The 115,343-nt window shown below is 50.1% G+C and carries 102 protein-coding genes, 3 tRNA genes, 2 rRNA genes and 6 pseudogenes (1 of these 113 running past the window's edge); 80 read left to right on the forward strand and 33 right to left on the reverse strand.

What is annotated here, in order from left to right; all coding sequences use genetic code 11:
- From WC7_RS21160 to dkgB, 4 genes are all read left to right on the forward strand, one after another.
- Positions 1-1,472: ribosomal RNA gene (locus tag WC7_RS21160) — 23S ribosomal RNA — on the forward strand; the annotation flags it as partial.
- Positions 1,473-1,570: 98 nt separating this feature from the next.
- Positions 1,571-1,686: ribosomal RNA gene (gene rrf / locus WC7_RS21155) — 5S ribosomal RNA — on the forward strand.
- Positions 1,687-1,741: 55 nt separating this feature from the next.
- Positions 1,742-1,818: transfer RNA gene (locus WC7_RS21150), tRNA-Asp, on the forward strand.
- Between the two features lie 164 nt (positions 1,819-1,982).
- Positions 1,983-2,786, forward strand: a complete 804-nt coding sequence (gene dkgB / locus WC7_RS21145; protein WP_016151797.1) for a 2,5-didehydrogluconate reductase DkgB — start codon at positions 1,983-1,985, stop codon at positions 2,784-2,786.
- A gap of 20 nt (positions 2,787-2,806) precedes the next feature.
- On the opposite strand, the gene yafC is transcribed toward dkgB, so the two are convergent.
- A complete protein-coding gene (gene yafC, locus WC7_RS21140) occupies positions 2,807-3,721 on the reverse strand; it encodes a DNA-binding transcriptional regulator YafC (protein WP_016151798.1) in 915 nt (304 codons plus the stop codon).
- Positions 3,722-3,825: 104 nt separating this feature from the next.
- On the opposite strand from yafC, the gene WC7_RS21135 reads away from it, so the two are divergent.
- From WC7_RS21135 to WC7_RS21125, 3 genes are all read left to right on the forward strand, one after another.
- Positions 3,826-5,001: an MFS transporter gene (locus tag WC7_RS21135; RefSeq protein ID WP_016151799.1), complete on the forward strand. Its 1,176-nt coding sequence runs from the start codon at positions 3,826-3,828 to the stop codon at positions 4,999-5,001.
- Between the two features lie 131 nt (positions 5,002-5,132).
- Positions 5,133-5,933: an endonuclease/exonuclease/phosphatase family protein gene (locus WC7_RS21130; RefSeq protein WP_029139415.1), complete on the forward strand. Its 801-nt coding sequence runs from the start codon at positions 5,133-5,135 to the stop codon at positions 5,931-5,933.
- 76 nt (positions 5,934-6,009) lie between these two features.
- Entirely contained in the window at positions 6,010-6,780 is a 771-nt protein-coding gene (locus tag WC7_RS21125; RefSeq protein WP_016151801.1) for a class I SAM-dependent methyltransferase, read from the forward strand.
- 49 nt (positions 6,781-6,829) lie between these two features.
- Here the strand turns inward: WC7_RS21125 and mltD are convergent, their stop codons facing one another.
- Both mltD and gloB read right to left on the reverse strand, forming a co-directional pair.
- On the reverse strand, positions 6,830-8,188 hold the full coding sequence (mltD, locus tag WC7_RS21120) for a murein transglycosylase D (protein WP_032946955.1): 1,359 nt from the start codon (positions 8,186-8,188) through the stop codon (positions 6,830-6,832).
- Between the two features lie 71 nt (positions 8,189-8,259).
- On the reverse strand, positions 8,260-9,015 hold the full coding sequence (gene gloB / locus WC7_RS21115) for a hydroxyacylglutathione hydrolase (RefSeq protein ID WP_016151803.1): 756 nt from the start codon (positions 9,013-9,015) through the stop codon (positions 8,260-8,262).
- Positions 9,016-9,048: 33 nt separating this feature from the next.
- Here gloB and WC7_RS21110 point away from each other — a divergent pair, with 33 nt between their 5' ends.
- The gene (locus WC7_RS21110; protein ID WP_016151804.1) at positions 9,049-9,771 is read left to right on the forward strand and encodes a class I SAM-dependent methyltransferase; all 723 of its coding nucleotides are present in this window, start codon (positions 9,049-9,051) and stop codon (positions 9,769-9,771) included.
- Here WC7_RS21110 and rnhA read toward each other — a convergent pair.
- Positions 9,768-10,235 (reverse strand): ribonuclease HI, encoded by a 468-nt coding sequence (rnhA, locus tag WC7_RS21105; RefSeq protein ID WP_016151805.1) that lies wholly within the window; start codon positions 10,233-10,235, stop codon positions 9,768-9,770. The two genes, WC7_RS21110 and rnhA, sit on opposite strands and share 4 nt — an antisense overlap.
- 64 nt (positions 10,236-10,299) lie before the next feature.
- Here rnhA and dnaQ point away from each other — a divergent pair, with 64 nt between their 5' ends.
- Both dnaQ and WC7_RS21095 read left to right on the forward strand, forming a co-directional pair.
- Positions 10,300-11,028, forward strand: coding sequence for a DNA polymerase III subunit epsilon (gene dnaQ, locus WC7_RS21100; RefSeq protein WP_029139417.1), 729 nt, complete (start codon positions 10,300-10,302; stop codon positions 11,026-11,028).
- 134 nt (positions 11,029-11,162) lie between these two features.
- Positions 11,163-11,239: transfer RNA gene (locus tag WC7_RS21095), tRNA-Asp, on the forward strand.
- A gap of 45 nt (positions 11,240-11,284) precedes the next feature.
- Here the strand turns inward: WC7_RS21095 and WC7_RS21090 are convergent.
- From WC7_RS21090 to fadE, 9 genes and pseudogenes are all read right to left on the reverse strand, one after another.
- The gene (locus tag WC7_RS21090) at positions 11,285-12,232 is read right to left on the reverse strand and encodes a phosphoglycerate dehydrogenase (protein WP_016151807.1); all 948 of its coding nucleotides are present in this window, start codon (positions 12,230-12,232) and stop codon (positions 11,285-11,287) included.
- 72 nt (positions 12,233-12,304) lie between these two features.
- On the reverse strand, positions 12,305-12,901 hold the full coding sequence (locus WC7_RS21085; protein ID WP_016151808.1) for a KpsF/GutQ family sugar-phosphate isomerase: 597 nt from the start codon (positions 12,899-12,901) through the stop codon (positions 12,305-12,307).
- Positions 12,894-14,078: a MalY/PatB family protein gene (locus WC7_RS21080; RefSeq protein WP_016151809.1), complete on the reverse strand. Its 1,185-nt coding sequence runs from the start codon at positions 14,076-14,078 to the stop codon at positions 12,894-12,896. Before WC7_RS21080 ends, WC7_RS21085 begins: the two co-directional genes overlap by 8 nt.
- Positions 14,078-14,425 (reverse strand): PTS sugar transporter subunit IIB, encoded by a 348-nt coding sequence (locus WC7_RS27290; RefSeq protein ID WP_369707924.1) that lies wholly within the window; start codon positions 14,423-14,425, stop codon positions 14,078-14,080. Before WC7_RS27290 ends, WC7_RS21080 begins: the two co-directional genes overlap by 1 nt.
- A pseudogene (locus tag WC7_RS21075) lies at positions 14,398-15,670 on the reverse strand (PTS transporter subunit EIIC); the annotation flags it as partial. The gene WC7_RS27290 and the pseudogene WC7_RS21075, both read right to left, overlap by 28 nt.
- 31 nt (positions 15,671-15,701) lie before the next feature.
- On the reverse strand, positions 15,702-16,526 hold the full coding sequence (locus WC7_RS21070; protein WP_016151811.1) for a PRD domain-containing protein: 825 nt from the start codon (positions 16,524-16,526) through the stop codon (positions 15,702-15,704).
- Between the two features lie 272 nt (positions 16,527-16,798).
- Positions 16,799-17,209 (reverse strand): Spy/CpxP family protein refolding chaperone, encoded by a 411-nt coding sequence (locus WC7_RS21065; protein ID WP_016151812.1) that lies wholly within the window; start codon positions 17,207-17,209, stop codon positions 16,799-16,801.
- Between the two features lie 177 nt (positions 17,210-17,386).
- Positions 17,387-18,154 (reverse strand): amidohydrolase, encoded by a 768-nt coding sequence (locus WC7_RS21060; RefSeq protein ID WP_016151813.1) that lies wholly within the window; start codon positions 18,152-18,154, stop codon positions 17,387-17,389.
- 110 nt (positions 18,155-18,264) lie between these two features.
- Complete coding sequence (gene fadE / locus WC7_RS21055) at positions 18,265-20,709, reverse strand: acyl-CoA dehydrogenase FadE (RefSeq protein WP_016151814.1); 2,445 nt, start codon at positions 20,707-20,709, stop codon at positions 18,265-18,267.
- A gap of 239 nt (positions 20,710-20,948) precedes the next feature.
- On the opposite strand from fadE, the gene lpcA reads away from it, so the two are divergent.
- Both lpcA and WC7_RS21045 read left to right on the forward strand, forming a co-directional pair.
- The gene (gene lpcA / locus WC7_RS21050; RefSeq protein ID WP_016151815.1) at positions 20,949-21,527 is read left to right on the forward strand and encodes a D-sedoheptulose 7-phosphate isomerase; all 579 of its coding nucleotides are present in this window, start codon (positions 20,949-20,951) and stop codon (positions 21,525-21,527) included.
- 149 nt (positions 21,528-21,676) lie between these two features.
- On the forward strand, positions 21,677-22,444 hold the full coding sequence (locus WC7_RS21045) for a class II glutamine amidotransferase (protein ID WP_016151816.1): 768 nt from the start codon (positions 21,677-21,679) through the stop codon (positions 22,442-22,444).
- On the opposite strand, the gene dpaA is transcribed toward WC7_RS21045, so the two are convergent.
- Positions 22,415-23,155, reverse strand: a complete 741-nt coding sequence (gene dpaA / locus WC7_RS21040; RefSeq protein WP_016151817.1) for a peptidoglycan meso-diaminopimelic acid protein amidase — start codon at positions 23,153-23,155, stop codon at positions 22,415-22,417. The genes WC7_RS21045 and dpaA overlap by 30 nt on opposite strands.
- A 349-nt stretch (positions 23,156-23,504) precedes the next feature.
- Between dpaA and WC7_RS21035 the strand changes: the two genes are divergently transcribed.
- On the forward strand, positions 23,505-24,266 hold the full coding sequence (locus WC7_RS21035; RefSeq protein WP_016151818.1) for a C40 family peptidase: 762 nt from the start codon (positions 23,505-23,507) through the stop codon (positions 24,264-24,266).
- A gap of 38 nt (positions 24,267-24,304) precedes the next feature.
- Here the strand turns inward: WC7_RS21035 and WC7_RS21030 are convergent, their stop codons facing one another.
- The 7 genes from WC7_RS21030 to WC7_RS21000 are packed head-to-tail and all read right to left on the reverse strand — an operon-like array spanning position 24,305 to position 30,562.
- A complete protein-coding gene (locus WC7_RS21030) occupies positions 24,305-26,398 on the reverse strand; it encodes a flagellar biosynthesis protein FlhA (protein WP_016151819.1) in 2,094 nt (697 codons plus the stop codon).
- Positions 26,382-27,521: a flagellar type III secretion system protein FlhB gene (gene flhB / locus WC7_RS21025; protein WP_016151820.1), complete on the reverse strand. Its 1,140-nt coding sequence runs from the start codon at positions 27,519-27,521 to the stop codon at positions 26,382-26,384. The genes WC7_RS21030 and flhB overlap by 17 nt, the downstream gene beginning before the upstream one ends.
- A complete protein-coding gene (fliR, locus tag WC7_RS21020; RefSeq protein WP_016151821.1) occupies positions 27,511-28,293 on the reverse strand; it encodes a flagellar biosynthetic protein FliR in 783 nt (260 codons plus the stop codon). Before fliR ends, flhB begins: the two co-directional genes overlap by 11 nt.
- A gap of 1 nt (position 28,294) precedes the next feature.
- A complete protein-coding gene (locus tag WC7_RS21015) occupies positions 28,295-28,567 on the reverse strand; it encodes a flagellar biosynthetic protein FliQ (protein ID WP_016151822.1) in 273 nt (90 codons plus the stop codon).
- Between the two features lie 12 nt (positions 28,568-28,579).
- Positions 28,580-29,338, reverse strand: a complete 759-nt coding sequence (gene fliP, locus WC7_RS21010) for a flagellar type III secretion system pore protein FliP (RefSeq protein WP_016151823.1) — start codon at positions 29,336-29,338, stop codon at positions 28,580-28,582.
- Positions 29,335-29,706 carry a FliM/FliN family flagellar motor switch protein gene (locus WC7_RS21005; RefSeq protein WP_016151824.1) on the reverse strand — a complete coding sequence of 124 codons (372 nt, stop codon included), beginning with the start codon at positions 29,704-29,706 and terminating at the stop codon, positions 29,335-29,337. The genes fliP and WC7_RS21005 overlap by 4 nt, the downstream gene beginning before the upstream one ends.
- Positions 29,699-30,562 carry a FliM/FliN family flagellar motor switch protein gene (locus WC7_RS21000; protein WP_016151825.1) on the reverse strand — a complete coding sequence of 288 codons (864 nt, stop codon included), beginning with the start codon at positions 30,560-30,562 and terminating at the stop codon, positions 29,699-29,701. Before WC7_RS21000 ends, WC7_RS21005 begins: the two co-directional genes overlap by 8 nt.
- A 594-nt stretch (positions 30,563-31,156) precedes the next feature.
- Here WC7_RS21000 and WC7_RS20995 point away from each other — a divergent pair.
- From WC7_RS20995 to WC7_RS26920, 10 genes are read left to right on the forward strand one after another with little or no spacing between them, the layout of a single operon-like run.
- The gene (locus WC7_RS20995) at positions 31,157-32,143 is read left to right on the forward strand and encodes a sigma-54 interaction domain-containing protein (protein WP_016151826.1); all 987 of its coding nucleotides are present in this window, start codon (positions 31,157-31,159) and stop codon (positions 32,141-32,143) included.
- A gap of 47 nt (positions 32,144-32,190) precedes the next feature.
- Positions 32,191-32,553 carry a flagellar hook-basal body complex protein FliE gene (locus tag WC7_RS20990; protein ID WP_016151827.1) on the forward strand — a complete coding sequence of 121 codons (363 nt, stop codon included), beginning with the start codon at positions 32,191-32,193 and terminating at the stop codon, positions 32,551-32,553.
- Positions 32,554-32,557: 4 nt separating this feature from the next.
- A complete protein-coding gene (fliF, locus tag WC7_RS20985) occupies positions 32,558-34,237 on the forward strand; it encodes a flagellar basal-body MS-ring/collar protein FliF (RefSeq protein WP_016151828.1) in 1,680 nt (559 codons plus the stop codon).
- Complete coding sequence (locus WC7_RS20980) at positions 34,215-35,231, forward strand: flagellar motor switch protein FliG (protein ID WP_003838846.1); 1,017 nt, start codon at positions 34,215-34,217, stop codon at positions 35,229-35,231. The genes fliF and WC7_RS20980 overlap by 23 nt, the downstream gene beginning before the upstream one ends.
- A 3-nt stretch (positions 35,232-35,234) precedes the next feature.
- The gene (gene fliH / locus WC7_RS20975; RefSeq protein ID WP_016151829.1) at positions 35,235-35,945 is read left to right on the forward strand and encodes a flagellar assembly protein FliH; all 711 of its coding nucleotides are present in this window, start codon (positions 35,235-35,237) and stop codon (positions 35,943-35,945) included.
- Positions 35,938-37,278 (forward strand): flagellar protein export ATPase FliI, encoded by a 1,341-nt coding sequence (gene fliI / locus WC7_RS20970; RefSeq protein WP_016151830.1) that lies wholly within the window; start codon positions 35,938-35,940, stop codon positions 37,276-37,278. The genes fliH and fliI overlap by 8 nt, the downstream gene beginning before the upstream one ends.
- A 2-nt stretch (positions 37,279-37,280) precedes the next feature.
- Positions 37,281-37,724, forward strand: a complete 444-nt coding sequence (locus WC7_RS20965) for a flagellar FliJ family protein (protein ID WP_016151831.1) — start codon at positions 37,281-37,283, stop codon at positions 37,722-37,724.
- Positions 37,721-38,125, forward strand: a complete 405-nt coding sequence (locus WC7_RS20960; protein WP_016151832.1) for an FAD synthase family protein — start codon at positions 37,721-37,723, stop codon at positions 38,123-38,125. Before WC7_RS20965 ends, WC7_RS20960 begins: the two co-directional genes overlap by 4 nt.
- Positions 38,126-38,131: 6 nt before the next feature.
- Complete coding sequence (locus tag WC7_RS20955) at positions 38,132-40,222, forward strand: glycosyltransferase family 9 protein (protein WP_016151833.1); 2,091 nt, start codon at positions 38,132-38,134, stop codon at positions 40,220-40,222.
- Positions 40,223-40,258: 36 nt separating this feature from the next.
- Positions 40,259-41,515 (forward strand): methyltransferase domain-containing protein, encoded by a 1,257-nt coding sequence (locus WC7_RS26920; protein ID WP_016151834.1) that lies wholly within the window; start codon positions 40,259-40,261, stop codon positions 41,513-41,515.
- Positions 41,516-41,567: 52 nt separating this feature from the next.
- On the opposite strand, the gene WC7_RS20950 is transcribed toward WC7_RS26920, so the two are convergent.
- The 5 genes from WC7_RS20950 to flgA form a co-directional block, all read right to left on the reverse strand.
- Positions 41,568-44,129 carry a glycosyltransferase gene (locus WC7_RS20950; RefSeq protein ID WP_016151835.1) on the reverse strand — a complete coding sequence of 854 codons (2,562 nt, stop codon included), beginning with the start codon at positions 44,127-44,129 and terminating at the stop codon, positions 41,568-41,570.
- Between the two features lie 56 nt (positions 44,130-44,185).
- A complete protein-coding gene (locus tag WC7_RS20945) occupies positions 44,186-45,130 on the reverse strand; it encodes a hypothetical protein (RefSeq protein WP_016151836.1) in 945 nt (314 codons plus the stop codon).
- A 135-nt stretch (positions 45,131-45,265) separates the two neighbouring features.
- On the reverse strand, positions 45,266-45,694 hold the full coding sequence (gene flgN, locus WC7_RS20940) for a flagellar protein FlgN (RefSeq protein WP_016151837.1): 429 nt from the start codon (positions 45,692-45,694) through the stop codon (positions 45,266-45,268).
- A 12-nt stretch (positions 45,695-45,706) separates the two neighbouring features.
- On the reverse strand, positions 45,707-45,994 hold the full coding sequence (flgM, locus tag WC7_RS20935; RefSeq protein ID WP_016151838.1) for a flagellar biosynthesis anti-sigma factor FlgM: 288 nt from the start codon (positions 45,992-45,994) through the stop codon (positions 45,707-45,709).
- 96 nt (positions 45,995-46,090) lie between these two features.
- Positions 46,091-46,861, reverse strand: a complete 771-nt coding sequence (gene flgA / locus WC7_RS20930; RefSeq protein ID WP_016151839.1) for a flagellar basal body P-ring formation chaperone FlgA — start codon at positions 46,859-46,861, stop codon at positions 46,091-46,093.
- Positions 46,862-46,943: 82 nt separating this feature from the next.
- Between flgA and flgB the strand changes: the two genes are divergently transcribed.
- The 12 genes from flgB (at position 46,944) to WC7_RS20870 (ending at position 57,013) form a co-directional block, all read left to right on the forward strand.
- Positions 46,944-47,291 carry a flagellar basal body rod protein FlgB gene (flgB, locus tag WC7_RS20925; protein ID WP_016151840.1) on the forward strand — a complete coding sequence of 116 codons (348 nt, stop codon included), beginning with the start codon at positions 46,944-46,946 and terminating at the stop codon, positions 47,289-47,291.
- A 2-nt stretch (positions 47,292-47,293) separates the two neighbouring features.
- Complete coding sequence (gene flgC / locus WC7_RS20920) at positions 47,294-47,725, forward strand: flagellar basal body rod protein FlgC (RefSeq protein ID WP_016151841.1); 432 nt, start codon at positions 47,294-47,296, stop codon at positions 47,723-47,725.
- The gene (locus tag WC7_RS20915) at positions 47,725-48,591 is read left to right on the forward strand and encodes a flagellar hook capping FlgD N-terminal domain-containing protein (RefSeq protein ID WP_016151842.1); all 867 of its coding nucleotides are present in this window, start codon (positions 47,725-47,727) and stop codon (positions 48,589-48,591) included. Before flgC ends, WC7_RS20915 begins: the two co-directional genes overlap by 1 nt.
- A gap of 26 nt (positions 48,592-48,617) precedes the next feature.
- The gene (gene flgE / locus WC7_RS20910) at positions 48,618-49,820 is read left to right on the forward strand and encodes a flagellar hook protein FlgE (RefSeq protein ID WP_016151843.1); all 1,203 of its coding nucleotides are present in this window, start codon (positions 48,618-48,620) and stop codon (positions 49,818-49,820) included.
- 9 nt (positions 49,821-49,829) lie between these two features.
- Positions 49,830-50,567 carry a flagellar basal body rod protein FlgF gene (locus WC7_RS20905; protein ID WP_016151844.1) on the forward strand — a complete coding sequence of 246 codons (738 nt, stop codon included), beginning with the start codon at positions 49,830-49,832 and terminating at the stop codon, positions 50,565-50,567.
- A gap of 30 nt (positions 50,568-50,597) precedes the next feature.
- On the forward strand, positions 50,598-51,383 hold the full coding sequence (gene flgG, locus WC7_RS20900) for a flagellar basal-body rod protein FlgG (RefSeq protein ID WP_016151845.1): 786 nt from the start codon (positions 50,598-50,600) through the stop codon (positions 51,381-51,383).
- Positions 51,384-51,451: 68 nt separating this feature from the next.
- Positions 51,452-52,117, forward strand: coding sequence for a flagellar basal body L-ring protein FlgH (flgH, locus tag WC7_RS20895; RefSeq protein ID WP_029139421.1), 666 nt, complete (start codon positions 51,452-51,454; stop codon positions 52,115-52,117).
- Between the two features lie 14 nt (positions 52,118-52,131).
- The gene (locus WC7_RS20890; RefSeq protein WP_016151847.1) at positions 52,132-53,253 is read left to right on the forward strand and encodes a flagellar basal body P-ring protein FlgI; all 1,122 of its coding nucleotides are present in this window, start codon (positions 52,132-52,134) and stop codon (positions 53,251-53,253) included.
- An 8-nt stretch (positions 53,254-53,261) separates the two neighbouring features.
- Positions 53,262-53,564 (forward strand): rod-binding protein, encoded by a 303-nt coding sequence (locus WC7_RS20885; RefSeq protein WP_029139422.1) that lies wholly within the window; start codon positions 53,262-53,264, stop codon positions 53,562-53,564.
- A 98-nt stretch (positions 53,565-53,662) separates the two neighbouring features.
- A complete protein-coding gene (gene flgK, locus WC7_RS20880; protein WP_016151848.1) occupies positions 53,663-55,039 on the forward strand; it encodes a flagellar hook-associated protein FlgK in 1,377 nt (458 codons plus the stop codon).
- Positions 55,040-55,056: 17 nt separating this feature from the next.
- Positions 55,057-55,986 (forward strand): flagellar hook-associated protein FlgL, encoded by a 930-nt coding sequence (gene flgL / locus WC7_RS20875; RefSeq protein WP_016151849.1) that lies wholly within the window; start codon positions 55,057-55,059, stop codon positions 55,984-55,986.
- A 25-nt stretch (positions 55,987-56,011) separates the two neighbouring features.
- Positions 56,012-57,013 (forward strand): hypothetical protein, encoded by a 1,002-nt coding sequence (locus WC7_RS20870; RefSeq protein WP_016151850.1) that lies wholly within the window; start codon positions 56,012-56,014, stop codon positions 57,011-57,013.
- Here the strand turns inward: WC7_RS20870 and WC7_RS20865 are convergent.
- Both WC7_RS20865 and WC7_RS20860 read right to left on the reverse strand, forming a co-directional pair.
- Positions 57,010-57,489, reverse strand: coding sequence for a hypothetical protein (locus WC7_RS20865; protein WP_016151851.1), 480 nt, complete (start codon positions 57,487-57,489; stop codon positions 57,010-57,012). The two genes, WC7_RS20870 and WC7_RS20865, sit on opposite strands and share 4 nt — an antisense overlap.
- Complete coding sequence (locus WC7_RS20860) at positions 57,467-58,414, reverse strand: transcriptional regulator (protein ID WP_016151852.1); 948 nt, start codon at positions 58,412-58,414, stop codon at positions 57,467-57,469. The genes WC7_RS20865 and WC7_RS20860 overlap by 23 nt, the downstream gene beginning before the upstream one ends.
- Before the next feature lie 555 nt (positions 58,415-58,969).
- Here WC7_RS20860 and lafA point away from each other — a divergent pair.
- The 11 genes from lafA to dinB all read left to right on the forward strand — a co-directional run bounded on the left by lafA (position 58,970) and on the right by dinB (position 68,248).
- Positions 58,970-59,878: a lateral flagellin LafA gene (gene lafA, locus WC7_RS20855; RefSeq protein WP_016151853.1), complete on the forward strand. Its 909-nt coding sequence runs from the start codon at positions 58,970-58,972 to the stop codon at positions 59,876-59,878.
- 196 nt (positions 59,879-60,074) lie between these two features.
- The gene (fliD, locus tag WC7_RS20850; protein WP_016151854.1) at positions 60,075-61,400 is read left to right on the forward strand and encodes a flagellar filament capping protein FliD; all 1,326 of its coding nucleotides are present in this window, start codon (positions 60,075-60,077) and stop codon (positions 61,398-61,400) included.
- A 33-nt stretch (positions 61,401-61,433) separates the two neighbouring features.
- Positions 61,434-61,826, forward strand: coding sequence for a flagellar export chaperone FliS (gene fliS, locus WC7_RS20845; RefSeq protein WP_003843794.1), 393 nt, complete (start codon positions 61,434-61,436; stop codon positions 61,824-61,826).
- 4 nt (positions 61,827-61,830) lie between these two features.
- Positions 61,831-62,148: a hypothetical protein gene (locus WC7_RS20840; RefSeq protein ID WP_016151855.1), complete on the forward strand. Its 318-nt coding sequence runs from the start codon at positions 61,831-61,833 to the stop codon at positions 62,146-62,148.
- Positions 62,145-63,320: a flagellar hook-length control protein FliK gene (locus tag WC7_RS20835; RefSeq protein WP_016151856.1), complete on the forward strand. Its 1,176-nt coding sequence runs from the start codon at positions 62,145-62,147 to the stop codon at positions 63,318-63,320. Before WC7_RS20840 ends, WC7_RS20835 begins: the two co-directional genes overlap by 4 nt.
- A gap of 7 nt (positions 63,321-63,327) precedes the next feature.
- Positions 63,328-63,798, forward strand: coding sequence for a flagellar basal body-associated FliL family protein (fliL, locus tag WC7_RS20830; protein ID WP_016151857.1), 471 nt, complete (start codon positions 63,328-63,330; stop codon positions 63,796-63,798).
- Between the two features lie 20 nt (positions 63,799-63,818).
- The gene (locus WC7_RS20825) at positions 63,819-64,535 is read left to right on the forward strand and encodes a FliA/WhiG family RNA polymerase sigma factor (protein WP_016151858.1); all 717 of its coding nucleotides are present in this window, start codon (positions 63,819-63,821) and stop codon (positions 64,533-64,535) included.
- A gap of 29 nt (positions 64,536-64,564) precedes the next feature.
- The gene (motA, locus tag WC7_RS20820) at positions 64,565-65,428 is read left to right on the forward strand and encodes a flagellar motor stator protein MotA (protein WP_016151859.1); all 864 of its coding nucleotides are present in this window, start codon (positions 64,565-64,567) and stop codon (positions 65,426-65,428) included.
- A gap of 2 nt (positions 65,429-65,430) precedes the next feature.
- Complete coding sequence (gene lafU, locus WC7_RS20815; RefSeq protein ID WP_016151860.1) at positions 65,431-66,429, forward strand: putative lateral flagellar export/assembly protein LafU; 999 nt, start codon at positions 65,431-65,433, stop codon at positions 66,427-66,429.
- Positions 66,430-66,484: 55 nt separating this feature from the next.
- Positions 66,485-67,126 (forward strand): hypothetical protein, encoded by a 642-nt coding sequence (locus WC7_RS20810; protein WP_016151861.1) that lies wholly within the window; start codon positions 66,485-66,487, stop codon positions 67,124-67,126.
- A 66-nt stretch (positions 67,127-67,192) separates the two neighbouring features.
- The gene (gene dinB / locus WC7_RS20805; protein WP_016151862.1) at positions 67,193-68,248 is read left to right on the forward strand and encodes a DNA polymerase IV; all 1,056 of its coding nucleotides are present in this window, start codon (positions 67,193-67,195) and stop codon (positions 68,246-68,248) included.
- A 53-nt stretch (positions 68,249-68,301) separates the two neighbouring features.
- Here dinB and pepD read toward each other — a convergent pair whose 3' ends face one another.
- Entirely contained in the window at positions 68,302-69,759 is a 1,458-nt protein-coding gene (pepD, locus tag WC7_RS20800; RefSeq protein WP_016151863.1) for a cytosol nonspecific dipeptidase, read from the reverse strand.
- Positions 69,760-70,020: 261 nt separating this feature from the next.
- On the opposite strand from pepD, the gene gpt reads away from it, so the two are divergent.
- From gpt to crl, 3 genes are all read left to right on the forward strand, one after another.
- The gene (gene gpt, locus WC7_RS20795) at positions 70,021-70,479 is read left to right on the forward strand and encodes a xanthine phosphoribosyltransferase (RefSeq protein WP_016151864.1); all 459 of its coding nucleotides are present in this window, start codon (positions 70,021-70,023) and stop codon (positions 70,477-70,479) included.
- A 98-nt stretch (positions 70,480-70,577) separates the two neighbouring features.
- Positions 70,578-71,822: an esterase FrsA gene (gene frsA, locus WC7_RS20790; RefSeq protein WP_016151865.1), complete on the forward strand. Its 1,245-nt coding sequence runs from the start codon at positions 70,578-70,580 to the stop codon at positions 71,820-71,822.
- Between the two features lie 57 nt (positions 71,823-71,879).
- On the forward strand, positions 71,880-72,281 hold the full coding sequence (gene crl / locus WC7_RS20785; protein WP_016151866.1) for a sigma factor-binding protein Crl: 402 nt from the start codon (positions 71,880-71,882) through the stop codon (positions 72,279-72,281).
- Between the two features lie 57 nt (positions 72,282-72,338).
- Here the strand turns inward: crl and phoE are convergent, their stop codons facing one another.
- Positions 72,339-73,394: a phosphoporin PhoE gene (phoE, locus tag WC7_RS20780; RefSeq protein ID WP_016151867.1), complete on the reverse strand. Its 1,056-nt coding sequence runs from the start codon at positions 73,392-73,394 to the stop codon at positions 72,339-72,341.
- A 289-nt stretch (positions 73,395-73,683) separates the two neighbouring features.
- Between phoE and proB the strand changes: the two genes are divergently transcribed.
- From proB to WC7_RS20655, 25 genes are all read left to right on the forward strand, one after another.
- Entirely contained in the window at positions 73,684-74,787 is a 1,104-nt protein-coding gene (proB, locus tag WC7_RS20775; RefSeq protein ID WP_003031373.1) for a glutamate 5-kinase, read from the forward strand.
- An 11-nt stretch (positions 74,788-74,798) separates the two neighbouring features.
- Positions 74,799-76,052: a glutamate-5-semialdehyde dehydrogenase gene (gene proA, locus WC7_RS20770; protein ID WP_016151868.1), complete on the forward strand. Its 1,254-nt coding sequence runs from the start codon at positions 74,799-74,801 to the stop codon at positions 76,050-76,052.
- Positions 76,053-76,332: 280 nt separating this feature from the next.
- Positions 76,333-77,052: a Crp/Fnr family transcriptional regulator gene (locus WC7_RS20765; RefSeq protein ID WP_016151869.1), complete on the forward strand. Its 720-nt coding sequence runs from the start codon at positions 76,333-76,335 to the stop codon at positions 77,050-77,052.
- A gap of 595 nt (positions 77,053-77,647) precedes the next feature.
- Positions 77,648-78,235 carry a common pilus major fimbrillin subunit EcpA gene (locus WC7_RS20760; RefSeq protein ID WP_016151870.1) on the forward strand — a complete coding sequence of 196 codons (588 nt, stop codon included), beginning with the start codon at positions 77,648-77,650 and terminating at the stop codon, positions 78,233-78,235.
- 53 nt (positions 78,236-78,288) lie between these two features.
- Positions 78,289-78,966, forward strand: a complete 678-nt coding sequence (locus tag WC7_RS20755) for an EcpB family pilus assembly chaperone (RefSeq protein ID WP_016151871.1) — start codon at positions 78,289-78,291, stop codon at positions 78,964-78,966.
- Between the two features lie 58 nt (positions 78,967-79,024).
- The gene (locus WC7_RS20750; RefSeq protein ID WP_016151872.1) at positions 79,025-81,517 is read left to right on the forward strand and encodes a CS1-pili formation C-terminal domain-containing protein; all 2,493 of its coding nucleotides are present in this window, start codon (positions 79,025-79,027) and stop codon (positions 81,515-81,517) included.
- A 4-nt stretch (positions 81,518-81,521) separates the two neighbouring features.
- Positions 81,522-83,138 carry a hypothetical protein gene (locus tag WC7_RS20745; RefSeq protein ID WP_016151873.1) on the forward strand — a complete coding sequence of 539 codons (1,617 nt, stop codon included), beginning with the start codon at positions 81,522-81,524 and terminating at the stop codon, positions 83,136-83,138.
- Positions 83,135-83,830 carry a fimbrial biogenesis chaperone gene (locus WC7_RS20740; RefSeq protein ID WP_016151874.1) on the forward strand — a complete coding sequence of 232 codons (696 nt, stop codon included), beginning with the start codon at positions 83,135-83,137 and terminating at the stop codon, positions 83,828-83,830. The genes WC7_RS20745 and WC7_RS20740 overlap by 4 nt, the downstream gene beginning before the upstream one ends.
- Before the next feature lie 144 nt (positions 83,831-83,974).
- Positions 83,975-84,706 carry a winged helix-turn-helix domain-containing protein gene (locus WC7_RS20735; protein WP_016151875.1) on the forward strand — a complete coding sequence of 244 codons (732 nt, stop codon included), beginning with the start codon at positions 83,975-83,977 and terminating at the stop codon, positions 84,704-84,706.
- On the forward strand, positions 84,681-85,154 hold the full coding sequence (locus WC7_RS20730; RefSeq protein WP_016151876.1) for a hypothetical protein: 474 nt from the start codon (positions 84,681-84,683) through the stop codon (positions 85,152-85,154). The genes WC7_RS20735 and WC7_RS20730 overlap by 26 nt, the downstream gene beginning before the upstream one ends.
- A gap of 342 nt (positions 85,155-85,496) precedes the next feature.
- Positions 85,497-86,945 carry an EAL domain-containing protein gene (locus WC7_RS20725; RefSeq protein ID WP_016151877.1) on the forward strand — a complete coding sequence of 483 codons (1,449 nt, stop codon included), beginning with the start codon at positions 85,497-85,499 and terminating at the stop codon, positions 86,943-86,945.
- Positions 86,946-87,138: 193 nt separating this feature from the next.
- Positions 87,139-87,603, forward strand: a complete 465-nt coding sequence (locus tag WC7_RS20720) for a methyltransferase family protein (protein WP_016151878.1) — start codon at positions 87,139-87,141, stop codon at positions 87,601-87,603.
- Between the two features lie 165 nt (positions 87,604-87,768).
- Positions 87,769-87,844: transfer RNA gene (locus WC7_RS20715), tRNA-Thr, on the forward strand.
- 164 nt (positions 87,845-88,008) lie between these two features.
- Positions 88,009-89,190, forward strand: coding sequence for a tyrosine-type recombinase/integrase (locus WC7_RS20710; RefSeq protein WP_003838768.1), 1,182 nt, complete (start codon positions 88,009-88,011; stop codon positions 89,188-89,190).
- 3 nt (positions 89,191-89,193) lie between these two features.
- Positions 89,194-89,982, forward strand: coding sequence for a hypothetical protein (locus WC7_RS20705; RefSeq protein ID WP_016151879.1), 789 nt, complete (start codon positions 89,194-89,196; stop codon positions 89,980-89,982).
- Positions 89,983-90,089: 107 nt separating this feature from the next.
- Positions 90,090-90,290 carry a helix-turn-helix transcriptional regulator gene (locus WC7_RS20700; protein ID WP_000507057.1) on the forward strand — a complete coding sequence of 67 codons (201 nt, stop codon included), beginning with the start codon at positions 90,090-90,092 and terminating at the stop codon, positions 90,288-90,290.
- A gap of 36 nt (positions 90,291-90,326) precedes the next feature.
- Positions 90,327-91,199: a hypothetical protein gene (locus WC7_RS20695; RefSeq protein ID WP_016151880.1), complete on the forward strand. Its 873-nt coding sequence runs from the start codon at positions 90,327-90,329 to the stop codon at positions 91,197-91,199.
- A gap of 22 nt (positions 91,200-91,221) precedes the next feature.
- A complete protein-coding gene (locus WC7_RS20690; RefSeq protein WP_016151881.1) occupies positions 91,222-92,226 on the forward strand; it encodes a P2 family phage major capsid protein in 1,005 nt (334 codons plus the stop codon).
- Positions 92,227-92,313: 87 nt separating this feature from the next.
- Positions 92,314-92,886, forward strand: a complete 573-nt coding sequence (locus tag WC7_RS20685; protein ID WP_016151882.1) for a host cell division inhibitor Icd-like protein — start codon at positions 92,314-92,316, stop codon at positions 92,884-92,886.
- Entirely contained in the window at positions 92,883-93,119 is a 237-nt protein-coding gene (locus tag WC7_RS20680) for a hypothetical protein (RefSeq protein ID WP_003838756.1), read from the forward strand. The genes WC7_RS20685 and WC7_RS20680 overlap by 4 nt, the downstream gene beginning before the upstream one ends.
- Entirely contained in the window at positions 93,112-93,522 is a 411-nt protein-coding gene (locus WC7_RS20675; RefSeq protein ID WP_016151883.1) for a hypothetical protein, read from the forward strand. The genes WC7_RS20680 and WC7_RS20675 overlap by 8 nt, the downstream gene beginning before the upstream one ends.
- Positions 93,519-96,206 (forward strand): DUF927 domain-containing protein, encoded by a 2,688-nt coding sequence (locus tag WC7_RS20670; RefSeq protein ID WP_016151884.1) that lies wholly within the window; start codon positions 93,519-93,521, stop codon positions 96,204-96,206. The genes WC7_RS20675 and WC7_RS20670 overlap by 4 nt, the downstream gene beginning before the upstream one ends.
- 282 nt (positions 96,207-96,488) lie before the next feature.
- A complete protein-coding gene (locus WC7_RS20665; protein WP_000783295.1) occupies positions 96,489-96,761 on the forward strand; it encodes an Ogr/Delta-like zinc finger protein in 273 nt (90 codons plus the stop codon).
- 669 nt (positions 96,762-97,430) lie between these two features.
- On the forward strand, positions 97,431-98,354 hold the full coding sequence (locus tag WC7_RS20660; protein ID WP_000868384.1) for a hypothetical protein: 924 nt from the start codon (positions 97,431-97,433) through the stop codon (positions 98,352-98,354).
- Positions 98,338-98,931 carry a hypothetical protein gene (locus WC7_RS20655; RefSeq protein WP_155849774.1) on the forward strand — a complete coding sequence of 198 codons (594 nt, stop codon included), beginning with the start codon at positions 98,338-98,340 and terminating at the stop codon, positions 98,929-98,931. Before WC7_RS20660 ends, WC7_RS20655 begins: the two co-directional genes overlap by 17 nt.
- Positions 98,932-99,150: 219 nt before the next feature.
- Here WC7_RS20655 and WC7_RS0124325 read toward each other — a convergent pair.
- Together WC7_RS0124325 and radC are read right to left on the reverse strand one after the other, a co-directional pair.
- Positions 99,151-100,297: pseudogene (locus WC7_RS0124325) on the reverse strand (IS3 family transposase).
- A complete protein-coding gene (gene radC / locus WC7_RS20645; RefSeq protein ID WP_155849782.1) occupies positions 100,297-100,698 on the reverse strand; it encodes a RadC family protein in 402 nt (133 codons plus the stop codon). Before radC ends, WC7_RS0124325 begins: the two are co-directional and overlap by 1 nt.
- A 470-nt stretch (positions 100,699-101,168) precedes the next feature.
- Between radC and WC7_RS20640 the strand changes: the two genes are divergently transcribed.
- The 5 genes and pseudogenes from WC7_RS20640 to WC7_RS20630 all read left to right on the forward strand — a co-directional run bounded on the left by WC7_RS20640 (position 101,169) and on the right by WC7_RS20630 (position 113,217).
- Positions 101,169-102,830: a ShlB/FhaC/HecB family hemolysin secretion/activation protein gene (locus WC7_RS20640; RefSeq protein WP_016151890.1), complete on the forward strand. Its 1,662-nt coding sequence runs from the start codon at positions 101,169-101,171 to the stop codon at positions 102,828-102,830.
- A 12-nt stretch (positions 102,831-102,842) separates the two neighbouring features.
- Positions 102,843-103,649: pseudogene (locus WC7_RS27295) on the forward strand (filamentous hemagglutinin N-terminal domain-containing protein); the annotation flags it as partial.
- Positions 103,650-105,239: 1,590 nt separating this feature from the next.
- Positions 105,240-112,049: pseudogene (locus WC7_RS20635) on the forward strand (hemagglutinin repeat-containing protein); the annotation flags it as partial.
- A 531-nt stretch (positions 112,050-112,580) separates the two neighbouring features.
- A pseudogene (locus WC7_RS27300) lies at positions 112,581-112,799 on the forward strand (TNT domain-containing protein); the annotation flags it as partial.
- Position 112,800: 1 nt separating this feature from the next.
- Positions 112,801-113,217: an Imm63 family immunity protein gene (locus WC7_RS20630; protein WP_016151892.1), complete on the forward strand. Its 417-nt coding sequence runs from the start codon at positions 112,801-112,803 to the stop codon at positions 113,215-113,217.
- 98 nt (positions 113,218-113,315) lie between these two features.
- Here the strand turns inward: WC7_RS20630 and WC7_RS24835 are convergent, their stop codons facing one another.
- Positions 113,316-113,735 carry a SymE family type I addiction module toxin gene (locus tag WC7_RS24835; RefSeq protein ID WP_016151893.1) on the reverse strand — a complete coding sequence of 140 codons (420 nt, stop codon included), beginning with the start codon at positions 113,733-113,735 and terminating at the stop codon, positions 113,316-113,318.
- A gap of 267 nt (positions 113,736-114,002) precedes the next feature.
- Between WC7_RS24835 and WC7_RS24845 the strand changes: the two are divergent.
- Positions 114,003-115,343 (forward strand): annotated as a pseudogene (locus WC7_RS24845) (hemagglutinin repeat-containing protein) (its annotated part continues 1,942 nt past the right edge of the window); the annotation flags it as partial.

Here is a 115,343-nt window from a genome sequence, read left to right on the forward strand (position 1 = left end):
TATGTTAGCCGGGCGACGGTTGTCCCGGTTTAAGCATGTAGGCGGAGATTCCAGGTAAATCCGGAGTCTTGTTAACGCTGAGGTGTGATGACGAGGCACTACGGTGCTGAAGTAACAAATGCCCTGCTTCCAGGAAAAGCCTCTAAGCATCAGGTAACACAAAATCGTACCCCAAACCGACACAGGTGGTCAGGTAGAGAATACCAAGGCGCTTGAGAGAACTCGGGTGAAGGAACTAGGCAAAATGGTGCCGTAACTTCGGGAGAAGGCACGCTGATATGTAGGTGAAGTGATTTACTCATGGAGCTGAAATCAGTCGAAGATACCAGCTGGCTGCAACTGTTTATTAAAAACACAGCACTGTGCAAACACGAAAGTGGACGTATACGGTGTGACGCCTGCCCGGTGCCGGAAGGTTAATTGATGGGGTTATCCGTAAGGAGAAGCTCTTGATCGAAGCCCCGGTAAACGGCGGCCGTAACTATAACGGTCCTAAGGTAGCGAAATTCCTTGTCGGGTAAGTTCCGACCTGCACGAATGGCGTAATGATGGCCAGGCTGTCTCCACCCGAGACTCAGTGAAATTGAACTCGCTGTGAAGATGCAGTGTACCCGCGGCAAGACGGAAAGACCCCGTGAACCTTTACTATAGCTTGACACTGAACACTGGTCCTTGATGTGTAGGATAGGTGGGAGGCTTTGAAGTGTGGACGCCAGTCTGCATGGAGCCAACCTTGAAATACCACCCTTTAATGGCTGGTGTTCTAACGTAGACCCGTAATCCGGGTTGCGGACAGTGTCTGGTGGGTAGTTTGACTGGGGCGGTCTCCTCCTAAAGAGTAACGGAGGAGCACGAAGGTTAGCTAATCCTGGTCGGACATCAGGAGGTTAGTGCAAAGGCATAAGCTAGCTTGACTGCGAGAGTGACGGCTCGAGCAGGTGCGAAAGCAGGTCTTAGTGATCCGGTGGTTCTGAATGGAAGGGCCATCGCTCAACGGATAAAAGGTACTCCGGGGATAACAGGCTGATACCGCCCAAGAGTTCATATCGACGGCGGTGTTTGGCACCTCGATGTCGGCTCATCACATCCTGGGGCTGAAGTAGGTCCCAAGGGTATGGCTGTTCGCCATTTAAAGTGGTACGCGAGCTGGGTTTAGAACGTCGTGAGACAGTTCGGTCCCTATCTGCCGTGGGCGCTGGAGAATTGAGGGGGGCTGCTCCTAGTACGAGAGGACCGGAGTGGACGCATCACTGGTGTTCGGGTTGTCATGCCAATGGCATTGCCCGGTAGCTAAATGCGGAAGAGATAAGTGCTGAAAGCATCTAAGCACGAAACTTGCCCCGAGATGAGTTCTCCCTGACCCTTTAAGGGTCCTGAAGGAACGTTGAAGACGACGACGTTGATAGGTCGGGTGTGTAAGCGTAGCGATACGTTGAGCTAACCGATACTAATGAACCGTGAGGCTTAACCTTACAACGCCGAAGATGTTTTGGCGAAAGAGACATCGAAATTCAGCTTGATTACAGATTACATCGACAGACCCGAGAGGTGTGTTGATAAACAGAATTTGCCTGGCGGCTGTAGCGCGGTGGTCCCACCTGACCCCATGCCGAACTCAGAAGTGAAACGCCGTAGCGCCGATGGTAGTGTGGGGTCTCCCCATGCGAGAGTAGGGAACTGCCAGGCATCAAATTGCAGTAAACCGGGATGAATAATCCGGGTAGTGACAAAGAAATTCGGTGGAGCGGTAGTTCAGTTGGTTAGAATACCTGCCTGTCACGCAGGGGGTCGCGGGTTCGAGTCCCGTCCGTTCCGCCACTTATTAAGAGCCCTGAGCTAACGCTCAGGGCTTTTTCTTTTCCAGCTATTTAATTATTGCTGAATCCGCAAAAATCCTCTGCATTTTTCACTCTTTTTCGGCAAAGAACTGATGGTCATAATCCTCTCAGTTAACGAACATAGTGATTAAAAAGAGGAATTCTATGACTATCCCTGCATTTGGTTTAGGTACGTTTCGCCTGAAAGACGACGTGGTTATCGCTTCTGTCAAAACGGCGCTTGAGCTGGGCTACCGTGCTGTCGACACTGCGCAAATCTATGAAAATGAAGCGGCTGTTGGTCAGGCAATTGCCGAAAGTGGCGTACCGCGTAACGAGTTGTACATCACCACCAAGATCTGGATTGAAAATCTCAGCAAAGACAAACTGACCCCAAGTCTGAAAGAAAGTCTGAAGAAACTGCGTACGGATTATGTTGATTTGACGCTGATCCACTGGCCATCTCCGGGCGATGCGGTATCCGTTGAAGAGTTTATGCAGGCGCTGCTTGAAGCGAAAGAGCAGGGGCTGACTCGCGAAATTGGTATCTCAAACTTCACTATTCCGCTGATGGAAAAAGCCATTGCTACAGTAGGTGCAGACAATATCGCGACCAACCAGATTGAGCTGTCTCCGTATCTGCAGAGTCGTAAGGTGGTTGACTGGGCTAAAGCGCACGGTATCCACATCACCTCTTACATGACGCTGGCTTACGGTAAGGCGCTAAAAGATGAAGTGATTGCACGTATTGCCGCTAAACATAACGCGACCCCGGCGCAGGTTATTCTGGCATGGGCAATGGATGAAGGTTACTCCGTGATCCCTTCATCTACCAAGCGTGAAAACCTGGCAAGCAACCTGCTGGCGCTGGACCTGCATCTGGATACTGAAGATAAAAAAGCGATCGCGGCACTGGACTGCAACGATCGTCTTGTCAGCCCGGAAGGCCTGGCCCCTGATTGGGATTAATTGCCCGACCCTCTGTACCTTTAACCCTCTTTCACAGCTCCTTCGGGGGCTGTTCTTATATACTCACTTAAAAAGTCTATAAATGCCCGAATGCGTGTACTGACCGCACGATCGCTGTAGTAAACGGCGCTGAAAGGCATTTCTACCGGCAGACGTTTATCGGCCAGCAGCTCCACCAGTTCTCCCCGCGCGATCTCTTTATCAATCATATAATCTGAAAGACATGCGATACCATTGCCGCTCAGGCAAAGCTGTTTTAACGTTTCCCCGCTGTTGGAAGAAATCCCACATTCGACCTCATGGAGCTGTCCGTCGCTACGGGCAATCGGCCAGGTATTGAGTGAAAGGGGTTCGGAAAACCCCAGACACAGATGCTGCTTTAACTGTTCGACGGTCTCGGGCTTGCCAAAACGGGCAATATAGTCCGGTGAGGCAATAATCTTACGATAGCTGGTAAACAACGGACGCGCACGCAGGCTCGAGTCAGTCAGCATACCTGCTCGTATCGCGACATCCACTTTTCGTTCAATAAGATTGATGAACGTTTCTGAGGAGACAAGAGACAACGTCATCTCAGGATATCTCTCACGGAACGGTCTGATTAGCGGCATCAGGAAATGCAGCATCACCGGCGTTGCCGCGTCGATACGCAGCAGGCCGCGCGGGGTATTGCGCGACTCCATGATTTCCGTTTCTGCTGCTGCCATCTCTTGCAGTATCTGCTGCACACGCCTGAAGTAGCGTTCTCCTTCTTCAGTCAGGCTTAGCTGTCGGGTAGTTCGATTAAGCAGACTCACACCCAATTTCATCTCCAGCTTTTTTACTGCCCGACTGACCGCGGAATTAGCCTGACCGAGTTGTTCTGCCGCCCGGCTGAAGCTGCCGCTTTCCACAACGGCCACAAAAATCGCAAGTTCTTCAGAGGTTGCTTTCATTTTTGCACCTGACGCAAAATTATATTGAGATTTTGAATATTTTTGTTATTAAAACATCCCGGCATACTGCGTGTCATCTGATTACTGATGTTACGGAGTTATTTATGCCTCTCGCTTTATTTGCACTAACAATAAGTGCCTTCGCTATTGGCACGACTGAGTTTGTGATTGTTGGCCTGGTGCCGACCATCGCTCAACAACTGGCGATCTCGTTACCTTCAGCCGGGATGCTGGTTTCAATCTATGCGCTGGGTGTGGCGATTGGCGCACCAGTGCTGACCGCTCTGACCGGAAGCCTGCCGCGTAAACAGCTGCTTGTCGCGCTGATGGTCCTGTTTACGGCGGGGAATTTACTGGCATGGCAGGCACCCGGGTATATGACACTTATTGTCGCCCGTCTGCTGACGGGGCTGGCTCACGGCGTATTCTTCTCGATTGGTTCCACTATCGCGACAAGTCTGGTGCCAAAAGAAAAAGCGGCTTCCGCTATCGCTATTATGTTCGGTGGCTTAACCGTTGCGTTGGTCACGGGCGTGCCGCTGGGTACGTTTATCGGCCAGCACTTTGGCTGGCGTGAGACTTTCCTGGCAGTATCAATGTTAGGCGTGATTGCGCTGATTAGTAGTCAACTGCTGATCCCGGCTAACATTCCTGGTCGAGCGGCCGCCAGCATTCGCGACCAGGTGAAAGTGCTGACTCATCCTCGTTTGTTGCTGATTTACGCCGTTACGGCATTGGGCTACGGTGGTGTGTTCACGGCTTTCACCTTCCTGGCACCGATGATGCAGGATCTGGCGGGCTTCTCCCCGGCAGCGGTGAGCTGGATCTTACTGGGTTACGGCGTATCAGTCGCTATCGGCAATATCTGGGGCGGTAAGCTGGCGGATAAGCATGGTGCGGTTCCTGCGTTGAAATTCATTTTCGCCGCACTGTTTGTTCTGCTGATGGTCTTCCAACTGACGGCTTCCACGCAGTACGCCGCGCTGGCTACCATTCTGGTGATGGGGATCTTTGCCTTCGGTAACGTACCGGGGTTGCAGGTCTACGTGGTACAGAAAGCGGAACAATTTACGCCCAATGCTGTTGATGTGGCGTCAGGGCTGAACATTGCAGCGTTTAACATTGGTATTGCACTGGGTTCCGTGATTGGCGGACAAACGGTCGAGCATTATGGGTTGGCGCAGACACCATGGATTGGCGCACTTATTGTTCTGGTGGCTTTCCTGCTGATGGGGCTGAGCGGCCGTCTTGATAAGCCCACGCACGTTGCTCTGGGGTAAATCATTGATGTAAGCGCCCACTTACAAAACAAACTGCAATTGTTCGTTGAAAGTGAGTGCTAAAATCCCTATAACAGAAGAACCAGTCCGGCTGCGGACTGGTTGACGTTACAGAGGTTTGAAAGTCTAAAGTGCGAAAAAACACCTATGCCATGCGTTATGTTGCCGGACAACCCGCCGAGCGGATTTTACCGCCGGGCTCGTTTGCGCATATTGGCCAGGCATTACCCGCAGGCGTACCGTTGAGCAGTGAAGATCGCATTCGCGTGCTGGTATGGAATATTTTTAAACAGCAGCGAGCAGAGTGGCAGTCGGTGCTGAAGAATTTTGGCAAAGACGCGCATCTGGTGTTATTGCAGGAAGCGCAAACCACGCCAGAACTGGTGCAGTTTGCGACCACTAACTATCTCGCTGCCGACCAGGTTCCCGCTTTTGTGCTGCCTCAGCACCCCTCTGGCGTTATGACACTCTCCTCCGCCCATCCTGTTTACTGCTGCCCATTGCGCGAGCGTGAGCCTATTTTACGGCTGGCGAAATCGGCGCTGGTGACGGTGTACCCGTTGCCTGACACTCGGTTGTTAATGGTGGTGAATATCCACGCGGTTAACTTTAGCCTTGGCGTTGATGTCTATAGTAAGCAGTTACTTCCCATTGGCGATCAGATTGCTCATCACAGCGGTCCGGTGATTATGGCTGGCGATTTTAATGCCTGGAGCCGTCGACGGATGAATGCGCTGTACCGCTTTGCGCGTGAAATGTCGCTGCGCCAGGTGCGCTTTACCGACGATCAGCGCCGCCGTGCGTTTGGTCGTCCTCTCGATTTTGTGTTCTATCGCGGTCTGAACGTGAGTGAGGCCTCTGTGCTGGTCACCCGCGCCTCCGACCACAACCCGCTACTCGTTGAATTCAGTCCCGGCAAACCTGAACAATAACGGTGTGTCAGGTCTGCCGTAGGGCAGGCCTGTGATGGTTGCCCTTCATATTTCACAACAACCGAAGGACAACACAATGACAACACGCTCTCATCATGACAACGTCGAAAAACAGTTTGGCTCTCAGGCTAATGCCTACTTAACCAGTGCGGTGCACGCCTCTGGTCGTGACTTGCAACGTCTGGGGGAAAGGTTGCTGGCATTTCCGCAGGCCCGCGTGCTGGATATGGGATGCGGAGCGGGGCACGCCAGCTTTGTGGCCGCGCAATACGTAAAGCAGGTAGTGGCATATGATTTATCGTCGCAGATGCTTGACGTGGTCACTGAAGCGGCAAAAGACAGGGGCCTGGAGAATATCGCCACACGGCAGGGTTATGCTGAAAGCCTGCCGTTTGAAGATAACGTATTTGACGTGGTGATTAGCCGCTATTCCGCGCATCACTGGCATGATGTCGGGCGTGCGTTGCGAGAAGTGAACCGCATTCTGAGGCCCGGCGGCGTGCTGATTGTGATGGATGTGATGTCGCCAGGCCATCCTGTACGTGACATCTGGTTGCAAACTGTGGAGGCGTTACGCGATACCTCGCACGTACGCAACTATTCCAGCGGAGAATGGCTGTCGTTAATCAATGACGCCAATCTGATTGCCGATACCTTGTTAACCGATCGTCTGCCGCTGGAGTTCAGTTCGTGGGTGGCGCGGATGCGCACGCCTGCAGCATTGAGCGACGCGATCCGTGTATACCAACAAAGTGCTTCTGCGGAAGTGAAAGCCTATTTTGCGTTACAGGAAGATGGCTCGTTTACCAGCGACACGATAATGGTTGAAGCACATAAAGCGGGATAAATAAAAAAGGCACTGGGGGGAAACCAGTGCCTTCATTTCTACAATGCTATCAGGAGTCCGGCATACCGCTGTTTTTCACAAACAACGTTAGCTGATCGCCTGGCTGCAGATTGTTCGTATCGCTGTTCCAGCGCATCACATCCTTGATGTTAACCCCGTGGCGTTTGGCAATGCTCGAGAGCGAGTCGCCTTTACGCACACGATAGGTGATGCTATCGCTGTTGTTCGCCAGTCGCTGTGCGCTGGTACCAGCGCCCACCGTCAGATTTTGGCCTACTTTCAGCGATGACCCGCGCAGATTATTCCACTGCTTAAGGTCATTGGTGCTCACGCCAAGACGTGAAGCGACACCAGAAAGCGTATCGCCAGAGCGAACTTTGTAGCTACGGCTGTTCAGCGGCGTGTTATCCGCAACCAACGTTGACTGCACGGCTGCAATTTCGCCTGAGGCCAGAGACTCACGCAGCTTCTCTGCATGCTTCTTTGGCACCATCACATATTGCGGACCGCTGGCACCCAACGTGGAGCCTTTCACGCCTGCATTGAAGGTTTTCAGCTTGCTGACGGAAATACCCGCCATATCGGCAACCTGAGCCATTTCAACCGGGCTACTCAGGCGAACACGTGCCAACGCGCGGCTTTCGTCTGTTGTTGGCAGACGCACGCCATAGCGTTTGCTGTTTTTGAGTATATCGCTCAATGCCAGCATTTTTGGCACATATAGCTTCGTTTCCTGAGGCAATGGCAACGACCAGAAGTCAGTGGGTTTACCACGGGCTTTGTTCGTTTTAATTGCCTTCATGACACGACCTTCACCGCTATTATAAGCAGCAACGGTCAGCAGCCAGTCGCCATCAAACATTTTGTTCAGACGCTGCATCATGTCCAGTGCGGCGGTGGTGGAAGCCACAACGTCGCGACGTGCATCATAATTGCGGGTCTGTTTTAAACCATAATTGCGCCCCGTGCTCGGAATGATCTGCCAAATACCTGCGGCATTGGCGCCAGACGTTGCGTGAGGATCAAAAGCGCTCTCCACTATGGGTAGTAGTACCAGTTCCATTGGCATGTTACGTTTCTTAACTTGCCCGGCTATCCAGTACATATACGGCTCTGCCCGTAAAGTTACATCGTGGAGATAGCTCTTATTGCGTAAATACTTCTGTTTCTGTTCGCGAATCCGGTTGTTTTCCGGAATTCCCATCTTTAGCTCGTCACCAATGAAAGCCCACAAATCTTGCTCAGCAGCGATAGATGTTCCGTCGTCCATCCATCGCGCCTGACTTGTAAACTTTCCTGCTTCCCCTTGACCAGCTGCAGAAAGGCTCTGTGCGTGTTGTTGGACGTTACCAGTATTCTGGCACCCAACAAGCAGGACAGAGGCGAGTAATATCGCTTTTGCCTTCATGTGTGTGTCAATAGTTGCTTAAAAGACGACCGATCATAACGGCGAAGTTTTCAAAAGGCAACCCGCAATTGTCAGAACGTATCTTTCTTTGACCTTAACCAGGCAAAACGCTCTTCAGGTTGTTGCAATATTGTTTTTTTATTTATTTCATTAATTAAATCAATATCTTCCGTTCTTAAAAAAAGATTATTTCGTCGCTCATTTTTCAGAATTACGGGCAGTGTCATTTGTTTTTTTACGCGTAACTCATTAACTTTACGATAATATTCATTTATGAACGGATCGTGCGGAAGAATGCTTAAGGCAAACTTCATGTTTGCTAATGTGTACTCATGTGCGCAACAAATCAATGTATCGTCAGGAAGTGCGTTTATTTTTTTAAGTGATTGATACATTTGAGATGCTGTGCCTTCAAAAAGCCGACCGCAGCCACCGGAGAAGAGCGTGTCGCCGCAAAACAGGTAAGGGTGACTAAAGTAACAGATATGTCCTAAAGTGTGACCCGGCGTAGCAATTACAGTAAATTCATGCCCCAAAACGAGTGCAATATCGCCATCTTCGACTATATGCGTCGTTCCCTTATCTTGCGTTTCAGCCGGTCCGTATACCGCTATTTGTGGGAAATGTTGCAGAAGTTCTTTCACGCCGCCCACGTGATCCTGATGATGATGTGTCAGCAGAATGGCCTCGGGAACCCAGTTATGTTCTGCAATAGCTTTCAGAACAGGTGCTGCTTCACCCGGGTCCACAATCAGACAATGTTTGTCATTATTCGACAGGACCCAGATGTAATTGTCCTGAAATGCAGGAATACTGTTAAGATTCATAGATTACCTCTCAATGCGTAACGGAAGGTTGTGATGAAACCGGCAAGGATCCCTCAAACTGTCGTAGCGCCCGTTAGTTGGGATGATTTTCCCTGGGGCGAACACTATCGTCAGGCGCTGGAGCATCAGCTTAACCCGTGGTTCGCAAAAATGTACGGATTTCATCTGCTTAAGATTGGTAATTTAAGCGCAGAAATCAATTCTGAAGCGTGCGCGGTTTCTCATCAGGTAAATGTTTCTTTGCAAGGCGCTCCCATGCAGGTGACTGCCGATCCTTTACATCTGCCCTTTGCCGATAAGTCCGTGGATGTTTGTTTGTTGGCTCATACGCTGCCGTGGTGTTCCGATCCACATCGCTTACTGCATGAAGCCGATCGCGTGCTTATTGATGACGGTTGGTTGATTCTGAGCGGCTTTAACCCGGTAAGTCTGATGGGATTGCGTAAACTGGTGCCCGTATTGCGTAAAACATCGCCCTACAACAGCCGGATGTTTACCCTCATGCGGCAGTTGGACTGGCTCTCATTGCTGAATTTTGAAGTACTGCACTATAGCCGTTTTCATGTCCTGCCCTGGAACAAGAAGGGCGGGAAAATGTTAAGCGCCCATATCCCTGCGCTGGGCTGTTTGCAACTGGTGGTTGCGCGTAAGCGAACCATTCCGCTTACGCTCAACCCGATGAAACAAAATAAAAGCAAAACGCCTATCCGCCAGGCCGTTGGCGCAACCCGGCAATACCGTAAACCGGACGCTTAAGCCTCCGCCTGATACCCAATATCATCCTGAGTGGGACGCATTGCTGCGGCGCGCGCAAGCTCATCACAGCGTTCGTTTTCCGGATGGCCCGCATGGCCTTTAACCCATTCCCATTTGATTTGATGCGGCCCCAGCGCGGTATCCAGACGTTTCCACAGATCGACGTTCTTCACTGGTTTTTTATCTGCTGTTTTCCAGCCGCGCTTCTTCCAGTTGTGGATCCACTGCGTAATGCCCTGGCGCACATACTGGCTGTCCGTGCTGAGTATCACTTCACACTGTTCTTTCAGGGCTTCCAGCGCAACGATTGCCGCCATCAGCTCCATGCGATTATTGGTGGTGAGGTTGTAGCCTTCGCTAAAGGTTTTTTCGCGCCCGCGATAGCGTAAAATCGCCCCATAACCACCTGGCCCTGGATTTCCCAGGCAAGAACCATCGGTGAAAATCTCTACCTGTTTAAGCATCTCTGGTAGACTTCCTGTTTTAGCAAATCGAAATCAAACGATAAGTCTGACATAAATGACCGTTATGAGCACTGGAATTACACGACAGATCGTCCTCGATACCGAAACCACCGGTATGAACCAGATTGGCGCCCACTACGAAGGCCACAAGATCATTGAGATCGGTGCGGTTGAAGTGGTGAACCGCCGCCTGACCGGGAATAACTTCCACGTTTACCTGAAACCGGATCGGCTGGTGGACCCGGAAGCGTTTGGTGTACACGGAATCGCAGACGAATTCCTGCTTGATAAACCTACGTTTGCCGATGTGGCCGATGAGTTTCTCGACTACATCCGCGGTGCGGAGCTGGTCATCCATAACGCATCGTTTGATATCGGCTTTATGGATTACGAATTCGCTAAGCTCAGGCGGGATATTCCGAAGACAAACGAATTCTGCAAAATTACCGATAGCCTGGCGCTGGCGAGGAAAATGTTTCCAGGCAAGCGCAACAGCCTTGATGCGTTATGCTCACGCTATGAAATAGACAACAGTAAGCGAACCCTGCACGGCGCATTGCTCGATGCCCAGATTCTGGCCGACGTTTATCTGATGATGACCGGTGGGCAGACCACGATGGCGTTCTCAATGGAAGGTGACAGCCAGCAGCAGAATGACACGGGGATCCAGCGTATTGTGCGACAGTCCAGCAAACTACGCGTTGTTTTCGCCACTGATGAAGAGTTAGCGGCCCATGAGTCGCGCCTTGACCTGGTGCAGAAGAAAGGCGGAAGTTGCCTCTGGCGGGCATAGTTTGTACGTTTTCCGTATGGAAATGACCATTCGGGTGATTTTTGCAGCAAACGATTAAAAAACGTGAGAAAAAGCGTTGACGAGGCGTGAGGCAATCCGTAATATTCGCTTCGTTCCCAAGCGGAACACAACGCGGAGTGGTAGTTCAGTTGGTTAGAATACCTGCCTGTCACGCAGGGGGTCGCGGGTTCGAGTCCCGTCCATTCCGCCACTATTCAGAAAGCCTGAATCAGAAATGATTCAGGCTTTCGTCGTTTTAGTCACTGTAAATGTTTTCTATCGGCTTACCATTAAAAAAGTCAATAACTGACCTTGCGGTATGGATACCAGTCTGGTGATATGACTCAACCGTCGCAGCAGCGATATGTGGTGTCGTGATTATATTTCTTGAGTGTAGCAGGGGGCTGAATTGTGGCAACGGTTCATGCTGAAACACATCGAGGGCGGCAAATACATTTCTTTCATCAATCACTTGCAATAGTGCCCGCTCATCGATCAATTTTCCTCGCGCTGCATTGATTAGCAAGGCCCCATTTCTCATCATTGATAGATATTTGTGACTAATAAAGTTCTCTAACGATGAGGTATAGGGGAGAAGTACAATAATCACGTTAGATTGCATGAAGAGGTCGTCAATTGACACAATCTTCACTGCCATTTTTTCAGCCAATTCACGATCCGGACATGTGTCGTGGGCGAGAATTTCAATGTCAAAGCCGGACAACCTCTTAACTAACGTTTTGGCAATGTTGCCAAAACCCAATAATCCTACTCGTTTACCATTTAGTTCATTTCCCAGCGAGTATCCCCAATAACCGTTTTGCATATCCATATGGTTTGCAGGAATATTCCTCAGGCCAGAAAAAATAAGTCCGATGACAAATTCAGCGACCGCATTAGCATTGATGCCTTGGGCATTATTAACCACAATCCCTGATCTTTTAGCCGCACCTGTATCTATATTATCGATACCAGTACCAAATCTTGAGATGATTTTCAGTTTTGGCAAAAGAGGAAATATACTAGCGTTATAACAGTCCGTTCCGGCAATTACAGCGTCAATAGATTCTCGTAACGTATCTGATTGGATAAGATGATTAATGCTATTCTTGAAAATGAGATTAAATTGGTTGTCGCGCAATAGTTTGCAACCGGTAATACAACGTGCTGAATAACTGGAGACGGTGATTAATACATTTTTCATATCTGTTACCCCATACCAGAGAACGCCATCAGGTTGTGATGGCGTAGACCGGTTACAATAAAATGACACAAGTTATGAGTTTGCTTTAATGCCGAGAGTACCTCCTGGGTGAAATAAACCAAAATCGGTCCGGCTAAACTGCTTAAGTTCTGACAGGGCGAGGGCGATGGCATCTCCCATTACAAGAACAGCTGTTGAAGAGCACGATGGCGCAAGACCTAAACTGTCTGCTTCATTTTTTACTGGGATTTCCACTGACAGATCGCAACAGATTGCCAGCGATGAGGTATGGCTTCGCGTGAAGGACACTAGAAAATTTTTCATCTTTTTCAGACTCGGTAACGTTGCCAACAGTTCTGCTGTTTCACCACTATTAGATATGAGAATGACAACGTCTTCGCTGGTAACCATACCGAGATCGCCATGAACTGCTTCTGTTCCATGAATAAAAAAAGAGGGAGTACCCGTGCTAGCAAATGTCGCTGCCAATTTCTTAGCAATAATCCCTGACTTTCCTACACCGATAAAGATAACTTTCCCTCTACAGGCCTGGAGTACTTTCACCAGATTTGCAGTTTCGGAAAGCGGGGCATTTATTATTTCTTCTACTGCTTTTTGTTCATTACGCATAAAGTTTTTAATCAGAGAGATAATATCAGTATTATTCATTTTTATTTTCCTGGTTGATTTTATCAACAACGTAAGATATACGGCATAATCCCTGATAGAGTTTTTCTCTACTGCATGCCAGATTCAGTCGTAAAAAATTCTCTCCGCCAGGCCCGTAAACACGACCATCCATAATTCCTACTTTCCCTTCATGGATTAATTTTGAGTAAAAATGTTCAAATGAACAACTAATCTCTGAACTGTCTATCCATGCAAAATAACAACCTTCAGACTCTCTAAGGATCAAAGGTGAAAGATTCTCTTTTACGTAATGAACAGCAAAATCAATGTTTGATTGAAGATGTGTTTTTAATTTTTGTAGCCACGTATCACATTCATTGTAGGCAACAATAGTGGCGATAACATTCAGTACTGAAGGTGAGTTTACAAAATCCCGGTAACGAGTTATCAGCCTGAATTGTTCATTAAAAGCATTATCAGCAGTAATAAGATACGATCCAGTTAGGGCCGGGACATTAAATGTTTTAGAGATAGAATTAAAAACAACTATTTTGTTATAGTGTAATTTTAGCGCCGAGAAAAATTTGCGACTAAATGTGAAATCGCTGTGAATTTCATCAGATAATAACCAGCAGTTATGTTTCATGCAGATCTCTGATATTTTAACTAACTCATGCTCAGACCATACTTTGCCCGTTGGATTATGCGGGTTACATAATAAAATTACCTTTGCTTGTTCGGCTTTAGCATTGAAATCATCCCAGTCTATGTTATATCGACCATCACCATCTTTAATCAATGTTGAAGAGAGAAGCTTTCTTTCGCTATTTTTGATGACATCAAAAAAAGCATTGTATGACGGAGTGAATATCAGAATATTATCTTCACACTTAGTTAGCAACTCTAGTGCCCTGGAGATAGAGTACATCACGCTTGGGCTATAGCTAATCCAGTTTACATCGATTGCTGTATCATACTTTTGACCATACCAATCACATATTGCATTAAGATATTCACTATGTTGCCAGCGACTATATCCGAGGATTGGGTGTTCCAGTCTTTTCCTGAGTGCTCTGGTTATTGCGTCCGGAATAGGTAGGTCCATATCTGATATTGAAAAAGGGATAATATCGTTTACGCCGAATCTATCTTCGCAGAAGTCCCATTGAGTACAGTACGTTCCTGTGCGTGAAACGGGAGTGTTAAAAATATCCATCAGCATGACTCCAAATATTTGTCCATTTCTTTACGTAGAGCGATAACTTTTGTACCAATAATGACCTGTAGAGTGTTTTTATCGAGTTTGACCACAGCTATCCCACCCTGTTTTTTAATCGCAGGCTCATCAATAATTTCCATGTTTTTAATGCTCAAGCGTAAACGTGTAACGCAGTTATCCAGAGAGATAATATTTTCTTTTCCTCCCAGGGCCACAACCATCTTTTCTGCACTATTGGGAACCGTATTAGTGTTTATTATTGATTGTGTAATAGGGGCGACTGTGTTAGTTACAGTTGCCGTTGCTGACGGTACTAGGTCACTATCTTCTCGGCCCACCGTCATCAGGTTATATTTGAGAATAGTCCATTTAAATACTGCGTAATAAATAAAGAAGTAAGCAATTTCTACGCAGACCGCTACAGGCCAACCGGTTCTTGTGCCGCGTAATACCCCAAAACTCATAAATTGGATCAAATCGCCAGTAAATCCCATCTTCACACCGATATATGGTAGAAACATGTTAGCGAAACCATTCATAAAAGCATGGAACACAAATAATATAGGGCTGACAAACAGGAATAAAAATTCAATCGGCTCACTTACGCCACCGATAATTACAGTTAGCACAGCGGAAATTAAAAGAGCTTTAATAGCCTTACGATTTTGCACGTGAGCGGTCTGATACATCGCAAGAGCTGCGCCAGCTAAACCGTACTGGATCATTAGCTTGCCCTGTTCCATTTTGCCTGCAAGGTCTAAGGGAATGACGGCATTTTCTTTAACATAAGCCATAAACATGTTGAGGGTGCCGTAATATTCCTCGCCGTTGATGATCGCCGAGCCACCGATTGGCGTGAATCTGAATACGGATGTGACTAGATGATTTAGTCCGAATGGAATTGTTACGCGCTCTGCAACCGCATAAAAGAAATAGCCTATTGGGCCAGATGTGGATATCCAATGGCCGATTAACATAAACATATTAAAGAAAGGTGGCCAGACAAAAGGGATGATGATACCGAAAACACTCATGACAACTAACGTAATGATTGGCACCAGGCGCGGGCCGCTATAGAATCCCAACGACTCCGGGATGCGTAGATTGATGATCCACTTGTACATTGCGAATACCATCAATCCGGCGACAATCCCTCCCAGTACGCTGGTGTTGTATGACTGAATGCCTAGAATGGTAGTCTGTCCATGTGTAGACATCTGGTCTGTGGGAACGAGGAGGCCATGTGTTTTAAGATAAAAATTTGTGCCTAAATGCATCGCCATAAAACCTATCAGACCAGAGAATGCGCCATATGCTTTATCTTCTTTTTCTTTCAGCAGGCCCAATGGAATAGCGATTGCAAATAGTACCGGTAAATTAACAAAAGCGAATAACCCCAGGTTAACGATAAAATCTAAGAATGACTTAACGACTGGAAACCCTAATATAGGTATCAATTTAGCCATTTCTTCACTGGCTAACCCACTACCCAGACCTAACATCATACCGCATACGCTTAACAGAGCTATTGGGTACATAAATGCTTTACCCAGGCTCTGAAAAAAACTCCAGGCTTTTTTCTGTTTCATATTGACTGTCTCGTGATAAGGTGAAATATAATCAATCCATCAATACCTTGATGCGAATTGAAAGATACAGTTTCTCTTCCATCGCCAGTTCATAGCTAAATACTGTTTTCAAATACTCTTCTATTTCTATAATAGAACGCTGTAAAATTAAATCCTTCTCCAGGAAGTGCTCATAAATGTCACCTATATCTTTATTTTTTATCTTTTCATTACATAGAACTCTACAGGAGAAATACTTTAAATGGGTCATGAAACGAGAGTAGTTGAAAGCGTTGCGGTCTACCCTTTTTTCGTAAACTTTCTCGATTATATCTGTGATTCGTTGTGAGAACTCTACAATCCTGAGCGATTCATAGTCAGATGTGTTTTCATAGTTATTTAAAATATGCAAGGCGATGAAGCCAATTTCATCATCCGGAAGTTGGATGTTAAAATGATCATTGATAATAGACAGCGCATCCCTGCTGATTGCATACTCTGACTTGTATAATGCTTTTATCTCATCAAGGAATATATTATTAATTTGAATTCCTGCAGTACATCGAGAAATTGCATTAGAGATATGATCTGCAAGAATAAGCAAAAGTGATGGATTTAACTTCTTGTCAAGATTCATCTCTGCATAACGGACAATGTTCTCAGAAACAAAAACATAGTCAATATCTACCCGCTCGATGAGTTTATATAAATTAATTTTCTCTTCGCTTCTGACATAAAAAAAACGGTTAGCTGGGTGAGGAGAAACCGGCATGCCATTTTTTTTATTGTAACCAACGCCAGGACCTGAAATGATGACTTCCTGACCGCTCATCGATGCCAGCACACAATTATTATTCATGACTTTTTCGATGATCATTTCACAGCTCCAAAAAAAAAGGCAAGACAAGTAAGAAGTAATTACTACTTCAAACATTGTCTTGCCTGATTTAACAGTTACAAGATTACTCACTGATGTGTATACCCTACACAGAATTATCTCAAATAAATGAGATGTATGTCCTGTTTTGAGACTAACATGTCAATTTTATAAAGCAAACTCACATACGGTATTTTGTTATTTGTATGCTGAATTTTTCATGTAATCACATGTTATATTTCTATGTATGGTGTCGCTCGCCAGTCTTCCGGTTATTCGCTCAGCGTCTGTGCGATATCTTTTTGCACCTGCTGGCGCTGTTCTGGGGTCAGTACTTTGTTCAGGTCGAAATAGTATTTCACGCGGTAATAACGCGCCTGCTGTTCGATATTGCTGAACGCGGAAAGCTGTTTTTTGACGGCGGCGTCATCCCATTTCCCGGACTTGATGACGTCAATCAACGCGCCGTCTTTAACATCCTTCACCGATATCTGGCTAACGTTGGTTTCGAGCTGCTGGTGCAGTTTTTTGATTTGCGCAACCTGGTCAGTGCTCAGTTTAAGGTGCTGAACTACCGGGTCCTGAGCTGGTGCGGGTACATTGGATACGTTTGCTGCAAGCGTGCTAAAAGAAGCGCCAGCCACGGTTGCCGCCAGCAAAGCCATGCGTACGAAGTTCTTCATTTCGGGATCCTGATAAGGGAATTATTAACATTGTCTGTCACTCGCTGGTGACGAGTGATTATCCTTTGCAGAATACGATGCCCGAAGCACGTCGCCACGCGAATTTGTTTTGCGGTTGGTTACGGAGTGAAACAATCCCGCTACGCAAAACGTTGTGCAGCGGGAAGAAGGCGATATCTACAGCGTGAACGGGTCAGCGTCCTGCCAGGCGGGGAATTTCTCGCGGTACTCGCGCAGCGCCGAGAGTGACAGTTCAGCGTCAATGCGCGTAGCCTGATGTGGCTCGGCGGTGGCAATAATCTCCCCCTGTGGATTAATCACCCGGCTGTCACCGCGATAATGATGGCCGTTACCGTCAGTACCCACGCGGTTACATCCTGCTACATAAGCCTGGTTCTCAATTGCCCGCGCGGTGAGCAGAACCTGCCAGTGTAGCGAACGCGGCGCCGGCCAGTTGGCGACATACAATGCCAGGTCGTAATCGTTGCGGTTGCGCGACCATACCGGAAAACGCAGGTCATAACAGACCAACGGCAGAATGCGCCAGCCGCGCCATTCAAAAATAACCCGCGCGTCACCCGCCTGATAATGTTGATGTTCATCCGCCATGCGGAACAGATGGCGCTTGTCATAGAAATGGACATTACCTTCGGGTTCGACCAGCAAAAAGCGGTTTACCGGGCCACGTTCAGACAGGAGAGCGGCGCTGCCTGCTATAAGGGCGTTCGTCTGTTGCGCCTTAGTGCGCATCCAACTGACAACCTCTTCCTGCGGCAGCGATTTGCTTGCCGCTTCCATGGCAAATCCGCTGGTAAACATTTCAGGTAACACAATGACATCACGTCCGGTGACGGTTTCCAGTTGGCGGTCGAAATGGCGCAGGTTGGCCGGGCCATCCATCCAGATCAGCGGTTGTTGCAGCAGAGTAATTTTCAAACCGGGCACGATCGAGGCTCCTCATTGAACAACATTTTGACACTGTAGCATGAGCTCTAACGGAAATGTGGCAATAAAAAGCCCCGCATTAAGCGGGGCTAAACGTTGTGCGTGTGTCGTTACGCGGCTTCGACTTTACGCACCTTCTCTGGCAGCTTTACCGGCTGAGTCGCCAGCGCCTCGGGTTCAAAGTCATCCACGTTGATGCTACGCAGACGACTCGCTTCGGCTTTCACCAGAATTGCGGCTTCGTCTTTATCAATCAGCCCTTTAGCCAGCGCATTGTGCGCCAGTTCATCCAGGCGGGTAAACGGCAGGTTTTTACCCAGCTCTTTGCAGATCCGCTGGTGGATAGGGTCAGCTGCAATCACATCCAGCAAAGCCTCTTCCAGCAAACCTACCGGGTTATGCTCGCTCGGCGTCAGGTATTGACCGCGGCCAAGGCGAGAACGGGTGGCGCTCGGAACCTGCAGAATCTTCGCGACTTTATGATCCAGCTTGTCAGACGGTGCATGGTAGTGGCGACCGGTAGGGAAGATAACCACATTCAGCAGGCCCGCGACCAGTCGGTTCGGGAAGTTTTTCAGCAGGTCGTCCATCGCCTGTTCCGCTTTGTACAACGCATCCTGAACGCCCCAGTGAACCAACGGCAGGTCTGCTTCATTACGGCCTTCATCGTCATAACGCTTCAGTACCGCAGAGGCCAGATACAGCTGACTTAACACATCGCCCAGACGCGCGGAGATACGTTCACGGCGCTTCAGGCTACCGCCGAGTACAGCCATGGAGACATCCGAAAGCAGTGCCAGGTTAGCGCTCAGACGGTTCAGATGCTGGTAGTAACGTTTGGTCGCATCGCCGGTTGGCGTGCTGCTGGTTAAGCCGCGCGTCAGGCCCAACCAGAAGCTGCGCACTTTGTTACTACCGACGTGGCCGATGTGTTTGAACAGCAGCTTGTCGAATGCATTCACATCGTTACTCTGTGCCGCAGCCATCTCTTCCAGAACGTACGGATGGCAGCGAATCGCCCCCTGACCGAAGATCATCATGCTCCGGGTCAGAATGTTGGCACCTTCAACGGTAATGGCGATAGGCGCGCCCTGATAAGCACGGGCGAGGAAGTTGCTTTCGCCAAGCATAATGCCTTTACCGCCAGTAATATCCATTGCATCGATGATTGACTGCTGTCCACGGTGGGTACAGTGATACTTCACGATGGCCGACAGCACCGCCGGTTTTTCACCCAGCATAATACCGTAGGTAATCAGCGACGCCGCTGCATCCATCACGTACGCGTTACCCGCAATACGTGCCAACGGCTCTTCAATACCTTCCATCTTACCGATAGAGATTTTGAACTGGCGACGAATGTGCGCATACGCGCCGGTTGCCATTGCGACCGATTTCACGCCGCCCGTCGAGTTAGACGGCAGGGTAATACCGCGTCCCACGGACAGACATTCCACCAGCATGCGCCAGCCCTGACCGGCCATTTTTGGGCCACCGATGATGTAATCAATCGGCACGAAGACATCTTTGCCCAGCGTCGGACCGTTCTGGAACGGTACGTTCAGTGGGAAGTGTCGACGCCCAATTTGTACGCCTGGCGTTGACGTTGGGATCAGCGCACAGGTAATGCCGAGATCTTCTTCACCACCCAGCAGTTTTTCCGGGTCGGAGAGTTTAAATGCCAGACCCAGTACGGTAGCGATAGGCGCCAGCGTGATATAACGCTTATTCCAGGTCAGGCGCATACCCAGCACCTGCTGGCCCTGCCAGTCGCCCATACAAACCACGCCGGTATCAGGGATCGCGCCTGCGTCGGAACCCGCTTCCGGGCTGGTCAGAGCAAAGCAGGGGATCTCCTGACCACGAGCCAGACGCGGCAGGTAATGATTCTTCTGCTCTTCGGTGCCGTAATGCTGCAGCAGTTCGCCAGGGCCTAAGGAGTTAGGTACGCCAACGGTGATCGCCAGGATCCCGGAAACGCCGGAGAGTTTCTGCAGAACGCGAGCCTGAGCATATGCGGAGAATTCCAGCCCGCCGTACTCTTTCTTAATGATCATCGCGAAGAAGCGGTGCTCTTTCAGATACGCCCACAGTTCCGGCGGCAGATCCGCGAGTTCATGGGTGATCTGGAAGTCGTTCGCCATGCGGCAGGCTTCTTCCACCGGGCCGTCAATAAACGCTTGTTCTTCAGCTGTCAGATGCGGCTGAGGATAGTTATGCAGTTTTTTCCAGTCTGGCTTGCCCTGGAACAGGTCGCCTTCCCACCAGGTTGTACCGGCATCAATCGCCTCTTTCTCAGTGCGCGACATCGGCGGCATGACTTTACGGAAACCGCGGAACACTGGCGCAGAGATCATGGATTTGCGCATTGGCGTAAAGTTAAACGGTACGAGGAGAATGGCCAGAGGAACCAGCAGCCAGATTGACCACAGGCCAACCACGCCAAGCGCTGCTGTCCAGGCGAGCAAAATTAAGCTGCTGAGGAATAAGCTCACGCGGTGATAAAACAGAACGCTGAGCAGAACAACCGTAGCGATAATACTCAAAATCATCATAACGAAAAGCTCCCTTGCTTGTAGGAGGTCTGACCACTTGTGATGATATGGTTGTAGTGGATGTAAATTCTTTTAGCAATGTGTTTACAAAATAATTACAACAAAGCTCACATTGTTGCTGTTTTAACCGGCACAAAAAATCAAAAGCCGCAGCCATTCCTGTGGCTTGTACTTCTCGCTGGTAGCGCTATCCGGTACACTGCATCTTGTCATTTACATTCATGCTGAAGGATATCCTCATGTACCAGGATCTTATTCGTAACGAACTGAGCGAAGCGGCGGAAACGCTGGCTAATTTTCTTAAAGATGACGCCAATATTCACGCCATTCAGCGCGCGGCGGTCCTGTTGGCAGACAGCTTTAAAGCTGGCGGTAAGGTACTTTCTTGCGGTAACGGCGGTTCCCATTGCGACGCGATGCACTTCGCCGAAGAGCTGACCGGACGTTATCGCGAAAACCGCCCAGGCTACCCGGCGATCGCTATTTCTGATGTCAGCCATATCTCCTGCGTCAGCAACGATTTCGGTTACGATTATGTCTTCTCCCGCTACGTTGAAGCCGTGGGTCGCGAAGGCGATGTCCTGTTAGGCATCTCTACTTCGGGTAACTCCGGTAACGTGATTAAAGCGATTGCCGCAGCGCGTGAGAAAGGGATGAAAGTCATCACCCTGACTGGTAAAGATGGCGGCAAAATGGCGGGTAGTGCGGATATCGAAATTCGCGTGCCGCACTTTGGCTATGCTGACCGCATTCAGGAAATTCATATCAAAGTGATCCATATCCTGATCCAGTTGATCGAAAAAGAGATGGTGAAGTAAGAAGGCTATTTTATTTGCCATTTTGAATCCGGGCAGTGCCCGAAATCCTCACGTACTACGTGTACGCTCCGGTTTCTGCGCGCTGTCCGAATCTAAACTGGCTGCAACAATTACGCCTTCCCGCTTAAAGGCGTTTGTGGAGGTGATGTATGTGCGAACTGCTCGGGATGAGCGCCAATGTGCCAACCGATATCTGCTTTAGCTTCACCGGGCTGGTTCAGCGCGGCGGAGGTACCGGGCCGCACAAAGACGGCTGGGGTATTACGTTTTATGAAGGTAAGGGCTGCCGTACGTTTAAAGATCCGCAACCCAGCTTTAATTCGCCTATCGCCAAACTGGTACAAGACTATCCCATCAAATCCTGTTCCGTGATTGCCCATATTCGTCAGGCGAATCGTGGCGAAGTGGCATTGGAAAATACCCATCCATTTACGCGTGAACTGTGGGGACGTAACTGGACGTACGCTCATAACGGACAGCTCAGCGGCTATAAATCGCTGGAAACCGGTAATTTCCGCCCGGTCGGGGAAACCGACAGCGAAAAAGCTTTCTGCTGGCTGCTCCACAAGCTGACTGAACGTTATCCGCGTACGCCTGGCAATATGACGGCAGTGTTTAAATATATCGCGATGCTGGCAGGAGAATTGCGTGAGAAGGGCGTCTTCAACATGCTGTTGTCTGACGGGCGTTATGTGATGGCTTTCTGTTCGACCAACCTGTTTTGGATCACCCGTCGTGCGCCGTTTGGCGTGGCGACACTGCTGGATCAGGATGTGGAAATCGATTTTAGCTCAGAGACCACACCCAATGATGTGGTCACCGTGATTGCCACTCAGCCGCTAACCGGCAATGAAACCTGGCAAAAGATTATGCCAGGCGAGTGGGCGTTATTTTGTCTCGGGGAGCGTATAGTTTGATGCCAGTTGCGGCTGAACCACTTCGTGACTCAACGGCTTGCTGATAACGTAACGGCCATCGACGACGGAAACGGTCGGTGGCTTACGCGTTTGTTCAAAGTAATCGTATCCCGGCTTTAGCTGCGCCCAGAATTCTTTGTAATACGAGAACTTATGGCGCTGCATGTTGGCATCGGTCATGCGGAATGGATAAATGCTAACCTGCACGCTGGACTGCCCAAACACCAGTGCGCCGGTGACAAACTGGAAAATCTCATCAATGCCGTTGTCGGTCATTGCGTAGCAGCCGACGGAAACGCAGGCACCGTGGATCATCAGGTATTTACCTTCATAACCGTGTGCGCGGTCGTAGGCGTTAGGGAAACCAATGTTAATCGCTTTATAAAAGCGGCTATCCGGTTTCAGCTGTCCGCGCTGTACGCTGTAAAACCCTTCCGGGCTTTTGAAATCGCCCTGACGCTGTTTCGGACCTAAGCCGCCGGAATAATTGCAGATCTTATAGCTGTCGAGCAATTGATACTGTTCGCCCATCTTGACGTACAGATCCAGCGTTCGCTCTTCTTTGAAGATCTGGATATAGACGGGGGAGCCCATTAATTGCTGCTTATATTCTTTGCTGACAGGCGTAGTCGGGCTGCTGCTGCTCAGCAAACCGGCAAATGAAACGCACGGCAATAAAAGCATCGCAAGAAAAAATGCGATTTTACGCATACTGCTTATTCCTTGATAAAACGATTACACACGCCAGGACGGCAAAAAGAGTTCCCAAATCGGATAAATCTGGATCTGGAGCGCTCACATTATCACCCAGAGAGTTTTTCGCAAGTCTCTCGTGCGGCGTTTACACTTTAGATTTTCTTTATACGGAAAATTGTGCTTAAAGGCAGTCAGACACTGACGTATTTTGTGGGTTAGCGCACGTCATTAAGTCTTCTGAGTGCAGAATTCCTAATATATTGAATTTAAAAAATTAATAATTTAATAATCGAATATTAAAATGGAATGCCCGGCAATAGCGGTAGACTGCGGCGAACGTGTTTGATTAGGTAGTGTTGTTTTCATGTCTTTTGTCTCTGCGCCCCGACGCTTTTTGCCGGGTCTGCTGTCTTTGTGTGTTGTGTTGTCCTCGCCGTCTGTCGCCAAAGTTCAGCCCCTCTTATCTGACGCCCATTTAAGCTATGCGGCGCAATTACGCATGCGTAACCGCGCCCGGCTGCTGAAGCAGTACCACACGCAGGTAAAAAAGCAGGCAAGTTATGTGGTGGAAGGTAATGCGCAAAGTAAAAGCGCGCTGCGCCAGCAAAACAGGACGCTGATTAAACAGCACCCGGAGTGGTTCCCGGGGCCACTAAAAGCGAGCGATCAACGCTGGCAGGAGCTGGCTGAGAATGACCATTTTCTCAGTAGCGATCATCTGCACAACATAACCGAAGTGGCAATCCACCGTCTTGAGCAGCAGTTAGGTAAACCCTATTTGTGGGGCGGGACCAGCCCGGAACAAGGCTTTGACTGTAGCGGGCTGATCTTTTATGCCTACAACAAAATTCTGGCAGCAAAATTGCCACGTACGGCGAATGAAATGTATCACTATCGGCGGGCGACCATCGTCGCTAATCGTGACCTTCGTCGTGGTGATTTATTGTTCTTTCATATTCACAGTCGGGATATTGCCGATCATATGGGCGTCTATTTGGGGCAGGGACAATTTATTGAATCGCCGCGTACGGGAGAAACGATTCGGGTGAGCAATTTATCCGATGCCTTCTGGCAGGATCATTATCTCGGCGCTCGTCGTATTCTGACGGAAAATACCATTCTGTAATCAAAAAGGCGGTGCGAATGGCACCGCCTCGTCAGGGGTTAACTCAACGCCCCCATGATCTTTAATTCCAGCTCATCCGGAACTTCGTTATATGACAACACCTGTAAGCCTGGTGCAAACAGGCGCGCATAGCGCGCAAGCAGAGGACGTAGCTGCGGTGCGACCAGCAGTACCGGCTCTTTACCCGCGGCTTTCATCTGTTCTTTAATCTGCGGCATATTGGTCTGGAACTGATTCAGCATATTAGGATCGACCGGTACGCTATCGAGCACCACTTTGCCGCTTTGCTGAGCCTGATTCACTACATTAGCCAGCAGATTCTCCAGCTCATTATTCAGCGTGTAGACCGCCAGCTCATCTTTGCGCACAAACGGATGGGTAATGCTGCGACGGAGCGCCAGACGCACATCTGCCGTCAACAGAATATGATCTTTAGTGACAGCGCTACTGGCGACCAGTACGGTGGCAATGGTAACGATATCGCGCAGCGGTACGCCTTCGACCAGCAGCGCCCGATAAACCTTCAAGAGCTGGCTGTAATTCAGCGCCGCGCTCAGATCTTCCGCCAGACGGGGGGCCATCGAAGAGAGGCGGTTATGCAGTTGGGTAATATCATCGTAGTTAAACAGGTCGGGAATAAAGTTGCGAATGACCTTATTCACATGCGTCGCAATGACGCTGGCACTATCAATGACCTGATACCCCATATTTAGCGCTTTGGCTTTTTGCGCCGGGACAATCCACGTCACCGGCATACCGTAGGCCGGATCGTGGCCTAAAACACCATCGATCTCGCCATACGTTTCACTGGAGGGCAGCGCCATCAACTTATCTGAGGGAATATCGGCCTCATCAGCCTTGATCCCATTGATAAAAATGGCGTACTGGGTCGGTTTTAGACGGAAGTTTTCGCGGATGCGAATTTCCGGGAGCAGCACGCCGTTAGTGTCTGAGATAACCTGCCGTACACCGCGAATACGTTGAGTGAGCGGATTCCCTTTGGATTTGTCTACCAGCGATACCAGCTTGTACCCCAGGCTCAGGCTGATTGGCTCGATCAAAGGAATAGTTTCCCAACTGACCTGTTGCTCAGTAGTTTCAACGATGGTTTTAGTCAGCGTCTCAAGATTTTTCTCTTCAGTTTCAGCCACCTTCGGGCGCTTGCTCATACGCCAGGCGGTGAAACCCATCAGGGCGCTGAACACCAGGAACGGGAAATGCGGCATTCCCGGTACAACCGCCAGTACAAACATAATGCTGGTGGCGGTATAGAGTACGGAGGGGCTGGCCAGCAACTGGCTACGCACGTCTGTGGCGATATCACCGCTGTCGCTCACGCGAGTAACGATAATCGCCGCCGCCGTCGACAGCAGCAGAGACGGGATCTGGGCGACCAGACCGTCGCCGATGGTCATCAGTACGTATTGCTGGAATGCGGCTTCGGCGCTTAAATCGTATTTGAAAATACCGATACAGACGCCGCCTATCAGGTTGATGGCCAGGATCATCATCCCGGCGATGGCATCACCGCGCACGAACTTCGACGCACCGTCCATTGCGCCATAGAAGTCCGCTTCGCCCGCCACATCTTTACGTCGCGCCTGCGCCTGGGCCTGATTAATCAGGCCTGCGTTCAGATCGGCATCGATCGCCATCTGCTTCCCGGGCATGGCGTCCAGCGTAAAGCGGGCCGAAACCTCGGAGATACGCTCGGCACCCTTGGTAACCACGATAAAGTTGATGATCATCAGGATGATGAACACCACAAAACCGACGACAAAGTTACCGCCGATCACCACCTGACCAAAGGACTCAATCACCTTACCGGCAGCGCCTGCGCCCATATGGCCGTGCAGTAACACCACGCGCGTTGATGCTACGTTCAGCGTCAAGCGCATTAAGGTGGTGATCAGCAAAATGGTCGGGAACAGGCTGAATTCGAGCGGGCGTTTCGCGGAAACGGCCACCAACAGCACCATCACCGCCAGCACGATGTTAAAGGTGAACAGAATATCCAGCACGGCCGGTGGTAATGGCAGGATCACCATCGCCAGGATAGACAGTATGACCAGCGGAATGCCGATGTTACCGTTACGCAGCAGCGCGAGGAATTGTTTAGTTGTTTTCGGCATCCAGTTTAAGAACCTCTTTTGGAATGGAAATATGTCTGTTCAGCGAAGGGCGTGCTTGTGAACCGTCACGCCAGTGCTTCATTTGCAGTACATAGGTCAGGACGTGTGCTATCGCCCGATAAAGTTGAAATGGGATCTGTTGATTGACCTGGGTGGTGTAATAAACGGAGCGCGCCAGCTTAGGAAATTCAACAATCTCAATATTGCTCTCCGCCGCCACCTGACGGATATACAGCGCGATTTCATCGGTGCCTTTGGCGACAACGAAGGGCGCGGCGGCGCGCGACTGGTCATACTGTAGCGCCACGGCATAGTGGGTTGGGTTGGTGATCACCACATCGGCTTTTGGCACCACCTTGCGAATTTGCCCCATCGTCATTTGCCGTTGCAGGCGACGGATCCTGGCCCGTACCTCCGGCTTACCTTCCTGATTTTTATACTCTTCCTTCACTTCCTGTTTGGTCATCTTCAACCCTTTGGTGAACATTTTTTTCGCCAGAGGAACATCAATCAGAGCGAAAAAAATAAACAGGATGACAAAGTTGCGCATGATGCTGCTGTACAGCGCCAGGCCATCGCTGACGGCCTGTTTGAAATACAGCTCCTGTAGCCCCAGAAAGGCGGCAACGTTATTGCGTACGCTAATCCACAGCATCACCAGCAGTACCATCGCTTTGAGCGTCATCTTGCCGGTGTCCACCAGATGGTCGGTGGAAAACAGACGGCCAATCCCTTTGAGCGGGCTTAATTTGCTAAAGTCCGGCAAAATTTTCTTCGGCAGGAACAGCCAGCCTCCGGGAATCAGCGAGGCAAACAGCGCGGCAACCGGCATGGGTAACAGCGTCAGGATGAACTTGGCTAAAATCAGCAGATGGTGCTCAAGGAACTGGCCGATAATGTCTGGATCATTAATGTTCTGCGCATACTGATGCACACTGATAAAGCTTTCGCGGACAAAATCTTCATACCAGGGGAAGCTGCTGGAGATCACCATAAACGCGGCAAACAGACTGGCGGCAAGCCCCATATCTTTTGAGCGTGGAATTTGCCCCTCTTGCCTGGCTTTGCGAAGTTTTTGCGCCGAGGGTTTTTCTGTTTTTTCTTCGCTGCTGCTATCCGCCATAGTGCCCCTTGAGCGCGTCAAGTTGCTGCAAGACGAAATTTGCCAGGTGCAAATAGTGGTCGGGCAGGTTGTAAAGCAGAGTCGCAAAGCAGACAAGACCCGCCAGCATGTTGATCGGAAAACCTAATGAGTACAGGTTGAGCTGAGGCGCAATGCGGTTCAGCAGGCCAAAGCAGCCCTGGACAATCAACATGATAAAGGTTGTCGGCAGCGCCAGCAGGGTGGCCGCGGCAAACACCCAGCCCAGCCCCAGGGAAATGGTGCGCAAAGATTGTGGATGCAGCGCATTACCAATCGGCCAGTAAGTAAAGCCTTTGAATAAAATGCTCACCAGCAGCAAATGCCCATCCATCGCAAAGAACAGGATCACCGCGTAGATGTTGATCATCTCCGCCAGTACCGTCGTTGATGCGCCGCTGCTGGGGTCGTTCATCACCGCCATGCTCATCCCCATATTGAAAGAGAGGATCTGGCCCGCCAGCTGCAGCGCTAAAAATAAAAACTGCAGCATCAGGCCGAAAAGCATGCCCCACAGAAACTGCTCTGCGGTCAAAATAATGCTGTTGATCGACAGCAGGCTGTCAGGAACCGGATGGGGAATAAGCGGCGTAATGATAAAGGCCAGCGCCAGGGACAAAATTATGCGTATTCGCACCGTGAGCGCCGCGTTATCCAGTACCGGCGCGTAGTGAATAAACGCCATAATGCGCACGAATGGAAACCACATGTCCAGTATCAGGTTACTTAACTGTGTAACGTCTGTTTCGCGCATGTCAGTGCACCAGAATGGCGGCCTGAGTGAACAGATGCACGCAGAGATCGCTTAACTGGACGATCATCCATTTTCCGCTAATGCCCAAAACTGCGAGGGTGACGATAAGCCTGGGCAAAAAGCTGAGCGTTTGTTCGTTAATCTGCGTAACGGCCTGAAAAATGCTGACCAGCATCCCCACCAGCAGGCTGGGAACGACCAACACGCAGACTAAAATGATCACGACTTTTATTCCGCTGGCGACGATATCTGCGGCTACATCAATGGTTAACATATCCGATCTCCGTTAGCCCAGTCCCAGACCGCGAATACTGGAGGTCAGCGTACCGACGGTCAGCGCCCAACCGTCAATAAGCACAAACAGCATCAGCTTAAAGGGGAGGGAAACGATCAGCGGGGACAGCATCATCATCCCCATCGCCATCAGCACGCTGGCGACGATCAGGTCGATCACCAGGAACGGGATGTAAATCATGAAGCCTATTTGGAAGGCGGTTTTAAGTTCGCTCAGCACATACGCCGGGACGATAATGGAGAGATCCTGATCGGCTGCATTACCTTTGGCGTTGGCGATCGTCATGATCTGCGCAATCGCTTTTTTGTTAGTCTGCGCCAGCATAAAGCGCTTCAGGGGCGAGGCGGCGGTGCTCAGGGCGTCAGGGAGCGTGATTTGATCGTTTTCAAAAGGCACAACCGCGTGGTCGTAAATGTTGATCCAGACCGGACGCATCACCAGCATGGTTAACGACAGCGCAATGCCTATCAGTATGCGGTTGGGTGGCGTTTGCTGTAGCCCCAACGCCTGGCGCAGCAGGGAGAGAACAATAATAAAACGCGTAAAGCAGGTCATCATCAGTACCAGGGTTGGCAGAATGCCCACCAGGGTCATCAGGATCAGGACCTGGATTTTTACGCTGTATTCCTGGCTATTACCGTGTGAAATCACATTCAGCAACGGGATATCTCCCCCTTGCGCGCAGGCAAAGGGAGAAAGGATGAGTAATGAGATACCCAGTATGAGCGTGAGGGTTGGTGCGCGTTTCATGGTGCCAGGTCGTTGATTTCATGCGTGTTGAATTCAAGGACGCGCAGGCCATATTTTTCATTGACCACCACCACTTCAGCCTTGCCCAGCAGGATGTTATTAACCTTAATATCCAGCGGTTCACCGGCAAGCTTGTCCATCTCAATGACGGTGTCGTCATCAATGTTCAGCAGATCGGACAGCATCACTTCCACGGATGACACTTCCAGCGTTAGCGTGACCGGAATACGTTTGAGTAATGACATCGACTCGGAAAAGCGGTCTTCTAAACGCGCCACCAACGTTTCTGTTGCCGACGGTGCCGTTGGCGTGGTTGTTTCGGGCGCTAACTCGAAACCTTGCTCTAAAATATCTTCTGGCTTACTCATAGGATTTCTCCGTCTTGCTCGTTAATTCGGATAAAAACAGTTTGTCTTTGTCCTCTACGATCAGGGCATTAAATAATTCGGATTTCCCAATATAAACAGGGAAAGTTTCAGGCATTGCGATAGGTAAAATATCCCCGGCTTTAATTGTCGTCAGGTCGGCGACATTGAGGGGAATTTCTGCAATCTTGACGTTCATGGTCAGCGGCAGCGTATGAATGATTTCTTTAATCAGCGTTTTTTTACGCATCTCAACGTTGGCTTTATCAACCTGCTTTTTCTTCTCGCCGTGCTCGCTACGGCGGATTAAATTCAGAATGTAATCGGTATGGGAATCATCCAGTAAGATGCGGAAACTGCAATTCTCCTCATCACCTAAAACAAAAGTGAGCTGATAAGCCCAATGTGTTTGTACAGTACTGCTGTCAGGTTTAAGCGTCAGCGGAATGCCTGATATGTTTTTATTAAAGATGATATTACTAATATCCAGCGCCAGCCTGCTTCTCAGCCGGGTTTCCGTCTTGGTTGGTAAATCATCTTCTGAATTTTCGTCTGCAAGCGATGAAGTCAGGCCATAAAAGTTACCTAATAACATTAACAATAACGCGCGATCGATATCAAAAGCCAAATGTCCAACCTGCGAGACTAATAACTCAGCGCTTTTATTGATAACGTCCATCTCACATTGTATTTTTCTGAGTGTTATATTTGTGCGATGTTTTTTCAGAAAATAGTTTCCGAGATGTGATTCAATTGTATCAAAATTACCCGTAAACATAGTCGGCAGACGATGATAAGGACGCCCAAGCCGGTTGCCTTCAAGTTTAAAGATTCCGGGCGTTTGACTATATTTCAGCATGGTACGCTTTCTCAGCTGTAATTTCTGGGGCGGATGAGTTGATATCAAATCCCGCGGTTATAAAAGAAAATACTACTCCATTTAATTTATGGTTCATCCTTGACGCTTTCTCATATTGTTGAAGTCCATTAGATATGAAATGCAGTACCTACTCTCGTCTCTGATGTAGGGCTGGACATTAGATATTTTACCTCTCTCCTCTGCAAGTTATTAATGGTGTCAGGTTATAATTAAAAAATAATTAATTACGTATACGTGATGCTCCCCGCTAATCCTCTTACCTTGGTAAGGCACGTCTTGTGTGCCTTTGTTTCATACCTATACATCCATAACTTGTTGTTTTTTATGTAATAATAATTTTATTATCTTTTAATTTAAGATTGTTAAAGGCACCGGTGTTACTATTTTTTTAGGAAAAACCCTATTTTGAAATAGTCTTCGATAGGGCTGCCCTTTGATGGGGCGGTAAAACATGAGCAAGGATGGGATTAAAACATGGCACGGGCGATATCTATTATTCGATGATTGTGCTTTGGAATGATTTGTATATTTCTCGTAACGGATGTTAACTTTACTTCTAAGTGTAAAATAATCATGTTTGAACTTATTGCCGAAGCAGCCTCCAGTATCAATGTTTTTTCAATGGCAAGGCGTATTGCTGCGTTTAATGTTCCAGTGCTTATCCATGGTGAAACCGGTACTGGTAAAGAATGTATCGCCAAATTTATCCATTCAATTACGTTTGCGCAGGAGCCACAGGCCCCCTATATCGGGGTGAACTGTGCCGCTATCCCTGAAAATATGCTCGAAGCCACGTTGTTTGGTTATGACAAAGGGGCATTCACCGGAGCAGTGGCGACCGTGCCGGGGAAAATGGAATTAGCCAATAACGGTACATTATTACTGGATGAGATTGGTGATATGCCTTTAGCGCTACAGGCTAAAATATTGCGTGTATTGCAGGAGCAACAGGTTGAGCGCTTAGGCAGTAACCGTTTAATCAAACTGAACTTCCGTCTAATTGCCTGTACCAATAAAAATCTTGAAGAAGAAGTGGCTGCAGGACGCTTCAGAGAAGATCTCTATTATCGGTTGTCAGTTATTCCGTTGACGATGCCGCCGCTGCGCGAGCGTATGGAAGACATTATTCCGCTGGCGGAGTCCTTTATCAAAAAATACTCCACGGTACTGGTTAAAAATATCAAGCTTTCTGAATCATCACGCCGGGCGTTACTCAGCTACGAATGGCCGGGGAACGTGCGTCAACTTGAGAACGCTATCCAACGGGGAATGATCCTGAATCGTGATGGTGTCATTTATCCCGATACCTTAGGCCTGCCATCCATTGAATCTGATTCCTGGAGCGAACCGCAATGGCAGCCAAAGCCCAGTATGCCAATAACGACCAGCGATAATCTGGGTCAGCATGGCCGTAGCGCGCAGTATCAATATATCGCTGACCTGATGCGTAAATATCAGGGTAATAAAACCAAAATTGCTGATTTATTAGGCATTACCCCACGCGCGCTTCGTTATCGTCTGGCGTCAATGCGAAAACAGGGAATAGAGATCTTTTCCTGAATCAGTCTGTGGTAGCGAGAACGCTTTTTTAATTTTAAGAGTAGGTCATGAGCATAAATACGATAGCCCCAGCCAGTACGATGCAGACGCAAATGATGCAGGACATGCAGCAGATGAAAGCAGTCGCTCAGGTGCCTGTCCTTTCGCCGATGCAGATTAACGCCGTGGGCGCCCAGTCGGCATCATCTCCGGTCTCGTTCGACCACGTCATGCAAGGCGCGCTGAATCATGTTGATCAATTTCAGCAGGTCGCGGAGCAAAAACAAACGGCCATTGAGATGGGGAAAAGCGACGACCTGGCGGGGGCGATGATTGCCAGTCAGCAGGCATCGTTATCGTTTTCTGCTCTGGTTCAGGTCAGAAATAAAGTCGCTTCCGGATTCAATGACCTGATGAGCATGTCAGTCTAACGCTATGAATGAATTAATAAAAAAACTCACTCAGTTTTTACCCTCGTTCTCTTTTCGCCTGGATGGTAATAAACGTCTGGCGTTACTGGCGGCAGCGGCCATTGCGGCGACAGCCATTATTGTCAGCGTGCTGTGGAACAGCAATCACGGCTATGTTTCGCTGTACGGTAGTCAGGAACATCTCCCGGTTTCACAAATAGTCACCGTGCTGGATGGTGAAAAGCTGGAATATCGTATCGACCCGCAAAGCGGGCAAATTCTGGTTCCGGAAGAGGCGCTGTCGAAAACGCGGATGACGCTGGCGGCGAAAGGCGTGCAAGCCATGCTGCCCAGCGGCTACGAGCTGATGGATAAAGACGAAGTGCTGGGCGCCAGTCAGTTTGTGCAGAACGTCCGCTATAAGCGGAGCCTGGAAGGTGAACTGGCGCAGAGCATCATGACGCTGGACGCCGTTGAGAGTGCCCGCGTGCATCTGGCGCTGAATGAAGAGAGTTCATTTGTCGTCAGCGATGAGCCGCAAAACAGCGCTTCAGTAGTAGTGCGTCTGCATTATGGCAGCAAGCTGGACATGGACCAGGTAAATGCCATTGTGCATCTGGTGTCCGGTAGTGTGCCCAATTTGAATGCCTCGAAGGTTAGCGTTGTCGACCAGGCGGGGAATTTACTGTCCGACGGCATTGGCGCGGGAGAAGCCGTTTCTGCGGCGACGCGTAAGCGCGACCAGATCCTCAAAGATATTCAGGATAAGACCCGCGCCAGTCTCGCAAATGTCCTCGACTCGCTGGTCGGAACCGGCAACTACCGCGTGAGTGTGATGCCGGATCTCGATCTGAGCAATATCGATGAAACCCAAGAGCATTACGGTGACACGCCGAAGGTTAATCGTGAAGAAACGGTACTCGATAGTGATACCAACCAAATCGCCATGGGGATCCCCGGCTCGCTAAGCAATCGTCCTCCGTTGGCAGCAAACCAGGTGGGAAATGGCGCCACAGGGACGACGCCTGAGGATTCACGCCAGCCAGCCGCGCTGTCAAAACATAGCGAGAACAAACGCGACTACTCCTGGGACCGTAGCGTTGAACATATCCAGCACCCTGGATTCGACATCAAACGTTTAAATGTGGCCATAGTCCTCAACCAGAGCGCGCCGGCATTAAAGAACTGGAAACCGGAACAAACTACGCAGCTGATGGCGCTGTTGAATAACGCTGCCGGGATTGATGCAAAGCGTGGCGACAATCTGTCCTTATCCCTGCTCAACTTTGTGCCGCAGTCGATCCCCGTCGAGCCGACGCTGCCTTTATGGAAGGATGACAGCATTCTGGCCTGGGTTCGCTTAATTGGCTGTGGCCTGCTGGCGTTACTGCTGCTGCTGTTTGTCGTGCGCCCGGTCATGAAACGATTGACTGTCGAGCGCCGCCGGACCTCTACGCCTGAACTGGCGCTGGACGCCGCACCGATCGCGATCCCTGCGGACAAGCCCCATTTTGCGGCTGCTGAAGATGAACGCAAAAATATCGAACTGCCTTCTTTCCCTGGTGACGACAGCCTGCCTTCGCAGAGTTCCGGCCTGGAAGTGAAGCTGGAGTTCCTGCAAAAACTGGCGATGAGCGACACCGATCGCGTAGCTGAAGTTCTCAGACAATGGATTACCAGCAATGAGCGAATTGACAATAAATAACGGCAGTAACAACAGCTACCTGGAACAGGCCGCAATTTTATTGCTGTGTCTGGGCGAGGAGGCGGCAGCCACGGTGATGCAAAAGCTCAGCCGTGAAGAGGTGGTTCGTCTGAGTGAAAACATGGCGCGTCTGTCTGGCGTGAAAACCAGCATGGCGAAAAAAGTGATCAATAACTTTTTTGATGAGTTCCGCGAGCAGAGCGGCATCAACGGTGCCTCGCGTTCCATGCTGCAAGGGATCCTCAATAAAGCGCTGGGAACAGAAATCGCCAGCAGCGTGATCAACGGCATTTATGGTGATGAGATCCGCTCGCGGATGGCGCGTTTACAGTGGGTGGAACCGCGCCAGTTGGCGATACTGATCTCAGAAGAACATTTGCAATTGCAGGCCGTCTTCCTTGCCTTCCTGACGCCGGAGATCTCGGCCACGGTACTGTCTTACATGAATGAGTCGGTGCAAAACGAGATCCTCTATCGGGTTGCCAAGCTCAACGATGTGAATCGCGATGTTGTGGATGAGCTGGATCGGTTGATCGAACGTGGGCTGTCGGTGCTGTCCGAACATGGTTCGAAAGTGAAGGGAATCAAGCAGGCCGCGGATATCGTTAACCGCTTCCAGGGTAACCAACAGGTGATCCTCGATCAGCTGCGTGAACGCGATGAAGATGTTCTTGAGCAGTTGCAGGACGAAATGTACGACTTCTTTATCCTGAGCCGCCAAAGTGATGAGGTGCGCCGTCGTCTCCTTGATGAAGTACCGATGGAAGACTGGGCTGTGGCGCTGAAAGGTACCGAAGCGCTGTTGCGCCGGTCGATTTATGCCGTGATGCCTAAGCGTCAGGTACAACAGCTGGAGGCGATAACGTCGCGCCTGGGTCCGGTTCCGGTGAGCCGTATTGAACAGATCCGCCGTGAAATCATGGGGATTGCCCGCGAGCTTGAGGAAGCGGGTGAAATTCAGCTACAGCTGTTTGCTGAACAGACGGCGGAGTAACACATGGCGATTGAAACCATTCGTGGTCGTTACCGACTGCACCGCTTTCCTCCTCGCCAGCGCCATTTGCAGGCTGAACAGCTCACGCCGGGGATCACGCCTGCGGATTATCAGCGCCAACTGATGGACGGCTTCCAGGAAGGCCTGCAAAAAGGCTTTGAACAGGGGATGACGGAAGGTCAGGAGCAGGGCTTTCAGGAAGGTCATCAGAAGGGGCACGATGAAGGCCGTCGTCAGGGATACACTGAAGGCAGCCTGGCCGGGCAACAGGAAGGGCGTAAGCAGTTTGAGCAAGCAGCGCAACCGCTGGAAACCATCACTGGCAAAGTGAACGACTACCTGGCGCACATTCAGCGTAAACAGCGGGAAGACCTGCTGCAACTGGTTGAAAAGGTCACTCGCCAGGTGATTCGTTGCGAGCTGGCGCTGCAACCGACGCAGTTACTGTCGCTGGTTGAAGAGGCGATTTCGGCCTTTCCTGCGATGCCTGAGTCGCTACAGGTCCTGCTAAGTCATGAAGAATTTAACCGTATCAAAGATGCTGCCCCGGAGAAGGTCACTGAATGGGGGCTGACCCCATCACCCGAACTGCAGGCGGGCGAGTGTCGGGTGATTACCGATAAATCCGAGCTGGATATTGGCTGCGAACATCGACTCGACCAGTGCATGTCGGCGCTCAAAGAGTCGCTGCTGCCGGAGCCGACGGGTGAGTGACCTGTCCAGCGTTGACAACGCGCTGCGTTCCATTGAGTCGATCCCTTTAGCCCGGGTTGCCGGGCGACTGGTGCGCGTAAACGGCATTTTGCTGGAGAGCGTGGGCTGTCCGCTGGCGACCGGCCAGCTGTGCCGCGTCGAAAGCGCCGACCATACGTTGATCGACGCGCAGGCGGTGGGGTTTAACCGCGATATCACCTACCTGATGCCCTTCAAGCATCCCGTCGGACTGATGGCGGGGGCGCGCGTTTTCCCCGAAGAAAAAACCCAGGAGATCCTGATTAGCGAAAGCTGGCTGGGGCGGGTAGTCAATGGCCTGGGCGAACCGCTGGATGCCAAAGGGCGTCTGACGGGCAATGACGTATTGCCGCCTCAGGCACCTTCCATTAACCCCCTCACGCGTCGGTCGGTGAACCAACCGCTGGATGTTGGCGTTAAAGCAATCAACGGTCTGCTAACTATCGGCAAAGGCCAGCGTGTGGGCTTGATGGCCGGCAGCGGCGTGGGAAAAAGCGTACTGCTGGGGATGATCACCCGCCAGACCAAGGCCGACATCGTGGTGGTGGGGTTAATTGGCGAGCGTGGCCGCGAGGTGAAGGAGTTTATCGATCACGCTCTGGGCGCGGAAGGGTTGGCAAAATCAATTATCGTGGCGGCGCCTGCGAATGAGTCACCGTTAATGCGTTTGAAAGCCACCGAGCTTTGCCACTCTATTGCCGCCTGGTTTCGCGATCGCGGACATCACGTTTTGCTGCTGGTGGATTCGTTAACCCGTTATGCCATGGCGCAGCGCGAGATTGCGTTGTCACTGGGTGAACCTCCGGCGACGAAAGGCTATCCACCGTCGGCGTTCGGCATGATCCCAAAGCTTGTGGAAAGCGCTGGCAACAGTGAAAGCGATGGGTCAATGACCGCCATTTATACGGTTTTGGCGGAAGGAGACGATCAGCAGGATCCGATCGTCGACTGCGCGCGTGCGGTGCTGGACGGGCACATTGTTCTGACCCGTAAGCTGGCGGAGGCCGGACATTATCCGGCTATTGATATCGGGCAGTCGATCAGTCGATGCATGACCCAGGTAACTCCCCAGGCGCATCAGCAGTCGGCCCGCCTGCTCAAACAGAACTATGCCGCCTATATGGAAATTAAGCCGCTGATCCCGTTGGGCGGATATGTTGCAGGAGCCGATCCCGGCGTGGATAAGGCCGTCAAAGTGTTCCCCGGCATTGAGCGTTTTCTGCGCCAGGAAGTCAGTGAACCGGCCTCTCTGGAGCTGGTGCAAAGCCGCTTACAGGCCCTTTTCCCGCAGGCAAAGAAAACGGAAGGTAAATAATCATGCGGCAAATTATCGATACCCTGGCGCAACTGCAGCGCCTGCGGGATAAATCAGTCAAAGATATGACGGTACAGCTGGCTAAACAGCAACAAGTTTGCATCGGTTTTGACAATAACATCAAAGCGCTGGGCTACCTGATTCAAAAAACCGGCACCGGCGTGGAGGTGCCTTGCGTTGAATCACTCAAAAATGTGACCGGATACAAAGGCACGCTGCGCACGGTTATTGCCTGGCAAGAGCAGGAGAAAACGCTGGCTAAAATCAAAGAACAGCGTATTCAGAAAAACCTGGTGTCAGCGGCATGTGAAGAGAAAATTGTCGCCATGACGCTCGATGATAAGCGCGATGAACTGAGCAATGAGGCACTGGTTAAAGAGCAAAAAGCCGTAGATGAAATTGCCGCACAATGCTGGCTAAGACAGAAGACGCTGGGAGTGATATGAAAACGATCATTACTTTCGGCACCTTTGATGTTTTTCATATCGGGCATTTGCGTATTCTGCAACGTGCCGGACAGTTGGGGGAGCGACTGATCGTCGGTATCTCTTCAGATGCGCTAAATATGCAGAAAAAAGGCCGGATGCCGGTTTACAGCCAAAGCGATCGCATGGGGATTGTTGCCGGGCTGAAATGTGTGGACAGCGTGTTTCTCGAAGAGTCGCTGGAGAAAAAAGCGGACTATATTCGCCAGTTTAACGCCGATACGCTGGTGATGGGCGATGACTGGGCAGGGCGCTTTGATAGTTTGTCGTACCTGTGCGAAGTGGTCTATTTTCCCAGAACGCCATCGATATCCACCACCTCGATTATTGAGGTAATTACCAACCAAAATCAAAACCTGTAAAATAATATGAAAATAAGACTATTCATTGAAACTAAAGAAGTTACGCTGCCGCTTCAAATGTCCAATTTTATTCAAGATATGGATGGAGTAGTTAATATATTATTTATTTGTTCTGATAAATTGAGTGAAAAATGGCTGGAAAAGAATTCAAATATTGTTTTTAAATATAATGAATCCACACTACTGCCTGCGCTGGATAAAATATCACATGTACTAACTAAGCTCTCGCCAACAGCACTAGATATCCATGCGGCGCTGGCTGAAAGCTATGACTTACTTATTCCGTTTTTGATGAAATTAAACTCTCTTCGGTCGCTAATCCATCTTCATGTTTATGAAGGAGAGATAGCCGAGCTAGTTGCTGCTTCTGCACTTGAAAAAATCCCAGTAAATTTATTTAATAAATTGGTCACTGGATATGGTAATACCATAAGTATGGCATTAAATAATAATCATAACATGCCAAAAGATGAGTGGAATATTGCCGCCGGATATGCCTGGCATAAAGTGTTAACAACAACTTATTATCTACAAGAGAATAGCTCATTCAAAAATTCAAAGAAATTGCCTTGTGGTAATGTACCGGCAATCGATGAAAATAAAATAACGGATTTTCTGGAACTATTCAAGATACCAAATGGTATTTATTCTCAATTACGAAAGATAAGCTCGTCATCTCTACTATTACTCAGCACTTCACCTCGTTTTCCCTCGCTGAAAAAACAACATCAAGAAGCGCTTGTGGACGTTATTCAGCATGCAATCAATGAATTTGCAATTTCTGAAGAGAAAATCCTTCTCTTCCGCGAAAAGAAAGAGGGTGAAGTCGATGGTGAAATATTACGTCAGTTGGGATGCAAGGCTATCAAACTCCCTGAGTTAATTACTCTTAATTTTTTAAAGGTTCTAGAAATATTACCTTTAGCCATTGCCGGATATTTTTCAGATGAACTATATCAAGCGCCAGAGAAAAGTATTCTATTTTTTCTAACAACAGAGTTACCAGAAGATACTGATAAGTACGCTGGCCACATCAACTTTAGCAATAAGAAAATTTATCATGTAAATGAGTTGGTTGGTGTTAAACCCGGTTCGTTTAAGAAAAGGATATTTTATTGTCCTGGGTCGATGGGGGACGCGATCTACGCGTTGGGGTGCCTCACTGCATTTAGAGAATGTCATGATGAGGATTTTATCTTTATTGCACACAAATTGTATCATGACCTTATCGCTTCAAGTCCTGTGGTGGCACAGTATTGGGATATCAATGCGCTGACAGAAGATGCTTATATTGATATTGCGATTGCGCGTCAGGAAAATAAATTTCATTTCCTTGGCCACTGGGAGGATATAGTAGCATCTGAACATATGACGGATGCTTTTATCGGTGATAGTATTCATAATCATTCCTTGTGTAATAAGCAGCCTATGATTTCATTGGCGTCATTGGATAAGAAAAACGTCAATGATTTTATTCATAATCATCATTTGCAGAAAGAAAAAACAGTCTTATTACATCCCAATATAGGCTCTCCAAACCGGACGTGGACCGAAAAGGGATGGAATCAACTCGCGAAATACTTTATTGCTGCAGGCTGGAAAGTTGTCATTATTGGCAGCGATAATAATAAGTATCAAGAGAAGAAGATGATGGATATAGATATCCCGGAGGCTATCAATTGCATTAATAAGTTCTCTATGCTTGAGATGATTTATTTGATGGAGCGGTGTCAGCTACTGGTTGCTTGTGATTCTGGTCCTGTCGCACTTGCTGGACTCACTTCAATTGCTATTTGCGCGTTGTACTCTATTATTCCGGCCAGTTACCGATTGCCCTACAGGAATGGTCGGTATGGGTGGAATGCTATGGGTATTGATACAGAATGTCAGTTTGGTCAATGCGGTCACCTGATCATGAGTCCGCAATTCTTTAAAAATAAACTAGGTAAAGAATTTATGCCTCCACGAGGTGATGAATTTTCTGTCTGGTGTCCAAATGATAAAAAATATCGGTGCATGAAGAAGGTTACCGCCGAATATTTTTGGCATCAGATTCAATTATTTTTGAGTTCTGATGATTATGTGAAAAATTCTTAAGTATTTCTATGATTAAATATTCTAAATGGAGTGGTTATGGGGTTTTTAGGTCGTTTCCCTTTACGTAAAATAGTTGAAAAATACCAGGTGACGCATTTGGTTGAAACTGGGTATGGTATTGGTAACTCATGTCGTATGGCATTGTCGGCAGGTTTTCACCATGCGTTGTCCTGTGAGATATATCAGCCATTGTATGAAAAAGCACTACAAGAAAAAAATGAAAATATTACAGTTTGTCCGGATGATAGCTTATCATTTCTGAACTCGGAAGCGGTCAGTGATATTTTTAGGAGTCGCCGTAGTCTCATTTTTCTGGATGCTCATTATCCTGGTTCAGATTACTGCAATGAACACTATCGCAGTGACGAATGGGATAAAGATATTCGCTTGCCACTAATTAACGAGTTGCGAATTCTGGAAGGCAAAATTGATAATGCGATTGTTATTATTGATGATTGCAGAATATATTTGAAAGACTTTGCCGTGACAAGTGGTACTTTACCAGAATATGCCGATCATGGGTTTGATCGTGCTAATGAATTTATTGGACTATTAGAGAGTTTTGCCGATACACACTCCTTGCACTGGTATCCTGAAGATACTGGATACGCAGTTTTATGGCCTCATAGTTTAGCTGGTGAAGCGATTAAACCACTCATTTTACCTGGGGATGTTACCAGTAAGTTTCTGATTAACCGGGGCGTTGTGGGGACGACCAGTATGTCTGTAAATCGTCGACTTATGGATGCACGGTTTACTTCTCGTTGGTTTGTTGGCGCTGGTTTGGATATAGGTGGAGGACCGGACAGTATTGGGATTTACCACTCGCTTTTCCCTCTAATGAGAACGGTGACGGTCTATGACTTACCGCAAGGTGATGCCCAATACTTAGATAATGTTAGTGATGATAGTTTTGATTTTGTGTATTCTGCACACTGTCTGGAACATGTGGTTGACCCGTTCATTGCTATCAATAACTGGATGCGAGTGCTTAAACCAAATGGTCATCTCATTATTACTGTTCCTGACGAAGATATGTATGAACAAAAAGTATGGCCATCGACTTTTAATACCGATCACAAGCATACTTTCAGTATCTTCAAGAAAAGTAGTTGGTCACCGGTATCGATAAATGTATTGGAATTGATTCAGACGATAACCGCAAATCATGACGTTCAGAAAATTGAATTACTAAATCATAGCTATTTGTCTGGTCTCCCTCGGTTTGATCAAACTCGCACACCATTTGCGGAAAGTGGTATCGAGATTGTTATAAAAAAACGACCACAATAAAATTAAAACCACCGGTTTAACGGTGGTTTTATCGCCAATTCATATCAGAAATTTAGCTAAAAAGTTTTCTCTGTAGACTATGTAATAGCGTATTACTGTGGGCATTCTCTGTTTCCGTAAGCAAAGCGGCGATCTCCTGAGCCGCCCGTTTCCCCGCCTGACCATCCCTAAACGCATCGCAATAATGGTGGCGAATCTCCTCCAATGGCGCTTCCAGCGCAGTCCAGTCAAATGCGGATGACAGGGCGTGGCGCAACGTCTGTATATCCTGTGCCACCGGGAGAACATCGCGAATACGCTGATCAGCGCTGTCAGGAGTAGAGAAACTTTGTTGACCATCGAGCAGCAAGGGCATCTCTGGCCAGCTCAGTAAAATGACGCGTTTATTCATATGAATGGCGTCAAAAATAAAGCCGCTGCTGTCTGTCAGGACGTAATCCGCCTGCGCGATAAGCGCCAGCAGATGCTGTGGATCGTCAATTCGGTTTTTTAAATAGCGCAGCGCCAGTGCCAGAGAGGCGGCTTCTTCCGGTCTGTGCAGGGTGCCATGATGTAGTTTGGTGACGACATTGTATTCATGACTTAACCGGCTGAGCTGTTCCGCCCAGTGAGGGAGAGAGCTTAGCGCGCCATAGGTTGGCGCATACAGGATGGTCTGCTTTTTCGCATTCAGCTTCAGGCTTTTTGGCAGCGCAGTATCGTAAGTGTGATTATGCCACTCATCGAAACGGGGATTGCCCACCACTTTGGCGCTGCCACCGATATCAAGCGCGTGCTGGCTATAGTGGCTGTAACACAGGATGCGGTGATAAAAGGCGTTCCACCAGGCATGATTCCACTCTTCTTTCGCCAGGCCATACAGGGTGCGTACATGGGTATCCGCCAGCCCGTTCAGCAGTGGCGTGTAGTAAGGGCTGACCAGGCACCGGAAGCGCTGACGGTTCTCAATGACCGCTGAAAGACGCGTACCGCCGAGCGCAGGGTCGTTGATGGCTTTAATCGTCGCGGTCATCTCATCCAGAAACGATTTAGGTATTTTGTCACTGACCAGCAGCGAGCAGGTATGGCCCATCGCCTGAAGCGCGGTAATGATAGGGCGGTAGACCGCGTAGTGCAGCGAGGTTTCCATATAGAAGCCAATGGCATCTATCTGCGTGGATGTCGTAGGAAGCGGGTTGCTTACCAGCGTGTTGACGGTGGCGGGTTTCTTATTGATTTTGTTGAAGTAGTAACCGATGTTATCGGTTTCTTTTTTCTCAATATCGCTGTATCCCGCGCGCTGATAGCAGATGCTCGGATAACAGGAGAGCCATTTCCCTTCACGCAGCAGCGGCTGCCATTGCCCTTCGAGCGTATCTGAGAGGTCATGCTCCATCTGCTGAGCCAGAACCGGGTAATAGCTGCTGTTGACCAGATAGGCGCAAACCTTATTGCAGTCGCGGGCATGGATCATGCCATTGAGGCTTTTGAGTTCGCGGCCCTGTTTAATTTCTCCGCCGAGGATAACCACTTCCCACGGAAAGCCAGGCAACGCGTTCAGAAGCGAATTGAGTACCCGGATATGCTTTTCCTGCTTCAGGATCACGCTATCGTCTTCAAGTAGCAGGTAGTTTTTCCAGCCGTTACGCTGTGCCAGTTGCAGCGCCTGCAGATGGGACTGGCGGCGACCAGCCTGGCCGTTAGTGGCAACGGACGCCGCAAGGCGGGTGATCTTTTGCGCCGGGAAATTGAGAAACGCCAGCTCTTGCTGGATGTGGGCTAAACGATCCGGGCGTGAGTCCAGATTCACTATCACCACCTGATCGATGTAATCCCACTGGATCGGCTGATGATGGGTGGCGTTATGCAGACTTTGATACCAGTTTTTCAGCATCGGGTCTGTAATCGCCTGTGCCAGCGAGGTTTCCAGCGGCTCGCTGCTGCCCAGCACAAAGTCTTTATCGAACGTATTTTGACTGTGCGAGATACAAATAATGGTACGCTCGCCCGGCAATTGCAGCGGGTTCGCGGTGAATTGATTAGTGAATCCTTCCTCTTCGCCTAAGTTACATTCATCATCGTAACGGTGCTTTTTTAAATAATTGCGGTGGTAGCAAAAGGTGCCGTTGAGAATGTTCTGCGGGCCAAAGCTGCGGCTTTTGAACACGCGGTTGATATGGCTATACCAGATGGGGATCTGATCGGAACCTGAAATCAACGCCCGGTGGCGCTGCATCATGTCGATGGTGTAGGAGATCTTATCCGCCGGATAATAATCATCGTCATCCATACAGAGAATATATTCGCCTAACGCCAGCGCATTGAGCATGTTGCGCTTTTTTCCCAGCGTCAGTTTTTCCGCATGGTAGATATAACGAATATTGAATTTCTCCGGATGATTCTGCGTCAGCCTGTCAATGATTGACTGATGGCTTTGTGGGGAATCATCCAGGATCACCAGCTCCCGGCGGTCGGCAGGGTAGTCCTGATAGCGGTACATATACAGCAAATAGGGTAAAAAAGCGCCGCGGTTCCACGTGGGAGTAATGACGCTGACAAACGGTTTTTCGCGACCAGTGTCGAGCGTTTTAACGATGCCGGTCAGGGCGGAACGTACTTTGGAGGATTCAGACATGGTGATGTGTATTCGCGATTCGAAAAAGGACCGGGTATGCACCCGGCCAACAGGCGCTAACGTGTAATCAGGGAAAACGCCGAGAGCAGAGGATCTCCCGGCAGCATATCCAGAATATGCTGACGCAACGAGTGGGCATTCTCGCTGTTGCGCCACGCTTCAAACAGCGCGAAAAGGGCGTAGATTTCGTCATGGCTCAGCGTGGAATCATCCATTGTCCACAGGCAAAATAGGGTGCGAAGCATAAAGATGTCAGCCACCAGCCAGAAGAAGCGCTGCAGCGCGCTTTCACTCTCGTGCTGCGGGAAGGTATCGTGATACAGGCGATAAATCAGATAGTTACTGAATATCCATGCGTCATGGGCAAAGTAGCGCTCATAGGTATTTAACCACTGATCCTGCAACTGCTGCTGAAGCATAGCTTCACTGTTTGCATCCTGGAGCATCAGCAGACTTACCTGCAGAGGTAAGGTCAGCTTGCGCGTGCTTTCCGGCAACAGATCCCAATTGAACTCACAACTGCCCATTTGGGTGATCAGCTCCCGCTGCAGCTGGGGCAGGCTGGGCAGTTGCACGAACTGCTCCTGCAGTTTTCCGCTTTGCGCGTGGGCGGCCAGAACCTGCGGCAGCGAGGCCAGTTTTTCAAGCATAGGATCGCTGTCGCCAGGGCATTTCTCGGAAAAAGAGAGCATGATGCCCAGCGCATACAAGCGCAGTTCCGGTGACAAACCGGGGAGCGTGATGGTATGCAGAGCAGATTGATTAAGTACCTGATCGCGTGGAGATAACGCCGGGCTGTCCGCATTGGCTGCACATTGCGAGGTATGCAGCACAAAGGCGTTGGGATCGCCTAACGCAGCCTGACAGCTGGCCGGATCGGTTAATACCAGACTCTGACGTACTTCCGTTTTCCAGCGCATTTCGGCCAGCAAAGCGGAATCCGGATGGTGGGATAAAAACAACCGGACAAAGTCAGGTTCATAACAATCAATCATACTCATAATGTGTTCTCAGCAATCCCTAAATTCAAAATCTGGCTACATCATTGCAATATCCATGCCTGAATTTTTATTGTATTTATATCAATTAGTTAGGGTGTGCGCGGAAAGTCGTTTTCCGCGTCAGGGAAGGAAGGTTTAGCGCTGGTAAATAAAATCCGGCTCGGTGCCTAAAAAAGTCTGAATAAATTCATACTGGCGGATCAGCAACTCGCCGTTTTTTTCGTTGTACGTCTTGCAGCGTTTCGCTTTTTGCTCAAGGCTCTGCCACCAACCCTCTGCGGCACTTTTCTGTAAGCCCGGCAACCAGCTAAACACCTGTTCCATCCCTGCACGATCGACGCTTACGCCCAGCAATTGCAGGATTGAGCGGCGCTGCTGGCTGCTGTTTTGCAACTGCTCATAATGCTGTTGAATCGTCTCATTGACCGCCAACAGCTCTTCACTGGCGCGACGGATCATGCACAGACGTTGTTGTTCTAACTGATGTCTGAGCGCGTCATATCGCGTCCCGTCCTCCCGGATACCCTGAAGCAGCGTTTTCACCTGCTGTAGCCTGGTACTCACAATTTTGGCCTCTTATTTCTGGAAAAAGCTGAGCATGTCACCAGCCAGTTGCTGGGTATCAACCTGCATGTCGCCTGCGGCCAGCATGGCCTGCATTTGCGCCACTTTGTCGTAATCAACGTCGCTTTGCGGATCGCTGTTCAGCGTTTGCTGCGCCGTTTGCAATCCCGCCTGAGTAATATCGTCGGCGGAAAGCGTCGCGGCGCTGGAGGTAGTGGTCTGCGTGCTGCTCTTGTCTGAACGCGTCTGCCCGGTTGTAGATGCAGGGCGATCGCCTGGCAGAGTCGGGGTAATTTTCATAGCAACCTCGTACATATTTCGTTGGGTTGGTTATCTGTTATTGGCTAAAAGCGACGGTAAGAGAGGAAAACTTTAATCCCATCACAAAAAATCCCTTCACTGCTCGGCCGTCAGCGTGGTGACCACGCCGATATCGTCCACCATCCCGCTAATGATCCGCTGGCTGCTGCTGTTGCGAATTTTTATCACATCCCCTTTGCGCCCGTTCTTCAACGCCACGCCCGGCATCGAGGCGGTAATTCCGGCCGTATGGGAGACGATCATCACCGGTTGGTCGCGTTTGACCAGCACCGGTTGAACCAGTTCGCTCCGGGTAATCGGTTTGCCCGGTTGCAGGGCGCGCTTACTGGTGAGACCAATCGCCTCATCCATATTTGTCATTAATCCTTCCCGCTGGTTGCTGATATTGAATTTTTTAAGCTGCAGGTCGTTGGCCGTAATTACCGTATCTCGGGCAATCAACGACTTTGGCATCACTACCGGCACCGACACGTCGGGGCGTACCGCAACGTTAAATTGCCAGCCCGCGCTGCCCGGACAACTCACCACAAAGTTCATTCGCGTCAGGGCCATTCCTGGGGATGTGCTGGAGGTGAGCTGGGGCGCTGTTGCGCATAGCGCGCTGGTGCTCACCGTTGAGGGAATATAGACGTTGAACGTGTAGCGATAGTCCTGCCACTGCTGTTTTTTCGCCAGCGCGTCAATTTCATGACCGGCGGCAGTTATGACCCGCGCGTTGATCTGTTCCCGGGCGCTGTGCTGAATGGGATGGACGGCGGCATGTGCGGGTAAGACACAGCATAACGCCAGCATTATTTCCGCGGCAAAGGGGAAAGAAGGCTTCCTTATGTCGAAGGGGAATTTCATAAAGTCATTTCTCATCAATCACTTAAAAGTTGGCATACATATTGCTAATAACAGCGATATCTACGCAGGAGTGATGTAAGAAATGGGAATCAGTTTTCAGCAGGCATTGGGTGTACATCCGCAGGCAGTGAAGTTACGTCTTGAGAGGACCGAGCTACTGACTGCGAATCTGGCAAACGTCGATACACCAAATTTCAAAGCTAAAGATATTGATTTTGCCGCTGAGATGCAACGGGCAAGTCGCACAAATGTGCTGCCCGAGGCTGACGTGAAATACCGTGTGCCGATGCAGCCCTCAGAGGATGGCAATACCGTAGAGCTGAATACCGAGCAGGCCCGGTTTTCACAAAATAGTATGGATTATCAAAGCAGTCTGACCTTTTTGAACCTGCAACTTAGCGGTATCAAAGAGGCCATCGAAGGGAAATAACCATGTCGTTTACTGATATTTACCAGATTTCCGGCTCGGCGATGACGGCGCAAACCATCCGTCTGAATACCGTCGCCAGCAACATGGCGAATGCGGAATCTCCCGCCAGCAGCGAGGCGCAGGCCTATAAGGCGCGCAGCCCGGTTTTTGCTGCGGTTTACCACAATAGCCTGATGGGTGGGCATAACCGCCATGCCATTGATGGTGCCAGCGTACAGGTACAGGACGTCATGCAAAGCGGCGGGGCGGTGAAGCGTTATGAGCCACACCATCCGATGGCTGACCAGAACGGTTTCGTCTGGTATCCGGATGTCAATGTGGTCGAGCAAATGGCCGACATGATGTCCGCCTCACGTGATTTTGAAACCGACGTTGATGTGCTGAATAACGTCAAAAGTATGCAGCAAAGCTTACTCAAACTGGGAGAAGTGTAATGAATACCCTGGCTCTGTATGCCCAATCTCAGGCGCAGGCTCCTTCTTCGGAGAATACGGCGGTGGCTGAAAATAACGTCGGCGCCACGGCGCAAAGCAGCAATCTGGGAGACAGCAGTTCTTCCTCAACGTCGTCAACAACGAATACCAGCGGGACAAGCGGTACTCCAACCACGACAACGTCCACCGAAACGTCCGCGGTTGATACGTTTTTGACGCTGTTCGTGGCTGAAATTGAAAACCAGGACCCGACCGATCCAACCGATCCTACGGCCTATATCGATCAGCTCTCCTCCATGGCGCAGGTTGCCATGATGGAAGAGATGAGCGTCCAGGCGAACACCAATGCCGTGCTGATGAGCAACATTCAGGTGATGGCGCTGGGGAATATGGTCGGCGACGACATCATGGTGCAAACCACCTCGCTGGATATCGAAGACAACAGTCAAGAGATCCAGGGACGCGTGACGCTGGATGACAGTTGTACCGATGTGGATCTGCACTTTACCGATGAAGCCGGTGATGACTACACCGTGTCGCTGATCCCTGAAGGTGAAACCTCCGTCGGGCCCGGCCAGGTGGATTTCGACATCAATCCTGCGGATTACGGCATCCCGCCGGGCGATTACAGCGTATCCGTGGTGACCAATACCGGGGAAGAGGAAGTGCCGATTGAGGTGACGGGAACGGTGGAAGATGTGCGTATTCCGCTCGATGGCAGCACGCCGGTGCTCAACGTTGACGGCGTTGGCGAAGTGCCTTTCACCATGATCACCCAGTTTGGCGTACCGGACAGCACTGATGACATCACGCCGCCGGATACTGACGACGGCGGCGATAACGCCGACAGCAACACCGTGATCTGATCTCGTTTACATTACAGGAAGAAACAATGAGTTATGAAATTGCAGCGACGGGACTGAACGCCGTCAACGAACAGCTTGATGGCATCAGTAACAACATCGCAAACTCCGGGACGGTCGGGTATAAATCGATGACCACCCAGTTCTCCGCCATGTATGCCGGAACGCAGGCGATGGGCGTGAGCGTGGCGGGTTCGGCACAAAGCATCTCCACCGGCGGCTCTATGGTTTCAACCGGTAATGCGCTGGATCTGGCGATCAACGACGATGGTTTTTTTGTTATGTGTGACAGCGCCGGGAACATCTCCTATACCCGCGCGGGTTCCTTCGTGACGGACAAAAACGGCTATATCGTCAATGCGTCCGGCGATTACCTGCAGGGCTATCCGGTTGATGACAGCGGCACGCTGCAAACCGGTACCGTTACCGATATCCAGATTAAAACCGGCAACATCCCGGCGCAGGCCACAGACAGCATGACCTTCACGGCAAACTTTGACGCCAGTGATGAAACAATCGATCGCGCAACCGTGCCGTTTGATGCCAACAACAGCGATACCTACACCGACAGCTACACCACCACCGTGTATGACTCGCTGGGTAATGAGCACTCGGTTAGCCAGTACTTTACTAAAACGGCGGATAACACCTGGGAAGTGCAATACACCTTTGATGGTGAAGCGCAGAGCGGTGTACCGCCGACTACGCTGACCTTCGACCCAAATACCGGCAAGCTGACGGCTCCAACCACACCGCAAACCATCACCTTCACCACCGATGAAGCCGCACCGATTTCAATGACGATTGACTACTCCGATTGTACTCAGTACGGCTCTGATTTCTCGGTCACCACCAACGCCGCCACCGGTTATGCCTCTGCGACACAAAACGGCGTGCAGGTGGATGACGACGGTAAAGTGTACGCCACCTACAGCAACGGTGAGCGCATGCTGCAGGGCCAGGTTGTACTCGCCACCTTCCCGGATGAGAACGGACTGGAAGCAGTGAGCGGTACTGGCTGGGTACAGACGGGCGAATCCGGTACGCCGCTGATAGGCACGCCCGGCTCCGGCTCCTGCGGCACGCTCTCCTCTGGCATGCTCGAAAGCTCCAACGTGGATATCACCAACGAACTGGTCAATCTCATGACCGCCCAGCGTAACTACCAGGCGAACACCAAGGTGATTTCCACCAGTACGCAGTTGGATCAGGCTCTCTTCCAGGCGATGTAAGGCTAAGAAATGGATCGGTTGATTTATACCGCGCTGAGCGGCGCCACCCAGACGTTGCAAGAGCAGCAAATTAGCGCCAACAACCTCGCCAACGTCAACACCAATGGTTTTCGCGCGGATATGGCGATGGCGAGTAATGACAAAGTGAAGGGCGGTGGTTTTGATACGCGTTTTATGGCGAAGGAAAGTCCCAGCGGCGTCAATGACAGCACCGGCGTGGCGGAAAAAACCGAGCGCCCGCTGGACGTCGCCATTCAGGGGACGGGCTATATCGCCGTGCAGGATAAAGCCGGAAACGAGGTCTATACCCGCAACGGCAATATTCAGCAAGACGATCAGGGTCAGCTGACCATCGACGGTAACGTGGTGCTCGGAGATAACGGCCCGATTATATTGCCGCCGAACGCGATTGCCTCTTTCGGTAGCGACGGCACGCTCTCGGTTACGCCTGACGACGGTGATGTTACCGCCACGATGGATATCGATCGGCTGAAGCTGGTGGATATCCCGGTCGCCAATCTGGCGAAAAACAGCGAGGGAATGCTGGTGACGGCGGATGGCGTACCGGCCCAGCGCGATGAAAACATCAAAGTAAGCGGCGGCTTTCTGGAAGGCAGTAACGTGTCTGCGGTGAGCGAAATGATGTCGTCCATTGCGATGAACCGTCAGTTTGAAGCGCAAATCAAAATGATGAAAACCGCTGAAGATCTCAGCGACTCCGGCAACAGGCTGCTACGCGGCTCCTGAGTCGTAGCCTTTAATCAGGGATAAAGTTTTATGAACGCAGCGTTATGGATCAGTAAAACCGGCCTGTCGGCGCAGGATGCTGAGATGAGTGCGATTGCCAACAACATCGCCAACGTCAATACCACGGGCTTTAAGCGTGACCGCGTGATGTTTGCTGATCTGTTCTATCAGACTCAGGAAGCACCGGGCGCCATGCTCGATCAAAACAACATCATGCCGACCGGAATGCAGTTCGGTAGCGGTGTGCGCATCGTTGGAACCCAAAAAACCTTCACCGAAGGGAATGTGGAAACCACCGACAATGCGATGAACGTGGCCATCATGGGGCAGGGATTCTGGCAGGTGCAAAAGGCCAACGGGGATATTGCGTATACCCGTGACGGCAATATGCAGATTAACGCCGACGGCGTGCTAACCAACGCCCAGGGCTTGCCGCTGCAACCGGAAATTGATGTTCCCGCTGGCGCGACCAACGTGGCATTTGGCGAAGATGGCACCGTGACGGCGATCCTGCCCGGCGACAGCGATCCGACCGAACTGGGGCAACTGACGCTGGTGAATTTCGCCAACCCGGCGGGGCTTTCAGCCGAAGGCGACAACCTGTATCTGGAAACGGCAGCCAGCGGTCAACCGACGGAAGGTATTCCGGGGGAAGATGGTCTGGGCACCTTGCAGGACAGCGCGCTGGAAGGCTCGAATGTGGATATTGTCAACGAAATGGTGGCGATGATTAACGTGCAGCGCGCCTATGAGATGAACGCCAAAATGGTCTCTGCGGCAGACGATATGCTGCAGTTTATTAGTCAGACGCTGTAATTCAAGAATGTGAAATGCCGGATATCGGCTTCGCCTTATCCGGCAAATTTAAAGTAAACAGGCAGAACGTGAAAAATTATCTCTGGCTGGTGGTACTGCTGCCCCTGTTAAGCGGGTGCGAATCGCAGGCCCTCCTGGTCAAAAAAAATGACGAATTCTTTGCTCCTCCCAAAACCGAGTTGCCGCCAACGGCGGATGGTCGCGCGGGAGGAGTGTTCGAAACGGGTTACAAGTGGTCGCTGACGGCAGACCGCCGCGCCTATCGGGTGGGCGACATCCTGACCGTGATGCTGGAAGAATCCACCCAGTCGAGCAAACAGGCGAAAACCAATTTCGGCAAGAACAATACCGTTGATATCGGCGCACCGACTCTTTTTGGGCATACCAAAGATAATCTTTCCGCTTCCGTGGACGCCAATCGCGACTTCAACGGGACGGCGACCTCGCAGCAGCAAAACAGTTTGCGTGGCGAAATTACGGTGTCGGTGCACTCGGTACAGTCGAACGGCATTCTGGAAATTCGCGGTGAAAAATGGCTCACCCTCAACCAGGGGGATGAGTACATTCGCCTGAGTGGTCTGGTGCGCGCCGATGATATTCAAAACGACAACTCCGTCTCATCGCAGCGCATTGCCGATGCGCGTATCTCTTATGCGGGCCGTGGTGCATTGAGCGATGCCAATGCGGCGGGCTGGCTGACGCGTCTGTTTAACCATCCTCTCTTCCCGATCTAATGCAGGATTTTAATATGCAACACATAAGCGGGCGCTGGATGAAGGCGTTAAACGGCATCGTTATCGCCCTGAGCCTGGTGCTGCCCGGCACTACGCAGGCGCAATCTCTGGAGTCGCTGGTCAACGTCCAGGGGATCAGGGAAAACCAACTTGTTGGCTACAGCCTGGTGGTGGGGCTGGACGGAACCGGGGATAAAAACCAGGTCAAATTCACGAACCAAACTATTACCAACATGCTGCGCCAGTTCGGGGTACAGCTGCCGGGTAAAATCGATCCGAAGGTGAAAAACGTCGCGGCGGTAGCGGTCAGCGCGATGCTGCCGCCAATGTACTCGCGTGGGCAGACCATTGATGTCACGGTCTCGTCGATTGGCGATGCCAAAAGCCTGCGCGGCGGTACGTTATTGCTTACCCAGCTACATGGCGCAGATGGGGAGGTTTATGCCCTTGCACAAGGAAGCGTGGTGGTGGGCGGGATGAACGCGACCGGGGCTAGCGGCTCCAGCGTGACCGTGAATACCCCCACTGCCGGACTGATACCGAATGGCGCGTCGGTCGAACGTGAAATTCCCAGTGATTTCCAGATGGGTGACACCATTACGCTTAATCTGAAACGTCCCTCCTTTAAAGATGCCAATAACATTGCGGCGGCGATCAACGCCTCGTTTGGCGGCATTGCTACGGCACAAAGCTCGACCAACGTCAGCGTCCGCGCGCCAACCAGCCCAGGGGCGCGCGTTGCCTTTATGTCTCAGTTAGATGACGTCCAGGTTCAGGCAGAAAAAGTACGCGCCCGCGTGGTGTTTAACTCGCGTACTGGCACGGTGGTGATGGGGGATGGCATTGCCCTGCACGCGGCGGCGGTATCGCATGGCAGCCTGACGGTTTCCATCAATGAAAGCAGCAACGTCAGCCAGCCGAATGCCTTTGCCGGCGGTCGTACGGCGGTGACGCCGCAGAGTAATATTTCGGTGAATCACGCCCGACCGGGGATGATTACGTTGCCTGAATCCAGCAGCCTGAAAACGCTGGTTAATGCGCTCAACAGTCTCGGGGCCACGCCGGACGACATTATGTCCATTTTACAGGCCCTGCATGAAGCCGGGGCACTGGATGCCGATCTGGAGGTCATTTAATGGCCGACATCAAAGTGAATCATAGCGGGGGCATTGACGGTAGCGATGCGTTAATGGGCCCGAAAATTAAAGATAACGATTTGCAGAAAGCCGCCCAGCAGTTTGAAGCCATTTTCTTACGCAACATGCTGAAAGAAATGCGTAAAACCAATGAGATCTTCGACTCCAAAGATAACCCGTTTAACAGCGACTCGGTGCGCATGATGCAGGGGTTTTACGACGATCAGTTATGCAACAGCCTGGCCCAGCAGCACGGTATTGGGATTGCGGCGATGATCGTTAAACAGCTCTCCCCGCATCACAAAGGATAAAGGTTGCGCGGCGGCTTAAGAACTGAGGTTTTTTCGCCGCTTTTAATCGGCAAGGTTGTTAACGACAGACCGGGGAACTGACCGGCGAGGACTCTTTGATGGACATGATTAACATTGGCTACAGCGGCGCATCAACTGCGCAGGTGGAGCTTAACGTAACCGCGCAAAACACGGCGAACGCCATGACCGACGGTTATACCCGGCAGGTGGCCATCACCAGTACCATTGGCGCCAGCTCAGGCTCGGCGAACAGCGCGGGTAACGGTGTGCAGGTGGACAGTATTCGCCGGGTATCCAACCAGTATCAGGTGAACCAGGTCTGGTATGCCGCCAGCGATTACGGCTATTACAACACCCAGCAGACGTATTTAACTCAACTGGAAACCGTGCTCAGCGATGATAACAGCAGCCTGAGCGGCGGCTTTGACAACTTTTTTGCCGCGCTAAACGAAGCCACCACCAGCCCGGATGACTCCGCTCTGCGTGAGCAGGTGATCAGCGAGTCCGGCGCGCTGGCGCTGCGCGTGGATAACACCCTCGATTATATCGATTCGCAAAGCAGTGAAATCGTTAGTCAGGAGCAGGCGATGGTGGCGCAGGTGAATACGCTTACCAGCGGTATTGCCAGCTACAACCAGCAGATCACTGAAGCCGAAGCCAACGGGGATAACGCGTCTGCGCTCTACGATGCCCGCGACCAGATGGTGGAAGAACTGAGCGGCATCATGGATGTTCAGGTCAATATTGATGATGAAGGTAACTACAACGTCACGCTGCAAAACGGTCAGCCGTTGGTGAGCGGGCAAGAGAGTTCCACCCTCGAACTGGAGACCAACGCCGACGGCACGCAGAGCATGTCGCTGACGTTCGCCGGAACCACGTCATCCATGAACACCGATACCGGCGGCTCGCTGGGCGCGCTGTTTGATTATCAGAATGAGGTACTGACGCCACTGACGGGGACGATTAACAGTATGGCAGAGCAGTTTGCCGATGCGGTTAACACCCAACTGGCGCAGGGCTACGACCTGAACGGAAATCCCGGCGAGCCGCTGTTTATTTATGACGAAAACTCCTCGGATGGCCCGCTGGAAGTGAACCCCGATATCACCGCCGATGAGCTGGCGTTTTCCAGTTCGCCGGATGAAAGCGGCAACAGCGATAACCTGCAGGCGCTGATCAACCTCTCAACCGAACCGTTGGATATCGAGGGGCTTGGTAGCGTAACCGTGGGCGAAGCCTGTTCATCAATCATCAGTAACATCGGTATTTACAGCCAGCAAAACCAGACGGAAGCGCAAGCGGCGGCGAACGTGTACTCCGAAGCACAGAACCAGCAGAGCAGCGTCAGCGGCGTCAGCATGGATGAAGAAGCGGTGAACCTCATTACCTACCAGCAAATTTACGAGGCCAACCTCAAAGTTATCTCAACGGGCGCAGATATTTTCGACTCTGTGTTGGAAATGTGTAGTTAATCTGGAGGGCTATTATCATGCGCGTGTCTACCCAACAATCCTATGTGTCTATGACGAAGAGTTTTAACGACCTTTCCAGCGATCTTTCCCACGTTGTCACGCAGATGGCGACAGGGAAAAGTATTCTGCTGCCGTCAGACGATCCTATCGCTGCGACACGAATCACCCAGCTTAACCGCCAGCAATCGGCTCTCGATCAGTATCAAACTAATATTGATTCCGCCTCGGCGGGGATGAGCCAGCAGGAGTCTATTCTGGATGGCGTGAATAACGATCTGTTAGCGATTCGCGACGATCTGCTGGAGGCCGCCAACGGCACCAACACCGCCGAGTCGTTATCCAGCCTGGGGCAGGATATTCAGTCGATGACCGAAGCGATGGTCTCGGCGCTGAATTATCAGGATGAAGACGGTCACTATGTGTTTGGCGGGACGGTGAACGATCAACCGCCCATTGTCGCGGTAGATGCGGACGGTGACGGGGTGACTGACAGTTATACCTATCAGGGTAACGACGATCATCGCCAGACCACGGTGTCCAATGGCGTTGAGGTTGATACCAATGTGGCAGTCAGCGATTTCTTCGGCGATAGCCTCGACGTTCTGAACACTCTGACGTCGTTGTCGAAAGAATTACAGGATCCGTCGGTTGACCCTGCCGATCCACAGGTGCAAAGCGATATTCAAAATGCCATTGATACGGTGGATGTGGCCTCAGACGCGCTCAACGCTTCTATAGCCACCATTGGTGAAACGCAGAATACGATGAGCATGCTGAGCAGTGCTCAGACGGATATCACTACCTCCAACGATCAGCTTATCAGTCAGTTGAGCGATCTGGATTATGGCCCAGCCTCCATTACCTTTACCGGTCTGGAAATGGCGATGGAAGCCACTTTAAAAACCTACTCCAAAGTGAGTGAGTTAAACCTTTTCAGTGTGATTTAACAGTTAGCAGTAGCTCAGGAATAGTATGCAGGTCGGTTTAAATACAACATCACTCTCCGGTAGCGGAGCGCTTAATCCTTCTGTGCAGCAGCATACCGTTGCGCAGAATGCCCCTGTCCGTCAAAAGTTACCCGCAACGGCGAGTGATTACCCGGCCTCACCCCTTATTACTACCCGGCCTCAGCGCTACAGCGTGCAGCTTAACGATCAGCTTACCACGCTGCAGCAAGCTGACCACTACCTGGGGCAACTGGAGCAGCATTTGCTGGACTTTCGTCACGCCTCTCGCCGCGGCGGACAGACGCTGCAGCAGAAGGGGGCTGAACTAACTCAGTGGCTGGAAAAACGGCCAACATTGTCCGGTGATGCGGTCGACAGGCAGTTGCGTCCGGTTTTACAGGGTGAGGCACGCGTCACTTTTCACTCGCCTGAACTGGCGCAGATGCTGCAAAAAAACGCGATAAGTTCACGCATGTTCAGTGTTTCTGACGGGCGGCAGACGCAGCACTCTGCGGTGGTGGTAGGCGAGGACCTGGATCCTGGTCAATACAAAATGATGATGAGCAACGCGCTGCGCCGTGTCGGTGTACAGGTGCACGATCAGCAGGGGGCGCTGAGCTTTTCCACGACGGAGAAGCAATGGCAGCAGATCCAACAAACCCTGAGCGTACGTGATGTTGACGCGAAGTCCTCGGCGTTTACTCTGCTAAAGACATTTGCCGATCCCTCTCGTTCAGATGAGCTTCTGCAACATATCGCGCAGGGCAGTTCCCGCACTCAGGATGGGTTACAGCAGGCGCTGGATGCGATTGGCGATCAGCGCGCGCAAATGGCCGCGCAGCAGGAGAAGGCCCGGCAGCTGATTGACGGTATGGCGCGTTTTCCACAGGCAGAAAGTGCGGTTAAAGCATCTGAATCACTGGGCGGGGTACTGGATCATGCTAATCACAATTATCAGGTTTTAGCCCAGGCGGTCAACGGACAAGCCCGGCTTTCCAGCCAGACTGTCCGTAGCTTATTAAGTTAATTCTGCTGACAAGATGTTGTCGAAAAGGTAAATGCCGAGGGGTCTGTGATTAACAGGCCTCCTACATCCTGAGTGAAGAGCAAATTTTGCTGCGGGTTTAAATGAATCCACCACGTATGAAGGTTATGCTCAACAATAAAGGAACTGAAATTGGATAAGCGGAGATCGTTATTATCCGCTTTCGCATCGCTAAAATGAAGCTCACCTTGTTGAGATGATTCTGTAGAACGATTAAGGCAAGTGGAGATCTCGAATACCGAAGGAACCTGGTTATTATGTTCCAAAGGGATGAGCGTAAGGGCCGTATCCTTGTGTTGTGGGCTTAAAATAAGTTGGTAATGTGCATTCCTTCCGGCGTTAAGATCATAATAGGCAATAACCGTATGTTCAATATGGGCATGGGCCAGAAAACTAAAAAATAGGGAGGAAATAGCCAGGATATAAAAAGCGTAATTATTTGCATTTTGGCATTTCATTTAACATTTTCTCCACTTCTTTAATTAAAATACCATTCATTTCGTTATCTTTATTTAGCCAGTTATCAAAGCTTAGTGCTAACTGCCAGCTATCATTGCATTGATTGCTCATCACAATATCAAGTGCGAGTTTGTTCAACGAGACCCGATAATAAAGGGTCATCGAGGCGCTATGCGCGACCAACAGTTGATTGATTTGCTCTATACCAGGAAGAATATGTTTTGAAACAAGCGATAATGATTTCTTATTCTCACCTGGATCGTAAAGTTGATAGACCGTAATACGGTTGGCATTTTCAAGCGTTTCTTTAACCAGTTGTGGAGTTTCTTCCGTTTTAGTGGCTGATGGCGCTTTAAAATATGAGATCAGCGCAAACAGCGACAGAGCGACAACGATAACGGGCAAGGTAATCAGAACAGCCCGATAAGGATGATGTTTGGTTGCCAGTTTTTTCTTGCTAGCTTCATGTAATGAGCTGTTATTTAAAGATATTTTTTCTATTGTTGATGGCAGTTGCTCCTCAGATGCGAGGGTTTCAACTACCTCAGCATTCTCTTCGGTTACCTCACTGGCGCGGTCATCAACCTTATTTTCATTAGGAGCAATGATTTCAGTTAGATAGAGTTTATTAAACAAATACCCTTTTTTTGGTATGGTTTTTATAATTTCTTGTTGTTTACCATCATCATCAATAGCGACGCGCAGGGCGTGAACGGCTGTCGGCAGACTATTTCCACCGACGATGCGATTCTTCCAGACAGCGGTCATTAAAAATGAACGAGATAAAACAACATCGGCATTTTTAGCTAATGTCTCTAACAGAATAAAATGGTATTCGCCCAGGCGACGTATCTCACCTGTTTCACAGTGGATTAACGCATTAAGCGAAGCGTCCATCCGCCAATTGTTGACTACAATACTCATGGTTTATTATACCCGCGCAAGATTTTTATATCCCTGGTGTCACACCGTTAAAAATCAGTGCATTAAAATTCTGGAGAAATTGAGATGTCTTCTGCCTGAGAAACAGCAGGTAAATCGGTATTGAGTGTTTTTTATGCTGTGCAAAAGAGGATTGGAAATGTAGCGAAAGTGTCTGAGACTCACAATATAAAAATACAGGGCATTTGCAACCAAATGTAAAATAAAGTTATAACCAGGCGCTTTAAAACATTTTTATCTAAGTATAATCTTATCTTTATCATAAGGTTAACATATCAAATGTGTAATCGAACAGGTCGTTATTAGATATTTCTAATAATCTTTTAATTAAATCTTGATTGAGATCTTCCTTATGTGATGATTGTTTTGGTGAGGAGCACGGAAAGCTAAAATAGAGGTGAGAAACGTTTTATCTCTCGCGTTAACGATGTTATGCAAGGCGTAAAAAATTTTTCTGCAGCGCTTTAAGTTTTCCTAAGGGGTGGTCGTTTTTACAGAGTATCGAAACGAAAACGATTATTCCCAAGGAGCAGTACCATGTTATCGATTAATACTAATACCGCATCAATGTCCGCTGTTAATGCTATCAACAAAAGCAGCGCATCACTGTCTACTTCTATGGAACGTCTGGCGACAGGTAACCGTATTAACTCTTCTGCAGATGATGCTGCGGGCAAACAGATTGCCAGCCGCCTTACTGCGCAGTCCAGCGGTATGGGCGTTGCGCTGAGCAACATTCAGGACGCGACTGCCATGCTGCAGACTGCAGACAGCATGTTTGACGAAATGACCGACGTACTGGGCCGTATGAAAGACCTGTCCACTCAGGCAGCGAACGGAACCTACAACGACGAAGATTTGCAGGCGATGCAGGACGAATACGACGAACTGGGTCAGCAGATGTCCGATATGCTGCAGAACACCACTTACGGCGGCACCAACCTGTTCGGCGTTTCCGGTACCAGCAACACCGGCAAAGACGGTCTGTTCCAGGGGGCGGTAACCTTCCAGGTTGGTGCTGAATCTTCTGACACCATGACCGTTGATATCTCCAGCCAACTGGGCGATCTGGTTAATGCGCTGGATGATGTTAGCAAATCGTTCTCTGCTGACCAGACTGCGGGTAGCACGGGCATTTCCGGTGGTACTGAGCTGACCGCTTCTGGTTCTGCAAACCAGATGATCACCACTATCCAGACTGCAATGGACGACGTGTCTAAGATCCAGTCCAAACTGGGTGCATCTATCAACCGTCTGAACGATACCGCAGCGAACCTGACCAGCATGCAGGACAACACTGAAGTGGCGATCGGTAACATTATGGATACCGACTACGCGACGGAAGCGTCCAACATGACCCAGCAACAGGTGCTGATGCAAACCGGCATCACCATGCTGAAGCAGTCCAACAGCATGTCCAGCATGGTTTCCAGCCTGCTGCAGTAATTCCTGACTTAACGTCATTTACAACACCGCCACCCGGCGGTGTTGTGCTTTCAGCGACCTGGCTTTTACCTGGAAACCTTCCTGGGGAAGGGAAAAATCATTTCCGCCATTAAGTTAACTCACTGAATTTTAATTATAAAAATTATTGGCATGTATTTTGCTTTTACATAAATAACGTTGCACGGAGTCATTGATTATGAGCTTTACGAGTCCGATCCAAAAATTAGCACAACAATTTGCCTACGCCGATATTGCCACCCAGGCGACGAATCTGCAGAACCAACAGAACGAGTTGAATGCTGAGAGCAGCGGTCTGGACTCGCTCAGTACCGCGTTGACTGATTTTCAGACGGCAATCGATGCGCTGAACAGCGACACCGACGGCCCACTGACGTTTTCCGCCACCTCAAATAATGAATCGAATACGGTGTCGGCAAACTCGCAGGCACAGGCGGGGACCTACTCATTTTATGTTTCGCAGTTAGCGCAGGCGCAACAAACCACGTTCAGCATGAGCGACGATACTTACGCCGCGACGGGTTCATTTGAGATAACCATGGATGACGGCACAACCATGGATATTGACCTGTCTACGGTCGATGAGGATGGCGATAACTGTGTTGATGCCAGTGAACTGGTTGATGCGATTAATCACTCGGACGATAACCCAGGCGTGTCGGCGGCATTGGTTAAGACCGACGGCACGACCACCATCATGCTGACCTCTGATACCACCGGTGAGCAAAGCGGTTTTTCGGTGAGCGTTTCGGGTAACACCGATCTGGCTACGGCGGAATCCTCCAGTGAACAACAGATAACGCAAGCGCAGGACGCCATTATTCACCTCGGTAACGAGGATGGCCCTGCGATCACCAGCAGCAGCAATACCTTTGACGATGTTATCCCCGGCGTGACGATGACTTTTTCTGAGGTTAGCGATCCTGATGATCCTAACGATGTGACCACTTTTACCGTCGCGGAAGACTCCAGCGGATCGCAGGCTAAAGTGCAGACCTTTGTTGATGCCTACAACACCTTGATCGACACCATCGATTCACTGACCAGCTATGGCGATGACGACACGGCGTCCGGGGTTTTTGCGGGTGACGCCGGGATGAATTCGCTGGCAAATCAGATGGATGATATTGCTCACGCGTCTTACGGTGGCGTGTCGATTGTTGATTATGGCATCACGCTGGATTCTGACGGTCACTTACAAATTGACTCCACTCAGTTCAGTGAAGCAATGGAAGAAAACCCGGACGGTTTGACCGCTATTTTTGTCGGGGAGGACAGCATGGTCGCGCAGATGGACGACCTGATGGAAAGCTATCTGGATTCCAACAACGGCATCATCGCCCTGCGCCAGGAAAACATTGATAACCAGCAGAGCAAAATTCAGGACGAAGGCGATCAGCTGACTGAAACCTATAACACCAACTACGAGCGCTATGTGGAAGAGTACACCAATACGCTGGTGGAAACGTACTCCATGAAAATGAGCATGGCCGCGTTTATGTAACCGGCTGATTTAACAGAAGGATTGAGAATCAACATGTACGACACGCAGGATGGTTATTCGCAATACAAAGAGATGGATCTTGCTGCGCGTACCGCAGCAGCATCGCCATTAGAGCTGGTGCTGGTGCTGTTTTCGGGGCTGATGGACGAGCTGGAACGCGCCAAAAGCCACATTGAGAACAAACGCTATGAGCGCAAGGCGCAAAGCATCAACAAATGCATCGATATTCTCAACGCCTTAACCAGCTCGCTGGAGTTTGAAACGGGCGGCGAGTTGGTGGTGAATTTGTCCCGGCTGTATGACCACTGCGTCTACCGCCTGTATGAAGCCAGCGGCGAATTGTCGCTGGAAAAAATTGATGAAGTAATCCTCATCCTGACCAATCTACGCACAGGCTGGGAAGGTCTGTCGGCAAAGCTGGGATAAGACGATGGAAAGAGAGCGTCAGCAACAGCAGCTTTATGCCCTGGTAAAAGAGATGAACGAGGCGCTGGATCGAAAGCGTTGGCGCCGATTACCCGGCCTGCATCAGCAGGTGATGCGCGTTTTTCATGACTATGCCGCCTGGGAAACCGATGCCACCGCGTTGCGAGAGGTCAAAGACACCCTGCATGCGGCGTTTGAGGTGCTGATTGCCCGACGAACGCAGCGTGCGGAAGAACTCAAAGCGCGCATGGATCAACATCAGCAAAATCAGGAAGGAATGTTGGCGTACTCAATGGTTAATTTAATTTCGGAGAAGGCATGAATCCTGTATTACTGGCCTCGGCCAGTGCGTTGGCAGAGGCCACACCGGAAAAAGCGGCTATTTCGGCCCCAACAACGTCAACGAGCGGCAGCACGTTTTCTTTACCGCAGGCCGGGCTTAACGCGGTGGCTGAACGTTTGATCGGCGCAAAAATAAACCAACAGCAGGCGTCGTTGCCTGAGCATCAACGCGATGATGCAGATCCTGCGGCCATGCAGGCATTGCTGGCGATGTTACTGGCGCAACCGGCACAGCCGTTAACGCCTGCGGCGGCGCAGAAGCAGCCTGACGGTGAGATGCTGAAAATGCTGACGCAGGCGCAAACTACGGGGGCGGGGTCTGCGCTTTTGCGCCAACTGGCGAGCGCGATGGCCGGGCAAGGAAAACAATCCATGCCGTCGGCTGAGCAGCACGCCACGGATTTATCGTCACTGTCGCCAAAGCTGCAAACGTTACTGGCATCGATCACCGAGAATTTGCCCCAGGCAACCCCGGATCAGCAGGCCAAACTGGCGACATTCTCCGCCCAGGATCTGCGCGCGATCGCGCCTGAACCTGTCTCGCTTTCGACCTCACAGCAAATTTCCGCCCGGGTGAAGTCAGCGGATCACGCCGTTCCTCGCCCGATGGCGGTGAGAAAAACGGATAGCGTAACGGTTAACCCATCGCTTGCGTCGCAAAGTTTGCTCAATACGGCGGCGCAGGGAACTCAGCCGGTAAATGCCCTGAGCGACCACAACGTGGTGTCGACGCAAGTTTCCGCGCCTACCACGCTGTCAACAGAGGAGCTCGGCGAGAAGCTCACCGCGCTGCTCAAAGACAGAATTCAGTTCCAGTTGGGTCAGCAACAGCAGGTGTCGACCATTCGTCTAGACCCGCCATCGCTGGGCAAACTGGAAATTGCCGTGCAGCTGGACGCAGGAAAGCTGATGGTGCACATCGGCGCAAATCAGAGCGATGTCTGCCGCTCGTTGCAGCAATTTAGCGAGAACTTACGCCAGCACCTCACGGCGCAGAACTTCATGGAAGTGAATGTTCAGGTCTCTTCCGAGGGACAATCGCAACAGCAACAACAGCAGTCAGGTCATCAACAGGACGAGGTGACGTCGGCGCTAACGCTTAACGACGAACCTCAATTTCAACAGAACGAATCCGTTCTGATCAAAGTGTAAAAGCAAGATGAAGAAAATTGTTATTGCGTGTGTGATCAGCTCTGTCGTTGCACTGGGTATTGCTGGTGGGGCTGGATGGGGTATTTATCATTTTATGAATAAAGGTGCGACAGCTAAGGCAGCAAAACCCGCTGAGATACCCGAAGAAAATCAGGATGAGAGCAGCAGCATTTTTGTCTCTCTGCCGGAAACGGTGGTTACGCTTCATGATAGTGAAGGGGCAGACCGATACATGGTGGCAGAGCTGGTAATGGTCGTTGATTCAGAGAAAGACGCTGAAAAAATTAAGAAAGACGAACCGCTCTATCAAAGTATTACGGTAGATGAACTCTCGAATATGAAATATGAAGAGATTCGGGCGCTGAAGATCTCCGATATCAGAAAGAAAGTTTTTGAAAATCTGAAAATTGAATTAGCGAAACGCAAAATGGCGACACCGTATAAGGACATATTGGTGAAAAAAGTCGTGTTTCAATAAGCGACAAGCCAGGAAATAACATGATCCAGGATGCTTACGAGTCAGAAGATTTTAATGCGACGCCCGTGCTAACGCCAAAGCAAGAGAGCCATTATTTACAGGCTTATCTTCCTTTGGTGCGCAAAGTGGTGCGTCAACTTGCGCCGCAATGTACCTGCGTTATGGACAGGCAGGATATGGAGCAAACGGCGCTGATGGGATTGCTGAATGCGATTCGTCGCTATGGTCAACCGGATGAGGGCTTTGCCGGTTATGCCGTCCATCGTATCCGCGGAGCCATACTCGATGAGCTGCGCAGCCTCGACTGGCGGCCTCGTCAGCTACGACAAAAATACCATCAGATTAAAGATTTGATTCGTGATGCGCGTACTCAGCTCGGGCATGAACCCTCATGGGAGGAGCTTTCCCTGTTGGGTTTGTCGTCTGAAGATTATCAGGAATATCAACAGCTGGAAGGTGCTGAATCGCTGGCCAGCCTGGATGAATTACTGAATGGCGATATACCGATTGCGCCGCTCGAAGGGCGGGGGCTTGAAGAACAATTCGTCACGCAGGAAATGCTGGGTTATGCCCTGAGCCAACTCAGCGAAAAGGAGGGACTGGTGCTCTCAATGTATTACCAGCACGATATGAATTTAAAAGAAATCGCGCTGGTATTAGGGCTGACTGAAGCTCGAATTTGTCAAATGAATAAAAAAATCACGCACAAGATTCGTGATTGTTTATATCCAGATTAACAATTCCGAATCAACATGCGGAGGACGTAATGCAAAAGATTTTTGGTTTATTGGTGGTTTTAGGCTGCGTATTTGGTGGCTACTTTGAGGCTGGCGGACAGTTAATTGCTATCTGGCAGCCGGCAGAAATTATTATTATCGTGGGGGCCGGTCTGGGGGCGATGATTATCGGTAACCCAATGCATGTGCTTAAAGAGATTGCTCACCAGATCAAAGGCGTGGTCAGCAAAAAGAAAATGGGGCCGGAGTTCCAGCGTCAGTTGCTGATGTGCCTGTATGAACTGCTGGAAATGGTGCAAAACGGCGGTCTGCGTATGTTGGATCAGCATATCGAACAGCCGGAAGAGAGTACCATTTTCCAGAAATACCCGCTGGTACTGACCCAGAAACGACTGGTGACCTTTATCGCCGATAATTTCCGTCTGATGGCGATGGGGAAAATTGATGCCCACGAGCTGGAAGGGATCCTCGATCAGGAACTGGATACCGCGGAAGAATCGCTGTTAACCCCTTCGCGCTCCCTGCAGCGTACCGCCGAGGCGATGCCTGGCTTCGGCATTTGCGCGGCGGTGCTGGGTATCATCATCACCATGCAGTCAATCGATGGTTCCATTGCGCTTATCGGCCTGAAAGTGGCGGCGGCGCTGGTGGGGACATTCTTAGGGGTCTTCATCTGTTATTGCGTGATGGATCCGCTGGCAAACGCCATGGAACAGCAGGCGCGGGCGGAACATTCGCTGCTCGAATGTGTACGTACCGTGCTGGTGGCGCAAGCGGGCGGTAAGCCGACGCTGCTGGCGGTTGATGCAGGACGTAAACTTCTTCATCTGGCTTCCAAACCCACATTCGCCAATCTGGATGCGTGGGTGAATGCGATGCTGGAGCAAGAATAAGCATGAGGAAGGGGCCAAATCGTCGCGATCGCGGCGCGAAAACCACCATTATCCGCCGACAAATCAAAAAGAATCATGCAGGTCATCATGGGGGAGCGTGGAAGGTGGCATTTGCTGACTTTACGCTGGCGATGATGGCGTTGTTTATGACGTTGTGGATTGTGAACAGCGTCAGTAAAGCTGACCGCGAAAATATCGTGGCGGCGCTGCATGGTCAGTCAATCTTTAACGGTGGCGGTATGGCGCCGTTAAATAAGCTGGGCAAGCAACCGATAGCGCCGGGAGCGCAGAAGAAAAACGTCACGCGCAACAAACTCGATAAAACCGTCAACCCGCAGGAGACGGCGAAAATTACGGAAGAGAACGCGAAAAAGGCGCTGGATGTGAATGAAAAAGCGGTGCTGCTGAAACAAAAATCAGCCCGCGAATTGGGCGAACTGGCGACCGACATTAACGTTATTGCCCGCAATGCGCATATGGAAACTAACCTTGAAATGGAGATAGTTCCTCAGGGGCTGCGCGTACTGATTAAAGATGACCAGAATCGCAATATGTTTGAACGCGGTAGCGCCAGGATTATGCCGTTCTTTAAATCGCTGCTGGTTGAACTGACTCCCGTGTTTGACTCGCTTGATAACAAGATAATCATCACCGGGCATACAGACGCGATGAGCTATAAGAGTAACATTTACAACAACTGGAACCTCTCCGGCGACCGCGCTTTGTCGGCGCGACGCGTGCTGGAGGATGCCGGAATGCCGCAGAATAAAGTCATGCAGGTCAGCGCGATGGCGGACCAAATGCTGCTGGATGCGAAAAACCCGGAAAGTGCCGGGAACCGTCGCATTGAGATCATGGTGCTGACGCAAAGCGCTTCCGATACGTTGTATCAATATTTTGGCCAGCAGGGAGAGAAGGTTGTGCAACCGCTGGTGGATAAGCTGGACAAGCAAAAGCAGGTGACTTCTTTACGTCAACAATCTGCTCCCGTCACTCATTAATTCTGTTCCCGTCCCCCACGCAACGTGGGGGCAATTTATTCCTCAGGAAGGCAATGTGATAGATGTAACCCATATTATTCCATTGGAGATTCATACTGATAACGTCACCGATGTAGCCTGTCAGGGGGCGCATTTCGACAAGGTCTCAGGTATCTGGTACACCGAACCCCACGAGCTAAACGGGGCGCTTCGAGACTATGTCTACGACACCGACAATTTTAATATTGTCGCGCCGTACTATCTGGTGATTACCTCGAAGATGCACTGCTGGAGCTGCCACCAAATTACCCGCATCCATGGCGTGATGTTTACCCGCTTTATTAAGAAAAATCAGGATGGTCAGGGCTGGCAGTCGGTCAGGCGTAACAGCTTTTTGTTCCACATTAATTCTCTGCCTGAAGAGATAAAAAAGAACATCAAAGCCAGCAATTACTACCTCGATAAAAGTAAAACCACCGGGCTACGTTACTGGATGAATCACTGTGAAATTTGTGGTGAACGTCTGGGCGACTACGAGCTTTTCTGCGTTGAAAATGATGCCTTCCGCCTGATGACAATCGAAAAACTGCTGCGGGCAAATGTTCGCAAAGTGAATAAACTGTTTGTCAGCACGGCGGGGAATCCCGCAGAACATACGAAAAAGGATATTGTGCGTTACCTGTGCGATGCCCGCTTCGTCATGAATGGTCCGGCGTAAGGAATAATCATACTTCTCACACTATAAAAATACTGTATACTTAAACAGTGTTGTGGGAGGCGAGTAATGCGCAAAATCATACATGTTGATATGGACTGCTTTTTCGCAGCGGTGGAAATGCGCGATAACCCCGCTCTGCGTGACATTCCCATTGCCATCGGCGGCAGCCGGGAGCGCCGGGGGGTTATCAGTACAGCCAATTACCCGGCGCGCAAATTTGGCGTGCGTAGCGCGATGCCAACGGGAATGGCGTTAAAGCTATGCCCGCATCTTACCTTATTACCCGGTCGCTACGAGGCCTACAAAGAAGCCTCCCGCCAGATTCAGGCGATTTTCTCCCGCTATACCTCGCTGATTGAACCCCTGTCGCTGGATGAAGCCTATCTGGATGTAACCGACAGCACCCACTGCCACGGTTCTGCCACGCTGATCGCCCAGGAGATCCGCCAGACGATTTTTAACGAGCTGCAGCTAACCGCTTCTGCCGGGATTGCGCCGGTTAAATTTCTGGCAAAAATAGCCTCCGATCTCAACAAGCCCAACGGGCAATATGTGATTACCCCTGCCGATGTTCCTGAATTTCTCAAAACGTTACCGCTCGGCAAAATTCCCGGCGTCGGCAAAGTCTCCGCCGCGAAGCTGGAATCAATGGGATTGCGTACCTGCGAGGATGTTCAAAAATACGACCTGGCAATGCTGCTCAAACGTTTTGGTAAGTTTGGTCGCGTGCTGTGGGAGCGAAGCCAGGGCATTGACGAGCGGGACGTTAACAACGACAGACTGCGCAAATCCGTCGGCGTGGAGCGCACGCTGGCGGAAGATATTCATGAGTGGTCAGAGTGTGAGGCGATTATTGAGCGGCTTTATCCCGAACTGGAACGGCGTCTGGCCAAGGTAAAGCCGGATCTCCTTATCGCTCGCCAGGGGATAAAACTCAAGTTTAATGATTTTCAGCAGACCACGCAGGAGCACGTCTGGCCGCGCTTAAATAAAGATGACTTAATTGCGACGGCGCATAAAACCTGGGAAGAACGTCGGGGAGGGCGAGGCGTGAGGCTGGTGGGATTACACGTCACGCTACTGGATCCCCAACTGGAAAGACAGCTGCTGTTGGGGCTGTGACTCAGATGGATTGCCGGATAAGCGCAGCGCTATCCGGCATTTAGCGCAGAATCTTACTTCGCCGGAATCGACTTCAGCAGTTCAGTCAGCAGCGTCCAGTAGTGACCAACGCTTTCGATATGAACCTGCTCATCCGGGGAGTGCGGACCGGTGATGGTTGGCCCGATGGAAACCATGTCCATTTCCGGATACGGTTTCTTGAACAGACCACATTCCAGACCGGCGTGAATGATCTGGATGTTTGGCGTTTTGTTGAACAGACGCTGGTAGGTTTCGCGAACCAGGTGCATAACCGGAGAGTTAGCATCCGGCTGCCAGCCAGGGTATCCGCCTTTGGCCTGGGTTTTCGCGCCAGCCAGTTTACCCAGTGAATCCAGCATGCTCACCACGTAGTCTTTACCGCTGTCGATCAGAGAACGGATCAGGCAGTGAATTTCAACGTTGTCGTCAGTCATGGTTACAACGCCGACGTTCAGGGAGGTTTCTACCACGCCTTTGGCTACGTCGGAATTGCGGATAACACCGTTCGGGGTGGCGTTCAGCAGACGTACGAAGCTGTCGCGAGACTGAGTGGTCAGCGCGGCTTTGTCGTGAGTAACGGCATCCAGCAGCAGAGCCAGGTTCTTCTCTTTGGCTTCCAGTTCGTTTTTCAGGATTTCCTGGTAGGTGTTGACCAGCGCTTTTAACGCATCAACTTTATCTGCCGCCACGGCGAGGGTGGCAAAGGCTTCACGCGGAATTGCGTTGCGCAGCGTACCGCCGTTGAAATCAACCAGACGCAGATCCAGCTCTTCAGCGTGACCCGCCAGGAAGCGTACCAGCAGTTTGTTAGCGTTACCGAGACCAACGTGGATTTCGCCACCGGAGTGACCGCCTTTCAGGCCTTTCAACGTCAGCTTAAAGCTCTGGAAGCCAGCCGGGATTGCTTCACGGGACAGCGGCAGGTTAGAGGTAAAGTCGATACCGCCTGCGCAACCCATATAGATCTCACCTTCTTCTTCAGAGTCGGTGTTGATCAGGATATCTGCCTGCAGCCAGTTAGCCTGCAGACCAAACGCGCCATCCATACCTGCTTCTTCAGTCATGGTCAGCAGCACTTCGAGCGGACCGTGTACCACGTTGTCATCAGCCAGAACGGCCAGTGCGGACGCCATACCGATGCCGTTATCCGCACCCAGCGTGGTGCCACGGGCTTTTACCCATTCGCCGTCAATATAAGGCTGGATAGGATCTTTAGTGAAGTCGTGCACGGTGTCGTTATTTTTCTGCGGGACCATATCCAGGTGCGCTTGCAGAACAACCGGCTTGCGGTTTTCCATTCCTGCGGTAGCGGGTTTGCGAATCAGGATATTACCGACCTGATCGCGCTCGACGTGAAAACCTTTCTCTTGGGCCCAGCTCAGAATGTGTTCAGCGAGCTGCTCTTCATGGTAGGACGGATGAGGAATAGAACAGATTTTGGCAAAAATATCCCACAGCGGTTGCGGGGATAACTGAGACAGTTCAGACACGTTGAGTCTCCTTGGCGATGCCCTACAAAACTTGCTTGCAGGCCACAGGGTTAGCAGAATTAAAAACATCACAAGTCAGGCTTGCGCGATGCGATTGAGAATACCACTTTCTCCGCTGACGGCTAGCATAAAGCATGCAAAAAGAGGCGCGGATTCCGCGAAACACTGGTTTTTAGTGCGTCAGATCTCTATAATCTCGCGCAACCTATTTCCCCCTCGAACACTTTTTAAGCCGTAGATAAACAGGCTGGGACACTTCACATGAGCGAAAAATACGTCGTCACCTGGGACATGTTGCAGATCCATGCACGTAAACTGGCAAGCCGCCTGATGCCTTCTGAACAATGGAAAGGCATTATTGCCGTTAGCCGTGGTGGTCTGGTGCCGGGCGCATTGCTGGCGCGTGAATTGGGTATTCGTAATGTCGATACCGTATGCATCTCCAGCTACGATCACGACAACCAGCGCGAACTGAAAGTGCTGAAGCGTGCCGAAGGCGACGGTGAAGGTTTCATCGTAATTGATGACCTGGTTGACACCGGTGGTACCGCCGTAGCGATCCGCGAAATGTACCCTAAAGCGCATTTCGTCACTATTTTCGCTAAGCCGGCAGGTCGCCCGCTGGTGAATGATTATGTTGTTGATATCCCTCAGGATACCTGGATTGAGCAGCCGTGGGATATGGGCGTAGTGTTCGTTCCGCCGATCTCGGGTCGCTAATCTAAAAAGTTTTCAACGCCCGCACTGTCGGGCGTTGTTCTTTTTGTGCTGTGTCAGGTTACACTATGCCTTAGTGAGTACTCATGGAGGCTGCAATCATGTCACAGGCTAACCTCAGCGAAGTCCTGTTTAAACCCCGCTTCAAACACCCTGAAACGTCAACGCTGGTTCGTCGTTTTAATCACGGCGCGCAGCCGTCTGTACAATCGACCCTGGATGGCAAAACCATCCCGCACTGGTACCGCATGGTGAACCGCCTGATGTGGATCTGGCGTGGCGTCGATCCGCGCGAAATCCTCGAAGTGCAGGCACGTATCGTCATGAGCGAAGCCGAACGCACTGATAAAGAGCTCTACGACACGGTTATCGGCTATCGCGGCGGAAACTGGATTTACGAGTGGGCGAAGCAGGCGATGGACTGGCAACAGAAAGCCTCTATGGAAGAGGATCCGCAGGTGAGCGGACGCCACTGGCTGCATGCTTCCACGCTCTATAACATCGCCGCTTATCCGCACTTAAAAGGCGATGAGCTGGCAGAGCAGGCGCAGGCTCTGGCCAATCGCGCCTATGAAGAGGCCGCACAGCGTCTGCCGGGCACGCTGCGTGAGATGGAATTTGCCGTTACCGGCGGCGCGCCGATTACCGGCTTCCTGCATATGCCAAAAGGCGACGGTCCGTTCCCGACGGTGCTGATGTGCGGTGGCCTCGATTCCATGCAAACGGATTATTACACTCTGTATGAGCGCTACTTTGCCCCGCGCGGTATTGCCATGCTGACGCTGGATATGCCGTCGGTCGGGTTCTCGTCAAAATGGAAACTGACCCAGGACTCCAGCCTGCTGCACCAGCACGTATTAAAAGCGCTGCCGAATGTTCCGTGGGTGGATCACACCCGTGTGGCGGCCTTCGGCTTCCGCTTTGGCGCCAACGTGGCGGTACGCCTGGCGTATCTGGAAGCATCACGTCTGAAGGCGGTGGCCTGTTTGGGTCCGGTGGTTCATGCGCTGCTTAGCGACCCGCAGCGCCAGGCAAGCGTCCCGGAAATGTACCTTGACGTTCTGGCCAGTCGTTTGGGGATGCACGACGCATCCGATGAAGCGTTGCGCGTTGAGCTTAATCGCTATTCATTAAAAGTGCAGGGCCTGCTGGGCCGACGCTGCCCGACGCCAATGCTGTCGGGGTTCTGGAAAAACGATCCGTTTAGCCCGGAAGAGGAGTCGCGTTTAATCACATCTTCATCTTCTGACGGTAAGCTGCTGGAGATTCCATTCAACCCGGTGTATCGCAATTTTGACAAAGGGCTGCAGGAAATAACCGGTTGGATCAATCAGAGATTGTGTTAAAAGTTTGCTAAATTTTATCGATTTGGTAAAACAGGTGCTTCACCTAAGGAGATCGTAATGACGTTACCGAGTGGGCATCCGAAAAGTAGATTGATCAAGAAATTCACCGCGCTTGGCCCGTACATCCGGGAAGGGCAGTGCGAAGATAATCGGTTTTTTTTCGATTGTCTGGCTGTTTGCGTCAATGTGAAACCCGCCCCAGAGAAACGCGAGTTTTGGGGCTGGTGGATGGAACTGGAGGCGCAGGAAAAACGCTTCACGTACAGCTACCAGTTTGGCTTGTTCGATAAAGACGGGAACTGGACTGCGGTGCCGGTGAAAGAGACTGAAGTGGTAGAGCGACTGGAATACACCTTACGTGAATTTCATGAAAAATTACGTGGGTTGTTAACGTCGCTGAATCTGGCGCTGGAGCCTGCTGACGATTTTAACGATGAACCGGTTAAATTAACGGCATAATGAACAGTAAAATGCCGGATGGCGGCGCAACCCCATCCGGCATTTTTTTATGCTACATCAGAACTGATAAACCATACCGACAGCAACGATATCATCATTGTTGATGCCCAGTTTATTGTCGCTATCGAGCTGGTTGATTTTATAATCGACAAACGCGGACATATTTTTGTTGAAATAGTATGTTGCGCCAACGTCGATATAATTCACCAGATCCTCATTGCCTACGCCTTCAATATCTTTCCCTTTTGACAGCACATAACCCAGTGACGGACGCAGACCAAAGTCAAACTGGTACTGAACTACCGCTTCGAAGTTCTGTGTTTTATTAGCGAAGCCACCGGAAATTGGCGTCATATTGCGCGTTTCAGAATAGAACGTCGCAATATAAATATCGTTAGCATCATATTTTAAACCGGTTGCCCAGGCTTCTGCTTTATCGCCAGTCCCACGCGTTTGCAGATTCTGCTGGTTGGTACGATCGGAGTTGGTATACGCACCGCTCACCGCGAAATCGCTGCCGCCAAAGTCATAGGTAACGGAAGTACCAAAACCGTCGCCATTTTGTTTTTTCACATCGCGGTCCTGATTTTTCCCCTGGTATTGCAGGGTGAGATCCAGACCATCCACGACGCCGAAGAAGTCGGTGTTACGGTAGGTCGCCAGGCCGCTGGCGCGTTTGGTCATAAAGTTATCGGTCTGTGCGGAGGAGTCGCCGCCGAATTCCGGGAACATATCGGTCCACGCTTCCACGTCGTACAGCGCGCCGAGGTTACGACCGTAATCAAACGAGCCAAGGTTTTTTAATTTCAGACCGGCAAAGGCCAGACGGGTTTTTTGCTGGTTAGAGTCGCTTTCGGCTTTATTGCCGGCGAACTCTGCTTCCCAGCGACCATATCCCGTCAGTTCATCGTTAATTTGCGTTTCGCCTTTAAAACCTAAACGGATATAGCTCTGGTCGCCGTCTTTGCTGTCATAATCCGTCATGTAATGCATGGCTTTTACTTTGCCGTACAGGTCCAGTTTATTACCGTTCTTGTTATACACTTCCGCTGCCTGTACGGATGCCGACGCAGTAATACCCATCACCACTAATGCCAGAGTGCTCTTTTTCATTTTCATTCCTGATTAAAAGTACGCGCTAATATTCACTGGGTGTGATCCCCGTTAAAAGACAGGAGGGTTTTTAACGTCTGGTAATGAACGTTTTATGACAAAGTAAGAATATTTTTAAAAAAGGATGTTTTTTTGTTTCTGTAATAAATGCGTCAAAATCTGCCGCTACGCTTGCTGATCCTGCGCAATAAAATTTCATGCTTTGTGCGCTGGTTGTTGGCAACCGGGGCCAGTCCTGCTAAAACGTTCGTTTGATATCATTTTCCCCAATTTTGAATGGCAGAGAATCATGAGTGACAGCCAGACGCTGGTGGTAAAACTTGGCACCAGTGTGTTAACGGGCGGATCGCGCCGCCTGAACCGCGCCCACATCGTAGAACTGGTTCGCCAGTGCGCGCAGCTCCATGCCGCAGGGCATCGTATTGTTATCGTTACCTCGGGCGCGATTGCCGCCGGACGTGAGCATCTGGGATACCCTGAGCTCCCGGCAACGATAGCCTCGAAACAGCTGTTGGCGGCGGTAGGGCAGAGCCGATTGATTCAACTGTGGGAACAGTTGTTCTCGATTTACGGTATTCACATCGGACAGATGCTGCTAACGCGTGCGGATATGGAAGACAGAGAGCGCTTCCTTAACGCCCGCGATACGCTACGCGCGCTGCTGGATAACAACATCGTTCCTGTCATTAATGAGAACGACGCCGTAGCGACCGCCGAAATTAAAGTCGGTGATAACGACAACCTTTCAGCGCTGGCGGCGATTCTGGCCGGGGCCGATAAGCTGCTGCTGCTGACCGATCAGCAAGGGCTGTTTACCGCCGATCCGCGCACCAACCCGCAGGCTGAGCTGATCAAAGACGTTCACGGTATTGATGATGCGCTGCGCGCCATTGCCGGTGATAGCGTCTCGGGTCTGGGAACCGGTGGTATGGGGACTAAACTGCAGGCCGCTGATGTTGCATGCCGCGCCGGGATTGACACCATTATTGCCGCAGGCAGCAAGCCGGGCGTAATTGGCGACGTGATGGAAGGCGTTTCCGTTGGGACGCGTTTCCATGCACAGGCCTCTCCGCTGGAGAACCGTAAACGCTGGATCTTCGGCGCACCGCCAGCCGGGGAAATTACCGTTGATGAGGGGGCGACCGCAGCGATTCTGGAGCGTGGCAGTTCATTACTGCCAAAAGGCATTAAAAGCGTGACAGGCAACTTCTCTCGTGGTGAAGTGATCCGCATCTGCAATCTCGAAGGGCGCGATATTGCCCACGGCGTTACCCGCTATAACAGCGATGCGCTGCGCCGTATTGCCGGACATCACTCACAACAGATCGACACCATCCTGGGCTACGAATACGGTCCGGTTGCTGTCCATCGCGACGACATGATTACCCGTTAAGGAACAGGCATATGCTGGAACAAATGGGCATTGCTGCCAAAGCTGCGTCATACAAGCTGGCGCTGCTCTCCAGTCGCGAAAAAAACCGCGTACTGGAAACGATAGCTGATGAGCTGGAAGCGCAAACGGAAAGCATCCTCAGCGCGAACGTACAAGATGTTGAGCAAGCGCGAGCCAACGGCCTGAGCGAAGCGATGCTCGACCGCCTGGCGCTGACTCCGGCGCGTCTGAAAGCGATTGCCGACGATGTGCGTCAGGTATGTAATCTCGCCGACCCGGTCGGGCAGGTGATTGATGGCGGTCTGCTGGATAGCGGCCTGCGTCTCGAACGTCGTCGCGTTCCGCTGGGCGTGATTGGCGTGATTTATGAAGCGCGTCCAAATGTCACCGTTGACGTTGCTTCCCTGTGCCTGAAAACCGGTAATGCGGCGATCCTGCGCGGTGGGAAAGAGACGTACCGGACGAATGCGGCAACCGTGGCGGTTATCCAAAAGGCGCTGGAAGCCTGTGGTTTACCCGCCGCAGCCGTGCAGTCGATAGATAACCCGGACCGAGCGCTGGTCGCCGAAATGCTGCGTATGGATAAGTACATTGATATGCTGATCCCTCGCGGTGGCGCGGGTCTGCATAAGCTGTGCCGTGAGCAGTCGACTATCCCGGTCATCACCGGCGGCATTGGGGTTTGTCATATTTATGTTGATGATAGCGCGGAGATCGACCCGGCGCTGAAGATTATCGTCAACGCCAAAACCCAGCGTCCGAGCACCTGTAACACCGTAGAAACCCTGCTGGTGCATCAGGATATCGCTGCGCGTTTTCTGCCTGCGCTGAGCCAGCAGATGGCACAAAGCGGCGTCACGCTGCATGCCGACGACACCGCGCTGGCCACATTGCAGGCAGGGCCCGCTAACGTGGTTGCGGTGAAAGCCGAAGAGTATGACGACGAGTTTCTGTCGTTGGATCTGAACGTTAAAATCGTTACCGATCTGGACGATGCTATCACCCACATTCGCGAGCATGGGACCCAGCATTCCGATGCCATCCTGACGCGCACACTGCGTAACGCCGATCGTTTCGTGAATGAAGTGGACTCTTCTGCCGTGTACGTTAACGCCTCTACTCGTTTTACCGATGGCGGCCAATTCGGACTGGGGGCGGAAGTGGCTGTGAGTACGCAAAAACTGCACGCGCGTGGCCCAATGGGTCTGGAAGCACTGACCACCTATAAGTGGGTTGGCTTCGGTGACGACACGATTCGTGCGTAATTGAAAACGGGCGATGCCATAATAGGTCTATGATTTTCAGGTCTATTAAGGCATTGCCCGGTTAATTCTACCCTTTACCCCGCTACCGTATTTGTTTTCTATCCTGCGTTTTATCATCATCCGCATCAGTCTGGTTTTTACCCATGCGCTCCCTGGCGTTGAAAGACGACGTATCACAGAATTTTCCCTGCCAGCATGAATTTTCTGGGTCTGTAGCTCACGTATTGTTCCCATGGTTCGATCTATTAGAATCAGTCTCATTTTTATGAGGAGTTGTTGCGTGAAATCGGATATTCACAAACATAGCATTCCTGTTGTGCCGCTCGGTAACCCGTTTCCCCCCCGCCATTGTTCACTGTGTCCAAAGGGCGCGGCGATTGATCGTGATAATCAATACCGATTGATAGACAAAAGAAGGAAGTTTAAAGCGGGGGAGATACTCGCCCGGCAGGATGAAGCCGCAGACATGCTTTTTGTTATTCACGAGGGGTACTGCACGTCCAGCGTGGAATGTGGTGAGAACGATTTTATCAGTCGCTTTTATTTTCCGGGAGACATCATGGCGCTGGATGCTGTTGAAGGGGGAACGTATCTGACAACGATCAAGGCTGCAACGGCTGCGGAGGTATGTCATATCGATATTGCGCGGTTGTTCAAGGCAGCAGAAAAGGAGCCGTCGGTTGCAGCGGCCGTCATCAAGTTTCTCTGCAGGGACAATGGATTCATTGTTGAAAAACTACGGCGTTATGCCAATAAACATGCTGAGGCCAGAATCGCTGCTTTCCTCGTGGAGTTTTACGAAATGCATTTACGTATTGGCAGGCCAGAAACGACGCTTCGCTTGCCATTCTCGCGGGAGGAAATTGCCAGTTATCTCGATCTTAAAATTGAAACCGTTAGCCGCTCATTAAAATCCCTTGAACAACAAAAGTTGATTAGCTTACATCGGGTTCGTACGGTAACAATTAATAGTTACTTGGGGTTAAAAGGTTTCAGCTAACGCTATCTTTGCCGTGTGTTATTTATCTCTTGATATTCCAGGAATATTCGTTTTATATGGAAAATTCCTGGTTTTATTTATGTGAAATAATTATCAATTCGAATAATAATCCTACAGGTCAGCGCTATTTTTATAAGAATATTCCCCCGTAACTAAATATTTCATGAGAATTTTCTTGTGAAGTTAAAAAATTAGCATAATTGCAACAAATAATAAGCATTATAGAGAGAATATGGAGATGTTAATTATCTTTATGTTTTGTAAGGGTTTTGCTCTGGTGTTATTTGTATGATCTTTTTGATATTTATCAAAAACATAAAAAAGATGAATTGTTTGATTTTGCTTATCTGGGTGGGTAATGATTCTGAAAATGGATGTGTTTTAAGTGATTGTGTCTTAGGAAACTTCTTAGGCAATGTTTTTTACGGGAAAATTCTTAGTTTTTTGTAATTTTTGCGTTTCAGGGTTTGTTGAGATGTTACTTAATTCAAATGATAATTTTTTGGCGCGGCAATTCTGGCTCGCAATTAATGGAACCGCTGGAGTGACTTAATAATAAGACTCGGTGGTGAGTTTGTTCTTAGGAGAAGATAAAATGAAAAAATTATTATTAGTAACCTCTCTGGCTTCTGTATTTGTTGCAGCAAATGCAATGGCAGATGTTACTGCTTCTGCAACTGCCTCGTGGGACGCGACGGCAACAAAAGATACCACCAGCATGTTGGTTGTCACCCCGCTGAACTCTTTAACTTTCCAGTATGCTGAAGGGCTGAATGCCTTCAACTCTCAGGACGGTGCTTTTGATGTGACGATTCAGGGTCAGGAGACGGCAACTGATTTTGAGCTGACTGCTCAGATTATTAGCAACACTCTGACCAACGCCAGTGGTGATGCTTCTACCCTGAACGTAGGGGTGGCATGGAATGGCACGGCACTGACTAATTCATCAGATACTGTCCTTGTTAACTCCAGCTCTACTTCTGGTCTTGAAAGCCTGATGGCAGATGGCGCTTATAACGGTGCCGCTCGTGTCAGCGATCAATCCAACTTCAAATTCACCATCGCGTCAGCGACTTCTGATGGTAGTCAGACAGTAGCAGATTACTCTGCACTGCCAGACGGCTATTGGACTGGCGATGTAAAAGTACAGTTCAATGCAACCTGGACGACTCCGTCTGCCTAAGTAATAAAAAATTCGGGAGAATTTGTTCTCCCGAATTTATCAGGAATGGTGTCATGAAAAAATATTTACCGGCAGCGATGTTGGTAGGGTTAGTAGCATCTTTTCCCGGATGGGCAATTAATGTTGGTGAAATTACATCGATCATGACTTCTGCTGAGAGTTCATTATCGAAAGAAATTATCAATACGACAGATGCGGCGCGTTATGTCAGTGTTTCGGTAAAACAATTGTCATCACCTTTGGCCGGGGGAGTCGAAATAAAGCCCGTTAATTCCGGAGAATTACTCTCTACACCTGCCAATCTTATTCTTCCTGGCCAGGCGAAGGATGTTTTTCGTTTCTTTTATAAAGGACCTGCAGATGATATCGAACGTTATTATCGTCTGCAATGGATCGATGAGCCGGTCACCGAGAGCGCGGAAACCCGGGCGAATAAAATGGCTGTTGCAACAGCGTCGGCTGAAATTGGCACTATTTTGGTAGTCGCGCCGCGCAAGGAGCGTTTTGAATATAGCCGAAATGGCGATGTTATTACCAATACCGGCAATGTTTCCTTTCGTGTGATCGCTTATGGGGCTTGTAAAGATAAGGCTCGCGAGCGGGGACGAGGCTGTCGCGAACGTTATTACATTTTGCCGGGTACAAAAATAAAATTACAGTTTACCGACATTAGTAATAGCCGTTCACGCATCGGTATCTGGCACGGTAAGCAGTTTATTACAGTGAAGTGATGGTCAATAGCAGCCATCTGTACGGGATAAATAAAATTACCGGAATGTAAGGATGCATATGACAACAACAAATATTGTCGGCGGTAGCATTTGTCTTTTTATTGCGCTGACACCAGGATTTTCACATGCAGCCCCAGTAAAAGTGGGTAATTATGTTATCCCCAGCGCTTTCGCCCGTTCACTGGAGCAGGGAATGACGGTGCCGGTATATATTCGTTACAACGAGACTGACGAGAAAAGTCAGCAAAAAGTTGCCGATGCGGTGATTTCCCTTGTTGATGGCAATATTACCGTTAAAGCCCTGACTCTTGCTGAATTGCCCAATAATGCCGTGTTATCTGGAAAAACCCGCGCGTTGGTGGAAAAAATTCGTGATGTGAAGTTTCACGATAACACCAACATCGAGCTATCGAATGATGCACGCCTGCAACTCAACGTCTCCTCATTTCACCTGGAGATGATTGTCAGCAAAGATGCGTTAACTGAAGCGATTGTCGCACGCAGCAGCCTGCTTGGACCTTCCAGCGTGGAGACTCTCTCTAACGTCCTGAACTATAACTTTGGCACCTACTACAACGATTATCATAACGGCAGCAGTACCCGCAGCTATCTGACGATGGACAATACAACATCGCTGCGTGAACACCATGTCAACATTAACGGTTCGTTTTACGGCATAGGCGACAGCAACAGCACCAGTAAACTCTATCGCGCGATGTATGAGCGTGATTATGACGGGTATCGACTGGCGCTCGGGATGCTCGACACCTGGAATGTCCAGTCTATTGCCAGCCTGAATGCGCTGAATGGTGGGAAAATTTACGGCGTAAGCTACGGAAACAAAGGAAGTACGGTTGTTGAGAATACCTCGCTTTCGCTCACGCCAATTACCGTATTTTTGCCAGCCGCTGGCGAGGTTCATGTATTCAGGGACGGGCGTTTGCTCAGCGTACAGAACTTTAATATGGGCAGTTATGAAATTGATACCAGTCGTTTTCCGTATGGTGTTTATGATGTCACGGTAGATATCGTGGTCAATGGCCGGACAATTAATAGTCGTATCAGTCGGGTTAATAAAATCTTTGCCCGCCAACAGGCAGCCGGAATTGATCAGCTCTCATGGCAACTGTTTGGTGGCTCACTGGATTATGACCGTGTGAGTTATAAGCGAAACCACTATCAGGATTTAGGCAATGAGCAGACCTGGATTGCCGGCGGTGCCGCATCGGTGACGCTGGCGATATTGTCGGGGCTGGGCCTGAAATCTACGCTCTACGGTTTTGGCAACAATGCGGTTAATGAAACGGATGTCACGCTCAATGTGAATGAATACGTAAGCATTGGCAATCAGACGCTGGTAGCGAATGATTCGTCATGGCGAAACATCAGTAATATCAATCTCAATGTCCCCGAGGGATATGGTTCCCTTTGGGCATCTCGTGAAGACAGTAAAATTGGCAACCGTCTGCCCATGCAGGAGCGTGACAATTATTCCATTGGTGGCACTCTTAACCTCGGGAAGTTTATTCCTCATGGCGGCTCGCTTACCGTGAGTCAGACGGAGAATCGCTACTCGGGAAATAAATACCGTAACCTGGACTACAGCACGACCCTTTATTCAGGCAGGTATGCCACGGTTGGGCTGCGCGCAGGTATTCAGCGTTATTACTACAATAACCGGAATGACGATGGGCGACAGGAACGTTATGTCAGCCTGGATTTATCGTTGCCGTTGGCGTCCTGGTTGAGCATGGGCGTCTCCCGGGATCGCTATGGCAGCACTCAGGGTAATCTCAGCGCGCGCAAGCAGTATGCTGAAGGCCCCATTAAATCGGTCGGATTATCGGCTTCGACACGCCTGAGTGGCGAGCAGTATTACGACAATAATTATTCGGTAAACGGCAATCTGAGTTATGACACGAAATATAACGCTGGCACCGTATCGGTAACGCGTTCCGCGGACAACTCCACCAATATGAACTTCTCTTCTCAAGGTTCCCTGGCGTGGGCAGGAAAAGATTTCGGTCTGAGTAAAGAGAGGCAAAGGTCAGGCATTATTGTGAAAACCGATTTGACCGACGAAGGGAAACTGGCTGCGAAGATTAATAACCGAAATTATCTTCTCAGCGGTAAATCAAATTTCATTGCACTGCCGCCTTATGCTCAGTACAAGCTGGAGATCCTCAATGATAAAAACTCTGAAGACAGCTTTGATATTGTTTCAGGGCGCAAACAGGAACTGACGCTATATCCGGGTAACGTGGGTGTTATCAACCCTGAAGTGAAAAGTATGGTCACCGTATTCGGGCGCATTCGTTATCCCGATGGGCAGTTGGCTGCAAACACCGATATTCATAATCACATCGGTAAAACGCGTACGGATGAAAAAGGGGAGTTTGCTATCGATATCGATAAGAAATATCCGGTCATCACGTTAATTTCAGCCAATGGCAGCCTATGCGAAGCCGATCTCGATTTGGAAAAAGCACGCGGCGCAGCGTGGGTTGGTGATGTGAAATGTGCCACGCAAACCACGATGGCGCAGAGGTAATAAAATGAAAGTATTAATTAAATTAGCTACTGTAATCTGTGCCGTGGGGAGTTTTGCGCCTGCGCCTGCGTTGGCTTTGAATGCAATATCTTCCGGCTCAGTCAGTAATAACTATTTGTTTATTGAAAATGCCATTGATAGTGAATACTTTATTACCCCCTCGGCACTCGATCCGCGTTTCAGCGGGTCAAACACGTGGATAAAATACGGTACTTCTCAGGTGAGTCTCGGGTATTTAGGTTTTGTCGGCTGGACTGCGCCAGGAAATTATTATCAGGACATGTGGATTGATAATTCCCCGATTAACGGCCCTTTTCGGGGGATCCGTTGTTATAGCGGCAGCCAGTGTCCATCAACTGGGTTTATTGCCGGGCAAGGCACTGACAATAACGGTTTTTATCATGCGCAGGTAGGATCTGTCGCGGGCGTTATTGGTGGCGCCTACGGATTCGCTTCCCTGACGGATACTGCCTATGAGTACTTTCGCAATGTGCCTACCGGTAGCAGCGAAACCTATGTGTTCAACCGTTGTTATACTTCCGTGAATTATGATTATTCTTCCGGGCAACGCTGTAAAGATCAATCAACAGGATTATGGAATTACGTCAATTATACGTTAACCAAACGCGGTCATCTGTCACTTGTATCGACTAATGCATTTCAGGAGCTTTGGGTTGCCAGCGACGGTACGCCGAGCATCACCAAAGACTCTGGTTATTGTGAGCTTGGCGTGGTGGGCGGCGCTGACGGCGTGATTTGCAAAATGGTGAGTTATAACCTGCAACAAACCGCCAATCTGACCGCCTCCCTGACGTTTCGCGCTTATGTCGACACGGCGATGCTTGGTTTTACGCCTGGACCGGCCACCGTGAGATACTCCGGGAATGGTTCAAACTGGTATAACTATGGTACTTCAACTGCTTATTACAACGTTTTCACGACCTCTGGAGAGTACATATATATTTTTCTGTCAAAAGCATTCCTGAAAAATCTCGTCGATTCAGGAATCAGCATTACTAACAGTCAACCGTTTACCTTCGGTTTTTATAATGGCTTAACACCAGAGTCAGGGCACTACCAGTTTACGCCTTCGCTACAGCTCAATATTGTGCCGAAGGAGTATGGGATCAGTATCGTCTCTTCAGACAACACCGCTTCTGCGAGCGGCAGTGGCACGATTGGCGACGCCGCTCCTATAGAAATGGATTACACCGTGACAGTCTCCGGTCCTCGTCAGGCTGATAGCATTACCGCGCAAGTTATCGGGGAAAGTACGACGATAAACAGTGTGCCTTACTGTCTGTTTACCTCCCCTCAAGGCGGGCTGTCAGTCCCAATCCCCGCCTTTCTGCAGTACAACAGTCAGTCGGGGGGCGTGGTACAGAAACGAAATAGCTGTAGTGAAGCAGCAATTAATATGAGCGATGCGCAGTGGCAACAGACGCCCTGGGACGCAAATAACAATGATGATGGTAGCTACTATGCTACTGATTTGAAATTGCTTTTCCCAATGAACGATTCACGTTCGATGTTAACTGTTTCCGGTACAGATTGGGAAGGTGTCGTCAGTGCCAGTGGAGAGATAAAAGTCACGGCGAATTGGGTGGGAGTGACGCCATGAACCGCTGCCGTTTGGTGCTTAGATGGGTATTTATATTACTTTCCGGGCTGACTGTATTCTCCGCACAGGCTGTCTACCTGGAGTCGACCATTTATGAGATGCCATCGGATAAATCATTTATCAGCAAACGGATCTATAACGATAGCCAGAAACAGAATTTGTACAGTATTGGCGCAGTAAAAATTGATAAGCCGGGACCGGGAGGTGAAAACAGAAGTCCCATTGCTGAAGGCGAACTTCTGTTTACGCCACTGAATTTTTCACTGGCTCCGCAGGCGAGTGAGTTTTTTAAGATTTTCTACCGTGGACCGCAGGATGATAAAGAACGCTATTACCGAATTCTGTTTCGTGAAATGCCGATAACGCTGTTTACCGAGCGTAATCAAGGGAAAGGTGGGCAGGCTCTCCCGGTGATCGCTATGGACACCATATTGGTTGTTCGCCCGAGAGAAATGAATCTGGCCTACACCATTGATGAGGCAAACGGAACACTGAAAAACACCGGGAATACTTTTTTTAAAATCATCGTACACCTGGGGTGCAACTCCACCGATGATGACGCCACCATGCGTTATGTGTTGCCGGGTGAAACCTGGCGTAGTAGCGAATTGAAATCAAAAAACCGAAAATTTATCGTTGCATTGCAGAAATACATACCAGTAGGTCAGGGGTGCTTCAAACTCAATCAATAGTAAGTATTAAGTCTGATCCGATATGTCATGGTTAGATATCGAACCTATACTGTAACTGTCTTTATACAATGCAGTAATCAGCTCGGCACAGATGAAACTTTGGTCATTTGTACTCAACATCACGGTATTTAAGAGTCAGGTAGTATGAAAAGTATAATTAATGATCAGGTTGAGTATGATTCCACCAGAAAAAGCCTGAAACATCGCGATACGACAATAATTCTTTCGGCGTCTACCGCGAGACTACTTGAGCTATTCATTGCCCATAAAAATCAACAAGTCCACCGCGAGTTTATCATTGAAGAAGTGTGGAAAAAGCATGGCATGGCCCCATCGGGTCATAGCCTTAATAAAAGTATCAGTATTTTGCGAAAAGCATTTAGTGAGCTGGGGGCGGGTAATCCCATTGAAACGCTGCCCCGGCAGGGATTTTTGTTCCATGCTTCGATCAGCGATGAATCGTCATCTTCCTGTGTAGATGAACCCGTGCGTTCGGTAACTAAGACGGTAAACTCATCCGTAAGACCAAAACGTAAAAATATTATTTTGCTCATTTTATTATTTGCATTTCTTGGTAGCGCTATTTTTATATTTTTAGCTCTTAATTCAAGCTCCAAAAATTTCATCTATATCAGGGCAATAGGTGATTGTGAACTTTATACTGCCGATGACAATAATGCTGGTAAAACGAAAGCATTTTTATCTTCTGATATGTGGCGAAAAGTAAATGCGGCTTGTCATGATGGCAAGAAAACAATTGTTTTTTATGATGATAATAATTTATCAGCCGACAATGATCTTAGAGAGAATTTCCTGGGGATTTGTACCTTAGAGAAAGGAGGGGTTGCCCGTGAATGTGAAAATTTTGTTTATTAGTGGGGCAATCTTTCTTGCAGCGATAACAGCATATTTTTTATATCGCCATCAAGAACCTGAGACGCTGACCTGCTCAGCCAAAAATTACCTGCATCTGGAGGCGCAAACTCAGGGTGTAAAAATTGAAGGTGAAGTTCTGCTGGTTTTTCGTATTTCTTCTGCTACCGAAGGGCGGGTATCTCAGGTAGGAAGTCTCAATATTCAGGGTAAATATTATGCTGTAGATCGTAATGTTGTCCTGAATTTTATTGGTAAAGATCGTGATGGTTACCTACAGACTCGTCGTGTAGCTATTGTTAAAAATAAAAATGACAATGTTCCTGATGACGTTACCGAACAACTCATGTCGCGACAGGATATTTTCTATTATAAGGTCATCCATATCACCGAAAATATCTATGCGATCAGAGATCTGCGACGTACGCTAATGGTTTGTCGGGCAGCATGAGTAGCTATAATGTGTTATTCTTATGGTTTTAGTGGATTTATATTTTGTCGTTGCTAGTGTTTGTGGTTTTTTGTTTTGTCTTGCAGTGAAAATAAGTAAAAGGATTTGTACTGGTGAAGAATTAGGAGTTTTCCTTTTTCAATATTTAAAATGGCCTTAACATTTAATGGTAATACTCATATGGATAATCGTGATTATAAATTCTGAAACTACGTGATATGACTTACGGATAAAGTTAATTCGCGAACCGCATTGTAATTGTTGGAGGCTAAAGGTGTTGTATATTCTCTCGTGTATAAAACGAGGGACCTGCTATGCCATAAATTTAAGTTGGTGGTAACTATGAATACGAAAAAGGTTTTTCTGCTCAGTTATGATATTTTTCTTTTCTCAGGGATAAAAGCGTGGTTGCCAAATCTGGTGTTAGTCGATGCGCGGACATTTATTTCTGGTTCACAGTCAATTATTCCACGGTGCCCATCCTGTTTACTGGTGATCGATAACCGGTTACCTTTATTCCTGGTCAGGAAGTGGTTTCAGAGAAATAGCACGCAGTTTATCAATATAAACTGTATTGTTCTTCGGATGAATGAAACCCGTTCTGTTAATCGGGGGTACGAGGAGTATGCATTCATTAATGGACGGGAATTATCGGATCAACTGATTTCTCAGTTGAGAGCCAATCTAATGGCACCCAATGAGGTTGTGGAAGTCACTAAAGGTTCAACGATGTTTACGTTTCATTTGACTGAGTTTGAAGAGGAAATGCTGTATGCATCTTTCACAAAGGAAAAACTGCACGATTTTTGTATTGCTAACTCGATAACAATTAAGTCAGTGTATCGATATCGGGAACGAATTACCGCTCGTCTGGGATTTACTCATTTTAATGAAACTATCATTTTTTTAACCAGGAATAATCTATTGCATGAAAGTTCCCCGACGAATAGTCATTCTGGTGAAAATGTAATATACGGCGAAGCATATGATCTCTCAGATTCTGGTCGACTGAGTATGGCAATAAGGAATGAAGAAATTATTCCTTATTTTCAACCCATCGTAAATATCAACGGAGACGTCTGTGGTGTTGAGGTTTTGGCTCGTTGGCCACAGGGGCATAATTATGCTATTTCTCAGCGTGAGTTTATACCGCTGGCTGAAAAAAGTGGCTTAATGAATGAGTTAACGAGCTATTTAATGAACACCGTCGCGCGTAATCTGGTCGACGGAAGCGAGGATTTCAATAAAACTTTATTCGTCTCTTTTAATGTGAGTCCATCAGGTTTAAGTAACCCCGTCTTTTATTGGGAGTGTCTTAATTTTATGGAAATAACGCAAAGGCTACCGATAAAATTGATGATTGAAATAACTGAAAACCAGACTCTCACTATTACTCCTGCAATCAAAGAGCTGATACGATCGTTGCGAAACAGAGGGGTTCTGTTTGCTTTAGATGATTTTGGGACGGGATACGCTAACCTTTGTTATCTCAATGAGTTAGACCTGGATGTTATAAAAATTGATAAAACGTTTATCAAAGCTATTAAAGAAGTTGAGCAACATATCCCTATGCTCGAGTCAATCATTCACCTTTCCGGACTCCTGGGGTTACGCATGGTGGCGGAGGGCGTTGAATATGGCTATCAGCAGCAATGGTTGGGGAAAAATAATGTTGATTACCTACAGGGTTATCAATTTTTACCGCCAGTGACGTTTGATGATTTTATGCGTTATTACAAGCAGTCTGTAAATTTTTTTGAATCAGCGTCGGATTCTACTTTCTCAACGTAAAGCCTTTCGGGAACATCAGGGGCGGATGCCTCTGATGCAGGTATTTTTGTCGAGGTGAGTACGATAACTCCCGCCTGTCTGGTGAAGGCGATAGCCTGTTGTGAGTGAGGCATCGTTTGTTTATGTATCTAATACGGGGTATTTATAGCGGTATCAGCGTTAATTAAACCGATTCCAAGGTGAGTTCCTGGCCATGCGTCATTTCCTGACAAAATTAAGAGTCTGGTTTCCGCCGCCTCTTATCTTAGTACTTTTTCTCGTTGTGGATGTGCTGACGGCGAGTCCGCGTTTCACATTCGGCGGGGTGAATATCGTGATATGCGCATTGCTGGCCGGCGTCAGTCTGTTGGTGATATTGCATACCGCGTGGCAGATGCGGATGAAACGTACGACCCTGAATCCGCTGCATGCACATAAATCGACCACGCTTGTTACCGGCGGATGTTATGCCTGGAGCCGCAACCCGATCTACCTTGGTATGAGTGGAATCCAGTTGGCCTTTGCTCTTTGCATCGGTAGCCTGACTGGAGTATTGGCTGTACCGGTGTTTATGCTGGCGGTTGCCAGATTACATATTGATTTTGAAGAGGAACAACTGCGAAAACATTTCGGGCTGGAGTGGGAGCGCTATGAACAACACGTTCGCCGCTGGTTATAGTAATACCCGACCGCGTATAAGCATGCCTGTAACGACACGATTCGTGCGTAATTGAAACCGGATGATGCAAAAATAGGCGTTTGATTCGCAAGGCCATTGACGCATCGCCCGGTTAGTTTTAACCTTCTACCCCGTGCTCACAGTCGTGGACATGTCCTTTTCAGGGCCGATATAGCTCAGTTGGTAGAGCAGCGCATTCGTAATGCGAAGGTCGTAGGTTCGACTCCTATTATCGGCACCATCCCTTAGTATTTCCAAGTCAACTCAAATCAACAAAACCCTTTAAAAACATAGACATTACGCGATTTTTCGTCATTTGACGTCAACCCCTATCTCTTGAAATCAACATACAATTGGGGGCACAATCGGGGGCATGTTCTGTTCGGTCTAGGAAATGTGCCCCCAATGATGCTGAATGCCCGCAAGGTTGAAGCCGCTAAAGGAAAAGAGAAGAGCTATAAGCTATCTGATGGAGGTGGCCTGTACCTTCAGGTTGAACCTAATGGCTCGCGTTACTGGCGTATGAAGTACCGTTTTGCTGGTAAAGAGAAGCGCTTGTCCTTTGGTGTCTATCCAACAGTCACCCTCGCAGATGCCAGACAAAAACGCGAAGACGCAAAGAAACTACTCGCAGCAGGTGAAGATCCTGGCGAAGTGAAAAAAGCAAAGAAGCATGCTTTAAACGCAGCGATCGAGACACTTAACCCATTCAGAGAAGTGGCGTTAGAGTGGCACAAAATGAAATCTCCCAAATGGTCTGAGGGCTATGCTTCAGACATCATTGAGGCGTTTGAGAAAGACATTTTCCCGCATATTGGACACAGACCTATAGCCGATATTCAGCCCCTAGAACTACTTGAAGTACTGAGGTTGATAGAAGCACGAGGCGCTATGGAGAAAGCGAAGAAAGTCCGTCAGCGATGCGGTGAAGTTTTCCGCTATGCCATCGTAACGGGTAGAGCAATCTACAATCCTGCACCGGATCTTGCCAGTGCGATGCAAGGACATGAAGCAGTCCACTATCCATTCCTCAAAGCCAACGAGCTGCCGGAGTTCTTTACTGCCCTTAACGCTTATTCAGGAAGCCCAATTGTATTGCTGGGGGCACATTTACTTATCCTGACGGGTCTAAGAACAGGAGAGCTAAGAGCAGGTGAGTGGCGTGAGGTGGATTTTGATAATGCGGTGTGGGAGATTCCCAAAGAACGTATGAAAATGCGACGTGCTCATATTGTGCCGCTTTCAAATCAAGCATTAGTCCATCTTGAAACCTTAAAAGAACTGACTGGAAACTATCCTTTGATGTTTCCTGGGCGTAACGATCCAAGTAAGTGCATGAGTGAGGCCAGTATTAATCAGGTCTTTAAGCGTATTGGATATGCTGGCCGTGTTACTGGCCATGGCTTCAGACACACAATGAGCACTATTTTGCATGAAAAAGGCTTCAATAGTGCATGGATTGAAACCCAGCTTGCACATTTGGATAAAAATGCTATTCGCGGGATATACAATCATGCTCAGTATCTTGAGGGGCGTCGGGAAATGATGCAATGGTACAGTGATTTTATTGGTGGAACGGAGTCTTGAGTAATGGCAAATAATACTCTCAAGCTTCATCGAACTCATTATAGCATCAGTGAGACCGCTAAAATATTGGGCTGCGATGAGCAAGATGTTATTTATATTGCGGATGAAAAAGACATTCCATTGTCGCTAAGAATGTGTGGGCGATGGTCTTTTTCAAAGCATAAAGTAAGAGATGTGGACTCCTTTTTTCAGAATATAAACTCTTTGAAAAAAGACAAAGATGGTTTCAGTTATATATCTGAGTTTAGTTTGATTAAGATTAACGAAGTTAAAAAAGATAAAAAACTAGTGCTGGCGAGTACAAAAGGCTATTTCCAAATGCCACCAAAAGTTAAAAGTGATTTCGTTTTTTATGAGGGGCAGTTCCCGGAGTACCCATCATTGTTATCTCCTGCTGGTACCACCTATTCTGAAATGGTCAAATATATTCAAATTGACTGGAAAAATGATGATGGGTTTGGATATGAGGGAGATGCGTACCTGGAGCGGGAAGATGTAAAGAAATTGCATCTAATATTAAATGATGATGTTTCTAATGATAAATATAAATCGTTATCAATTGCACAGCAAGAAAGACATGCTACCAAGAGAAATGAGATTCTAAGTGTAGCATTATATCTTTATAAAGAGGATATGGCATACCGAAAGGAAAATGCAGCAGCCCTTGCTGACCTTATCTTTAGTCGGGCTGAGGAATTTTGGCCTGATAAAAAAGAGCCTCCGCTATCACACCCAATTATTAGCAAACTAATATCATCTATATTCAAGAAACCATCATTTACAAAAAATTAACAATTTTGGCGAGTAAGGAGATTTTTCTTACTCGCCTTTTTTATATTTTTGAACGATGTTTTAATCCTCTTCGTTGATATAGATTGATACATAGAGAGGAACTCATTATGGGGTTTACTGATAATCGTCCTTCTGCTGACTCGCTCATTGATATGAAATTCATTACATCTGATTGTCTTTTTACTGATAAATGGATTTATAAACTGATTTCTCTGGGACGTTTTCCTAAACCAATCAAGTTAGGTCGTATGTCCCGATGGCGTGCTGGTGACTACTATGCTTGGCGTGATAGTCATTCTTCAGAGTAAAAACATTAGTATTAGAAGCATTTATGAGGAGTTTATATGAATTACCGTCTACAGCCAGCGGGGAGTCAATACATATCCCTTCCAATTAAGAATGAATATGTTTCCGTGTTAGGAAACTATAAAGTAAGTCCGTTTAAAGAAACTCATAGCGACACTGCATGTATTGTGCGAATTATTGAAATATTTTCATTGAATAAGCTGCGCGCTAAAGGTGAAAAGCTGTATTCACTTACGGGGTTAACAGTACCTGATACGGAAGCTGTGGCGAATGAGATCAACCTGCTCCTGAGCCGTTATGCCCAGTTGTGTCGTCAGGAAGAGGAAGAGTTATCTTTCAGGCAGCGTGAAGTGACAAATGCGGAAGTTGCATGGAAAAGCACATTCTCAAAAAACGGCGTCAGTAGCATTGCTGAAGCTAAAACGAATAAAACGGGGCATGCTGAACGAGCGGATGCTGAACGGTGTTACCATCTGGCTGTTTCCCGGCTGAATGAGCAACATAGCCGACTGAGCACAATCAAGCTTTTACCGGGCGTACTGGCCGATGAAGTTAACTACATTGGTAAGGGAGTTGAGAAGCGTTTACTGAGCATATTTCCTCAATCCGGCCAGATCCCTGCTGATTTTATTTCTGTGTTTAATGACGGTGACGTTGTTCGTGATATTAAATTTATTACAGATGCACTCAAATCTTTGTCTGATTCTGTGAATGAAATTATTAGCCGTTGTAGCGTTCCAACTGATCGTTATGTATTAAATAACGGTGGAATGGCAAGAGCTATAGCTTACAGGGAGTACTATCGAGCAGATAATTATGTATTACGTTCAGTCGTTAGTGACCGGGATTATGTTGAGCATGTAATGAAATACAATCGGGTTACTGAGTACAAAAATAAAATCTTTTCTTAAATACTAAAAAAGGTGAAAAACTATGTATGCCTTCAAAACTGAAAGGCCGGACGCAGCACGTCGTTATCATAATAAATTCGTCACTGGTACTAACTATCAGGAGGAATCAAACAGACGCTTTGCATTAAGCGAACCTACTGAAAATATACTGCGTACCTCAATTCTGGAATCCGGGTGGCTTATTAAAAATATCACCCTACGTGATGTTAACGCCGTGTCAGGTAATGCCGTCAATATTGGTGCCAGTGAACTGCATACCGGACGTGTGGATGGTGGCCGTTTCCACAAAAAAATGGCAATCAATGGTACGGAGTTCTTTCTGACAGAGACGGATACCTGCGCCCGGATCAGCTATTCCGATATGTCTCATATTTACCATACCGGCGTGCCGGATGAGTTTGAGAAAACGGTTGAGAGCTTTTTTTCCCAGGCATATGCGCTGGACATGCTGCGGGTCGGTTTCAACGGTGTGTCGATTGCAAATACTACAAACCCGGAAATCAATAAAAAAGGCGAGGATGTCAATATTGGCTGGCATGCACTGGCGAAAGCCTACGGGAACGGGAAGCAAATCATCTCTGAGCCTGTCACTCTGGGAGAGACTGGCACCTGGAAAAATATTGATGCTCTGGCCAACCATCTGATTACTGAGCTTATTGCTGAGCAGTTTCGTGAAGATCCCCGTCTGGTTGTACTGGTTGGGGCAGAGCTGGCAGCACATCAACGCCTGAAGTTATTTAATGCTGCAGACCGCCCGGCTGATGTGAATGCCGCACAGATGGCTACAAGTTCTGTTGCTGGCCGCTTTGCGTTTATTCCCCCGTTTATGCCGGGTAAGCGTCTGGCAGTAACGACGCTGGATAATCTGCACATTTACACCCAGGCGATAACACGCTGGTTCCGTGCTGAGTTTGATGATGAAAACAGCGAATACGTGCATTCCTACCTGCGCAATGAAGGCTATGCACTCGGTGAACCTGAACTGTACGCGGCTGTCGATGAGGGCGCCCTGACGTTTGCGGATTGACTTAGCAACAGAAAGACCCGCTCAGAGGCGGGTCTCGTTAACATCATCAGGAAAAATGAAGAACTATTTTTAAGCAGAGGCTTAAGCATGCCAGCGTTAATTAATCCAGGCAATGATCAGTTTTCGGTTATAAATTTCTTGCCTCACCAGGAATACGCGGGATATAGTTTAAAGGTTGCCGCAAAATCGGCAGCCGGGCGTGGAAACCCGAGTAATCTAACGGCGACACCAGACGCGCCATGCGTCTTTTTTTGTGTCTTTGCCTTTGTGCACCTGTTACCTGTACAGCGGTTTCTTTACTGCTGTAGCTATCGTGTAATGGTGGCTCAGGCGGGGCTGACCTCGGTCAGGCCGGTATCCGTTAGAGCCGGTATTTCCACCCCCGTCTGGGCTACCACCCATGAGCGTGGAAACTCCGGTGGTAGCGTTACCCGCTATCTAACGGAGGTTGCCATTATGGCTACAGTCCCTGCTTTATCTCACCCTGAATTTACCTTTGTCTTTCTGGCTGTCCGCCGTACAGACCGTGATGCCCGTCCACGTCCTGTGCGTGTAATCGCAGACTGTGAGCATGCTGCACGCCTTAAACTTGCCACTGAATTTATCCTGAGCTTTGCTGCCCGTATCCCTGTGAAAAACGCCGGGGAGGTGGTTGCATGAAATCCATGAATTTTAAGCAAGGCTGCATATTGAGTGAACTGGGGGAGAGTCGTCTGTTACGGGCGGCACTGGCCAGTGAGTTCCTTGCAGAGGTTCTGTCCGTTCCCACAGTGAATGGGGCGAGAACTGTTTCAGCAGAAGGCGCTGCGGCTTTAGTGGCCTGTATTGCCGAACAACTGGATGGCGTTGTTAAGGAAACCAGCACAATTAAGGGAGTGATGCGCGATGAATAATAATCAAAATTTAAAGGCGCATGCTTTACGAACAGCAGTCTTACGGTATTACATTGCTGATGCATTCATTTCCTTAATGGAACGTGTTCATAATGAACCTGTTTATATTGAAGATGACGAACGAATAGAACTCACCCACGAAAAAGTGGTGAGTAATATTATTTACCATATTGAAATGCCGTGGGTGAATGAGTTTGGGGCTGATGCAGGTTGCATACTGGCCGCAGAGAAACTGGAAAAAATGCTTAAACCGGGCTTTATGTCAGAAAATATTCGCCTGTCAGTTTTTGGTGTCACAGAGATGCGTGAGGTTTACCGGGATATTATTTTCGGTGCACCTGATGGCGAACTACCCGAAGGTTTTGAATTTGTGAAGCCGGAAGGTCAGGAGGTGCTGCTGTGAAAACACCGTCTGTATCCACGATTTCCGGGGCTGCAATTGGGCGCTGGCCTTATATCCTGTCAGCATTAGGTATCAAAGTACCGTCCGCAGGACATCATGGGGCTTGCCCTGCCTGTGGTGGCAAAGATCGCTTTCGGCTGGACGATAAAGCGGGGCGTGGGACGTGGTTTTGTAATCAGTGCGGTCATGGCGATGGTCTTGATCTGGTTCGTCTGGTGACAGGAAGAAAGATAAAAGAAGTCGCCGGGATGGTATCTGAGACGCTTGCATTACCAGAAATACAGGAGAAGCCCGCTTTGCCCGCCAGGAAAAAGGCCGCAGGAAAAGAAGCGGGCGCGGAGCGATATACCAGACTCAGACAGCAGTCCTGCAATGGTGAACCGGTTTATCTGACAAACAAGGGCTTACACGGGTATTCACTTCCCTTGCTGTCACAGCCTTTGAATCTGGCCGGAATAACATTTTCCTCCGGTTCATTACTGCTGCCGTTGACGGATATCTCCGGGAATATTACCGGTGGTCAGCTTATCAATCCTGACGGGGATAAAAGTCTGCTGCCAGGTAGCCAGCTGTCTGGTGCATTCATTGCCCTGACCGATATACCCGCTGAAACACCTGAACAGGTGATTATCACTGAGGGTTTTGCCACGGCGCTTACCGTCAGTCTGCTGACTGAAGGATGGATCGTGGCAGCTGTCGCTGCCACCAATTTACTTAAGGTGACGGAGCAGATCCGAAAACGCTGGCCGGAAACCCGGATCATTCTGGCCGGAGATAATGATCTGGCTGACGGGAAAGAAAACACCGGGCGTATTCAGGCAGAGAAAGCCGCCAAAGCGGTGGATGGCTGGGTAACGCTCCCTCCGGTACGCCATAAGGCTGACTGGGATGATTATCGGCAGGAAGTGGGGAAAGAACGGGCGAGAGATGCCTTTCGGGAAGAAATGACGCTGCATGGTAAAGGGCAGACCCGTTTACCAGAAGGGTTCCGGCTGACAAAAGAATATTTGTGGTACGACAAGCTGGTTAATAAGTCTGATGGCGATACGGAGATACGTAATATCAAAATTTGCAGTCCGCTGCGGGTGACGGCAATCACCAGTGATGCTGATGGGAGTAATTACGGGCGTTTGCTGGAATGGGAAGATACCAACGGAAACAGCCGTAAATGGGCAATGCCGATGGAGATGCTGGGTGGCAGCGGGGAAGAGCTGCGCCGCGTTCTGCTGGTTAACGGACTTTCGTACATCAACATTAACGGCATGGCCAGAGCATTTCTGATGGAATATATCTCGCTGTGTAAACCGGACAGAAAAGTAACCTGTGTGAATAAAACGGGCTGGCACGGCGGGGTTTACGTTCTCCAGGATGAAGTGATAGGGCGCGAAGCCCAGTCAGTCATCTTACAAACATCGAGTGTGCAGGGGCGTGATTTTCGTGTCAGCGGTACATCAGAGGACTGGCGCGAAAATATAGGCCGTTACTGCATAAAGAATGCCCGTCTGGCCTTTGCGGTGAGTCTGGCATTTGCTGCCCCCCTTCTGAAACTGGTTGGTATCGGCGGTGGAGGTTATCACCTCAAAGGGGAATCAACAGACGGTAAAACCACGACGATGAAAGTGGCTGCATCAGTATGTGGTGGAACAGATTTCTGGCATACGTGGCGGGCGACGGGGAATGCTTTAGAAGGAACGGCGAGCCGCCGCAATGATGCCACGCTGATGCTGGATGAAATCCGGGAGGTTGACGGCAGGGAGGCGGGGAATATCGCTTATATGCTGGCTAACGGGCAGGGCAAAGCCAGAGCCAGAACAGATGGTTCGGTAAGGGAAACCAACCGCTGGAATCTGTTGTTTCTGTCTACCGGGGAACTGTCACTGGTGGAACATGCGGCAAGCGCCGGGGAACGTACGTATGCCGGGGTTGAGGTCAGAATGATCCAGATCCCAAGTGATTCAGGCAAATATGGCGTGTTTGAAGAACTTCATGGCTTCAGTAGCGGAAAAACCCTGGCTGAGCATCTTGAGCAGCACGTAGCGCATTATCATGGTGCACCATTCCGCGACTGGCTGCATTGCCTGACCGCTGATCTGCCGGAACTGACCAGTCAGGCGAAAGCCTTATTGAAAGAGTACACCCGAAGGCTGACGCCGGAAAATGCCGGGAATCAGGTTGGCCGGGCTGTTACCCGTTTTGCTCTGGTTGCGATGGCCGGGGAACTGGCCACAAAAGCGGGCATCACAGGATGGCCGGAGGGAGAGGCCTTTCGTGCCGCTCAACGTTGTCTGGCTGCATGGATGGCTGACCGGGGCCATACAGCTAATCAGGAAGATAAAGCGGCACTTGAACAGGTACGGGACTTCATGACGCGTAATCAGTTCAGTCGGTTTGCTGACTGGAATGACGACAGGAACCGGCCTGTTTCCATGATGGGATTCAGAAAAGTCGATAAAGGAGACAACGTGACAGAGCCGGTTGTGACGTTCTACGTTCTTCCGTCAGGCTGGAAGGAGATCTGTAAGGGATTTGATTCGCGTAAGGTGGCGAGGTTGTGTGTGGACGCGGGCTGGCTGAAACCCGGTGAAGATGGCCGGACGCAAAACAGCATTCGCCTGCCAGAAATAGGGCTTAAACGTGTGTACCAGTTCAATACACAGGTACTGGGAAGCGCCGAACCTGAGTAATTATCGCGTGAGTCTTATTTTTATGAGGTAACACTGGTAACAGAGGTAACACCCGTTACTGATGCGGTTCTTCAGTGTTACCAGTCAAAAATACTGACTGGTAACACTGGTAACAAAAAATGGTGTGTTACCACGTGTTACCTCTTGATTTTGCTAACTGGTAACAGATTAAATCCTTTTAAATCAATAGCGTTACACGTGTTACCAGTGTTACACGTTCAGAACAAGAGGTAGGGATCCAAATCCCTTCTTCTGGCGGGCAACAGTATAGGGCACAGAACGATGAAGATGATGAGAATGTACTGCCCCACATGTCAGGCAGTAGCGCGGATAGGTAAAACAAACAGGAAACACCCACAACTGTACGATGTGTACTGCTATTGCTCTAATGTGGAGTGCGGTCACTCGTTTGTGATGAATGTTGCTTTCTCCCATTCCGTTAGTCCAAGCGCGCTGAACGGGCAGGGAAGGGTTAAAGAGCTAATTGATGCCATTCCACCCGAGGAACGGGAAAAGGCTTTAAAGTTGCTGCTGGCTGCGCAAAAGAATGGGTAAAGTATGCGTCGGGAATGGCCGATCCGTTCCCGGAACCTGAACACAGGATTTCAGTTTATGCGGACATAAAATTATTATTTTTCATATTGTTATATTTTTCGTGTTTCACGAACCTCCATAAAATTACACACCTAAAATAAATTATCCATTTAATATCATAGTGTTACGTATTCAGGCCACAAATGCGACGGACAGTAAAACTGAAAAAAGCTGAATTTCTTTTCATTCTTTTCAGTTCCTGTCTCGCAGAGCATCCCCAGAACGGGCGCGGGCTGGCGGTATCGTTTGTAAAAAATCACAACTGAAAAATTTTAGTGATATGAAAACCGTAGGCGGGTGCGGTGTAGTGCGATTTTTGTATGCGCTCGTTTATTTTTCTTGGCTTCGTGTGTGGTGAGAGAGCCTATCAAGTTGGGCTTGGTGGAGGGGAGCGTATTTTGTTTTGAGAGGCCTGTAATTGTTCTGAGGCCTTAGAGTTTGCTTTAAACGTGGGCTACAAGTTTAATTATGTCACTTCGCTTCTTTTTGTCTTCTTCAAGGACTCTGGAAAAAACTTCAAATCCGGCTAAGTTTGAAGTAATCTCAGGCTGTCACATTGAATAATAATGTTACTAATTTACCATTGAAACTATTAGCTTGATGGTTTCCACACAGTAAAAAGGATTTAAGATGAAAGTCAGACGAATTGGAATTTCTTTAACTAATAAAAATAAAACAATTCGCTTTTCCGATTTTATAAATTATTTGATCCCATTTAATGGAGAAAGAATGGGGTTTGAGGGAGGGGAGCGATTTTTCCTTTTCCATGAAGATGATGTATTTTTTTCAGGCGTCGTATTATCCTTTAAGGATCAGCGAAGAGATTGTAGAGCAAGATTTCAGGATGGACAATTTACTATTCATACGGCTGATATTCTTGATGATGAAAAATTGATTGATTTTAATTTTTTTGTTGTTAAGAAAAGTTCGTTGAAAGGTCTTTACGAGTACTATCATAACTCTTGCAGTATACATGTTTTGTTTGCTTTGTTGCGTAATAAATTCAATGCTTTGAAAGCAGATAAAATTTCCAATTATATTGCTGATAATTTGGCTTTGGGTCGTGAAAAAGCTGAGGCTAAGGGTAAAAAGGAATATGCAGGAAGACTTTCTACATCTATTTTAATAGATAATAGAGATATACCTACTGTACTAGCTGAATATGCTAAGGTTAAGAAAATAGAAATGTTGTTCGATGCTCAGCAATTCGCTGTTGGGCATGCAGTTGCACTGCAAAGAAGTTCGCGCGAAGTTAAAGTATCTTTTAATATAACGGACTCTGAACAATCTAATATTGATAGGCTAACCCAAGGCGTCGTTGAGCTTGCAGGTAATGTAGGCTTTAAAAAAGGAAGCGTTAGTACTGTAGATAGTGATGATATAGAGCGAACTATTTCTATTTTAAATTGTCCTAAAAGATTAGGAGAGTGTGAGTTCGAAGATTTAGCTCATAGGATTGATGGCTTAACGGTGGAAAATTTCCATGAAAATGAGATACTTGTCGAGCTGAAAAGGGAAATAAATGAGGGGGAGTATCGTGCGCTCTTTAATTAGATATATAGCTCAGTTCCCTATGGCCAGTATTTTTAAACAAATGTTGGGGATTTTTATTTTATCACTAATTCTAGTGGGTGGCATTGCATTTCTGCATTATAAATATGGATTCAGTATTACCTTGGAGAAAGATACTACTTTCTTTAATTATTATGAATCAAAAATAAGAGGATATCTTTTTTCAGGATTCATTTCTGTTGGGTCTTTTTTGTTGTCATTGCACACTTTTGTAATAGTAAATCTTAAAGATAAACTTTTTGATTCAGATGCATATAAAAATAATTATATAGATTTTAAAAGTCAACAGATTAGAAATTTTACTGATGATATGATTAAGGCATCTGAATACTATGCTCCTTTGAATGTTCTATCAGTCTTCCTTAACGTTTCGATATGGTTATCGATTATTACAGCTGTTATACAGTTTACACTTGGTTTTTATGATAACTCATATACAGCTCTTTTTTGTATGTACCTTGCTCTTTTGACTGTCCTCTTCCTCCTGAATTGCCTGATACTTATACGCTGTAATATTAAGGTTTGGCTGACACTTGAGCAGAAAAATAAACCTAAATAAGCTATGCCCCTACCATTAAAGCATGGATTGAGTGGGGGCATATTTGGGGGCATAATAATAAACTGAATGAAGAAAGCTTTTCAATTTCAGTATGTTATTGTTGTTTTTTGTTCCTATTATCGCACCATTAAAATCAATATGTTACGTTAAAATCTCTCTCTTAGTTATCTCGTTTTTTCATTTCATGTAACTGTATGTGTGTGAATCGCCACGGATAATCTAGACACTTCCGAGCCGTTGATAATATTGTTTTTCATATTCCGTCGGTGGCATCTGATCACTCGAACCATGCCGACGCTTACTTTTATAAAACATTTCGATGTAATCAAAAATATCGCTACGGGCTTCTTCACGCGTTCCGTAGATCTTTTTCTTTATCCGTTCACGCTTCAGTAGCTGGAAAAAGCTTTCTGCAACTGCGTTGTCGTGACAGTTACCACGACGGCTCATACTGCCCTCCAGACCGTGTGATTTCAGGAACGACTGCCACTCATGGCTTGTGTACTGACAACCTTGGTCAGAATGAACCAACACCTGTTTTTGGGGATTACGTCGCCACACGGCCATCAAAAGCGCATTCAGAACAATATCTTTTGTCATCCGGGGTTGCATTGACCAGCCGATAACTTTGCGCGAGAACAGGTCAACAACTACGGCCAGATACAGCCAGCCTTCGTGGGTTTGGATGTAAGTTATGTCCGTTGCCTAACGTTCATCCGGTGCTTCCGGGTTGAACTGTCGCTGGAGCCTGTTGGGTGTCACGATACTGACTTCACCTTTACGCGCTCGTGGGCGTCGATATCCGACCTGAGCCTTTATCCCGGCATGCTTCATCAGCCGCCAGACCCGGTTAATCCCACATTGTTGCCCGCTATCTCGCAGGTCGAGATGGATTTTTCGATAGCCATAAACGCAACCGGACTCCAGCCAGAACTGTTTGATTTGTCCTGTCAGTCTGAGATCCGCCTGAAGCCGTAGTGAATGCGGCTGCTGAAGCCAGGTGTAAAACCCACTCGGATGAACATTCAGAATCCGGCAGAGTAGACGAACGGGCCAACAACAGGAGTTGTCACGGATAAAGGCGTACCTCAGTCGGACAGCTTTGCGAAGTACGCCGCGGCTTTTTTAATATGTCCCTTTCGTCAGTAACCCGCTTCAGCTCCTTCTGGAGTCGGCGGATCTCGGTCTGAGCATCTGAGTGCTCTTTGTTGGTGGAAGAGTCCGGCCCGTACTTCTTTATCCAGGCATAAAGAATGTGGGTAGTGATATCCAGACGTGTTGCGACACTGGAAACAGAATGGCCACGATCAACAACCTGTTTGACTGTTTCAATTTTAAACTCTTCAGGATAACGCTTACTGCTCATTACAGCCAGCCGCGTTCAGCGAGCGAGACGATCTCCATCCCGCCAACAACCAGATGATCTAGAAGGCGAATATCAACCAGATCCAGCGCCTGCTTAAGACGTTCTGTAATCCGTCTGTCTGAATCGCTGGGCTCTGCGTGCCCTGAAGGATGGCAGTGCGCTACAAGCATGGCAGCAGCGTTATATTTCAGTGCAGCCTTCACCACCACCCGTGGATGGACCTGCGTATGGTTGATGGTGGCGGTGAAGAGAGTTTCGTGCGCAATCAGCCGGTGCTGGTTATCGAGGAAGAGCGCAGTAAACTCTTCACGCTCCAGTGTGGCAAGCTGCAGGCGCAGCCAGTCCCGGACGGCGTGGCTGGAGGTAAATGACGCTCCGGGTTCACGTAACTGTAGCACCATTTTGCCGGGCAAGGTCTGCAGTTCGCGCGTGCTGATTTGAACCTGGCTGGCAACGGGCGTATTCCGGGCGATATCCCTGGTGTTCGGGGCCTGCATTACGCCATTCGTGAGCAGCATGAAGGCGGGGGCTGCCGCTATCAGCAACAAAATGTCAGGTGATTGAAAGGACCCGAGTCGCAGATAGTGGCGTATTAACGTACCAGGGCTGTGCTGCGGGATGAATAAGCTGGTTGCTGAAAAATATCTTTTCCCCTGTGTCCCGGTAAAGCGGTCTTGAATTGATGTTTGACAAACAACGGCGCTCTCCTTTTAAACATATCTTCTGTATTTTTAATATAGGGATATTCCTAAAATCCACATTCCGTCGCCGGTACGTGTTCACATTTTGTGCTACTCGTGTTTTAATTCATACAAAACCTGACAGTAATTCTTATATTTTTACAGCAAAATTAATAATAACGAGAACACGGATGAAACTTTTGTATCCGGCAATGATGTTGCTGGCATTCAGTCAGACTACCTGGGCTGCATTTTTATCTCCGGCAGATCGCGACAGTATCGAACAACAACAGCAGCAGTTACTGCGTCAGAACCAGCAGCAGCGTGAATCACTGGATCGCGCGGTTCCACTTCCACGAACAACGTTACCCTCCGCTCCGGAGGCGACGAACGGTCCCTGTTTTACCATTAATCGGGTTGTTCTTGATGGCTCATCCCTGATTAATCAGCGTCAGCAACAGATGTTGTTCGCCTCCTGGCAAGGCCGATGCCTTGATATGGACCGGATTCAGCAGCTTACCAATGCAGTCTCAGACTGGTACATCAGCCGTGGGTATATCACCAGTCGTGCGTTTCTGGTTGAACAGGATCTGAGCCATGGCGAACTACATTTGGTTGTTCTTGAAGGTCGTCTGCAGAAAATTATCATGGACGGTGCGCCAGAGCGCGAGCTGAAAATGGCCTTCCCGGGCCTTCAGGGCAAAGTTCTTAACCTGCGTGATATTGAACAGGGCATGGAGCAAATTAACCGCACGCGTACCACGCCCGTTCAGATTGAAATATTGCCTGCTGATAAGCAGGGCTGGTCTGTGGTGCATCTGACCGCCACGCCGGAATTCCCGCTTTTTGCATCAGCCAGCTTTGACAACAGCGGGCAAAAAAGCACGGGCGTCGGGCAAATTAACGGCGGGCTGACCGGTAACAACTTGCTGGGTCTTGCCGACAGCTGGTTCGTCAGCGGCGGGCGCAGCAGCGCATTTTCGAATGCTAAAGATGCACAAAATTTTGCTGCGGGCGTCAGCGTGCCTTACGGCTACAGCCTGCTGGACTACAGCTACAGCTGGAACAACTATCTCAGCACCATTGATAACAACGGCTACATCTGGCGCTCAAGCGGCGATACCGAAACGCACCGCGTGAATCTGTCGCACGTGCTGTTCCGCAATGGTGATATCAAAACCGGCGTCTCCCTAGGATTGAGCCATCGTATCAACCATAACTACCTCGACGATGTTCTGCTGGAAAGCAGCAGCCGTAAACTCACCAGCCTGCTGTTTGGCCTGAATCACACTCAGAAGATGTTCGGCGGCGTGGCAACCTTTAACCCGACCTTCAGCCGCGGTATGCCGTGGCTCGGTGCTGAAAGCGACGGCAGCAAAAACGGCGATCTACCAAAAGCGCAGTTCCGCAAATGGAGCCTCAACGCCAGCTTCCAGCGCCCGGTGGCTGAAAACCTATGGTGGCTGGCGAGCGCCTACGGGCAGTGGTCGCCGGACCGCCTCTACGGCAGCGAACGTATGACCATCGGCGGCGAAAGCTCGGTGCGCGGGTTTAAAGAGCAAACCATTTCCGGCGATAACGGCGCCTACTGGCGAAACGAGCTCAGCTATACCCTGTTCACGCTGCCGGTCATCGGCCAGGTTAGCGCGCTGGCGGCCCTCGACGGCGGCTGGCTGCACTCCGACAGGCTGGATCGCTATTCCGCTGGCACCCTCTGGGGCTCGGCCGCCGGGCTCAGTACCGCCAGTGGCCACGTTTCCAGCTCGTTCACCGTTGGGCTGCCTCTCGTTTACCCGGACTGGCTCGGCCCGGATCACGTCACTGTTTACTACCGCGTTGCCGTCGCGTTTTAAGGGATTATCGTCATGAATCAGCCTCCCGTTCGCTTAACTTACCGTCTGCTCAGCTACCTGGTGAGCGGTTTAATCGCCACGCAGCCCTTGCTGCCCGCCGTTGCCGCCACGCTGACGCCAACGGGCAATACCTCCACGGACAAAGCGGCGAACGGCGTGCCGGTCGTGAATATTGCCACGCCGAACGGGGCCGGGATTTCGCACAACCAGTTTAAGGATTACAACGTCGGCAAAGAGGGGCTGATCCTCAATAACGCTACGGACAAGCTTAATCAGACGCAGCTTGGCGGGCTGATTAGCGGCAACGCTAACCTGAAGGCGGGCAAGGAAGCGAAGGGCATCATCAACGAAGTGACCGGCGGCAACCGTTCACAGCTTCAGGGCTATACAGAAGTGGCGGGTAAAGCGGCGAACGTGATGGTCGCCAACCCGTACGGCATCACCTGTAACGGCTGCGGTTTTATCAACACCCCACAGGCCACCCTGACCACCGGGAAACCTGTCCTGGACGCCAGCGGCAATTTACAGGCGCTGGACGTGAAAAAAGGCAGCATCACCATCGAGGGGCAAGGCCTTGATGCCAGCAGCAGCGATGCGCTGTCGATCATTTCCCGCGCAACGGAAGTGAACGCCGCCATTCATGCTAAGGATTTAAAAGTGGTTGCCGGGGCCAACCGTGTTGGCACAGACGGCAGCGTGCAGGCGCAGCAGGGCGAAGGCAACGCTCCCACGGTGGCGGTGGATACCGGCGCGCTGGGCGGGATGTATGCCAACCGCATTCATCTGGTGTCCAGCGAGAAAGGCGTCGGGGTTAACCTCGGTGATCTGAATGCCCGCCAGGGCGACATCACCCTCGATGCCAGTGGCAAAATCACCGTGCACAACAGCCTCGCCAGCGGGGCGCTGTCCGCCAAAGGTGAAAGCCTCACTCTGACGGGGGATCATAAAGCCGGCGGCACTATGTCGCTGAGCAGCCAGGGTGACATTGCCCTGAGCAACGGCTCGCTGAACAGCGACGGCGACCTTGTACTGACCGCCAGTGGCACGATTTCGCACGCCGGTGAAAAGCTGACCGCCGGACGCGATGCAACGCTTACCGCGAAAAACATCAGCCAGGATGCCGCCAGCCAGATTAACGCTGCCCGCGATATCGCGGCTAAAGCCAGCGATACACTGCAAACGCAGGGGCAGATGACCGCCGGGCAAAACCTGACGGTAAGCGGTAACACCCTGACCCAGGACGGCAGGCTGCTGGCGCATAACAGCGCTCAGCTGAATGCCAGCACGCTGAATAACAGCGGTTCCGTTCAGGGGGCTTCCCTGAGCGTGGGCAGCTCCACGCTCAGCAATTCGGGTTCCCTGCTGAGCGGCGGCAATCTGACCGTCAGTACGAAAGATTTTACCCAAAGCGGCAGCACCGGCGCGAAGGGCAAAGCGGACATCACCGCCAGCGGGAAGCTGACCAATACAGGCTCGCTGGTGAGCGACGATGTTCTGGTGCTGAAGGCGCAGGATGTCGCGCAGAACGGCGTGCTGTCCGGTGGTAAAGGGCTGACGGTCAATGCGCAGACCCTGACCTCCGGCAAAAATTCGGTGACGCACAGCGACGCCGCCATGACGCTGAATACCACCGCGGCGACGCTGGACGGGGAAACCAGCGCGGGTGGCGATCTTCAGCTGCAGGGCGACAGGCTTACGACAGCGGCGAGCGCACAGCTTCAGAGCGGCAATAACCTCACCCTCAGTGCGCGGGAAGCGGCGCTTGCTGGTACGCAGGCGGCACAAAAAAATATGACGGTGAACGCCCGCGAAAAACTCACCCACAGCGGCAAAAGCAGTGCGGCATCGCTCAGCCTCAGCGTGCCAGAACTGACCAACAGCGGTGTGCTCGTGGCTTCCACTCTGAATACTCAGTCGCAAACTCTCACCAACAGCGGCCTGATGCAGGGCGAAAGCGCATTGCTGATTGGTACACAAAAGCTGGATAACCAGCAGAACGGTACCCTCTACAGCGCCGCAAATCTGACGCTGGATATTCCGGACATCCGCAACAGCGGGCTTATCACCAGCGACAAGGGTTTAACGCTAAGCACGGACTCTCTCAGCAACCCGGGCAAAATCATTGCTGACACGCTGAACGTTAAAGCGACCACGCTGAACGGCGACGGCCTGTTGCAGGGAACCGGGGCGCTGACGCTTGCCGGTGATACGCTATCGCAGGGGAGCAACGGGCGCTGGCTGACGGCGGGCGACCTCTCTCTCAGCGGTAAAACGCTGAATACCGCCGGGACCACGCAGGGGCAGAACCTCACCGCTCAGGCGGATAGCTGGACCAACAGCGGTTCCGTGCTGGCAACCGGCAATCTCAACGCTACGCTGAGCGCCGCTTTGCTCAACAATGGCGATCTGATGAGCCAGGGCAATATCGGGCTGAACGCGCCAGTGCTGACCAACCACGGCAGCATCCTCTCGTCAGGTGAAATGTCGCTCGCCGGAATGACCTTCACCAGCGACGGCACGCTTCAGGGCAATACGCTTTCACTGCGCCAGAACAGTATCGACAACAGAGGAACGGCTATTGGCCTGAACGGCCTGACCCTGAACAGTACCGGCCGGCTTACCAACAGCGGAGACCTGCTAAGCCAGAAAGCACTGACGCTGAACGCGGGAGACGTGACCAACAGCGGCCGGCTTCAGGGGCAGAACATCGCCTTAGACGGCAGCAGTCTGAACAACAGCGGTGCAATTCAGAGCGCGCTGGATTTAGCCCTGACCCTGAGCGGCGACGTCATCGCCGCAGCCGGAAGCAAAATCACCGCGCTGGGCGACGCTCGCCTGACCGGCAAAGCGTTGAGCAACCAGGGATTAATCAGTGCGAAAACGCTGGAGGTGAAAGGCGATTCACTCAGCAACGGCGGCGAAATCAGCGGCGTTAACGGCCTGAACGTCGCGCTCAGCGGGAACCTGCAACAGCAGGGCAAAATGCTGACCGGCGGGCTGCTTAACGTCAGCGCGAAAGACATCAGCAACAGCGGGCAGCTTCAGGGGGCTGATACCCAACTCAGCGCCAGCTCGCTCACCAACAGCGGACGCGTGCAGGGCGACAGCGGCTTGACGCTCACTCTGCTGAATGCCCTGACCAACCAGGCCAGCGGCGTGCTGCTCAGCCAGAATGCATTAATCCTCACTGCGCCCGTGCTGACCAACGACGGCACTGTTCAGGGCAACGGCAAAACCACGCTCAGCGCGGCAATGCAGGCCCGCAACGGCGGTAAAATTCTCTCCGGCGGCGATCTGAGCTTCACCACGCCGGACTACAGCGGCAGCGGCTGGCTACAGGCCACGAACCTGGTGCTGAACGTGGCGAAACTTGCCGGTAACGGCACCGTAATAGCAGCGAACCAGGCGACGTTCACAGGTAACAGCCTGGACAACGGCGGCACCTTCCAGGCCGCACAGCTGAACGTCAATGCGCAGACCATCACCAACACTGGTACGTTGCTGGGCAATCAGGGTTTGACGCTCAAGGGGGACAGCCTCAACAACGCGGGCGGGAAGGTGTTCAGCGGCGGGGATATGCTTGCCGAAATGGTTTCGCTCAGCGGCGCGGGCCAGCTGGTGGCGCTCGGCAACCTGACGCTGAAGCTCTCTAACGGCTTTACCACCCAGGGCGTTATCGCCGCGAACAAGCAGCTCTCCATCAGCAGCCAGGGCGATATAACCAACGGAGCCACATTGCAGGGCAACGGCATCACGCTGAACGCGGCGGGCAGGCTGACCAACAACGGGCAACTGACCGCAGGCAGCGGCACCACGGCATTGAGCGGCAGCCAGATTGCGATGAACGCCAGCGGCAGCCTGCAGGCAGGCGGGGACGTCAGCCTGACAAGCCGGGGCGATATCACTCTCGACGGCTTCACCGGCACGGCGGGCAGCCTGGTGTTAACGGCGGCCGGGTCGATCGTTAACACCGCGCTGCTGTATGCGGGCAACAACCTCTCGCTGTTTGCCAACAGCATCCAGAACCTGCGCGGCGATATGCTGGCGGGTAATAACCTGGTGATGCAGAAAGATGCCAGAGGCACGGCGAACGCCGAGGTGATCAATACCTCCGGGAATATCGAGACCACCAATGGCGATATCACCATTAAGACCGGGCATTTGCTGAACCAGCGGGATGGGCTAAGTGTCACTATCACTGAAGAAAAAGATATCACTGCATCATATTCATGGCTTACGCCGACATATGCAGAAGCCCCTCTGAGTTATCTGGACAGCATTGGCTATGAATACGGTTATTATCGCGTTGCTACAGGATGCGCTAATTCCTGTGCCGGAGCTTACTGGTCTCGACCGGCCCCTTATCAAAACAGCCCTGCACTGGAGTTTGCTATTTCTCGCTCAGAGGTCATTGTTACCAGTGATGGTTCAGCGGCAGCGCGCATAGCTTCAGGCCGTGATTTATTGCTGTCAGCTAATAATATGGAAAACGTTGCCAGTAATATCCTGGCAACAAATAATGCAGTGCTGAGTGGTGTTACTCTTAATAATAAATCTGTCCAGGAAAGCTCTCTGACGCATTACCTGACTTATTCATATGGAGGGCAGGAGTACGCAACTGAATCTCAGCTAAGTTCTCAGAACGGAACAGGCGGTGTGGATTTTATCTATTTCATACCGACTGGCGAGAACCGTACAGAAAGCAGTGATGGAAAAATCTACCGCTCGGTCATTCAGGCTGGTGGCACTGTTAAAGCCACCTTCTCCAGCGATATCAGCAACACCAATACCACCGCCAACGCGGGCAAAATCAGCAACACCATCGTTGCCCCTAGCCTGAACACGCCGTCGGCTCAGAGTATCGGCGGCGGTACAAACCAGCAGGCGCTGACAGATGCCGGAACCCAAGCCATTACCGGCCCGGACTGGCAAGACACCACCGCCAGCCAGGCTATCGGCGGCGGCACAGGGCTGGCTCCAGACGGTATGGACGGCAACTATCCTCTGCCTTCCGGCAACAACGGCTACTTCGTGCCGTCCACCGATCCGGACAGCCCGTATCTGATCACCGTTAACCCAAAACTCGACGGCCTCGGTCAGCTCGATCCGTCGCTGTTTGGCGATCTGTATAAGCTGCTGGGTATGAACCCGGGCGCGGCCCCACGCGAGACGGGCAGCCAGTACACCGACATGAATCAGTTCCTCGGCTCATCGTACATGCTGGGCCGTCTCAGCCTGAACCCGGACAAAGACTATCGCTTCCTCGGCGATGCGGCGTTTGATACCCGCTATGTGTCCAGTTATGTGCTGAATCAGACCGGGACGCGCTACATCAACGGCCTTGGCTCCGATCTCGACCAGATGCGCTACCTGATGGATAACGCCGTCAGTGTGCAGAGTTCGCTCGGCCTGAAGTTTGGCGTGGCGCTGACCGCCGATCAGGTGGCGGCGCTCGACCACAGCATTCTGTGGTATGAAACCGCCACGATTAACGGCCAGACCGTGATGGTGCCAAAAGTGTATCTGTCGCCAAAAGACGTGACGGTGCAGAGCGGCAGCGTGATTAGCGGCAACAACGTGCAGCTGGCGGGCGGCAACGTCACCAACAGCGGCAGCTCGCTGCTGGCGCAGAACGGCCTTACCATCGACAGCAGCAACAGCCTGAATAACCTTAACGCCGGGCTTATCAAAGCGGGCGGCGGGCTGGACCTGAGCGCGCTGGGCGATATCAACAACATCGGCTCGTCCATCAGCGGCAAAACCGTACAACTGGAAAGCACCGGCGGCAACATCAATAACATCACCCAAACGCAGCAGTGGGGCGTGGGTGACGACAGCCGTCGCGGCAGCGTGCATATCAGCGGTACCGACGTCGGGCAAACCGCTTCCATCAGCGCCAGCGATGGCCTGTACATGGCGGCGGCAAACGACATCAACATTACCGGAGCGAAGGTGAATGCCGGTGGTGACCTGGCGATGGACGCAGGCAATAACATCAATATTGTTGCCAATCAGATAACCGACAGCAGCAGCCGAACGGGCGTCCGGGGCCAGAAAGACACGGCTTCGTCATCCACCTCAAACCAGGGCAGCAGCATCACGGCGGGCGGTAACGCGGTGATGCAGGCGGGCAACGACCTGAACGTCACGGCGAGCGCCATCAATGCAGGCAAAACCGCGCAACTGGTGGCGGGCAATGACCTGAACCTGAACGCGGCGGGCAACGGTCAGAGCAGCCGCACGGGCGGCAGCGAAAGCCATCAGCGCAGCGCCGACAGAACCACCGTTTCAGCGGGCGACAACGTGACGCTGGTTGCCGGGCGGGATGTTACCAGCCAGGCGGCAGGTATCGTGGCGGAAAATAACGTCGGGATACAGGCCGGACGTGATGTGAATCTTCTGGCGGAAGCGTCCGTGACCGGCAGCAGCTCGCGGGAGAAAAAGAAAACCGTTATCGATGAATCCGTCCGTCAGCAGGGCACCGAAATTGCCAGTGGCGGCAACACCACGATTATCGCCGGGCGCGACCTGAACGCCGAAGCCGCACAGGTGACCGCCAGCGGGGATATCGGCGTGGCCGCAGGCCGCGACGTGAACCTGACCACCGCGACGGAAAGCAACTATCACTACAAAGAAGAGACGAAGACCAGAAAAGGGTTCCTCAGCAAGAAAACGACCCACACTATCGAGGAAGACAGCGCGACGCGCGAGGCGGGCACCCTGCTGAGCGGCGATAACGTCACCGTTCAGGCGGGTAACAACCTGCTGGTGAAAGGCTCCTCCGTGGTGGGCGATAACACGGTGGCGCTGGGCGCGGGCAACAACGTCGATATCGTGGCGGCGACCAACACCGACTCCTCCTGGCGCTTTAAAGAGACCAAAAAGAGCGGCCTGATGGGCACCGGCGGTATCGGCATCACCGTCGGCAGCAGCAAAACTACCCACGACCTGCGTGAGGCGGGCACCACGCAAAGCCAGAGTTTCAGCACCGTCGGCTCAACGGGCGGGAACGTGGTCATTGCCGCCGGCAACCATGCGCATATTGGCGGTGCGGACCTGATTGCCGGGAAGGATATGAGCCTCAGCGGCAGCAGCGTCATCATTGAGCCGGGTCACGACAAGCGTACCCGCGATGAAACCTTTGAGCAGAAGAAAAGCGGGCTGACGCTGGCGCTTTCTGGCACCGTCGGCAGCGCGCTTAATAATGCGGTTACGGCGGCACAGGACACCAGAGAGGAGAGTGACGGACGTCTGAAGGCCCTTCAGGCCACCAAAACAGTGCTCTCCGGCGTGCAGGCCGGGCAGGCGGCTGAGGCGGCTAACCTGACGGCCGACCCGAACGCGATGGGCATCAGCCTCTCGCTGACCACGCAGAAATCCAAATCGCAGCAGCATGCCGAAAGCGATGCGGTGACGGGCAGCACCCTGAACGCGGGCAACAACCTTTCCATCACTGCGAACGGAAAAGGCAAAGGCCCGAACAGCGGCGATATCGTGATTGCCGGAAGCCAGCTGAAAGCGGGTGGCGACACGCTGCTGGACGCGAAGCATGACGTCATTCTCAGCGGTGCCGCCAGCACTCAACAGTCCAGCGGCAGGAACAGCAGCAGCGGCGGCGGTGTCGGCGTGAGTATTGGGGCAGGTAAAGGTGCCGGTATCAGCGTCTTCGCTAACGTCAACGCGGCAAAAGGCAGGGACAACGGCAACGGCACTGACTGGACTGAAACCACGATAGACAGCGGCAAGACCGTCACCATCAAGAGCGGAAACGACACCGTGCTCAGCGGGGCGCAGGTCAATGGCAATAAAATCGTGGCTGACGTGGGTCATGACCTGCTGATGAGCAGCCAGCAGGACAGCAACAAATACGACAGCAAACAGACCAGCGTGGCGGCGGGCGGCAGCTTCACCTTCGGCAGCATGACGGGCTCCGGCTACATCGCTGCCTCTCAGGATAAAATGAAGAGCCGCTTTGACTCCGTGGCCGAACAAACCGGGATGTTTGCCGGAGATGGCGGCTTCGATATCACGGTCGGCAACCACACCCAGCTCGATGGCGCGGTTATCGCTTCCACGGCGACGGCGGACAAAAACAGTCTGGATACCGGGACGCTGGGCTTCACTGATATCCACAACGAAGCAGATTTCAAAACTCAGCACTCGGGTATCAGCATCAGCGGCGCGGGCAGCTTCGGGGATAAATTCCAGGGCAACATGCCGGGCGGGATGATTTCGGCGGCGGGCAACAGTGGTCATGCCGAAGGCACAACGCAGGCCGCCGTGGCTGATGGCACCATCACCATCCGTGACAGGGACAACCAGAAGCAGGACGTGGCGAACCTGAGCCGCGACACCGAACATGCCAACGACAGCATCAGCCCGATCTTCGACAAGGAGAAAGAGCAGAACCGCCTGAAGGAAATCGGGATGATCAGCGATATCGGCGGCCAGGCGGCGGATATTGCCCGGACGCAGGGAGAGCTGAATGCGCTGAAAGTGGCGCAGGATACATACGGACCTCTTCCGGCGGATGCGACGGAAAAAGAGCGTCAGGATTATCTTGCGAATCTGCGTAATACACCGGAATACAAAAAAGAGCAGGAAAAGTTTGGTACTGGCAGTGATATTCAGCGCGGTATTCAGGCGGCCACGGCAGCGCTTCAGGGGCTGGCGGGTGGCAATTTAGCGGGTGCTCTGGCTGGAGCTTCGGCGCCTGAACTGGCACACCTGCTGAAATCGACGGAAGGTAACCCTGCGGTCAATGCCATAGCGCACGCGATCCTTGGCGGTGCAGTTGCTGCGCTTCAGGGAAATAGTGCAGCGGCAGGTGCGGTTGGTGCAGGGGGCGGAGAGCTGGCGGCGCGTGCGATCGCCAATGTGCTCTATCCTGGTGTAGATAAACTTTCTGAAGAACAGAAGCAGACAGTCAGTGCGCTGGCGAGTATATCGGCAGGTATGGCTGGTGGGATTGCTACGGGGAATTCAGCGGGAGCCGCGACAGGTGCTGGTGCCGGTAAGAACGCAGTTGAGAATAACTATCTGAGTCTGTCAGACAAGACAGAACTTGAAATTGCGAAGCAGAAGCTAAACAGCAAAGATCCAGCGGAGCGTGAAAAAGCGCAGCAAACCATCAATGCTCTACGCGAGAAGGATATTGCCAGTGATCAGAAAGTGATGGATGCATGTAGTAACGGTAAGGCTGCGACGCCGGGCTGTGCGGGAGCAAGGCTTGAGGCAATTTCGACGAAAGGTGAGTACGAAAGTACGGGTAACTACAACTCAAAAGCCAGCCAGCAGTATGCTGACTCCTACGGACAGATAGTGAACTTGCTGAATATCACCAGCGTTGATGCACAGAATCAGCAGCAGGTGAAGGATGCGATGGTAAACTATGCCATGGCGCAGTTCGGTGTGGACAAAGCGACGGCTGAAAACTACATCGAAACCTATGACGGTATGAAGACTATTGCGGCGTCGATGACACCAGTGTTAGGTGCTGCGGTAGCTAATAAAATCAGTTCATTAGGTCAGAGTATCGTTAAGGAAAGCGTACCTAAAAACCCTAACTATTCAAGTGCAACTACAGATGCTGAAGCCGGAGGCTATTCTTACTACGACAAATTCAAGAATGCCAATGGTGGTTGGGATTGGCCCAAGAATTTGGGATTTGAAGGTGATCCTGTCAAAACTACAATTCCGGTAGGCACACGCTTGGATAGATATGGTGATCCTAATGGTTCTTTCCTTGCACCGAAAGGGACTCCTTATGAACAACGTGCCCTTGCGCCAGGTGCTAAAGCTGAAAAATACTATGAATATGAGGTAATAAAACCCTTACCTGCTATACAAGGAAAGATCGCCCCCGCTTTTGGTGAGCCTGGGGGGGGGATTCAAATATTACCTAATATGCAAGATCGAGTGAATGTAGAATGGCTCTTGAAGAATGAATATATTCGTGAGGTTCGCTGACATGTTGCTGAATATCGAAGAAATACAAAAAAAAATTGACGAGCTGACCTTGCAAGCTGGTCTACCAAGACATTCTGTTAATCTTTGTACTTCTCCAATTGGTGATGGTACTCCATATATTACATTTGAAAATGATGTGTATAATTTTATTCATTCAGAAAGAGGTTATGAATTCTCGCGAAAGGTTACTGGGTCGTTAGATGAGCTACTTTATTGGATTATGTCAGAGCTCGCTTATAAAACAGCATTTCAATATGAGCTGGAACACAGGGTGAAAGGCAGAGATGGACGACGCATCGCTTTCCAAAAATTTATTGAATTAATGGCAAATATGAATCTTTCATGGGAACCAAAAGCACAACATGAAATTCAAAAAATTCTGGCTGAAGCGCCCTACGATGATAGTCTTTATATATAAGGGTAATAAATCCCGAGCCTGTAATTTAAATTGTTTAATACCTGATTAAATCAAGACAATCCCGTCCCCATCAAGGGCGGGATCTCCCCTAACTACCGCTATTTCAGCGCTACTTTCGCCATCACATCCTGCAAAAATGCCATCACCTGCAGCTGATCTTTTTCAGGCACATGCGTCACGTTATTCAGCATCTTCATCAGCGGCGTTTCCTGCGGGCGGGTGGTGATGACGAGGCAACCGGGCATCACGCGGATATCCAGATTTGTGCCAGTCGTAAACCCGGCTTCTTCCATCCAGCATCCGTTCAGGCGCAGGCAGGCGCTTCGGGTGTACCGTGTTGTTCTGTTTGTGTGACGATCATAATGCCGAACACTGACGTAACTGACTTTCATCCGTCGCAACGGCTTAGAAATACGGTCATTTTTGCGTGCCGCTTCGCGTTTTTTGGAATTATCGGGCAAAGTGTTTAAAACTGTTTTGGCAATAGCCACTTCTGGCTTAAAATTTTTGTCAGCCATATTCAACTCCTGCTTAGTTGCTTGTGGTCAGCGGCATGGAGGTGCTTTGAACACTTTCATGTCGCGCTCTTTAATAATCAGAGTTTTCTATTTTATCGATTTTCCTGTTGCGGTCTTTCGGTTGCTTTGCTGTGTCCATTATATTCCACTGAATAAAAGTGCAGTACTGGATTAAAGAACAAATTTAATATCTGCGAGGCCGCTTCAGGAAATATTATCGATTCATGTAACGTTGCATTTTAAATATCTCATTTAAATGCTGAGCGCCACCACAGCAAGAAAACCGTTATCGATGAATCCGTGCGCCAGCAGGGTACCGAAATCGCCAGCGGCGGCAGTACCACGATTATCGCCGGGCGCGACCTGAACGCCGAAGCGGCGCAGGTGACCGCCAGCGGGGATATCGGCGTGGCCGCAGGCCGCGACGTGAAACTGACCACCGCGACGGAAAGCGACTATCACTACAAGGAAGAGACGAAGACCAAAAAAGGATTCCTCAAAAAAACCACTACGCACACTATCGACGAAGAGAGTGCTACGTATGAGAAAGGATCGTCACTGAGCGGAAATAACGTCTCTGTCACTGCCGGAAATGATGTGACGGTGAAGGGATCCTCGATCATTGGTGATGGCGATGTTGCCCTGAAAGCGGGTCATGATGTCAATGTCGTGGCCGCGACCGACGAGCAGTCTTCGTATCATCTGAAGGAGAAGAAAAAGAGTGGCCTGATGGGGAGCGGTGGTATTGGATTTACCATCGGAACTAACTCCACCCGCCACCAGGTTAACGAAGATGGAACAACGCAAAGCCAGAGCGTCAGTACCGTTGGCTCCACGGGTGGCAATGTCAGCATTATTGCGGACAGTAAAGCGCATATCAGTGGCGCAGATGTTATCGCGGCCAAAAACCTGAACGTGGTTGCCGGGGAAATTGCCGTTGACCCAGGCAATGACCTGCTTCGCCGCAAAGAAACGTATGAGCAAAAGAAAAGTGGTCTGACGCTGTCCGTTTCTTCTGCTATCACTGATGCGGCAATGGCGGCGAATAACGCCATCAAACGTGGCAGCGAAGTGAGCGATGATCGTCTGAAGGCACTTTATGGCGTAAAAGCCGCGCAGGATATGTGGGTTGCTGGCTCGGGTGCGGCTTCTGTGGCGGGGGGGGGCCGGAGGAGATATGAATGCCGTTCGTGTGGAACTGAATGTCGGCTCCAGCAAAAGCACATCGACCTCTGAACTGAAACAAAATGAAGTTCGCGGCAGTACCCTGACGGCAGGAGGCGACGTGAATATGGTCGCTACCGGGCAAAACGGGACCAGTGGCGACTTGCATATTACAGGCAGCGGCGTCACGGGGAATAACGTTACGCTGGTGGCACAGAACGACCTGTTACTTGATGCTGCCTCCAACAATCGTGAGCAAAAAAGCGCGAACAACAGCAGCGGATGGGCCGCAGGTGTGCATGTCTCGGTCGGCCAGGAGACCGGGATTGGTGTTCAGGCGAGCGGCTACCAGTCTAAAGGTGGCGATAACGGCAAAACGACAGAGTACGTAAATACCCGCGTTAACGCCCGCGACGAGTTGAGCATGAGCAGCGGACGCGACAC

The organism is Citrobacter sp. KTE151 (assembly GCF_000398845.1).
GTDB classification, from domain to species: domain Bacteria; phylum Pseudomonadota; class Gammaproteobacteria; order Enterobacterales; family Enterobacteriaceae; genus Citrobacter; species Citrobacter braakii.

Coding starts and splice junctions, on each gene's coding strand:
- flgB (WP_016151840.1), top strand. CDS start 46,944: ATGGGAATCAGTTTTCAGCAGGCATTGGGTGTACATCCGCAGGCAGTG.
- WC7_RS20680 (WP_003838756.1), top strand. CDS start 92,883: ATGAAATCCATGAATTTTAAGCAAGGCTGCATATTGAGTGAACTGGGG.
- WC7_RS20905 (WP_016151844.1), top strand. CDS start 49,830: ATGGATCGGTTGATTTATACCGCGCTGAGCGGCGCCACCCAGACGTTG.
- WC7_RS20955 (WP_016151833.1), top strand. CDS start 38,132: ATGAAAATAAGACTATTCATTGAAACTAAAGAAGTTACGCTGCCGCTT.
- flgM (WP_016151838.1), bottom strand. CDS start 45,994: ATGAAAATTACCCCGACTCTGCCAGGCGATCGCCCTGCATCTACAACC.
- motA (WP_016151859.1), top strand. CDS start 64,565: ATGCAAAAGATTTTTGGTTTATTGGTGGTTTTAGGCTGCGTATTTGGT.
- WC7_RS20870 (WP_016151850.1), top strand. CDS start 56,012: ATGCAGGTCGGTTTAAATACAACATCACTCTCCGGTAGCGGAGCGCTT.
- WC7_RS20890 (WP_016151847.1), top strand. CDS start 52,132: ATGCAACACATAAGCGGGCGCTGGATGAAGGCGTTAAACGGCATCGTT.
- proB (WP_003031373.1), top strand. CDS start 73,684: ATGAGTGACAGCCAGACGCTGGTGGTAAAACTTGGCACCAGTGTGTTA.
- WC7_RS20840 (WP_016151855.1), top strand. CDS start 61,831: ATGGAAAGAGAGCGTCAGCAACAGCAGCTTTATGCCCTGGTAAAAGAG.
- WC7_RS20675 (WP_016151883.1), top strand. CDS start 93,112: ATGAATAATAATCAAAATTTAAAGGCGCATGCTTTACGAACAGCAGTC.
- WC7_RS21085 (WP_016151808.1), bottom strand. CDS start 12,901: ATGAATAATACTGATATTATCTCTCTGATTAAAAACTTTATGCGTAAT.
- WC7_RS20735 (WP_016151875.1), top strand. CDS start 83,975: ATGAAAAGTATAATTAATGATCAGGTTGAGTATGATTCCACCAGAAAA.
- WC7_RS21005 (WP_016151824.1), bottom strand. CDS start 29,706: ATGAGTAAGCCAGAAGATATTTTAGAGCAAGGTTTCGAGTTAGCGCCC.
- gloB (WP_016151803.1), bottom strand. CDS start 9,015: ATGAATCTTAACAGTATTCCTGCATTTCAGGACAATTACATCTGGGTC.
- flgA (WP_016151839.1), bottom strand. CDS start 46,861: ATGAAATTCCCCTTCGACATAAGGAAGCCTTCTTTCCCCTTTGCCGCG.
- WC7_RS21125 (WP_016151801.1), top strand. CDS start 6,010: ATGACAACACGCTCTCATCATGACAACGTCGAAAAACAGTTTGGCTCT.
- fliH (WP_016151829.1), top strand. CDS start 35,235: ATGGCGATTGAAACCATTCGTGGTCGTTACCGACTGCACCGCTTTCCT.
- WC7_RS20980 (WP_003838846.1), top strand. CDS start 34,215: ATGAGCGAATTGACAATAAATAACGGCAGTAACAACAGCTACCTGGAA.
- WC7_RS21110 (WP_016151804.1), top strand. CDS start 9,049: ATGAAACCGGCAAGGATCCCTCAAACTGTCGTAGCGCCCGTTAGTTGG.
- WC7_RS20865 (WP_016151851.1), bottom strand. CDS start 57,489: ATGAAATGCCAAAATGCAAATAATTACGCTTTTTATATCCTGGCTATT.
- dinB (WP_016151862.1), top strand. CDS start 67,193: ATGCGCAAAATCATACATGTTGATATGGACTGCTTTTTCGCAGCGGTG.
- WC7_RS21000 (WP_016151825.1), bottom strand. CDS start 30,562: ATGCTGAAATATAGTCAAACGCCCGGAATCTTTAAACTTGAAGGCAAC.
- fliL (WP_016151857.1), top strand. CDS start 63,328: ATGAAGAAAATTGTTATTGCGTGTGTGATCAGCTCTGTCGTTGCACTG.
- WC7_RS20665 (WP_000783295.1), top strand. CDS start 96,489: ATGAAGATGATGAGAATGTACTGCCCCACATGTCAGGCAGTAGCGCGG.
- WC7_RS27290 (WP_369707924.1), bottom strand. CDS start 14,425: ATGACGGTGGGCCGAGAAGATAGTGACCTAGTACCGTCAGCAACGGCA.
- WC7_RS20995 (WP_016151826.1), top strand. CDS start 31,157: ATGTTTGAACTTATTGCCGAAGCAGCCTCCAGTATCAATGTTTTTTCA.
- fliS (WP_003843794.1), top strand. CDS start 61,434: ATGTACGACACGCAGGATGGTTATTCGCAATACAAAGAGATGGATCTT.
- fliR (WP_016151821.1), bottom strand. CDS start 28,293: ATGCGCGAAACAGACGTTACACAGTTAAGTAACCTGATACTGGACATG.
- WC7_RS20690 (WP_016151881.1), top strand. CDS start 91,222: ATGTATGCCTTCAAAACTGAAAGGCCGGACGCAGCACGTCGTTATCAT.
- WC7_RS20760 (WP_016151870.1), top strand. CDS start 77,648: ATGAAAAAATTATTATTAGTAACCTCTCTGGCTTCTGTATTTGTTGCA.
- WC7_RS20660 (WP_000868384.1), top strand. CDS start 97,431: ATGAAAGTCAGACGAATTGGAATTTCTTTAACTAATAAAAATAAAACA.
- flgL (WP_016151849.1), top strand. CDS start 55,057: ATGCGCGTGTCTACCCAACAATCCTATGTGTCTATGACGAAGAGTTTT.
- WC7_RS21090 (WP_016151807.1), bottom strand. CDS start 12,232: ATGAAAAATGTATTAATCACCGTCTCCAGTTATTCAGCACGTTGTATT.
- WC7_RS20990 (WP_016151827.1), top strand. CDS start 32,191: ATGAGCATAAATACGATAGCCCCAGCCAGTACGATGCAGACGCAAATG.
- WC7_RS21080 (WP_016151809.1), bottom strand. CDS start 14,078: ATGGATATTTTTAACACTCCCGTTTCACGCACAGGAACGTACTGTACT.
- WC7_RS20705 (WP_016151879.1), top strand. CDS start 89,194: ATGGCAAATAATACTCTCAAGCTTCATCGAACTCATTATAGCATCAGT.
- frsA (WP_016151865.1), top strand. CDS start 70,578: ATGTCACAGGCTAACCTCAGCGAAGTCCTGTTTAAACCCCGCTTCAAA.
- WC7_RS20685 (WP_016151882.1), top strand. CDS start 92,314: ATGCCAGCGTTAATTAATCCAGGCAATGATCAGTTTTCGGTTATAAAT.
- WC7_RS20950 (WP_016151835.1), bottom strand. CDS start 44,129: ATGTCTGAATCCTCCAAAGTACGTTCCGCCCTGACCGGCATCGTTAAA.
- flgK (WP_016151848.1), top strand. CDS start 53,663: ATGGACATGATTAACATTGGCTACAGCGGCGCATCAACTGCGCAGGTG.
- WC7_RS20695 (WP_016151880.1), top strand. CDS start 90,327: ATGAATTACCGTCTACAGCCAGCGGGGAGTCAATACATATCCCTTCCA.
- dkgB (WP_016151797.1), top strand. CDS start 1,983: ATGACTATCCCTGCATTTGGTTTAGGTACGTTTCGCCTGAAAGACGAC.
- WC7_RS20725 (WP_016151877.1), top strand. CDS start 85,497: ATGAATACGAAAAAGGTTTTTCTGCTCAGTTATGATATTTTTCTTTTC.
- WC7_RS20740 (WP_016151874.1), top strand. CDS start 83,135: ATGAACCGCTGCCGTTTGGTGCTTAGATGGGTATTTATATTACTTTCC.
- WC7_RS21070 (WP_016151811.1), bottom strand. CDS start 16,526: ATGATCATCGAAAAAGTCATGAATAATAATTGTGTGCTGGCATCGATG.
- WC7_RS20700 (WP_000507057.1), top strand. CDS start 90,090: ATGGGGTTTACTGATAATCGTCCTTCTGCTGACTCGCTCATTGATATG.
- WC7_RS21035 (WP_016151818.1), top strand. CDS start 23,505: ATGTCTTTTGTCTCTGCGCCCCGACGCTTTTTGCCGGGTCTGCTGTCT.
- dpaA (WP_016151817.1), bottom strand. CDS start 23,155: ATGCGTAAAATCGCATTTTTTCTTGCGATGCTTTTATTGCCGTGCGTT.
- phoE (WP_016151867.1), bottom strand. CDS start 73,394: ATGAAAAAGAGCACTCTGGCATTAGTGGTGATGGGTATTACTGCGTCG.
- WC7_RS21135 (WP_016151799.1), top strand. CDS start 3,826: ATGCCTCTCGCTTTATTTGCACTAACAATAAGTGCCTTCGCTATTGGC.
- mltD (WP_032946955.1), bottom strand. CDS start 8,188: ATGAAGGCAAAAGCGATATTACTCGCCTCTGTCCTGCTTGTTGGGTGC.
- radC (WP_155849782.1), bottom strand. CDS start 100,698: ATGGTGCTACAGTTACGTGAACCCGGAGCGTCATTTACCTCCAGCCAC.
- WC7_RS21065 (WP_016151812.1), bottom strand. CDS start 17,209: ATGAAGAACTTCGTACGCATGGCTTTGCTGGCGGCAACCGTGGCTGGC.
- WC7_RS21015 (WP_016151822.1), bottom strand. CDS start 28,567: ATGTTAACCATTGATGTAGCCGCAGATATCGTCGCCAGCGGAATAAAA.
- rnhA (WP_016151805.1), bottom strand. CDS start 10,235: ATGCTTAAACAGGTAGAGATTTTCACCGATGGTTCTTGCCTGGGAAAT.
- WC7_RS20640 (WP_016151890.1), top strand. CDS start 101,169: ATGAAACTTTTGTATCCGGCAATGATGTTGCTGGCATTCAGTCAGACT.
- WC7_RS20825 (WP_016151858.1), top strand. CDS start 63,819: ATGATCCAGGATGCTTACGAGTCAGAAGATTTTAATGCGACGCCCGTG.
- WC7_RS20630 (WP_016151892.1), top strand. CDS start 112,801: ATGTTGCTGAATATCGAAGAAATACAAAAAAAAATTGACGAGCTGACC.
- WC7_RS21030 (WP_016151819.1), bottom strand. CDS start 26,398: ATGCCGAAAACAACTAAACAATTCCTCGCGCTGCTGCGTAACGGTAAC.
- WC7_RS20745 (WP_016151873.1), top strand. CDS start 81,522: ATGAAAGTATTAATTAAATTAGCTACTGTAATCTGTGCCGTGGGGAGT.
- flgC (WP_016151841.1), top strand. CDS start 47,294: ATGTCGTTTACTGATATTTACCAGATTTCCGGCTCGGCGATGACGGCG.
- proA (WP_016151868.1), top strand. CDS start 74,799: ATGCTGGAACAAATGGGCATTGCTGCCAAAGCTGCGTCATACAAGCTG.
- WC7_RS21045 (WP_016151816.1), top strand. CDS start 21,677: ATGTGCGAACTGCTCGGGATGAGCGCCAATGTGCCAACCGATATCTGC.
- WC7_RS20915 (WP_016151842.1), top strand. CDS start 47,725: ATGAATACCCTGGCTCTGTATGCCCAATCTCAGGCGCAGGCTCCTTCT.
- WC7_RS20835 (WP_016151856.1), top strand. CDS start 62,145: ATGAATCCTGTATTACTGGCCTCGGCCAGTGCGTTGGCAGAGGCCACA.
- flgE (WP_016151843.1), top strand. CDS start 48,618: ATGAGTTATGAAATTGCAGCGACGGGACTGAACGCCGTCAACGAACAG.
- lafU (WP_016151860.1), top strand. CDS start 65,431: ATGAGGAAGGGGCCAAATCGTCGCGATCGCGGCGCGAAAACCACCATT.
- WC7_RS24835 (WP_016151893.1), bottom strand. CDS start 113,735: ATGGCTGACAAAAATTTTAAGCCAGAAGTGGCTATTGCCAAAACAGTT.
- WC7_RS20965 (WP_016151831.1), top strand. CDS start 37,281: ATGCGGCAAATTATCGATACCCTGGCGCAACTGCAGCGCCTGCGGGAT.
- flhB (WP_016151820.1), bottom strand. CDS start 27,521: ATGGCGGATAGCAGCAGCGAAGAAAAAACAGAAAAACCCTCGGCGCAA.
- gpt (WP_016151864.1), top strand. CDS start 70,021: ATGAGCGAAAAATACGTCGTCACCTGGGACATGTTGCAGATCCATGCA.
- WC7_RS20860 (WP_016151852.1), bottom strand. CDS start 58,414: ATGAGTATTGTAGTCAACAATTGGCGGATGGACGCTTCGCTTAATGCG.
- WC7_RS20710 (WP_003838768.1), top strand. CDS start 88,009: ATGATGCTGAATGCCCGCAAGGTTGAAGCCGCTAAAGGAAAAGAGAAG.
- yafC (WP_016151798.1), bottom strand. CDS start 3,721: ATGAAAGCAACCTCTGAAGAACTTGCGATTTTTGTGGCCGTTGTGGAA.
- fliF (WP_016151828.1), top strand. CDS start 32,558: ATGAATGAATTAATAAAAAAACTCACTCAGTTTTTACCCTCGTTCTCT.
- crl (WP_016151866.1), top strand. CDS start 71,880: ATGACGTTACCGAGTGGGCATCCGAAAAGTAGATTGATCAAGAAATTC.
- WC7_RS20755 (WP_016151871.1), top strand. CDS start 78,289: ATGAAAAAATATTTACCGGCAGCGATGTTGGTAGGGTTAGTAGCATCT.
- WC7_RS20960 (WP_016151832.1), top strand. CDS start 37,721: ATGAAAACGATCATTACTTTCGGCACCTTTGATGTTTTTCATATCGGG.
- fliD (WP_016151854.1), top strand. CDS start 60,075: ATGAGCTTTACGAGTCCGATCCAAAAATTAGCACAACAATTTGCCTAC.
- fadE (WP_016151814.1), bottom strand. CDS start 20,709: ATGATGATTTTGAGTATTATCGCTACGGTTGTTCTGCTCAGCGTTCTG.
- WC7_RS26920 (WP_016151834.1), top strand. CDS start 40,259: ATGGGGTTTTTAGGTCGTTTCCCTTTACGTAAAATAGTTGAAAAATAC.
- lpcA (WP_016151815.1), top strand. CDS start 20,949: ATGTACCAGGATCTTATTCGTAACGAACTGAGCGAAGCGGCGGAAACG.
- WC7_RS20945 (WP_016151836.1), bottom strand. CDS start 45,130: ATGAGTATGATTGATTGTTATGAACCTGACTTTGTCCGGTTGTTTTTA.
- fliP (WP_016151823.1), bottom strand. CDS start 29,338: ATGAAACGCGCACCAACCCTCACGCTCATACTGGGTATCTCATTACTC.
- lafA (WP_016151853.1), top strand. CDS start 58,970: ATGTTATCGATTAATACTAATACCGCATCAATGTCCGCTGTTAATGCT.
- WC7_RS20720 (WP_016151878.1), top strand. CDS start 87,139: ATGCGTCATTTCCTGACAAAATTAAGAGTCTGGTTTCCGCCGCCTCTT.
- dnaQ (WP_029139417.1), top strand. CDS start 10,300: ATGAGCACTGGAATTACACGACAGATCGTCCTCGATACCGAAACCACC.
- WC7_RS20750 (WP_016151872.1), top strand. CDS start 79,025: ATGACAACAACAAATATTGTCGGCGGTAGCATTTGTCTTTTTATTGCG.
- flgG (WP_016151845.1), top strand. CDS start 50,598: ATGAACGCAGCGTTATGGATCAGTAAAACCGGCCTGTCGGCGCAGGAT.